This is a genomic window from Pseudomonas sp. RC10, from assembly GCF_038397775.1.
GTDB lineage: Bacteria > Pseudomonadota > Gammaproteobacteria > Pseudomonadales > Pseudomonadaceae > Aquipseudomonas > Aquipseudomonas bambusae.
Window position 1 is genome coordinate 2,504,316 of the sequence record NZ_CP151650.1, and the last position, 113,011, is coordinate 2,617,326.

Consider the following 113,011-nt stretch of genomic DNA (forward strand, 5'->3'; position numbering starts at 1 on the left):
CGAAAACAAGCTGCCTGGGTATTTAGCCGAATAGGTGCGTGCAAAAACGCCCGGCGTCATCACAGTCTGCCCTCGACATCAGCCAGTCTGACAGGCTTGCCGCTGGCCACCGATCGAGCGGTGGCAATCATCGCCCGAACGGACGCGATGCCGTCGTCGATATCGGCGCCTCGCATCGGAGCCCCATCGAGGAGCGTGTCGGCGAAGCCTTCCAGTTGTCGGCGATAGAAATGGCCATCGGCTGCCAACGGGCGGTGCCAGGTCGCGTCGCGCTCTGAGAAGATGTCCACTTCGGACGATTTGAAGTACCACGGGTTATAGGTCTTGGCGATGACGCTGCCGTGTTCGCCGTACAGTTGCAGGCCTTCATGCCAGTCCATGCGCACCGCGACGGTCAGGTCCAGATGTCCCGCAGCGCCATTGGCGAATTCGACATCGATGAACCAGGAATAGGCGCCGAATTTTTCGGTCAGGCGTGCGCTGACTTCAACAATGTCACCACACAAGAAACGGGCGGTGTCGAACAAGTGACTGCCGTGGGCGAGCATGTAGTACTGCCGCAGATCCGCCTTGGGATTACCGGCGGGCTTGAGGGCTTCTTTGCTGAAGATCGGCATCGGCTGCACAGCGTCAGTGACGGTATAGCGGTGGGTTGAGTCGCAGTACCACGCCTTGAGCGCCAGTATCTGTCCCATCTCGTCGCGCACGAAGTCTCTGGCGCGTTCCAGACCGATGTCGAAACGCTTCATATGACCGACTTGCAGGATTTTGCCGGAATCGCGCACCGTGGCCGCCAGATCCTCTACTTCTTCGACGCTAACACCCAGCGGCTTTTCACAGAGCACGTGCTTGCCTGCCGCCAACGCTCGGCGTGAGGCCTCGACATGGAACGCATCGGAGGTGGCGATGATCACAGCGTCCAGTTCAGGGTCGGCCAGCATCCGATCATAATCGAGGAATGTTCGGGTGGGGCCGTAGGTCGCGCCCATGCGATTGACCAGATCACTCGCCACATCGCAGATGGCATGGAGCTCGGCGTTGCGCGCTTTGATGCAGGAATCGAAATGAGCGAACTGGGCGATCGGGCCGCAGCCGAGCACGCCGACCTTGAGGCGACGGTCATCTTTTACGTTCATGGTCCATCCAAAATAAACAGGTGTTGAGAAAAAAGGAGCGGTTACACCGCTGTCCATCCGCCGTCGATTTTCAGCGTCGCGCCGGTGATCATCTGGGCGGCTGGCGAGGCCAGAAAAACGACAGGTTCTGCGACGTTCTCCGGCTCACCGATTTTGTTGAGCGGGATGCGCGCGAGCAGCGATTTGAGCGACGCATCGTCCTCCAGCCAGCTTCGGGTGCTGTCGGTGCGAACGAACGTCGGGGCCACGGCGTTTACGCGGATGCCCAGATCGGCCCACTCGACGGCCAGGCATTGCGTCATGTGGATCATCGCGGCCTTGGTCATGCAATAGATCGGTTCGCCCTGGAGTGCGACCAACCCCGCTTGTGAGGCGATATTGACGATGCTCCCGTGCCCCCGCGTCGCCATGCTTCGAGCCGCGGCCTGCGCAGCAAAAAAAGCGCCTTTGACGTTGAGGTCGAACATCGCGTCGTAGTCGACAGCGCTGACGTCAATCGCTGCTGCGGGATGGCTCAGGCCTGCGTTATTGACGAGAATCGACAAGGGGCCGAGCTCAGTGTCCACCGCTGATATTGCCTGGGTAATGGAGGCGGTCGAGAGCATGTCCATGTGCACAGCGATGGCAGCGATGCCCGCGTTTTGAAGTTGCTCCGCTGCGCGCTTGCCAGCCACCAGGTCTCTACAGCCAAGGGCGACCTTTGCTCCCGCGTCACCCAAGGCCTTGGCACAGGCGTAGCCGATACCCCGTGTCGCGCCGGTGATCAGGGCCGTTTGGCCTTTCAGCGAAAACGGGGGGGTGGTGTCACTGTTCATAGCGTTGTTCCTCGATGTCGAGAATCGGGTTGTCGGGAGTGACGGTTCTTACTCAGACGCGAGGGTTCCTTTGCGAAGCAAAATGTTCCCGTAAACCCGTTCCTCACCGGTGACGATGATTGCCACTGCGTTGGACGCGCGCGTCTTGAACGGCGAGGGTTGCAACGACGCCACCTCTCTGCCGGGCGCATGGCGGCCAGCGACGTCGATCAGGTCGGCTATCACCGGAAGGATGTGATGAGGTTCATCGTGCACCTCCATGCGGGTTACAGCGTCCGCGCTGTCATCCAGCGGCAGCACCGACAGCACCGCCTCTAGCGTGCGTGGACCATCCGAACCGTCGTGGCGAATGAGCGTGGGTCCAGCGCTGAGTGCCGGATAATTTCGGTCGACGATGGCGATCTCTTCGCCATGGCCCATTGAACGAAGTATGGAGAGCAACTGCGGGCCAAGGATTGGGTCGATGTTTTTGAGCATGGGGTCTTCCTTTTCAGTAGGTGCCACGAAGGGGCTGATCAACGGGTGTAGGGCGGGTGTCGATGCGCCCGGACGATCGCGGGCGCCGCATGCAGGACACTCGACCAGCCCAGCACGGCCCAGCGTAAATCCAGGGCGGCACCGGTCTTGGTGCAAGGGGCGTTGGCCGCGATGAGCTGCTTGAGGCGTTCCCTGGGGTAGCCTGCGATGCTTAGCACCCCGCCACCCAGAATGACCGTTTCGGGCGAGAGCGTTGCCATGGCTGCGCTGACGACAAGCGCCTGATGACGGACAAAATCGTCCAGGGCTCGGGTCAGTTGCGTCGGCTTGGAGTCCGTTTCGAAAAGCGCCTCGACAGGCACCTGATACCGTTGCGCGATAGCTTGCAGTGCACGGCCGGACGCGTAGTCCTCGCTGGACGGATGCTTGAGAGGGGAGAGGGCCTCGATGTTTCCTCCGAAAACGGGCACGTGACCAATCTCCAGTGCCCAGCCGCTCCCCCGATAGGGTTTGCCATCCATGAGCAGGGACGCGCCTATGCCGGTTCCAAAGAAAATCGCCAGCGCATTGTTGGTGCCCATCGCGGCGCCAGCCACGGATTCGCCTATCAGCGCAAGATTGGCGTCACGTTCCAGAATGACGGGGATCTGCAATAGGGCAGAGAGCTCGCTTCTCAGGTGTACGCCGTTCATTTCCGGAATATTGGCCACGTTGAGTAGCCGGTCGCCATCGGCGCTTAAAAAACCTGGAACGGTGCTGACCACGATGTCTGGAGTCAGGCCTGATTCGGCGATGAACTGTCGGGTCAATACCGCGAGGGATTCGACCGGGTTGCTGTTTCTGACGCATCGTGTCGGCACTTGGTGCTGGAAACGCTGCACCCTCCCTTCGCGAACACAGCCGAACTTGATGTGCGTCCCGCCCATGTCGATCACGAGAATGTTTGAAGGCTCAGGGGGGCACGTATGACCTTCATCTTCGCCAACCTGTCGTTCGCCGGGGTGAGCGTTCTGATGCGCGAAGCGATAGCGTTCAAGGCTACGGCTCATGGCGATGCTCCTGATCATTGACGGCGAGGCTGACATGCCTCCTGTTTGTATTTAATCTAAACAAACTGAAATAAGCGTCAATGGCCTGAATGTCGGCAGATATAAATAAAAAAGCGGGCATTCAGGTGGCTATTGGGATGCATGAAGGCTGCATTAATGATCGTTGGAGATCGACCAGAATGGGTAAGCACAGATCGCTCCACGCTGCGATCGAAGCAGTGGTGGACGGAACCAAGGCGGGCAGGCTGCGTGCACTGCTGCCAGAGATCGAGCAGAGACTCTCGGCGGGGGCACGTATCGCTGACGTGGCCAAAGCGCTCAGTGAGCATGGGTTGCCTTTATCGGTCGCGACGCTCAAGAGCTACTTGTATCGCTCGCGAAAGGCGGCGAGAAATGTGTTGAGTGAAGCCGCAAGGCCAGACGCAATGCCGCTCCCCATCTTAGGGAACAGTCCCTCGGCCAACGCACCCCATCGTGAGGTATTCGACCCCATCCTCAATTCGGGAACGACGTCCGGGCTGCTCCGGCATATCAACACCGTTCGCTGTCTGCGACTGCTCAAAAAGGGCGATCTGCTCAGTCGTGCGGACATGGCGCGCAGGCTTGATCTGACGCGCGCGACCATCGGCAATACAGTGAAAGAACTCCTGGAAAAGGGGCTCGTCCTGGAGACGATCGATCGTTCGAGTGCAGGGCGATCCGGGCGTCCGGGAGCGGGGTTGGCACTCAATCCTCAAGGTGCCTATTCGGTGGGGATCGACATTTCGAGTCATGCACTGACCGCTGTCCTGGTCGATTTGAGTATGGGCGTCGTGCAAAAGATCTCCATTCCCGTCGGCCCCGATCTTCGGGAAGTGGGCAGGGCGGTAGAAGAAATTGCCCTGATACCCTGGCGTCTGTTGGCGGCTTCGGGGCTCAGCCCTCAGCGTATTCTGGGCGTCTGCGTTTCCATCCCCGGTCTGGTAGATCAGCAGGGGCGGGTCGTCGTCGCGCCGTTTCTTCATTGGCGCGATGTCCCGTTGCAAGCGACGTTGTCCGCTCATCCTCATCTGCCTTGGCCGGTGACAATCTGCAATGACGCGAACGCGTTTGCCAATGCCGAACTCTGTTCGTTGCAGGAACGTGACGCGCAAAACATGGTGTTGATTCTGCTCACTGAAGGGTTGGGGGGCGCCATCGTGCAGCGCGGTCAGATATTTGCTGGCAGCCATGGTTATGCAGGGGAGCTCGGACACCTGGTGATGGGGGCAAGCCTTTCAGCCAGCGATGATCAGTCCTTCGAGCGTTTGGCAGGGCATGAGCGGTTCAGCGCCTTTCTTCCGTCTGATTGTTCCCTGGAGGACGGGTTGATGGCGCTTGCCGACGAGGACGCCTATTCGTCCCCATCGCTGGAACGGGTTCTGGACCAGTGGGCTGAAGTCCTTGCAACAGGATTGGCCAATCTCGTTTACCTGCTCAACCCCGAAAAAATCGTGTTCGGCGGACCGTTGAGTGTCCTTTTCCCGCGCATCACGTCGCGGGTCGAGAGCCTGCTCACCCAGCACCTCTTGCACGGCTTCAACGTCCCATTGCTAGAGGTGACGCGTCTGGGCGCCGATGGGGCTGCCATTGGTGCCGCCTCCGTGATTCGCGAGCGGATCTTCTCGCTTGCGCGGATCGAAAGCCCTTAGTCGGTAGCAATATGGGGCGTTGTCGTGGGGCCCGTTGTCATTCGCGCAGGCCCATGAACTGCGCTGTGAACGCCGCTCGATACCTTGCCCAGCACGGTGGTCATGAACGCCTGGTCAGTTGCTGTGTGCCCCGGCGGAAGTGGGTAGCCGCCGTTTTTGCGCTCCACTTCCACGATCAGTCCGCTGGGCAGCTTGACGAACACAACAGGTTTTTCCGGTTGCGTCGGGCGGCACTTCGCGTAGTTGCTTTCTGCGCCAAGCGCCTGCAGGGCGGCTGCTCTACACTCTTCAAGCGTCAGGCCTGCCTTGACCGGCAGTTCTTTGTTGATATTGATGACGGTGGCCAGATACAACGTATAGAGCGACATAGCGGAGTCCTTCCGAATGACAATGCCGGTGGCGATTGCGATCGCCAATTGAGTGCGGATTCAGGGCGTCAGCGATGGGGTTGACGCCCGCTGGTACAGCGTTCTTGCGGGCGGCTAATCGACAGAGGTTCGCAACACATCGACATTTTTGATTGTCTGCCAGATGCGCTTCACTGCCGGTGTCATGTTGGCAGGGTGAGCTTCCAGACTGCGCTCGCGGTGGGCCAGGGCTTTGACGTAGAGCACTTCGGGGACGCGTACGACCTCGTTCCTGTCGGGGATGCATTCCCTGTCTCGTCCCGGGACGATGCCGACGGGTGAATATCCTGCCTTTTCCAGCAGTTTCTGGACGGTGTTGTTGTGCAGCGTTGCGTAGGTGTAGATGTTTGCCAGGCCCTGCAAACGCGCCGAGGCTTCGATCAAGTCCATGACGACCACGCCCAGACCCGAACGCCTGTGCTCAGGGGCTACAACGCCCAGGCGACCATAAAGCGACTTTGTGTCGTAGTCCCGTTCCAGGCAAACCATCGAGACCAACTCAACGCCCTTGAGGCCTACATAAATGATCGTGTCTCGAGAGCTCTCGTATTTCAGCGATACCGACTCGAAATAAAATTTGGGCCTGGTGAACCGGGCGCCGTCACCGTGGCTGATATTGGGATACCACTCCGGAAGCTTCTCGACCAGTTTCGGGACGTCCAAACGAGAGAGTTGCACCAGGGTGTACCCGTCAGGCAAGGCTTCGCTCAACCGGGACTGCAAAGGGTCGGGCCATTTCATAAATGTCTCAACGATTTCCTTCTGGGGAAGACAAGAAGGGGCCGCTTTACCGACACCGTGTTCGGTACGGCACAGCAAGCCCCCGCGCGCTTCATTCAGGCCTGTAGGCCTGAGCTTCAAGCCGCTGACGTGTTTTATTTCAATGCGGCTTCCGGAGGGCGGCGAAAGCCGATCGCGATCCTGTTGAAGGTATTCATCAGGCCGATGGCAATCGTCAGGTCAACGATCTGTTTTTCACTGAACACGGCAGACACGGCTGTGAACTCTTCATCCGGAATCGCGGTTTCGGCGACACGCGTGACGGTTTCGGCCCATGCGAGGGCGGCCTGTTCCTGTTCGTCGAACACCTTGCCGGCTTCGCGCCAGACTTGAACCAATGCGAGTTTTTCAGGCGCAACGCCTTTGCTGGACAGGTCACGGGTGTGCAGGTCCAGGCAGTAGGCGCAGCCGTTGATTTGTGAGATGCGCAAGAAGACGAGCTCGACCAGCACGCCGCTCAGGCCACATTTGGCGATGTAGCCATAAACGCCACCCAGTGCTTTGTAGCCGTCGGGTGCCGCATTGATGTAATCGATACGTTGAGTCATGTAACGGTTCCTATTTGTCAGGAGTGGTCAGATTTTTATCGTCGCTGTCGACGACGAATACGGCCAGGAGCTTGGCGGGTTCGGTCGTGCTGGCATTCCCTCCCATCAGGTGGTGGGCGCCAGGCTCTTCCGCAAAGCTTTCGCCAGCCTTGTAAATGCGCGCGGGGTGCCCTTCGACCTGGCTGCGGATGCTTCCGGAAACGACGTAGGCATAAATAAACGCCGAATTTGCATGATGGTGGGGTAGCGATTGGCCGCCGGGCGGGTAGTTCACCTCAACGGCAATCAGGGATTTGCCCGGAATGTTGGGGATCGCCTGTGCAAAGTTGGGAACCACCTGGTCCCCCGCTTTCTGAGCGTCATGGGCACTGACAGTACCCGCCAGTGACAGCAACGCCGCCAATGCCCAGGTCTTGTGATTGATCGTCATGGTCGCCTCCTTTTGAAGGCACGATAGGCCTCACGGAGTTCAAACATAAGAACCTGAAATGGATTTTTCCTCTGTACCACGGACGCTTGCTTACGGTTTCCCGCTGACGGGAAAAGCCGTTAATGCCATGCCTTGCGCACTTCCTCCAGTGCAGCGGCAAGCGCTGATGAGGCCACCATACGTCCGCAGGGATGTCATCCAGACAGGAGCAACAAAAAGGTCCAGTTCCTTTTGTTTTTTTTGTACCATGCGGCATGAACACTCTTCTGAACCTAAGCCTGGACCGAAACATCAAGGTCCCGTTGGCCGAGCAAATACGCAGTGGCATCGCGAACGCCATCGACTCGGGCATTCTCGTGCCTGGGGCCAGGCTACCGTCGTGGCGTGATCTGGCGTCGCAGTTGGGCGTTGCCCGAGGCACCGTTCGCGTCGCTTATGAGCGTTTGCTGGACGCACAACTCATCGTATCGTCGCGCACCAGCGGGACGCGTGTCGCGCCCCGTCCCAGAAGCGCGAAGCCTGCGGCTGAACCGGTGGGGCAGGAAAGCGCACTGCCTGAGATGTACAGAAACTTTTCCTCAGGTCCTGGTGTTTTCCAGATGGGAATCCCTGCTCTGGACTGTTTTCCCATGAAGCAGTTTGCGAGAATCCGGGCCCACGCCGTGCGCGCGGAGGTTGTCACGGCGCGGGGTTATCCCGATCCCCGGGGGGAGAGTGAATTGCGACGTGAAATAGCCGCTCATCTCGCCATCTCACGCTCGATCGAATGCCTGCCATCGCAAATCATCATCACCTCGGGCTTCACCGGCGCGCTGGGGTTGGCCTTGCGGGTATTGCGCCTTGAGGGGAAAACCGCGTGGATGGAAGACCCCGGATTTCCCCTGACCCGTCTTTCCCTCCAGACCTCGCAAGTGCGACCGATACCCGTGCCCGTTGACGGCGATGGCTTGAACATCCAACACGCCATCGCTCAGGCCCCCGATGCCGCCCTGGCCATTGTGACGCCCGGTCAGCAGGCACCGCTTGGCCCGACGCTGTCGTTGACTCGGCGCTTGTTGTTGCTGGAGTGGGCCGCGCAATCGGGTGCGTGGATCATCGAAGATGATTACCTGGGGGAACTTCAGCTCGCCGGGCGAGCAGCGCCCGCGCTCAGTTCGCTTGACCGTGAAGGTCGCGTGCTGCACATCGGCTCGTTCAGCAAGACCCTGAGTCCGACATTGCGTTTGGGGTTCATCGTGGTGCCTGTGGCGCTGGTATCCGCGTTTGTGGATGCCGCCACGTGCCTCGCCCCGGCGCCGGGCCCGGCGGTCCAGAATGCAATCGCAGAATTCATGAAAGAGGGGCACTACATGCGGCACCTGCGGCGCATGAAGCGCGTGTATGCGACACGACGTGACGCACTGTTCACCCAGTTGAAACCCTGGGGGCTGCCTGTCCGGGCGGCCGGATTGGCGATGCTCCTCGACCTGCCCGAAGGGGCTCAGGATGTTCGAGTGGCACTGGAGGCCAGGCGTTTCGGTTTGACACCCTCGCCCCTGACGCCGTGGTACAGCGACGCCTCGGTTTCGCGTCCGGGATTGCTCTTGGGAGTGGCCTCGGCAACGGATGATCGGCTGGGCGAATACTGTGATCGATTGAGACGGGTGATCGACGAATTCGCCTGAGAGCCGGGGAGCCGTATTTCAAGAAACGGCTACCGTGCTTTTGCGAACCCCTAGACGCTGAATGGCCAGGGAGGCTATCGCAAACGCTGCCATGACGCAGGCAGTTGACAACGCGCTGTTGCCCATTTGCAACGTGCCGACCAGCGCGCTTGCGCAACCGGCCAGCACCATCTGAATTCCCCGCAAGACGGCGGTTGCAACCCCGGCCATTTTCCCCATGGGTTGCAGGGCGTCGTGGATCACGTTAGGGCTCAACAGTCCGACGCCCAGAAGCACCAACGCCACCGCCATGACGAAAATGACGGCGTTCAATTCTCCACTGAGGGTGATGGCGGTCAGTATGAGGCTCGCCAAGGCAATCAGGGCATTGGCGAAATTCGCGATGGGTGCCGAGGGCCAGCCCCGAAGCGCGAGTTTGCCGTTCAGGAGCGAACCGCACATGAGGGCACCTGCGGTCAGTGCGAACGAGAGGCTGTATTGACCGCTGCTCATTCCGAAATCCACGGTCAAGACTTCAGGTGATCCGGCGATGTAGGCGAACATGACGCCAAAGCTGCAGGCGTTCACCAGCGTGTTTCGAAGGAACGTGGGGTTGATCAGCACCGATCGGTAATTGCTCATCACGCTCGTCCAGGTCATCTGTTGCGTGGCCGTCGGCGCGCTTTCCTTGAAGCAGAAAAAGGCAACCGCCGCACTCAGAATGCCGCTCGCGGCGAGCAAGGCATAGGCGCAGCGCCAGCCACTCAGGCTCAGCGCGACGGTGCCCAGAATCGGGGCAATGATGGGGCCCAGCCCCAGCACCAGCGTGATGGCCGACATCCGTACCCGCGCCTCGTCCCCTTGATAGATATCTCGAGCGATGGCGAACGGCAGGGTTGCGGCGGTCCCGGCGCCCACTCCCTGAACCAGTCGGCTGCCCAGCATGAAGGCGAAGTCCGTGGAAAGCGTCGCACCTAATCCGCCGACAACGAAGATGATCAAGCCAGCCACGAGGATGGGACGACGGCCGAATCGGTCGGCCATAGGGCCGAATATCAGCGGGCCGACCGAAAATCCGACAAGAAATACGCTGAGGGTCTGGGGCATCAGGCTGACGGGAACGCCCAGTGCCGCAGCGGTGGCGGCGAACCCCGGTAAACCGATGTCGATTGACAGCGGAGCAGTGGCTGCCAGCGCGCCCAGGAACAGGATCATCAGTGCGCCATTTGTTTTGAGTTCCACATCACGTCCTCGTAGTCGGGCCGAGTACGATGAAATGAAGTGTTTTCAAAAAAAAGCACCAGGAACGCGCCAACGATCTGTACCACCCGTGGAAGTGGCTTCGGGCGTTGAGGCTTGCGGCGTGGTCTACGGTATTTCCTGAGAATTGAGCTGCGTTTCCGAGGGCTGGCCGGTCATTTGGCGTCGTGGAAAATGATGCCCAGCGTTCGACGGACGCCGCTGTGAATCCGGCTCACCCCATGCCGCATATTGATGCGATAAAACCCGCGCGTGGACCGGGCAGGGCGACTGTTCACCGCGACAATCACGGCCTGGCCCTGGTGCAGATTGACCACCTCTGCGCGGCCAGGCTTTTTCGGATCGCTCTCAGTGAGGATGAGTTCGCCGCCCGTGAAGTCCAGTCCCGGCTCGTCGAGAAGGAAGATCACCTGGAAGGGGAATACATGCTCGCCGTACAGGTCCTGATGCAGGCAGCAGTAGTCATTTGTCCGGTAGCTCAGCAACAGCGGTGTAGGCCTGCGTTGGCCCGCTTCATGACAGATTTCAGCGAATTCGCTGTGAGCCCCAGGGAAACGCTCCTCCATTCTCAGTGCGTCATGCCAACGATTGGCAATGGGCGCCAACTGCCCGTAGAGGCGGCTGCGCAGATCAGCGACGGTCGCTGGAAGTGGGTAGGAAAAATATTGATACTCCCCGCGCCCGAAGCCATAACGCTCCATGACAATACGGCTTCGGAAACGTTGAGGCTCGTTGTAGAGGGCTGCCAGCGCGTGGCAGGCCTCTCGGTTCAGCAATGTGGGCAATACCGCAAAGCCCTCTTGACCCAGCGAGGCTTCGACGGCGCGCCAATCCAGCGTTTCGATGCTCCTCGCTACCGATGCCGTGTCGGAAGCGACTTCGTCGTCAAATCCCAACGCAAATTGATTGCTCATCTTGATTCCTGATGTCGTGGAGTTGGCGGCCAGTTGCCGTTTTTCCATTCGCGGTATTCGTGGGGCATGCAGACTGCACAAGGACGGTAGCCCGCTGCTATCGCAGACGGTTCGTCGAGAAAGAAAACGCGATGCTTCACATAGCCTCCTCGGGCGATGGCTTGCAGCGCAGCACGGCAATCGAGTTTCCCGTAGAGCCCGGTGCGTCGGTGCCCGCCCAACGTGCCACGCTGCGCACTGAGGAACGGTTTGCCGTCCGGGCCTATCAACATCCAGTCGTGCTGGGGCGCCATAGAAAAACACTCATGGAGCGAAGTGAAAGCTGATTGAAATGCCGATGCGCTCGCCGCTTCTTACGCGGCTGATGGCATGTTTCATGTTCACGCGGTAGTAGCCTTTGCTGCCCTTGAAAGGGCGTTGAGCGGTCGTGATGATTGCCAGGTCGCCCTGTTGCAGCGGGACGACCATGGGGCGAGATTGCATGCGGGGACGCTGTTCGGTGAGCACGAGTTCTCCGCCTGTGAACCCTTCTGCGCAAGGGCTCAGGAGACCGACCAACTGGAGAGGAAAAACACACTCGCCATCTGCATGCTGCCGCAGCCCCAGATAGTCTTCTGTGCGCAAGCAGGTCAGCTCCGTCAGTTCGCTCCGTTGCCCTGCTTCGAAGCACTGCATTTGAAACTGCTGCAGCGTTTCTGGATAGCGATACGGCTGGGCCAAGGTCTCGCACCAGCGGTTGGCGACCTGTGCGAGAGGCGAATACAGGGCTTCTCTAAGGCAGCTCAATGTGGTCGGGACGTCGCCGTTCCAGCGGTAAGCCAATCCTCGTCCTGATCGCTGTTCACTTAAATCGATTTGCACCTGATTCGACGAGCCTTCGAGAACGTCGGCGAGCGCGCCGAGGATGTCGGGCTTCAGAAAGCCGGGCAGCACCGCAAAGCCTTCCTGGTCAAGTTGCGTCGTGATGTTGTGCCAATCGAGATGTTCGGTGGCGGTGGCGAATGTGTTCATAACGTTTTCAGGTCTCAGAAAAGGGTTCGCACGTCGCAGGTGGCCGTTCACTTGGCGTCATGAAAAATAATGCCCACGGTATGCCTCAGCCCAGCCTGTATGCGGCTGACGCCATGGCGCATGAGGACCTTTTTCGATTGACCCCGCCGTCCGGCCACGGGCCGTGTCCGGACCGCGAAAATGACCGCGTCGCCCTGCTGAAGGGGTACCACTTCGGCGCGCTGTGAGCTGGATGAGTACTCCGTCACGACGAACTCTCCGCCTTGGAAATCGACCCCTGGCACCGACAGCAAGATCGCCACCTGCAGAGGGAAAAGGTGCTCTCCATAAACGTCTTGATGCAGGCAGTTGTAATCGCCGGTCTGATATTGAAGCAACAGCGGCGTCGCCCGCGTCTGATCGGCTTGGTGGCATCGTTCGAGGAAAGACGTCAACGCCATGGGGTAGCGCAAGGCGTCGCCGAGGCGTTCGCTCCAGCCATTGGCAATGGTTGCCAGATGGGGATAGAGGGCATGCCTCAACGCGTTGATCAATGGCGGCAGCGGATAGTCGAAATATTGGTACTCACCGCTTCCAAACCCGTGCCGCGCCATGACGACCCGAGTGCGAAAAAGCGTCGGGTCGCTGTACAGGCCCGCCAACGCCTGGCATTGATCGGCGGTCATGATCGAAGGGACGACCGCGTAGCCTGAATCATCCAATGACCGCTGCAGGCTCGGCCAATCCAACCCCTGGGAGGGGGCAAGCAGAGTTCGGGTCCGGGTCATCAGTTGGACTCCTTTTCCAGAAGTGTCCGCTTACGCTCAACCCCCCAGCGGTACCCCGAAATAGACCCGTCACTTCGAACGACCCGATGGCAAGGGATCGCGACGGCCAGCACGTTCGCGGCACACGCGCCGGCCACCGCGCGGATGGCGTCAGGATTGCCCACTTCATACGCGACGTCACTGTAGCTGCGGGTTTGTCCCGCTGGAATGTGCTGCAGGGCGGTCCAGACTTTTTGCTGAAAGACCGTGCCCCCGACATCCAGATTCAGGACTTTCGAGGTCTTTCCCGTATCAACCAGCGAGATGACCTGTTCGAGTTCCGATCTCAACACCTCACCCGCCTGGACGTGTTCTCGTTGAGGAAAGGCCGCACTCAACTGGTTCATCAGGCCAGCATCGGTGTCGTCCAGGAATATCGCGCAAATGCCGTAGCCACTGTGGCCCACCAGCACCGGGCCAAGAATGGTCCGGCCGATGGTGTAGCGAATGGCACCGGCAGGGCGCTCGCGAGGGGCGCGGAAGATAAGGTTGATCGAAGACAGCAGCGAAGTGTTCATGGCAGGTGTTCCTGATCTGATCCGACGATGGGATCAGATTAGGGTTCGCACGCGATATGGACACTCCGGTCCTTGCGATTGAATTCTGCATGGCGGTGCCGTGCAGGCGGCGAAAACAGCACGTCTGTTGCGACAGCACCTGCGGCCTCAAATCACCCTTGCGGACCGATGACCTTGGTCAGGCTCTGGCTCGCCGCTGCCGCTCGGATGCTTTCCAGCAGATGGGGAAGGCTGGGGTCCGGGTGAGGTTCATCGCGCCAACACATCCCGAGCGACCCTACGGCGTTGAGCTCGAATTTCAACGGGACCACCAGTCTGCGTTGGGTGAAGTGATCCGCCACACGATCGGATGCAATCGACAGCATGTCGCTGTAATGCAGCAACCAGAGATTACCGATGAGGGAGGTCGACTCGATCCGATACGGAAGCGGGCGCTGCCCCGCACGGGTTAGCGCCATATCGAGTTTGGTGCGAATCGGGGTGCTCTTGGCCCAGACGATCCAGTCATAGCTTCGCAGATCATCCCAACTCAGATTGTCGTTGTAGGTCAGGGGGTGGCCAGGGCGACAGATCACGCGCATGGCCTCGTCATACAGTTGTTCGCTTTGCAGCGAGGGGCGAGGAGAGTAGGCATCGAGGCGTCCGACCACGAGGTCAAGCTGGCCCAGTTCCAGGCGTTCGAGCAACTCGTTCATGGTCCCTTCCTGCAGTTCAACCTGCGCCCCTGGATGGCGCTGCAGAAACTGCATGATTGCTGCAGGGACCAGGTTCGGCGCCGACGCCGGGGAGGTGCCTATCACCACCCTGTAGGAACTGCCGTCCTGCATGGCTTTTAGATTCAGCTGTGCGCGATCCATTTCGCTCAAAACCCGCCGGGCGTGACCCAGCAGCATCAGCCCTTGGGCCGTCGGGGTCAGACCGCGCGCGTGCCGCTCGAAGAGGGGCGCTCCTACGTCCTCCTCCAGCTCTTTCAACCATTTGGAAAGGGCGGGCTGGGTGCTGAAAGTTGCCCGGGCTGCCTCTGTCACGCTGCCGGTTTCTTCGAGGCTTATGAGTAATTGGAGGTGCTGCATGCGCAGGCGGCGAATCCAGTCGGTGGCCATGGGTGCCTCGGGTCGGGTAAAGCTTGGCGGGGTTAGCTATACAAAAATATATATGGGTTTATCGTCAAATACCATTATTCGGATATGTGAGATGGGCCAATAATTGTCCTACAACAAATGGCCAGCTGAAAAAGGTCCCCTCATGAACAACACCATCAATGACGAACGCGCTGCGTTTTACCAGCGCATCGACAAGCACAATTTGATGCCGCTCTGGGAACAACTGCACAACCTGGTTCCCCGTCAGCCTGCAGGTGCCTGTCAGCCTGCTCTGTGGAGCTACAAGACCCTGCGTCCTTTTCTGACCGAGTCGGGGGATTTGATCTCTGCCGAGGAAGCGGTGCGCCGTGTACTGGTTCTGGAGAATCCTGCACTGCGTGGCACTGCTTCGATTACCTCCAGTCTGTACGCCGGCTTGCAGATGATCCTTCCAGGAGAAGTCGCACCGAGCCATCGCCACAGCCAGTCTGCCTTGCGTTTCGTCATCGAAGGCCGAGGTGCCTACACGGCGGTGGACGGCGAACGGGCAACGATGGAGCCGGGTGATTTCATCATCACGCCGTCCTGGACATGGCATGACCACGGGAATCCGCCGCAGCTTGAAGGCGGGGAGCCGGTTATCTGGCTTGACGGTCTTGATATCCCGATCGTGCGTTTCTTCGACGCCGGTTTCGCAGAAAACTACGAGAAGCCGGTGCAGCCCATCAGTCGTCCAGAAGGCAATAGCCTGGCGCGATACGGTATGAACCTCCTGCCGGTCCGGCATCAGGCGACCTCTCACACTTCTCCCATTTTCAGCTACCCCTACGCCCGGACGCGCGAGGCGCTGGAGACCCTGCTGCGTCATGAGGAAATTGACGAGTGCGACGGCGTCAAGCTGCGTTACGTCAATCCGGCGACAGGCGGTTGGCCGATGCCCACCATTGCCACCTTCATGCAGGTTCTGCCTCGCCAGTTCAGCGGCAAGACCAGCCGCAGCACCGATGCAACCGTTTACTCGGTGGTCGAAGGGCGGGGCACGGTCTGGATTGCCGATCAGCGTTTCGACTACGAACCTCGCGACACATTTGTGGTGCCGAGCTGGGCCTCTCTGCGCTTTGAGAATCAGGAAGAGTGCGTCCTGTTCAGTTTTTCGGATCGTCCAGTGCAGCAGGCCTTGGGCATCCTTCGCGAATCCCGTTAATCCTTGAAGATTGGAGCACCCCATGACTTACGTCGTCGCACCTCAAGCAGTGACTGCACTCGCCATCCATGGCACGTCAGACACCTTTCCCGTTCGCCGGGTTTACTGCGTAGGCCGCAACTATGCGGCGCATGCACGGGAGATGGGCTTCGACCCGGATCGCGAGCCACCGTTTTTCTTCTGCAAGCCGGCCGACTCCGTGGTGCCAGCCAAAAGCGGCCAGACGCTGGAAATCCCGTACCCGAGTGAAACCGGCAATTACCACTATGAGATCGAGCTGGTCGCCGCCATCGGTAAGGGAGGGCGTGACATCCCGCTGGAGAGCGCCGTCGAGCACGTCTGGGGCTATGCCGTTGGCCTGGACATGACGCGTCGAGACCTGCAGATGAAGATGCGTGAAATGGGTCGGCCGTGGGAGATCGGCAAGTCGTTCGATCAGTCGGCGCCGATCGGGCCGCTCACGCCAGCGGCTGAATTCGATGTGGCCTCTGATGCGGCCATCTGGTTGCAGGTCAACGGTGTGGACAAGCAGCGCAGCAGCATCGACAAGCTGATCTGGTCCGTTGCGGAAACAATCGCCTACCTGTCGCGTTTTTTCGAGCTGCAGCCGGGTGACCTCATCATGACAGGCACCCCTGAAGGGGTCGGTCCGGTGGTGGCAGGCGAACTGATGATCGGCGGCGTACAGCAGTTGGGTGAAATCAGCGTCCGCGTCATCTGAAAGCACGGTTGGACAGCGTGCTTTCTCAACCCTTGGAGCTTGGAGAATCACCATGGCTTCCACTGATAATAACAACAGTGTGGATGTACAAAAGTTTATCGATGCGCAACCCGTGACGCGATTTCAATGGCTGATTTGCCTGTTGTGTTTTCTCGTCACAGCGCTGGATGGACTCGACACTGCCGCGGCCGGATTCATCGCTCCAGCACTTCGAGAGGAGTGGGCGCTGACGCCGGGGCAGCTCAACCCTGTCCTGGGGGCTGCGCTGCTCGGCCTGATGTTCGGCGCGTTCGCCGCTGGCCCGCTGGCGGACCGTTTTGGACGCAAAACCGTGCTGCTGGGATCGGTGCTGTGCTTTGGCGGCTGGAGCGTCGCAGCGGCGTTCTCACAGAACGTCGAGACCCTGACGATTCTGCGCTTCCTCACCGGGCTTGGCCTCGGCGGCGCCATGCCTAATGCCATTACGCTGACGTCCGAATACTGCCCAACCCGCCGTCGCTCACTGATGGTGACCAGCATGTTCTGTGGCTTCACCCTCGGTTCGGCGCTGGGAGGGATTGTCGCTGCGCACATGGTCCCGCTTTATGGCTGGCGTAGCGTGCTGTTGATCGGCGGGGTACTGCCTGTACTGGTGCTGCCTCTGCTTGCGCTGCTATTGCCGGAGTCGGCGGGTTTCCTGGTGCTTCGGCGCAAGGATCATCGTCAGCGCGTCGAGCGCATCCTGCGTCGCATCGGCGACCTTCCCGATGCGTGGAACGGCAAGTTCCTGGTCAATGACACCAAGACCAAGGAGCACTCGCCCGTACGCATCATCTTGCGGGGTGAGCTCAGCCGCGGAACGTTTCTGTTATGGACAGCCTTCTTCATGAGCCTGCTGATCATCTACATGATGACCAACTGGCTGCCCATGCTCATCAAGGACACGGGGCTGTCCTTGAGTCAGGCGGCGCTGGTGAGCGCGATGTTCCAGGTCGGAGGGACGGTTGGCGCCATTTTCCTTGGCGGCGCGATGGATCGTTTTGACCCTTGGCGTGTGCTGACACTTGCCTATGTCATCGGCGCCGGTTTTCTCTGGTTCATCGGTCAGTTCTACCACGACTTCACGCTGCTGATCGTCGGCGTGGCGGGGATGGGCGCCTGCATCAGCGGCACTCAGGTCGGCGCGAACGCCCTGGCGTCCGGGTTCTACCCCACGGCCAGTCGGGCCACGGGTGTGGCGTGGTCGCACGGTGTCGGCCGTATCGGCTCGGTGACCGGGACATTGGGTGGCGGCGCGCTGCTCGGCCTGGGGCTGAATTTCAACGGTATTTTTTCCTTGTTGACGCTGCCTGCGCTGCTGGCGGCTGGCGCAATGTTCTTCATGGGCAGGCATTACCGCGGGGCAACACCGCCATCCGCCGCGTTGCCCGCTACGCCACCGGTTTGATCACGAGAGAATTCACCATGCGGCTTTACGGTTTTTTTAACAGTTCGACCTCGTATCGAGTGCGCATCGCTCTGGCGTTGAAGAACATTGGCTTCGAGCATCACGGCATCAACCTGCGCAGCGGCGAGCAGTCGAGTACGGATTATCTGGCGCTCAACCCTGCCGCGAGCGTTCCGCTGCTGATCGACAGCGACGGGACGACGCTCAGCCAGTCCCTGGCGATCATCCAGTATCTGGACGACACCCGCGACGGGCCTCGTCTGATTCCCGTGGATCCACTGGCTCGCGCCCGTGTGATGGAAGCGTCGCTGGCGATCAGTTGTGACATTCACCCCATCAACAACTTGCGGGTGCTCGGTTACCTGAAGCGCGAGCTGGGCGTAACGGATGAGCAGAAAAACACTTGGTACAAACACTGGGTAGAGGTGGGGCTGGCGGCTTTCGAGCAGTTGTTGCAGCGCTATGGCCACGGCCCGTTCTGCTTCGGTGAGAGCCCGACCCTGGCCGATTGTTGCCTCGTGCCTCAGGTCGCCAATGCCCTGCGTATGGGGTGCGATCTGGAGCGCTTTGAGCGGGTCATGCTCACGTATCGGCACTGCCTGGCTCAAGAGCCTTTTCAGCGGGCCGCGCCGGATCGTCAGCCCGATTACATCGTATGAATCAAGAAGTCGAGGGAGACATTCTCATGAACAGTCCTCAAGCAAAACAAAAAGTCATTGTCGTCGGCGGTGGTATCGGCGGTCTGGCGGCCGCACTGGCGCTCACCCGCCAGGGGATTCAGGTGCAACTGCTGGAACAGGCCGATGAAATCGCCGAAATCGGCGCCGGCATTCAGCTGGGCCCAAACGCTTACGCCGCGCTCGACGCACTGGGTGTGGGCGAGGCTGCGAGACGTCGTTCGGTGTTCACTGACCACATCATCATGATGGACGCCGTGGATGCCAAGGAAGTAATCCGCATCGACGTGGGTGAGGCGTTTCAGAAGCGTTTCGGCAACCCCTACGGTGTCATTCATCGGGCTGACATTCATCGCTCCATTCTGGAGGCGGTCGAGAAAGACCCATTGATCAGTTTCCACACTTCGACGCGGGTCGTCAGCATGGACTTGCAAGGGTCCAAAACGGTGTTGATCGACAGTAACGAGCAGCGCTACGAAGCCGACGCGGTGATCGGCTGCGACGGCGTGAAGTCGGTGGTCAGGACTCACCTGCTGGGTGACAAGCCTCGTGTGACCGGGCATGTGGTTTACCGCGCCGTGGTTGAGCGCGCGAGCATGCCCGAGGAATTGCGCATCAATGCGCCCGTGCTATGGGCCGGCCCTCGCTGCCACCTCGTGCATTACCCCCTGCGCGGCGGTGAGCAATACAACCTGGTGGTGACGTTTCACAGCCGTGAAGAAGAGGAGTGGGGCGTTCGGGACGGAAGCAAGGAAGAGGTGCTGTCCTACTTCGAAGGCGTTCACGAAATCCCGCATCAGATGCTCCATACCCCCAGCTCCTGGCGTCGCTGGGCAACTGCCGACCGCGAGCCGGTGGAGGCGTGGGGCGCAGGAAACGCGACACTGCTGGGCGACGCCGCGCATCCCATGAGTCAGTACCTGGCGCAGGGTGCCTGTATGGCACTGGAAGATGCGGTAACGCTAGGCGAGGCGGTGAAGGCAAACGCAGGTGATCTGTCAGCCGCGTTCCGTCTTTATGAGTCCGTACGAATCCCTCGCACGGCGCGCGTGGTGTGGTCAACCCGGGAAATGGGTCGGATCTATCACGCCAAGGGCGTCGAGCGCCTCGTGCGCAACAATCTCTGGAAAGGCAAAGGCCAAAACGATTTTTACAATGGCATGAGCTGGTTGTACTCCTGGAGCGTGGCCAGTTGCCTTGAGTCCTGAGTCCACAACCAAAGGAGGTCACGATTCATTGATTAATCATTAAAGCGGTCAGCTCGGGAGTTCCACGAAAAATTCCTGAGCTCATCCGTACTGGTACACGTGTTTTTTCAGTTATTGGATCACGACGTGAACGTAGCGGCCAATACACGATGACGAGTTTCGCAAATAACAATAAATGCTGATGCGTGACCGGAGGAATCAAGATGTCTGCCATTCCAGATGCAGGTCTACAGCCCACCCAGAATGGGGGGTCCCAAAGGCCAGAACGCGCCCCTGTTGCCCCACCTCAATGTGTTTGAAAGCGGAGACACAAGGTGAATATCGACACCCGTATAAAGTTTCGTCATCTGGTGTGTTTTCTGGAGGTCGCGCGTCAGGGCACGTTGGCCAGGGCTTCGCAGAAGCTCGCTATCAGCCAGCCAGCGCTATCGAAGACCTTGAAGGAGTTGGAAAGTCTGCTCTGTGCCAGCCTGTTCACGCGCAGCAAGTCGGGTGCGGCGCTGACGGACGCCGGCCAGGCGTTCCTGCGTTACGCAGCCCCTTGCGTGCAAACGTTGCGCGAAGGGGTCAGCAGTCTGCGTACCGGCGTGCATGGTGCTCCCGAGGTGCGTTTGGGGGCGTTGTCGACCGTCGAGAGCCTGCTGATGCCGGAGCTGGTCTGTCGGCTTCACGAGGCGCATCCCACGCTTGTGATCAACGTGGTCACCGGTCCCAGCGCTTATCTGCTCTCGCGCTTGCGCGGGGGAGAGATTGATCTGGTTATCGGCAGAATGACCGACAGCCCGCAGATTCAGGGGTTGAGCTTTGAGCACCTCTACAACGAATCGATGACATTGGTGGTACGTCCGGGCCATCCGTTGCTGGCGCCGGATGCAGATCTTTCGACGCTGGAGCATTTCCCGGTCGTTCTGCCGCTGGCGGGAACGACCATACGAAAATTTGCCGATAGCTTGTTCGTCCAGCACGGCATTCAGTCCCCGAAACAGCGGTTGGAAACACTCTCGCTGACGATCAGTCGGCGCTACGTGTCCTGCAGCGATGCGGTCTGGATCGCGCCTTACGACGCGGTGAGACAGGACCTGCGATCAGGAGAGTTGGCGGAGCTGCAGTTGGGGATACGGGAACCAGGAGGGTCGGTGGGCATATGCAGCAATCCAACGATGCCTCTGTCCCCTATGGCGCAGGGATGCGTAGAGGCGTTGCGGGAGGTGAGTCGGGCCTATTGTGAAAGCATGCAGCCATAACCTTCAGGTTACTGATTGCGGCGCTTTTTTCACTTTTGGGAACGTTGGCTCTCTCGGAAACTGAACTACCCCTTGCGTCGGTCCTGACGTTGGGGGGGAGCACAACACAATAATTAGAAAACAGGAGGCCGGCATGTCAGAGGTTCAGGGTAGCCGAGACATCTACACACGATCATCCGGGGTTGCACCCCTTCATCACTGGACGGTTCGGACCAGGGCAGCGGCGTCGCGCTGGCGTTGCCTCAGCCCTGTCTGACCCTTTAGATGATCGATGAGCCAGCGGCGATAGCAACTCGCGAGTGTTGCGTTGTCCTGGCTGACATTACTGCCAATAACAATAAGAGCAGATGCTCTACGGAGAAGCCGAAATGGCCATTCATTCCGAAGTCGATGTACACACGCGCAACACCGCGACGCCTGTCAGTTTCAACACCAGCCGGGTGCTTTGGGTGCCTGCAATAGGGGCCTTGTTGTATCCCTGGATACTCAAGGCATTCAACTGGGCGTTCACTTCCCCCGTGGCAGGAGGCGCCACTTCACGGTCAGCGTTTTTCTCGGTCGTCTTCCTCGCGGCGGCCTTGGCCGTTCCGCTGTTGGCGCTGACCCTGGCGACCGTCTCCTCCCGCAACAGCACGCCGAGCCTGGCCGACATGCGTGCCAGACGGTACGCACTGTTCGTCATCGGCACACCCTCAGCGTACGTCCTGCTTGGGGTCGTCCTTCACATGTTCAAAATCGATGTGAACGATGTGTGGATATGGACACCTGTCTGGTTGTTATCGGCCCTGTTTGCGGCAAGAACCCCGGCGGGGGATCTGCCTTTGCGCCAAGGTTCGACCGCTGTTTTGCGGGTTGCACACGGCATCAGTGGGGCTGTAGTAACGCTGTTCGTGCTGTTTCACCTGGGCAACCACCTTGCAGGCCTTTGGGGTGGGGAGGTTCATGAGGCGGTCGCCGATATCGGTCGCAAAGTGTATCGGGCGCTGGCCATCGAACCGTTGCTGATCCTCGCCATGTTCTTTCAGATCATCACCGGTTTGAAGCTCGCCTGGACCTGGAGCGAGCGCGCAGAAGACAAGTACCGGATGTTTCAGGTGGCCTCCGGAGTGTGCATCGCAATGTTCGCGCTGTGCCACATGAACTCCGTTTTCATCATGGCCCGTACCATCCTCGACATTCCCACGGATTATGTCTTCGCCACCGGCGGCGGAAAAATGTTGCCTGACCCGTGGGCCGTTCGCCTCTTCCCTCACTACACGCTTGGCGGGTTCTTCGTCCTGGCTCACCTGGTTTCCGGGCTGCGTGTCGTCATGTTGGCGCACGGCGCCAACCGAAGCACGGTCAATGCATTGTGGTGGGTCGGGGCGGCCTTCAGCGTCCTGGTGTCCCTGACGATCATGTCCGCACTCGTTGGGGTCAGGGTCGTCTGACCGACTCATGACGTGCCGTGCTGCACCCTCTGCGGAGTGGGTGCAGTCACGTCAACCATCGATCAAACGGCGTCGATCCTGACGCCCAAAAAAGCCCTGCGCGATGATGAAACAGGCTGTCCTGCAATAGCAGCCTGATCGTATCGCCGTGCCCGTGAATTGATAATCCCTTTGCCTGTTCGAAGCCCTTTGGGCTTTTACGGAGCCACCATGCGTATAACAAAAATAAATACCATCGCTTACATGATGATTGCCGCTATTGCTGAACCTGCAGTGGCCAGTCAACAGTCCGAATCCAATGGATTCGTGGAGGATTCAAAAGCCTCTCTGCTCATTCGAAATGTGTACATGAACCGCGATTTTCGCCAGGCCAACGCGCCGCAGAACAAGGGGGAGGAGTGGGGCCAAGGGTTCATGGCGAACTATCAATCCGGCTTCACTCAAGGCACTGTCGGCTTCGGCGTCGACGCCTTGGGCAAACTGGGCATCATGCTGGATTCGGGCGCTGGTCGCACCGGCGGCGGCACTGGCTTGCTGGAGGCGGACAGCAGCGGCCCCAAGGCTGATTACTCCAAGATGGGCGGCGCGCTCAAGATTCAGATGTCGAACACGATTTTGAAGTACGGCGATCAAATGGTCAGCCTGCCCATCCTGTCCACGAACGATGCGCGCCTCTTGCCCGAAAGCGCGACAGGTCTGTCCATGACCAGCAAGGAGTTCAAGGATCTGACCTTGAATGCCGGGCATTTCACCGCGCTCAACAAACGCAATGACAGTAGCCCGGACAGCGCGAGGCTGACCGATCTGAATTACGTGGGTGGGGTGTATAAATTCAATGACCAACTGACCGGCAGTTTCTACCGTCAGACCATTGATAACTACTGGCGTAAATACTATGGCAGTGCCACCTACACCGTCCCGCTGAGTAGCACCCAAGCGTTCAATCTGGACTTCAACATGTATGACACCAAAAGCATGGGGGAGGAGCGTGCCGGGGACCTGGACAATCGGTTGTGGAGCCTGTCGGCGGCGTACACCCTGGGTGCGCACCGGTTCATGCTCGCCCGTCAGACCGTATCGGGCCGAGGCGATTACAAGTATGGAATCGATGGTCTGAGTGCGATGTATACCTCCAACTCTGTCCAGTACTCCGACTTTCTCTACGAAGGGGAAAAGTCCTGGCAGGCGCGTTATGACCTGAACATGGCGCCATACGGCATCGCCGGTCTGACCTTCATGGTCAGGTACATCAAAGGCTATGACTTCAACACGCCACTGACCAGCGACGGGAAAGCCTGGGAGCGTAACATCGACGTCAAATACGTCGTGCAGTCGGGGCCTGCGAAAAACCTGAGCTTGCGGGCACGGAACGCGACCTACCGCAGTTCTGACCGGGGTGGTGATGTCGATGAGATTCGGCTGACCTTCGAGTACCCGATCAGTCTTTTCTGAACGTGAGCGCAAGCGCGTGAGGCGGGAGGAGGGAAGGGATGCCCTCTGTGGAACATGCATCGGGCAGTCAGGCGCGCTCAGCCCTGATTTCCCTGCGGTGGAAACGCCATCGCCAGGCGATCCACCCATTGCGCCGCCAGTTCCGGCGAGGACACATTGGTAAAGCCGACCAATAATCCCTTCTCAGGCGCTGCGCCTTGATAGGCGCTTGAGAGGGGCTGGACGGGTAGTCCCAACTCTCTGGCGCTCGTCGCAATCGTCTGGTCATCAAGATCATCGCCAAGCCGAAGCAGCAAATGCATGCCGCCAGGTCGAGAGTCGATCTTGATCCGGCCAGCGAGCCTGCGTTCGAGAGCTGTCATCAACAGCGTTCGCCGAAGCGCATAGAGACTGCGCATTTTTTTCAGGTGCCTTGCAAAATGCCCGTCCCGGATAAAGGCCGCCGTGGTGGCCTGAAACAGGTAAGGGCTATGGTTCTGCATGACGTCGGCAACGCGGGTGAAACGGGCAATCAGCGCTTCGGGCACTACCAGATAAGAAAGCCTCAGACCAGGTGCCAATACCTTGCTGAAGGTGCCGGTGTACAAAACCCTGTCATGCTTGTCGATACTCTTCAGCGCGGGTAACGGATGGCCTTGATAGCGGTACTCGCTGTCGTAGTCGTCCTCGATGATCCAGCTGTTCTGTCGAGTGGCCCATTCAAGCAAAGCCTGGCGCCTTGGCAGTGACAATGAGACCCCAAGGGGGCTTTGATGACTGGGTGTGACCACGGCAAAACGCGCATTGTCAGCCAGCCTGATTCCCGCATCGACATTCAACCCCTCGCCATCGACGGGTATTGGCGTCAGGTCAGCGCCGGCTTTTTGCAGGAAGTGTCTAGCCATCAGATAGCCCGGATCTTCGAACCAGCAGCCGTCGCCTTTAGTGAGCAAGCTTCGAAAAATCAGGTCGAGTGCCGCACCATACCCGGCACATATGAATAGTTGATCCGGTGTGCACCTTACGCCCCGGGAAATGCCCAGATACCCCGCTACGGCAGTTCGCAGAGCATGATGCCCTTGAGTGTCAGGATAAATCAGGCTGTGAATCCCGCTGGCACGCAACTCCTTGCCCACCAGCCGATTCCACAGCTTGCGGGGGAAGACATCCATTGCCGGCAGGCCCAATTGCAAAGGCTGTGGGAGGGCGCCCGAATGCATGAGGGGATCGCGTTGCAGGCGCGTGGTTTCGACAGGGTCTGCCAGAGAGGCGGGTTTCAACAGCGTCGACACGACGGTTCCTGCCGGCCCCCGTGTCTGAAGATAGCCTTCCCCTACGAGTAACTGATAGGCAGATTCAACGGTCCCGCGGGCCAGGTTCAGCTCGGCTGCCAGCGCACGTACCGAAGGGACTCGTTCACCCGGCAGCAGGCGCCCATCCTCTATGGAGTGGCGAAATCTAAGATAGATCTGGCGGTAAACAGGCACCTCGGCGTGTGCTTGAAGATTGGAGTCAAATTTCGCCATGTCCTAGCTGCTTTGTATTTTTTTGGCCCTGTAGAGTAAGTCATCAGCCTTCTAAAGTGTAACCACACACGATAGAAGAGGCCGATCATGGAATCACAAGTGGATTTGAGAAAATTCTCCACGCCAGAAGAGCTAGAGACTTGCTTCGATGTCATGAAGCAATTGCGGCCCCATCTGGTCTCCCCCCAATCGTTCATCGAACAGGTGCAGCGTCAGTTCACCGCAGGGTATGAGCTGCTTGGCGGGGTGCAGGGCGAAACGGTCATAGGCCTCGTGGGCTATCGCGAAATGGAGAACTTGCTCTACGGTCGATTCATCTACGTCGATGATCTCGTTGTGGACGCTTCAATTCGGCAGATGGGGCTTGGCGCGCAGTTACTGGACGCTGCTAGAGAACAAGCGAAAGCGCGCGGGTGTGCGCATTTTGTTCTGGATACGGGCCTGCACATGGCGTTGGCTCAGCGCTTCTATTTCCGCGAAGGGCTGCTGGCGCGAGGCATGCATTTCGTCGAGCCACTCAATGTGCCAAGAGGATGACTGAATGAACAACTTGCTCGTCATCAGTTGCAGCCCTAAAGGCGCGAAGTCCCCCGGCGACCAACTGGCCAAGGAAATGATTGAGGGGTTGCGTCGCGCTACCCCGGAACTTTCCGTTTCGACACTGGATCTGGTCGCCAACCCGGTGTCACCGATCAGCGATGCCTATGCCCAAGCCATTATCAGTGGGGCCAGCAACGATGACCCGGCACTCGCCGAATCCGAGCGTTTGATCACCCAACTGGAGCGATGTGACGCGTTGGTCATTACGACGCCCATCCACAATTTCACGCTGCCAGCGGCATTGAAGCTGTGGGTCGACAACGTGGTGCGCGCGCGCCGTACGTTTACGGCCGGCCCCAGCGGAAAGGTGGGGTTGCTAAAGGACAGACCCGTATACGTCGTCATCTCGTCCGGTGGCGTGCATCGCGGGCCAGCCGCCAGCCAGCCCGAATTCATCACCGCCTACTTGCGTCACGTCCTGGGCTGCGTCGGCTTGCTGGATGTGCATTTTATCCATCTGCAGGCAATGGCTGCTGGCCCTCAGTACGTCTCGGCCTCAATCGCGGATGCCCGGCGCCAGTTCAGCGAAACTCCCCTATTTTCAAACCTGGAGGCACTCCTCAATGAGTAAAAATATTTTTCTGGCAGGCGCTACCGGTGTGATTGGAAGTACCTTGGTCAAGCTGCTCGTGGACGACGGTTATACGGTGTTCGGCAGCACTCGGCGCGAAGATCGAGCGGACTACCTTCGCGCTCTCGGTGCCGAGCCGGTCGTGGTGGACGTGTTCGACCGTGAGAAGCTGTGTGACGCGCTGATTCAGATCAAGCCCTCGGCAGTCGTGCATCAACTCACCGATCTTCCCCGCGGGCTCGACCCTGCTCAGATGGCAGCGGCCATTGCCCGAAACGCCAGAGTGCGAACTGAAGGTACAGGCAATCTGATCGCGGCCATGCTTGAGTCTGGATGCGAGAGTATCGTCGCTCAAAGCATCGCCTGGGCCTATGCGCCGGCCACGAAACCCTACGAAGAAGACGCCGAACTGGACATCAACGCCGAAGGCTTGCGACAGGTGAGTGTCGGCGGCATCGTCGCCCTTGAACAGCAAGTGCTGCACACGCCGCAGATTCATGGCGCCGTACTGCGCTATGGCCATTTGTACGGACCGGGCACCGGCACGGACCAGCCTTCGGGGGCCAGCCCGCTTCATGTGGAAGCCGCTGCCTACGCGGCGTTGCTGGCATTGCGGCTGAACGTCCGGGGCGTGTTCAACGTCGCCGAGGAAAACGCCGAAGTGACCAGCGAAAAAGCCCGACGAGTGCTGGGCTGGGTTCCCGAACTTCGCTTGTCCCATGCGCTGTCTGTCCAATAACGATCCATCAGAGTGCCCGCCAAAAACGGGCATCACTGACGCATGTACAGGCTTCAGTCACAGGAAAACCTTTATGTTCAACACATCACGGCTGAACGTGGCCAGCGCCGCGGTCGCCGATGGATTATCCATAAAAGCCAAAGGCACGATCGGCATTTGCGCAATCAGCGCAGCGCTGTACCCCTGGTTGCTGGACGTTTTTCATTGGGCTGTCACGATGGAGAACGGGGAGGGCGTCAATGGTTCGCTTTCCGCCCCAAATACTGGCATTGCCACGTTGATGCTCATCGCGGCATTTGCAGTGCCGCTGACCTGTCTGGCCATGGCAGGTCGCGCCCTGGAAAGTGAGTCGGATGCCAGGGCCCGCCGATTCGCTTTGCTGGCCATGACGGCACCGACGGCTTATGTCTTCTTCGGGGTCGTGACTTACATGCTCGGAAGCAAGATCCCTGATACATGGATGTGGACGCCGATTTGGCTGCTCATCGGGTATCGGGTGATGACCTTGAAAGCGTCCGCTTCCGCTGCTCAGACGAAGCCCTCGCCGCAGCTAAGGGTTGCCCACGGCATTGCCGGTACTGTCGCTGCACTCTATGTCTTGTTTCACGTTACCAATCATTTGTTCGGGCTCGTAGGACCCGATGCACACGCGGCGGTCATGGATGTCGGGCGCACCGTGTACCGCTCCACGTTCATAGAACCTGTGTTGGTGGCGGTGATGCTGTTCCAGATCGGTTCCGGGCTGCGATTGGCCTGGACATGGAGCGATAGCTCGGGCGATCCCTACCGTATTTATCAGATCGCTTCCGGCGTGTTCATGTCGGTGTTCATTCTCGGGCATATGAACTCGGTGTTTATTTTTGCGCGAACTTATCTGGGCATCCCGACAGATTGGGCATTTGCGGCAGGCCTGCCGACCGGTCTGATTCACGATCCGTGGAATATTCGCTTATTGCCCCATTACGCGTTGGGCGTGTTTTTCGTATTGACCCATCTTGTATCAGGTCTGCGGGTGGTGCTCTTGGCGCATGACGTGGCTGAATCGAAAGCCAACCGAGTCTGGTGGGCAGGGGCAGGCATCAGTTCGATGGTCGCGACAGCGATCATGTGTGGGATGACCGGTTTGCGCCTGGCATAACGTTTGATCGCCTGACGTTTCAGCGCTGGCCTTACAGAAACCAAGAGCCTCTGTTCATGTCACGATGAACGAGGCTCTTTTTTATTGGGTTCAAACACGGTGTGATGAAAACTCAGGCTGCGCACGGTGTTTGATTCGAGCAGCGTTGAAAACGTCTGTAGCGCAGGATTAAGAAAGTGACTGTTCATGCAACCCGGGCAACTCCAGTGCCCCGTCACCACTAATAACTCTGGTTGGCTTTTACTTTCAACAGCCCCGTAAGACAGGCAGCCTGACTGAGCGTGAAAGTGTTCAGTCATTTCTGATAACACACTAAGAACATGGGCTGTCTGGCCAGGTTTTGCCTTGACGGTCACCGTATTAATGGCGGCAATTCGCATGTGAATTCTCCGAGGGCTCGTGAGTGTTGTCTTTCAACGCTCGCCGCGTTGCGACGACCTGTTCAGATTACGCGTATAGACGTCCGATACCACTTCCAATCGCCACAAAACACACGGGTCCAATGCCTATGTTTGATGGGGGTTGGCGGTCACGATTTATAGGTCGGTAATGAAGGGTTTTCGCCCAGTTTGTCGTGACTCTGACGAAAGGGCGTTTGCAGCAGCTCCTGTAAGCGATCGAAGGCGGGGTCGATATCCATTGTTTCAATAGCACCAAATCCCAGTAATAAGCCCGGCTGGGGTTCGGCCTGGTAATAATAGCGTTCGATTGAATACAACCCGATGCCGGACTGAAAGGCACGCTCAATCAAATAGTTCACATCCATGCCGGTTTTGAATCGCGCGGCGATATGTAATCCTGCTGTCGTGGGAATAACATCGAGCCAGGGTGCAAGATCGTTTTCCAGCCGGTTCAGAATGCGCTGTCGGCGGTTGGCGTAGATCGCGTGGCATCGCCTTACATGTTTCAGCAGGCCGCCGTCGGCAATGAATCGCGTGAGCGCCCATTGGGGGATCGTGGACGTGTGCCAGTCTGAAATGAGTTTCGCTTTAATGACCGCGCCAATGATCGAAGGTGGCAGGACGGCGTAGCCGATGCGCAATTCGGGCAGCATCGTCTTGGAGAACGTACCGACAAATGCAACGAGACCGTATTCGTCCATCGTTTTCAGCGAGTCGGTCGGACGCCCTTCGTATCGGAACTCGCTGTCGTAGTCATCTTCGATGATCAAGGCACCCAGTTCGCGGGCGCGCTCAAGTAATGCTCGTCTGCGCGCCATGCTCATAGGCATGCCCAGTGGAAACTGATGTGCGGGGGTTACGTAGATCAGTTGAGTGCCGTCGGGGATCAGGTCGGCTCTGATGCCTTCATCGTCTACAGGTACGCCCACTACCATGGCCCCATGGGAGGCGAAAAGACGACGCGCAGGGGGGTAGCCGGGGTCTTCGACGGCCACGACGGTGCCGGGCTCAAGGACGACGCGGGCAATCAGGTCCAATGCCTGTTGAGTGCCGTTGCAGACGACAATGTCGCTGAGCAGACACGTCAAACCCCGAGAAAATGCGATGTATTGCGCGATCGCATGGCGTAAAGGCGGAATGCCTTCAGGTCGGTTGTAGGAACCCGCTGTCGTTTGAATTCGCCGCAGCGCGTAATTGACACAACGTCGCCATTCATCTTGGGGGAATGCACCGATATGCGTCGCGCCGCCCACAAAGTTGATGTCAGGGGTGCCTACCAGAGAATGGTCCGAGGGAGGCGCCGGGATGCGTTCCCAGCGCTCGATGATCGTGGCGCTCGCAAGCTGGGTTGCGATGAGTGGGTTGGGGCGCTTGCAGGGCGACGCGCTGACAAACGTCCCCTTCCCGACGACGCCGGTCACATAACTTTCATAGGTCAGCTGGGTGTACGTGTCTGAGACCGTCTTTCGGGAGATATTGAGTTGCTGAGCAAGTAGGCGACTGGGCGGGAGCTGAGACCCCGGCGCCAGGCGCCCGTTTTCTATCGCGTTCTTAAGTTGCTCATAAAGTTGCTCAGACAGCTTCTTTCGCCCCTGAATGACGACATGTAATTCCACTGTGTGCCTCTCATGAATAGACTGGAACGAGCGTCAGACTACCTCACGCACGAGAAGCATTGGCGTGGTACAGCGATATTCTCCTGTTTAGGGACAGTCATCCGTTTTTAGGCGTTGAGACAGCCACGGGCAGTGGATAGAGGGCGTCGTTGACGCACGCTCTTGATTATCTCAACAGTATCCAGTGTCACCCGGTTGTCGTGACACTGTGTTTGTCAAGATATCCTCCGGTTGTTGCTTAGTTAGCATTTATCCTTATGGGAAGTCTCTGTCTTGTCGGGTGTCTTATCGCTGATCGTCGGGGTTGTCGCATCGGACTGCGCTTTTTGTTTTGCCTCCATCGCGGCGTTTCTCAGCGACTCCATTCGCTCGAATACCGTATCGCCACCGCCTTCTGCATGGCTGTAAGCACTCACACTCGACAATATCATGAGCATTGCAATCATTGATTTTTTCACGGAACACCTCGTAGGGTTAAATACATTTCGTTATCGATGCTAAGTCAACCGCGGGGGCGATTGAATATCCAATCCGTGAAAAAAGTTACGATCCAGGTGGCCACGTTCATTATCGGTAGGCACGAGTTGGTCTACTCATTTTCGTAAAAATTGGAGATGTTTATGCGTGATAAAAATCTATAGGCTTCGCCCGGTTTTTAACAGTTCACGTCGTCCGTAGCGGTGGCTGTTACGCCACTGACGTCACATTTAACGAAGGGCGGCGGTTTTATGTTTCAGCGAGCGGGGCTGTTAATTTGCGCGGTGTTGGGGGCTTCGATGCTTTTGGATTCTTGCTCACCTGAGCTGACTCACCCTCCCGGGCACGATGCAGCGCCCACCGCCATGATCCGTTTCGATGTTCCGCAAGGCGATCTCGGTGCGGCGGTGCTCCGTTTTGGAGAGCAGGCTGGCGTGTGCCTCGCCTTTGATCCCGAGATGACTCGCGGGAAAACCACGCAGGGGCTGTCTGGCACCTATGCCGTGTCGGTCGCGCTGCGCATGTTGGTGAAAGATTCAGGCTTGCATGTCGTGCTGCTTTCCGGGTCCCGTTACCGCCTCGAACCGTCGGGTTCGGCGCTTTGAGAGCCAGCTCCTTTGACGCCTCCCCTGAATCGAGAACGTGGCCCGCGAACCACGCTGTAGATGCCGTGCAGAGGCGAGCTGCCACCGTTTCCAAACCCAAAGAAAGCCACGTCGCCTGACCCCGCTGTTGCGAAGCGAGGGCGATGGACATTGACGCGCTATCCCATGCATTCCCTCCCATGACTCCCGTCAGCGTCAGTCGATGAAAACCTCAAATCCGACGGCGTAAACCTCAACCTTGTTTCGAGAGCTGATATGTCTCAACGCACCCTGCTTTTCAAGCTGTTCTGGACGGCATTAACCGGCACTCTGGGGGTGCTTGTTCTGTTGATAGGCTCGATTGCCTATCTGTCGTATGGCACCTCCCTCAAGGAAAATGCCGAGCGGGTCGACGCTACCGTCAAGACCAACGTCGCTCAGGTCGAAACGCAATTCGGGGTGGGCTGGACGGTTGCCGAGTCAGTGGCCAGTGCCGCGCTGGCGATGCATCGGGCTCAAGTGAGCCGGCAGGCTGCGGATGAAGTGACGCACCAGATATTCGAATCCAATCCACAGTTGTTGGGGTTGGGGCATTACTGGGAGCCGGACGCCTTTGATGGCAAGGATGCGGAGTTCGTCAATCACCCGGGTCATGATTCCACGGGCCGATATGTCGTGTACTGGAACCGGTCCAGTGGCCGCGTAGGCTCGGAGCCGCTGGTCAACTATGTGCCGGAAGGACCTGATAACCAGTATTACTACCGGCCGCTGCGCACGCGCGAAGCATGGGCAACCGACCCGTACGCGTACAGCACCACCAGCGGTCAGCAACTGATGATGGTGTCCATCATGATCCCGTTGATCGAAAACGGGAAAGCCATCGGTACCGCAGGCGTGGACATTCCCCTGTCGGGCATCACCCAACAATTGGCGAAGATCGATCTTTTCAACGGCTACGGGGCGTTGATTTCAACCGACGGGTTGTACGCCAGTCATCCTGACTCAGCCCGTTGGGGCAAGCAGGCCGACAACATACCGGAAGCCGCGCGGGAGGCCATCAAGGCAGGGCAGCATTACGCATTTCAGCGTGATGGGTGGGAGTACGTGCTGGAACCTGTGCGGATCGGCAAATCACCCAATCAGTGGTCCCTGATGGTGGCGTACCCGATTGAAGTCGCGATGGCCGGCATTCACCATTTCCTGGTGACTGCAATGTTCGTCGGTCTCGGCGGCCTGCTGATACTTGCGCTTGCGCTGTGGATCGTCTTGCGTTGGCAGATTCGCCCGCTGTCGACACTGACCGTAGGCATACAGGGGTGGCAAGGTCACCTGGGGTTGCGTTTCCAGGCGAGCAGTCAGGATGAAACCGGACGCCTGGCCACCGCATTCAATCAGTTCATCAGTCGTCTCGGCGTGCTCGTCAGCGCGATTCGAGAAGGCAGCACTGTGCTCCTTCAGACCTCTGATCTGTTGAATACCACCACCACGTCTGTCGCGGAGCGCGCCACCGTACAACACACCGCCACGGAAGAAATGGGACAGGGCGTCGCTGCACTTGCGCAGTCGGTCAGCGAGGTCTCCCATCAAGCGGAGGACATGGAAAGCGTGGCACGTGATACCGAAACCCTGACGTCGAAGATGTCAGCTGAAATGGCACTCACCGTTGCAGGCATCACGCACATCGATCACACCATGGACACCGTCGCGCAGACTGTCGAGGGGCTGGAAAGGCGTTCGCAGGATATTGCGGGCATCATCGCCGTTATTCGAAGCATTGCGGATCAGACGAATCTGTTGGCGTTGAATGCCGCCATTGAAGCCGCCCGTGCCGGAGAGCATGGCAGGGGGTTTGCGGTGGTGGCCGACGAGGTCCGGCAACTGGCGGAGCGCACGAGCGGTTCAACCCGTGAGATCGGTGTCATGATCGGTGCGATTGGCGAAGACGTGAAAAACACGGTCGCGAATGTCAGCGAAGTGAGGCATGCCGTCAGCGACGGCGTGACGCAGTTGAACGCCTCGGCCGAAGGGGTGGAGCAGGTCGGTCAGCACATTCAGAACATGCTGCTGCGCATCAGCGAGGTCGCGCGCCAGACCCAAAGTCAGGCGGCGACAGGGGAGCAACTGTCGATGGCAGTGCAGGGGATCAGCCGTGTGTCGGAGCAGAATGACGCTGCCATCCGCACATTGCTCGAACAGTCTCATCAGTTGCGCCATCAGGCGAGCTCGCTGGAACTTCAACTGGCTGAGTTCAGGGACTGAGAGCGGGAAGCATCCAGGGGTCGTCCGCTTGCCGCGGCCGCCCCTGTCAGCCGAGATCTCCGGCTTCGTACAAAAATGCTCAGCCGGGATTTGCGTACCGGGGGCTATCTTCCCGGCAATGTCTGACAGGCGCCACCGCTGGACGGTGGCGCCTGCTCGGGAAATTTCCCCTGTGGCGTGATGAACGCCGGTGTCGTGGCGATAAAGCCGTCCTTATAGGTCGCTTCGATGAAGGACGCCCGCCATCCGCCAGACTCTTCCGGGATTTTCACAGACAATATTTTGCCATCGGCAGTCGCTTCCACCACTTCTGCGCTATATCGAACACCGCACGCATAGCGAAAGTCCCGTGCCGATGAATTTTCTGCGCTCCACAACTTGAGTTGACTCGGCTTTTCAGAGAACTGCACCTGTATGAACTGTTCATGACCTTTGGAAACCAGTCGTGCGTCAAGGTCGGGGAGTGTGGCGTTTCTCTGCAGGCGGTTGAGCAGGCTGATCAACGCCGGTGTGCTGACATTCCGAATGCCTGCGTGATCGGAGTTGGGCACCAGCCGGAGCGCTTTTTCGCCAGGAAGACGGTGGTAATAACGGCGTGCGTTGTCTGGCACGAAGAAGTCGTCACCGCTGGCGTTTATCAAATACTTGGGGATGGAAAGCCTGCTTCGATAGCGGGTATTGGCGTATTGAGAAGGGTCCTGGATCTGCATGAGACTGGCGAACGCATCCGTGTCGATCTTTTCGGTAATCCCCTCCGCATAGTAGGGCGCGAACGCGATAGGCCAGTTTCCGCCGTAGCTTCGGTAAATGTGTTTGAAGGTGGCTTTGGTATCGAACAAGTCGGTCACGAGCGGGGCGATCGCGACCACTCGGCGGTCGGCGATTGAAGTGAGCCAGGCCGTCCAGCCACGTTTTGAGGCGCCTGAAAGGATGAACTGATCGACCGCCCAGGGTTTGAGTTCAGCTTGTGCCAGGTCCATGGTGCGCGAGACCGCCGCCACCATCGGTACCTGCAGAGGCAACGTCGCACGTTGCCGAGGATTTTCCATGAACAGGCGCCAGCTTTGTGCCGCGCTGACATCCTCTCGCGAGGGCGGGTTCGTGCCCAGTGTCAAGAATTGGTTAGGGATGTTGCTGACTGCGACAACGATGGTGTGAGTGCTTCGTGCGATCTCTGCAAGTTGTTCCTGGCTGAAATCATTGGCAGGAAACGGTTGCTGGTTGCCAGACACGTGGTTGGTTCCGTTGCTGACGATCAGCAGCGCTTTGCGACGAATTGCGTGGTCGGGGATGTACAGATCAACGTCGTGCGACCATTGCGCCGGAGAGACGATGTCGCCGGGGGACCACTCCTGGGAGGTGAGTTGAAAGCTGTTCAGGCTGACGCCAGGCAGCTCCGTGCTGCCTTTTTTCTGGTAGATCAAAGGTTGGCTGGCGATGTGCTTGACGTAACACGGCAACACCGATGTGTCGCTCGATTCTGACGGTTTGGCGCATTGCGTTCCGATGGCGGTGTCTGCCAGACAGGCAGTGATGGGGGCGGTCAGGCACAGCGCGAGAGAGGCCCTGACCAGTCGTGCGGAAGTTTTCATGAGGAGGTTATCTATCTAGGGTCAATTTGGATGATTCTTGCGACAGTGTCCGGATGCGGCCAGAACAGCGCCGCTTGCCCGAGACGTGTGCCTGTTTCGTCCCGCACCTCCCAGACGATGCCGTCGTAAATCATGAAAGCGTGGCCATACCGGTCTACGCGATAGCCCGTGTATCCGGAGGCAACGCCTTGGGTTTCGACGATGTTCAGAAGCGCTTGGCGAGCCTCCCGATCAACGCTCGATGCGCTGAACCTGGACGGCATGCCGCAAAAAATCTCTCGGCTGTATTTGAAGCAACGCAGTGCACACTCATTGCCGTATGTGAAAACCGGGTCCTTATCATTGTTGTGAAACACCAGGCTATAGGGTGCTTCTCGGTGGATCCACGCTGCGCGAGAGTGGGGATCAATCAGCGGACACGGAAGATGCTTACCCGTCCAGTGCCGGTAGGTACTGTCCAGAAGGTTCAAGGTGGCGACCAGTACTGGATCTTCTTCTGCCATGGCGTTCATCTACGCTGTCTCCATTACCCTGCGGCATTCCCATGATGTGGAATTCAAGCGGGTGGTGCGTTGGCGGATATAACGTCACTCGCTCAAGCCGTGACATTGACGACCGACGAGGCTAGCGGAAGGGGTAGGGGGGTTAAACGGCCAATTTCCGTTTTTACGTCGAGCCAAAGTCAGGCGAAGGCTTTACAAAACCTTCGCTCACTTCGTCTTCCCGGGCGGAATTCGGGGAGGAGGGAGGGGGCACTGTCTGGTGTCGCGGTGTATGGAGGTCGGGTGACAGTGGAGTTATCACTGGACAACTCCACCCCCGCTTGTGAGAAGGCAGGCACGGTCGAACGGCTACTGTTTCCAATGGGCTCGACTGCCACGCATCCGGCGCCAGGACGCGGTTGGCAAGGGCGCTGCGAATGTGGCGGTCAGGCGGATCACTCCCCCCAAACGTCCTTGAGGACATTGAGCCAGTTACCCCCCATGATTTTGCCGACCACGCGCTCGGAATGCCCACGCTTGAGCAACGTCTCCGTCAGATTCGGGAACTCGCCTATCGTGCGCAACCCCAGTGGGTTGATGACTTTGCCAAAGTTTGTCAGGCGCCGCGCGTAGCCCTTGTCGTGAGTCAAGTATTCGAAAAACTCATGACCGTGCCCCTGCGTGAAATCAGTGCCGATACCGATGGCATCTTCACCCACGATGTTCATGGTGTACTCGATGGCTTCGGCATAATCATCCACCGTGGAGTCGATACCTTTCGCCATGAAGGGCGCGAAATGGGTCACCCCGACAAACCCACCATGGTCAGCAATGAACCTGAGTTCTTCGTCTGACTTGTTGCGCGGGTGCTGCTTGAGCCCCGTAGGCAAACAGTGGGAATAACAGACCGGCTTCTTCGATGCCAGGATCACCTCTTCACTGGTCTTAGGGCCCACGTGGGACAGGTCGCACATGATGCCAACGCGGTTCATCTCGGCAACGACCTCATGCCCAAAACCCGAAAGGCCGCCATCGCGCTCATAACACCCGGTACCCACCAGATTCTGCGTGTTGTAGCACATCTGTACGATACCGACGCCCAGTTGCTTGAAGATATCCACGTAACCCAATTGATCTTCAAAGGCATAAGTATTTTGAAAACCAAAGAAAATGCCTGTCTTTCCAGTGGCCTTGGCTTCGAGGATGTCGGCGGTAGTGCGTACCGGCAACACCAAGTCGCTATTGTCCCGCATAAGTTTCTGGTTGGCGGCAATGCAGTCGACGGTCGCTTTAAACCCCTCCCAGACTGACACGGTACAGTTCGCGGCCGTTACCCCGCCTTTGCGCATGTCCTCGAACAGCGCTCTGTTCCATTTCGCAATGATCAACCCATCAATGATGATGCTGTCATTGTGTAATGCCTGTGCACTCATACATTCGCTCCGTTATTTTGGAATGGCAGGGGAATCCAGCTTGCTCTTTCTGAGCCAAACACTTGTCGCAATAATATTTCTGATGCGATCATAGGTCCCACCGCAAGGGTGTTCCATGTTTTCCAGTCACCTAGGTGATTGATGAGGTCCCTGGACCCTTAATGCATCACGTCAGGAGAATAAGATGGAAGTTGAAGCCTTGGCGTCCAATTCAGACCTGCTCCTGCATCACCTTCCCATCGCTGTAATCATTGCCAGCCATCGAAAGATCATACGGTGTAATGCCTTTGCGTTGGAGATGTTTCGCGCAACTTCCGAACAGGTCATTGGCGCGTCGTTTGAAGTGCTCTACCCGGAACGCAAGGACTTCGAAGTGGCGGCTCAACATTTTGGTCCGCTGTTGTCGAGGCACATCAATTTTCAAGAGGATCGGCTAATGCGTCGCCTGGACGGCACGCATTTCTGGGCAACGGTGAGAGGCTACGGCTTCAACGCCCATGCTCCGTATGAATTGGCGACCTGGGTATTCACGGACGTCCCTGACGGTGAACAAACCCAACGGGACCAGCGGGTCATTCTCACCGCGCGCGAAAGGGACGTTGCAGCCCTCATGGTTGACGGGTTGACGAGCAAGGAGGCTGCCAGGCGCCTGGCTATCAGTCCCCGCACGGTGGACATTCACCGCTGTAATCTATTGAAAAAATACGGTGTGAACACAACGGCTGAATTAGTGAAGCGTGTCATCCGATAACGCTTATACAGCAAGATTCGCAGGTCGCGAGCCGAAGGCTTGACGACAGATGCCAAGGTTATAGTTCTCGCCTTTAGTTCAAGTCGATTCGCGTGTCAATATCAAATTTCGCAAGGATCATTCACCTCATTATCGTTTGATGCTGGGCGTGATTTCTTTTTAAAGTTGCGCACCGTTATCAGACTTGCTACTGCAAGAAGGTTCAGATCAACATGTTTAAACTTCTCAGTGTCACCGGTGCTGTTATTGCACTTACAGTGATGGCGTCCGTCAGTGTTCGCGCCGAAGAGTCACAAGCATTTGTCGCACGCAATGCCCAACTCGACGCCGATCGCCACGACCATGCGCAAACCCTTGACGATAACGTCGCCAGTCGAGAACAAAAATAGCGCCGTTTTGCTATTGCCCTGTAGACGGTATCAGCGCACGTTCGCGCTTGACGCGAATGTCGCAGACTACCGTCACCTGAAGTCCCCACCTTTCAAATTAAAGCCGCTGCAGATGCGGCGTGAAGTGCATCAATAATAACAATACGGCGACGGCACCCAAGCGTCGCCAGTCGAATCAAAGAGGATGTTCATTGTGAAAGTTCACTACCCGCTTCGTAAGCTGTTCGTGGCGATGTCCGCCACAGCGTCCGTGACGGCTTATGCCGGTGACGATCAAGCTGCGGAGGCTGGATTCGTTGAGGGTGCCTCACTGACCGTTGACTTGAAAAACTATTATTTCAATCACGATCGACACAATGGCCAACAGGACAGTAAAGAGTGGGCCCAAGGATTCATCGGCGTGTTCCAGTCAGGGTTTACCCAGGGACCTGTGGGTTTTGGCGTGGACGCTATCGCAACCCTGGGGGTGAAACTGGACGGTGGCGGTGGGAGCGGTGGTTCATCCATTCTGCCGACCACAGCCCCCAATCCTGCCAAAGATAATCTCTACGGCAAAGCGCCGGACTCCTTCTCGTCGGCGGGTGGCGCAGTCAAGATGAAAGCGTTCGACACCGTGCTGAAGGCGGGTGACATGTTGCTCAACAATCCTGTGATTGCCGGTGGGGCTACGCGCATGCTGCCGATGACCTTTCGCGGGGTCAGTTTGACCAACAACAGCATCGACCATCTCATCCTGGACGCGGGTCAAGTGAGCTTCAACAAACTGTTCAATCAGAGTGGGAACAGTCGGCTGGGCACCTATTACGGTACGTTGCCCGACGGCCAAAAAAGCCAGCATATGAGCTGGATGGGCGCCTCGTACAACGGTGTTCCGGGGATGACGACGAGCCTTTACGCTTCGCAACTCAAAGACATCTGGAGCCAGTACTACTACGACCTGGATTACGTCTGGCAGGTGAGCGAGCAACTGAGCCTGAATCCCGGCTTTCACTACTATCACACACAGGACAGCGGCAAGGCCCTCTACGGCAGTATCAACAACAACACCTTCAGCGTGCATTTAGGCATGACGTTAGAAAACCAGACGCTGATCGCCTCGATGCAAAAGGTCAATGGCAATACCCCCTTCGACTACATTCTGGACGGCGACAGCATTTACCTGGACAACTCGCAGCAGTGGTCGGACTTCAACGCCCCCGGCGAAAAATCCTGGAAACTGCAATACATCTATGACTTCGCTGGCTGGGGGCTTTCAGGACTTACCTCATCGATTTCCTACATTCGCGGCACGATGGATCTGACCAAGGCAACCACCGCTGTCGATTCCGGCTACAGCTACTACAACCCCGATGGCCGAGATGCCAAGCATTGGGAGCGTGACGCAGACATCAAATACACCGTGAAAGGGGGTGCCGCGAAAAATCTGTCAGTGCGTCTGCGCTGGGCGACTAACCGCGGCGGTGACGGGTATAAGGCGGTCGATCACAACGCGGATGAATACCGGGTGATCGTGGACTATCCCATTAATATCTTCTGAGTTGCCTCGGTTCGGTCTTTGCGCCACTGATTTTTTGCATGGCTGTTGTCCTGAGGTATCCCCGAGTGTTCGGACCGATAATCTCCTCGCATCCAATCCGAACACTCATGGGTGCCTAGACGCGAAACTGCTCAAGCAACTGGCTCAGTTGGCTGGAGACTTGATCGAGATGGTGACTGGCGACATTAGCCGCTTCGGCTGTCTGTGCAGTGTCACGCGCCAGGCCGGCGGTCTGGGAAATGTTCTGATTGATCTCCTCGACCACATTCGCCTGCTGCAATGTTGCGCTGGCGATCGAGACGTTCAGCCCACTGAGATTGCGCAGCGCCCCCGCTATCCGGTCCAGGCTCGCACCCGCCGCGCGGGATTGCTCCACGGTCAATCGGGCGGCCTCACTGCTTTGATTGATGACGGTCACGGCGGCGCTCGATTTGGCCTGCAGCGACTCGATCATGGTCTGGATTTCAGACGTCGACTGCTGCGTTCGTTGGGCCAATAAGCGCACCTCGTCCGCCACGACCGCGAAGCCTCGACCCTGTTCTCCTGCACGCGCGGCTTCGATCGCAGCATTGAGTGCCAACAGATTGGTCTGCTCCGCGATCGTACGAATCACCTCCAATACGCTCCCGATTTGCGTACTGCCCTCAGCCAGTGTCTGGATGTCTGCCACGGCTTGCACAATGATCGTGGACAGCTCTTCGACCACCGATGCTGACCAGGCCGTGGTCAGCCTGCTGCTCAGCACTGCGCACTTCGCTTGAAGCTTGTTCTGCGTTTTTCGCGACGTCCTGGACGCTATAGGCGACCTCGTTGACTGCCGTTGCAACCCGTTCCATCTGCTGTGATTGCTGACCGAATTGCTGGCGTGCCGCACTGGAGCTTTCTTTCAACGAACGCGCCGAGTGCGTCAGGATTTGCGCAGACTCCAACATTTGCGCGATGACCTCGCGCAGCTTGGCCACAAACCCATTGAAGGAAATGGCCAATCCTGTCAGCTCGTCATTGCCGCCTACTTCAAGCTGGGCCCTCAGGTCGCTTTCACCGCTGGCAATGTTCGCCATGGCCTGGACAGTCTGTCGAAGGGGGGGAGAAATACTTCGCACGATCAAGCTGATCGTGGCCGTCAACAACAAAGCGATCAGCACACAGATCGCAACCGTCGTCATCAATTCCGCACGAAACTGCGCTTTGATGTCATCCATGTAAACGCCGGTACCCAACACCCAACCCCACGGTTCGAAAAGTGCGACATAGGAGACTTTTTCTACCGGCTCTTCGAATCCCTGTTTCTTCCATCTGTAGCCAACGGTTCCGGAACCGTGCTCTTTGATGACCCGCGACATTTCAACGTTGAACAGAAAGCCGTCGCTGTCTTTCAATCCAGTCAGGTCCTGTCCTTCCAGTTGGGTATTGACCGGATTCATTAACATGATCCGGTCCAGGGTCTGAATGAAAAAATATTCCTGGCCCGCATACCGCAAGCCGCGAACGACTTGCTTTGCCTGTTCCTGCGCTTGTTCACGGCTCAGCCCGGAAGCTTGCTCCAGGTCATGAAAGTATCTGAATACCCCTTGGGTGTTCTCTACGGCGTTGCGGATTTGCTGCACTCTTTCGGTGTAGAGATTGCTGTAACTCCTGACCAGCATCAGCGTTGCCAATGCAACCAACATCACCAGAGACACAACGAGAATCAACCAGAGTCGACGGGTAATAGGGATATTTCGTAGCGTTCGCATGATGAACTCCGCAGGATTCAGAAAGGCGATGCAAGGGGAGAGGGCTTCGAGAGGGCAAGCGCAACCTGAGTGGCTGACCAGTGCACATCCCGCGCGTCATGAACGGTTTAAGTGGATGCAGTGAGCGCCCCCCTTTTATTACTCAAAGCAAAGGGGCCCCGGTGCCAAGCAATGGAAAGCCTTGGCAGGCTTGTAGAGGCGTAGCTCTTTGAGAGGAAGACGCGGGCGCAGATCGATACCGATGAACCGCTCATGAGGGGCCTTATTATTATGTTCGGTCATCTGACTCACCTGACGCACCGCAGAACGCATCAACTTGGTGAGGTGTTATGGGATAAGCGGGTGAATCGTTTCGAGGGGCCGTACAACCCTTAATCCGACCCTGAAGACCTCTTTATTAAAAACGTTCAGGCGAATGTCGAGTAATGACATTTTGCGATTCAACCATGCCTGAATTCATATGCCTCTTTAAGCCCCGTCAGAACCCGACAGTGCAACGCTGTTGCTCGCCTTGGCATTGGATCAACGTAAAAGCTGAAATTGGTCATTTAATCCATCCATGGCTTCCACTAGCCTCGTGCGGCGTCCTGACGACCTGACGCATCGCCTTTATCTATACGCGGCCTCATCCCACGAACTTCCCCTCAGGCGACTAGGTATTCATGACCTGCGGGCGGGTGATCGATCATGGTCAAAAAGACATAGAGCGTTGTCATTAGGACATTGTTTTGGCAAGTCAAAATGACTCTCAATGTTCGTAAGATTCTGATAATCAACGTTATTAATTTTTGGCACGGTATCTGTAATGCGTTGCTCGGTTTAAGGGCTAACACAAAAGGAAAACGATATGAGTGAGTTCGATAAACGATTGGCTGTGGTCACAGGCGCAAGTTCCGGGATCGGCTTGGCGGTCACGGAGCGCCTGTTGGATGAAGGTTCGACGGTTATTGCCATGGCGCGGCGCGTCGGCGGACTTGAACTTTTGCAGGAAAAATATTCAACCCGCTTACACCGGCTAAAAGGGGATGTCACCCAGGCCAGTGATCTGGAGCGGTTGGCGGGAATGGCTCGGGAACTCGGGCCTGTGGACTTTATCGTCCCGAACGCCGGCATCGCGATGTTGGCTCAAGGGACCGATACGGCTGCGTTTGATCGATTGTGGGAGGTCAATGGCGCCGCTGCCTTGAACACGGTGGCGGCCTTGAGAGAGCAACTGACCAAGCCGGCGAGCGTTGTATTCATCGGCACGTTTCTGTCGCGATTGGCGTTCCCCGGACTTGCCGGATATATCGCGTCCAAAACAGCGTTGATCAGTCACGCACGGACCCTGGCGGTCGAACTGGCCGCCAGCGATATTCGCGTGAATATCGTTTCTCCCGGCCCTACCGCGACGCCTATCTGGGGTTCCCTGGGGCTTGGCAATGTCGAGCTGTCGGAAGTCGCCAGTGCCGTGAATAGTCGGCTACTCGATGGGAAGTTTCTTGAGCCGCATGCGGTTGCTGATGTGATCCTGTGGCTGTTATCCGCCGGCTCGCGAAGCATTTACGGTCAAGAGATCGTGGTGGACGGCGGATACACCCTGCGCTGAAGGGCCTTGGGAGTCACCGCTCGGTGACTCCTCTCCCTCAGAGGCCGAAGGCGCGCGATCTGCGCGTCAGCTGGGGCGCGGCGCCGATGAGCGCTACCGCAGATCACCCCATCTTTTGTTTACTTCATGCCTACAAGGCCCTTCGCCAAGGCCCGGTCTTTGGCATCGAGGTTGTGTGAGCTCATGCGCGTGTTGAGTGCGTTCTGGGCGTCGGACATCGCGGATTCCATGATCTGCAACTCGGCAATGGCGGCTTGCCGGCGAGACTTTTTAGTATCTTCGGACAGCGAGTCATCTTGCATGATCTGTTGAATCTCGCGCTGTTTTTCCGCCATGCGCTCCTGCAACTTGCGGATGTTTTTCAGCGCTTCTTTGACATCTTCCGGCAGCGAGGCTTTGTCGATGTCGGCGTATTTGTCGTTCCCTGCCTTTCGCTTCCCGTCGCTGGAAATCTCGACCGTGAACGCTGGGCTGGCGCTATTGCTGTTGACCTGTGCGCTTATCGTCGCGTCGGTCCCGGGTGGGTTGGGTGTTACCACGGGAGTCTGCGATCTTGTGGGGCTGAGAGGCGGTAATGGGTAAGAGATTTTCATGTCACTGTCACCACGTATGATCAGTCGTTAATGAGTGGGTAAAGCAGCACTTCAAACTGTCACCTTTGCCCATACAGCCCGTTGTCCATGGGGATCATTCGAGCGACGTTGTGCCGTTCCTCTGGATGCTCGAAGACGCCATTCTGTCGCCGCTCGCTTGATCCATGCGAGCACGCGCCTGATGTACGCTCCCGTCCCATCCCAGCATCGTGACCCACAGCTCTTCGCCAACCTCGCGCGGGAACCTGAGCGTGACCGTTGCGCTCATCCGGTTGGGCGTTCCAGAAAATATTTCTGCAAGAGTGGGCGGGTCGCTGGATTTGCCGACATGAAGGTAAGTGGCCTTGACGTCATTGCGGCATTGTTCACCCAATGCCGCTGTGAAGCGTCTCACCTGTCCGCCGGAGACGTGTTCAGTCAGCGTCAGTGAGCAAAGGCCTGTGTCGATCTCCCCGAGGGTTTATCCGTCCGCGCGACCGTCGACGCGGTTCGCGAAGTCCGAAAAGTACGTCGGGATGAACGCCACAGGAATCAGTATCAACAGAACGTTCAGGTGAACGCGGTACGTGCGCCATGCTTGGCGCAGCGTCGAAAGCGGACGGCCTGACGCGTTGCTCGGAACAGAGTGGGTCATCGGGTTTCGTCCAATACGGGGGGGGGGCGCGATAGAAGGGCGGCGGAGGGCGCTGCGGTTGAGCAGGCTGGCTGTGGCTTTAACGGTACGTTTGCTCCAGATCAGCAGGCCGCTGAGTACCATCAGTGACAGAAGGATGCCAAAGAAACACCAAATCAGTTTGATCCACAGCCCACCGAAGTCGCCGGTATGAAGGGGTCGCATCATCTTGGCCAGGACTTCAAGGGGTGGGCGGTCACGCATGAGCCTGGAGATGGCGATTGCGCCGGTATAAGGGTTCATCGATACAGATTGGTAGATGAACGGGACCTTCCCCTGACCGCCAATGTCGAGGTAGTCGTACGCATGACGAGGCAGATTGATATAGCCGGGTTGAAAGCCTGGAATGCGTTTGCTGACGAGATGAATCGCCTGATCCGGGCTGAGCGGTTGGGGATAAGAACCGGCGGGCGTTTGAGGGACGTCGTTATCCGTCATCAGCGTCGATGCTGGCGGGTCGGGAAATTCAATGTGATGGTCACTCAGTACCGCCTGCACCAGAAACCAGGTCGCGGTGATTGCAATCAGCGCAACGAATCCCATCGACCACAGCCCGGCAAGCCGATGAAAGTCCCCCCAAAACACCCGCGCGCCATGGGCCAGCCGCGGCGCTTTGAAAAAAACCTCGCCAGAAGCGTTTGTAAACGACAACGCCTGTGACGACCGAGCCCATCAAGAGAACACCCAAGAATGAGACAGCGTACCAGCCCCAGCTGTAACCGTTGCTGAACGGAACCAGTAACCAGCCGTGCAGCGCTCGGGTGAATTTTTTGAAGTTGAAAGCCGGGCTTTCCCCCTGAATCAGACCTGTATAGGGATTCACATAGACTTCCGCCAGGCGCCCGTCGGAGTAGGACACCTGCATCGTGGCGGCGAAATGGGGTTCGTTGTGCGGGCGGATGGACTGCACGATCAGCCCGGGAGAGGCCTGCTTCATTTTTTCGATCATCTGGTCGTAGCTCATCAGCACCGCAGTGTCCGACGGCTTGGTGGCGCGGGCTTCCGGGTGCGTTAGCCAGACGATCTCCTCGCTGACGACAGCCAGCGTCCCAGTGACGCACACAAACAGTACGAAGAACCAGATCGGCAATGCCATCCAGCTGTGAATCAGAAACCAACGTCTGGAGCGGGATTTATCAGGCATTATCAGAAGCCTTTGCACGCGCAGGCCTGCAGCGACGCAACGATGCGTGAGTGATAACGTGGACACCCGGAACCGCGAGTGCCGGTACGGGAACGATCACGTGGTGGAGCCTGTCAGCGGATTCATGGCGTACCGGATCGTTTCAGTACGTAAATGCCGTCACCCAGAAGGGCCAGTGCCAAGGCAGTCAGTGCCAGAAACACCGGGTATTCCCAGCCGCCTTTCGGATTCGAAAAACTCCAGCCGTTGCCGAAATGAACCGTGGAGGCTACGAGTAGCTGCATGAACGCGATAGCAGCGATCCAGCGGGCATAAATACCCAAGATGAGCATCACCCCCGCGCCAATCTCAAAAGCAATGATCGGATACGCGAGAAACCCCGGAAAACCTACCCTTTGAAACAAGTCAGCGGTTCCGGCGGGGGTCAGCACCAAGAGCTTGGTCAAGCCGTGGGCAAGAAACATGGTGCCAAGAATCAAGCGCAGTAACAGTGCTGCGTACGGTCCACTACGGTTATCCATCATGACGTTCCTTCTATCGGTGAGTTCGGCTTTTCAGCGGCGGCACATGGACGTCCGACGCTCGAAAGCGCCCACCTGCGTGGGTGGCGGTGGGCAGATGCTCCAGGCAATGGTGATGGGGTCATCGTGCCTGGAGCGCTGACTTCAGTGCGTCGACTTGTGGCTATCCAGCCATTTGATGACATCGGTAGACGATCCGCCGGCGCTGGCCGGGGCGAGCACTGAGTAGTGGTCTTTGCCAGGGTAGAGTCGAAACTCTGCCTGAGTACCCGCGGCCCTGGCATTGCGCACGGCTTGGGTGGTGACTGCCGCTTTGATCGAAGGGTCATGATCGCCTTGCAGCAACAACATTGGCCCAGGGGTGTGCCCGCGCGGGACGCTCTGGGCATCCAACAGAGGCTGCAAGGCCAGCGCGGCTTCTGGACTCTGAGGGGTGAACTGGAAGTCGTTCAGCTTGTCACCGAGGTTCGCCGAGAAGTCTTGCCATATCTTGAACGTGCATTCCTTCTGGGTCTCAGGAAGCATCTTCAATGCCTGGCTCCCCAGGTAATCCTCGTATTTCAACTCCGGATGCTGGGTTTTCAGGCCTTGCAACGCCAGTAGGTAAAAGCCTCGGTCAACGGGTCCGGGCGAGCCGTAGTAGTAGGCCGCGCCGATATTTGTGACCGGAGCCAGGCCGACGGTCCCGCGGAAGTCGAGGCCTCGGCCCCAACTGCCGGACAATTCCCCGGCCGCGATGGCGGCTTGACCGCCTTGAGAGTGGCCTACCGAAAACCACGATTTAGAGAGTGCAGGCTCGGCGTGAAGACCTGCACGTACCGCATCGATCATGCCGCGCGCTTCACTGTCGGCGATGATGTAAGGGTGCTCCCCGGGCGTACCCAAACCTTCGTAATCGGTTGCAACGACGGCGTACCCGGCCTTGAGCAGTTCGGCGATAAATCCTCCGTAACCATAAAGATCGATTTTGCCGTCTTTGTTTTGCACCATCGAAGGGGCGCATTGATCATTGGTCCCTGATGATCCGTGGCCCCAAGACACCACGGGCCAGCCACCCTTTGGTGCTTTGCCCTTAGGCGTAAACAGCGCGCCGCTGACGACGATAGGATCGCCTTTGAGCGAGAAGGATCGATAGGTCATCTGATCAGCGCGCCCCGCCACGGCTGCCAGCGCGGGATCAAGATTGCCGATGGCATTGGATGAGAGCAGGTTGCCAGCTTCTTTAGGGGCCATCACGCGTTGAGACGCGCTCAGGGCCGGGGATGTCGCGTTAGCAGAACTCGCAGCAGGTTGCGTTGCAGCCATGGCGGAACCGCTGGCGAGTATCGCCCCCGTGATCGCCACGGCAAGGATCGTTCGCACATTGAAGTGATGCATTTTGGTTTTGAAGGTCATTTCAGTGGGTCTCCGTTTCCCACTAAATTGACCACTTAAAGGTTTAGAGAAAAGAACCAAAAAAAGCTTGAATCACTGTACTACCGAAAAACGCATCGACAGGCTGGGCGCGATACTGAGGCTCGCCCGAGGCGGTCAATCCATAAAATTGGCGCAATGCCGATATCTTTTGACTGTTTTCCAATGACGGCTTTTTGGAAATACGTCCCTAATGACGCGAATTTCCACGCGCCCCATGCCGTGGACCACGTCAACGAAAGACAAGCGAAGCGGGTCGGTGTGTATGCCGGGTATATCTAATGATCACGACATCAACAGCCTTGATCGTGGCGCACTCCCCAGAGAGGCAGGTGGCAGCGTGCAAGCCCCGCAGATGCAGGGTTCGAAGTCGATGCTGGACATGGGGCGACGGTCTGCGCATGCGCTGCAAAGCAGGCCACAAAGGGTTTGCGTACTGGGTGCGACGGGGTCGGTAGGCGCCAGCACGCTCGATGTCATCGGTCTTCATCCAGGAAAATACGAAGTCTTTGCGCTGAGCGGATACAGCCGTCTGGCAGCACTTGAAAAACTCTGTGTACGCCACCGTCCCCAGTATGTGGTCATTCCCCGGGCCGAGGATCAGGAGAGCTTTCAGCGTCGGCTCGTTGAGGCAGGCCTGGATACCATGGTGTTGGCGGGTGCCGACAGCCTCGATTTCGTTGCGAGCCATCAAGACGTAGACACTGTGGTTGCTGCAATCGTAGGCAGCGCCGGTCTCTCCTCGACGTTGTCCGCCGTCCGCGCCGGCAAGAAAATACTGTTGGCAAATAAAGAAGCGCTCGTCATGTCGGGCGCATTGTTCATGCAATTAGTGCGTGAGAGCGGTGCGACGATCATGCCGATCGACAGTGAGCACAACGCGATTTTTCAGTGCCTTCCGTTCCGACCTCATGACGGTCTGTCGGCAGTGGGGGTGCGGCGGATCATCCTGACCGCCTCAGGCGGACCCTTGCGCAACACGCCCGCTCAATTGTTGCGCGAGGTCACTGTTGAGCAAGCCTGTGCGCACCCGACCTGGTCGATGGGCAGAAAGATCTCGGTTGATTCTGCGACGCTCATGAACAAAGGACTGGAGCTGATTGAGGCCTGCTGGCTATTCAACGCTGCTCCCAGCAAGGTGGAAGTGGTCATTCATCCTCAAAGCGTTGTGCATTCGCTCGTTGACTATGTGGACGGCTCAATGCTGGCTCATCTCGGAAACCCTGACATGCGCGTTCCCATCAGTCACGCGCTTGCCTGGCCTCAGCGTATAGAGTCCGGAGTGGCGACGTTGGACCTGCTGAAGGTGGCTCGACTTGATTTTGAATCACCCGACGAGGATCGATTTCCTTGTCTGAGGCTGGCACGCGAGGCTGCGACCGCCGGTGGCTCCGCACCTGCAATACTGAACGCAGCTAACGAAGTCGCAGTCCAGGCATTTTTGTCTGGGCACGTGGCGTTCACGCAAATCGCGGATATTGTGGATTGTACTTTACAGCACGTGGCGGAAGTTCGAGTGCGCACGCTAGAGCAGGTCATTGAAGCCGATGCTGTCGCAAGAAGAGAAGCAACAAGATGGTTGAAAGCAATAAGCTGATACAGGGGTAATATTCCATGGGGGGTGCAAGGCACCTCCCATGGAGAGCGTACGGCCGTCAATTACCGCTATTGCAACCACCGCCCATCATCATATACCGCAGAATATGCGTTTTTCCTTGGCTGTCATCGTAAGTCATTTTGACGGGCGTAATGCTGCAGATCGCAGACACGTCGTCAACATCTCTAACTTTTGCAATGTCTAAATGCGTCGAGTAGTTGTAGTCCTCCTCTAGGGGAGAGGCGCTCTGTTCCACAGAAGTTGTGGTGCTGGAATGGCTGGAAGTGTCAGCCAGTGCAAGAGTTGCGATGGGAAGGAGAGCAAGTAAAAAGGCGGTTCTCATGAAAATGACCTGTGAAGGGTCCGGGCATCTCTAACTGATCCAAGAGTCAGGCGTGTCGGACGGGCTATTAAGCGATCAGCGTCACATCAGCGTTGCTGTGCGAGCCATCTGTAGAATATCCCTTTCTCCACTGTGTAAAATCTCCATCTCAACGATAGAGTATTTCATATTCGGTCACGATCAACGCTCAGCCCCTGACGCGATTAAGTGTCGGGCTATTCCTGCATCCATTCAAAAAGTAGCGACAAGACGTTAATACGTCAGGAGCGGGGGAGGTGTGATGAAGATTTCAGTCCAGCGTGACAAGATCTCTTATTTTTAAAACGGCCTTATGATCCGCCAGCACTTCGGGCAGCGAGCCACGCAGGTATTCAACCCATGTTTTTATTTTCGCATCCAGGTATTGTCGGGAAGGATAAATGGCGTATAGGCCTAGCTCCTCCAAACGATATTTCGGCATGACACGAACGAGGCTCCCGTTGCGTAACCCCTTGATTGCAGCGTGAATTGGCAGGATTCCAACACCCATGTCGTTGCTGATCGCGGCTTTCATGGCATCTACGGAATCGACAATGAACGGTGAGGTAGTGATCGTCACGTCTTCATGCCCGTCGGGCCCCTCGAATGCCCACTGCTCTAACGGAATAACAGCACTCACAAGTCGAAGGCACGCATGATGCAGTAAATCGGCAGGGGTCTGAGGGGCCCCAAATGTTTTCACATAAGAGGGGGATGCGCAGACAATGCTGTAAGTAGTACCCAGTTTTTGCGAAACGTGGCTAGAGTCCGGCAAATCAATAGCGAGCATGATCGAAACATCGTAGCCCTCGGTCACGAGGTTAGGAATTCGATTATTCATGCTCAGATTGAATGAGACGTCCGGATAGTGCTTCCGATATTTGGCAATGGCATCAATGATGTAGTGCTGTCCGATTCCCGTCATGGAGTGGACATTTAGCTGGCCGGTCGGACGACTGTGTGCATCGCCAATTTCACGCTCGGCCTCGTCAACTGATCGCAGTATTTGTTCACACCTGAGCAGATATCGCTTTCCGGAATCGGTAAGCGAAGTGTGTCGTGTGGTGCGATTGAACAGTCGAGCTCTTAAATGAGTCTCAAGGTGCGAAATGGCCCTCGATATACTGGTCGTGGTGGTGTCGAGCCGTGTGGCGGCGCCCGTAAAACTGCCTGCTTCAGCAACGCATCTGAAAATGCGCATATTTTGTAAAATGTCCATCACCTTCCTCCACGATGGTCAGACTGAAGTGTGACACAAAGTAACAATGTCCGACAATGACATTAATTATCACGCGTTAGGTAACAAATATTCACGGCCTCAACGACTTAACAGAATGCCGACGGGTGTTTAGGGTGCCGCGTCCTCAGTCGCATTGAAGCCGGGAGTTTTCATAGTGTTACGTTTTATCCCTCAGAAACGAAAATTCCACGGCTTACTGTGTATTCTCACTCTGTTACACGGATGTGTCTCGACAGGCGGAATCGGGCCTCGCGAGCAGATGATCAGCACCGAAAAGGTGGCTGGCGGCCAAGACATTGCTCGGGCTGTGAAAGAGGCAGGTTGGCCCCGATCTCAATGGTGGCTGGCCTATGGCGATCCACAACTTGACCGCTGGATCAGGGCGGCCGTGGGGTCCAACCCGGATGTCGCGATGGCCGCGGGTCGACTGCGCGAAGCGAAAGCCATCGCAGGCTTGGCGGAGTCGAAAGAGTCCCTGCAAATCACCGGTGAAGGGGCGATCAGACGCCGCAATTGGCCTGACGACCCTTTCTATGGACCAGGCGGGCTGTCGGGTACGCAAACCTGGGATAACACGGCCTCCCTGGTGTTGAGCTACCCGCTGGATCTCTGGAACAGACACGAGAATGCCGCTGCCAGGTTTCTTGATTTGGCCCATATGAGCGCCGCGCAGGAGCGTATGGTTCGGCTGGACCTGCAGGGCGCGATCGTCCGGGTCTACGTTGAGTTTTCGTTGCACTACGCCGAACGCGACGTGATGCAGGCAACGCTCAGCCAGCAAATGCAGATGCAACAGCTGGCCGAACAGCGGCTAAAGGGAGGTCTGGGGACGTATTTGGAGGTGTCTCAGACCGAGACGCCTATCGCCGAGACCAAGCGGCAAATCGAAGCCTTGGATGAGGCCATCGCTTTGAGCGCGAACCAGCTGGCTGCGCTGAGTGGCCGCGGGCCGGGTGCGGCGGCGGACCTGGTGCGGCCACACCTTTCGTTGGATCAACGCTTGGTCGTGCCGTCTGCACTGACGGCCGATCTGGTAGGACGACGACCCGACGTCGTTGCGAGTCGCTGGAATGTGGCCGCGCAGGCAAGAGGCATCGACGTCGCCCATGCCAATTTCTACCCTAACATCGACCTTGTGGGCAGCTTGGGCTACATCGCCAGCGGCGGCGACGTGCTGTCGTTCCTGGCGAACAACAAGCGTAACTACAGTGTAGGCCCGGCCCTGTCTTTGCCGATTTTTGACGGCGGGCGTTTGCGATCGGAGCTGGGTCAAGCGTCTGCGGAATACGACGTCGCCGTGGCCGGCTACAACCAGACACTGATTCAGGCCCTGCGCCAGATCAGCGAGCAACTCATACGAAGCCACTCAGTGGACAGGCAGAAGGTGTTTATCGAGGAGGGGCTGGTTTCAGCTCAACGGTCTTTCGACATCGCAATGACCGCCTATCAACGAGGGCTGACAGGTTACCTCGAGGTATTGAACGCTCAAACTCGCCTCCTTCATGAGCGGCGTATACAACAGCGCAACCAGGCTGCGCATCTCGCTACTTACGCTGGACTGATGGTGGCGCTGGGGGGGGACGTTTCCGCTCAGACGGATGATGTAGGCAAAGACCGGCTGCTGCCTTCCGAGCCACCCGTGGTGATGAAGGCGGTGAACCGTCTCATGGGGCAAGAATGATCCGCACAGGCGGGGCTGCCCGCACCGGCATTGGTTCTCCGTTGAAGCATGCGCTAAAGGATTGGGCGCAGACGGATGCCGTCACCTGGATTTACCTTTTCAAGGCATTGATTGCCTCCTGCCTCACCCTATGGCTCTCGATGCGCTTCGAATTGCCACAGCCGGCCACGGCGATCACGACCGTGTTTATCGTGATGCAACCCCTGAGCGGTCACGTTCTCGCCAAAAGCATTTACCGGTTCATCGGCACGTTGGCCGGGTCCGCATTCAGCGTACTGCTCATGGCTGTCTTTCCTCAAAACAACGAGCTTTTTTTGGGTGGTTTGGCGCTTTGGGTATTCGTGTGTTCAACGGGAGCGGCAAGACAACGAAACTTCCGGGCGTATGGCTTCGTCCTGGCTGGTTACACCGCAGTGATGATCGCCTTGCCGGTGGTGGATCATCCCAACAGGGTATTTATGGCCGCAGTATGGCGGGTACTGGAAATTTCACTCGGCATTGGCTGTGCCTCCTTGATCAGTGCGACGGTTTTTCCACTCACCACAAGCTCGGCGCTGCTCAAGTCAGTCAACGTACGCTTTGGTAGCTTCGCTGATTTCGCGGTCACCGGTCTGCGCCAAACCGGGAAAAACGATGAGTTCGAGCGTGTCAATCTGCGCTTCTTCTCAGAAGCGGTCGGGCTTGAGGTGCTGCGCAGTATCACCACGTTCGAAGATCCCGAAATGCGCCGTCGCTCCGGGCGGTTGAATAGGCTGAACAGTGAGTTCATGGCCGTTACCACACGCTTCAACGCCCTGCATCAGCTGTTGGAACGAAGAGGGGATGTGGGGGCGGGCGCTCATGCCTCGGGTACGAATGCTGAATGGGTCGCACTGGCCGCGTTGATCGAGCCCTATGCTGGTCGGTCTCTTTTGGAAGACGACGCCAACCGTCTAGCGGCCCAGCTCGAAACCTTCAAGGAAGGGCTCCCTGCTGCGATCCGGATCAAGCGATCGATTTTTGAACGTGGCGAACCCTCTAGAGACGAGTTGCTGGATTTCAATACCGCGTACGAATTGCTGTATCGCTTTGTCGAGGAATTGCGTGAATACGCCCTCACGCATGCTTCCCTGGCTGATCATTCGCACGCTCGCGAAGATTGGAGCGAGCCCTTCGTCGCGCAGACGAACTGGTGGGCGTCTATCGCCGCGGGATTGCGTTCGGCCTGCGTACTGCTGGTGCTCAGTTGGTTATGGATCGTCACCACGTGGCCAAGTGGTGCAGCGATGACGCTGGTCTCCGCGTTAACGGTGGGGCTTTCGGCGTTCTCCACCAACCCGAAACGCATGTCATTTCAGATTGCGTGTGGGACAGCGGCGACGGCTGCGATTGGCGTGTTCGAAGTGTTTTTCGTGTACCCACTCATTGATGGCTTTCCGCTGCTCTGCCTAGTCATCGCACCGGTCATCATGCTCGGTACTTATCTTCTGGCTCGTCCACAATGGGCCGGTTACGGGCTCGGGATGCTGGTGTTCTTCGGGACTAACTCCGTGCCCGCGAACCTCACGATTTATAACCCCTACGGCCTTATCAACGACTATCTGGCCATGGTGTTTGGAATGCTGGTTTGCGCCGTTGCGGGGGCGGTCATTCTGCCACCTAACAGTCCATGGTTATGGCGGCGCCTTGAGCGGGACCTGAGGCGCCAGGTCGTGTTTGCAATACGTGCACCGTTGCAGGCGTTGGCTTCCGGGTTCGATAGTGGCACCCGGGATCTGATGCATCAGGCGAACGGTTTCGCCACGGGCCATCCCGATGTCCAACGGTCGCTGTTGAGATGGACGTTGGTTGTACTCGATGTAGGGCACGCAATCATCGAATTGCGTCGCGAAGAGGCAAAACTCCCCGATTTCCCCTGCTATCGGGAATCCGAGCCATGGCGCCAGTCATTGCGCCTGATGAGCCGCGCTCTGATGAGGCTCTTCGTCAAACCAGGTGCCGGAAATTTACGGCGGTGCCTGGCGGCAGTGGAGCGCTCGATCAACTGCGTTCAAGAAACCACCGAACCCTTCGCTTCACATTTCCAAACGTCGCCCCTGCGCAGAGTTGAAAGCTATCTGCACTTTGTCCGGACCTCGTTGCTTGCGCCGAACACCCCGCTTTCGATCCATCTTCCAGCTCACCCATCGCGAGGAAACCATTATGTTTCATGAACTGGCTATCGGTGGCGTCTACGTCCCGACCTTGACGCTGACCTTTTTCATCGCGGTGGCGATTGCATGGGCGCTGGGAGCAATGGTTGCCCGAAGCAACGTGTACAGATTGTTTTGGCATCCCGCGCTCATGCGGGTGTGTGTATTCACCTGCATTTTCGGCGCTTTGGCGCTCGGCATTTATCGTTGAGATTTTCGCATGAAAAAAATCGTTAGTCTGATCGCAACGCTCATCGTCGTTGCGTTAGCGTTCTGTTTTGGGCGCGTGGTGTGGGTTCACTATGTGGACTCTCCATGGACACGCGACGGGCGTGTCAGGGCGGACGTCATCAGCGTCGCGGCCGATGTGTCTGGTGTTGTCGTGGATGTTCCGGTGCGAGACAACCAACTCGTTCACAAGGGCGATTTGTTGATGCAAATCGATACCGAACATTACCAAATGACGGTCAGGCAGGCTCAGGCATTGGTGTCATCGCGCAAGGCTACATGGGAGATGCGCAAGCTCAACGCCAAGCGCCGCGCTGACATGGACAATCTGGTGATATCGAGCGAAAACCGCGAAGACGCGGGGAGTATTGCGAGTGCGGCAGAGGCGGAATATCGACAGGCCCTGGCCGAGTTGGACGCCGCGCAACTCAATTTGAGCCGCACCAAGGTGGTGGCGGCCGTCGACGGGTATGTGACCAACCTGAATGTGCATCGGGGTGACTACGCAAAAATCGGGGAGGCCAAGATGGCTGTCGTCGATATGAACTCCTTTTGGGTTTACGGTTTTTTTGAGGAAACCAAACTTCCCTACATTCGGGTGGGAGACCCTACCGATATGCAGCTTATGAGCGGAGAGATCATCAAGGGGCATGTGGAAGGTATCGCGCGTGGAATATTTGATCGGGATAACCCACAGAGCCGCGAACTGATCGCGGATGTGAACCCCACGTTCAACTGGGTCCGCCTCGCGCAACGTGTGCCCGTGCGCATTCATCTGGATGACGTTCCCGAGGGTTTGATACTCGCTGCGGGCCTGACCTGTACCGTCATCGTCAACCCAGACGAGACCCGGGGAAGGTGGCGGGATTGGAATAGTTTTTGACCCAATCCAGAGAGTGTTCTTGAGAATGAGTCTACATACTATCGGCAAGAGATGGCCTGACGTGTTTGCCATCCTGATGCCTATGGATACTCAAGTTTCGGGAGTCACCCTATGAGCGTTTTCCAATATAACCTGGCCAAAACAGAACTCCTGACCCAACTCTTGAGTCGCCGATCGTACTGGCCTCTTGTGGGACCTGTCCCCACAGAAGACGAGTTGCATCAGGTATTTGAGGCGACGATGCGCGCGCCGGACCACAGCAACCTCAAGCCTTGGCGTTTTTTCACGATTCAGGGAGAGGCGCTGTCGGCGCTGGGCGATATTTTCGCAGCGGCAGCGGTCAAGCGTGGCGATGACGACAATGGTGACCGTTCGCGGCGTCAGGCTGTCGCTGCACCGATGATCATCGCAGTGGGAGCACGGATTTATGATGATGAGCGAGTGCCCGAGGTGGAGCAGATCCTCTCGGTAGGCGCTGCGGCGATGAATCTGCTTAACGCGCTGCATCTTTTCGGCTATGGCGCTTATTGGGCGACGGGACCCAATGCCTATGACCCTGATGTGCGCAACGCCTTGGGGTTGAAAGAAGCGTCTGACCAGTTGCTGGGCTTCATTTATGTGGGTTCTCCTTCCAAGCAACGGGCGCCGAAGGTTCGTCCTTCATCTGAGACGCTCGTGACGCCATGGAGCCACTCATTGGCATGAATCGCATGCCACGGTGGCAAAAAACACTGCGTGCACCCGGAGGGTTGCCGAGATGATGTCCGATGAAGGTATAACAATAAGATCTACACTTCGCGATTACCTTGAAGTGCATTTTCTTCTAGAGGTCCAGACAGCACGTCTGGCTGCTCGTCGGCGAACGATGAGCGATATCCGGGACTTGTGGTTCGCTTTGGCGAGACGAGGTGAGTACAGCGAAAGCGATGATCTTGCCTGTTTCTCGGATCGTGACCAGGCGGTGCATGAAGCCGTGGCCGCGGCTTCTCACAATGACGTGTTATGGTCCGTGTACAGGTCGCTGAATGCAGCATTCCACCGACCGTATCTTTCTATATATGCAGATCATGCGTTATTTGAGCCGAGCCTTGCTGCACACGCGAAGATCATCGAGGCAATCATTTATGGAGACGAGGAGGCGGCCGTTGGAGCAGTGCGAGCGATGTTCACCCCACTGCTCGAGCGAGTGGCCTTGTTGCCGGAAGTGATACCGACGAAGTTCATTAACTGAGACCGCTATTAGAGGGAGACGACGATGTCTCGCATTTTGCATTGTGCCCGGCATTGCTCCCCTGCGGAGCAATGTCTGCTGAAAGGGATGCGCGCGGTCTGCGATGTCACCGAAGGGCTCAACGTTGCAGCGGCGAACTTTTTCAAGCTGGGTTTGAATGCCGAGCTTGCGGAGAGTTTTATTCGGCTCATTCAGCAAATTCGACAGGATTGCCCCCGTTTCGAATTACTCCAATCTTCCTCCCCGTTCATCAGTGCTGATGAGCTTAGCTTGTTGGCGGTCCTGGCACTGGAGTCGAAGTCCATACCACGGCGAGCGGATGAGGGCCCCGATTTTCAACCGGACATCGCACGTCATTTAGAAAAATGCGGAAAGATTATTGCTGTCAGCAATATAGTGCTGAAGGCCCGTCCGTTGCGTAAGCGTCTCCTCAAGGTCTCCTGAGCGTTGGCCAGGATTCCATATCCTCCCTGTCTCCAGACAGCACATTGTTGCGGTTTTTGTCATAGATAATATCAGTCCGTTTACTGTTTGAAGTGGTCCGAACTCGTTATCTTTAGTTCGGACTCGTCTGCGTTGACGAACCGGTATTCGTTTTTTACGAACCGCACAGTCCTCCCTATAAAAATTATTTGCCAATGCCTTGGGCGAAGGTGTTCGCCTTTCTGGAGCACATATGAAAAATTCATCGCGGGTGGCGTTGGTGGTCACACTCGGCTGTATTCAACACAGCTATGCATCGGGTTTTATCGAAGACAGTAAAGCGAGCCTTGATCTTCGAAATTTTTACTTTAATCAGGACACCCGGAATCAGAAGGCGCCTACAGACCAAGAGTGGGGGCAAGCGTTTATGCTCAACTACCAGTCCGGCTTTACTGAGGGGTTGGTCGGCGTGGGGCTTGATCTGCAAATGCTGTATGGGGTTCGGCTTGATGCGTCTGGGCGTGCGGGCAAAGCGGGTGAAAGTAATACGCCCGGTAGTGTATTTCCCTTGGACGACGGTAAGGCCGCTAACGACTTCAGCAAACCGGGAGCTACCGCCAAGTTTCGCATTTCGCAGACCCAACTGAAGGTCGGCACGTTAACACCGAAAATTCCCGTCCTGGTTTACGAGGATGGGCGATTGCTGCCCGAGACCTTCCGCGGCTGGCAGGTCGACTCGAAAGAACTGGATAAATTCAACTTCATGGCGGGGCGCATCGAACAAGTGCTGGACCGGAACTCCACAAACGGTCAAGGCATGTCGATTGCGGGTGCCAACGACCCTGTAAAAGGAAAATTCAGTAACCAATTTTATTACACCGGCGTCGACTACAACCCCACTAAGAACCTACAGCTCCAGTACTACTACGGCAGCCTGGAAGATTTTTATCAGCAGCACTTTTTGGGGCTGATCCATAACTGGCAGCTTCCCGTGGGGACGCTCAAGACCGATCTCCGGTATTTCTACAGCACGTCTGACGGAAAGAATGGCAGCCAGTCGGGACGAAACGAGGGCTACGTCAGCGCGGGCTACTACGGTAATGGGGTCAACGTCGGAAAAGTTGACAACAAACTATGGAGTGGTCTGTTTACCTATAGCCTTCAAGGCCATTCGTTGAGCCTCGGGTATCAGAAAACCACTGGCGAAAGTGACTTTCCCCATATCAACCAGGGGCAAGGTCGTTCTGTGTATTTGATTACCAACTCTCAGTCGCTGAAGTTTGTCAATGCTGGGGAGGAGGCGACGGTCGGCACGTACGCCTATGATTTTTCGACGATCGGGCTGACGGGGCTGAAGTCGAGTGTGACCTACATCAGCGGTCGGCATATCGATACGCCCACTCAAAGTAACAAAGAGTGGGAACGAGATATGAGGATCGATTACGTCGTGCCTTCGGGGACGTTCAAGGGGCTTGGCCTGATGTGGAGAGGGGCGGTGTTCCGGGGTAACGACAGCGCCGACAAGGATGAAACACGTCTGATGGTGAGCTACAGCATCCCGCTCATGTGAAGTCAGTGTTTGATCCAGGAAAGACCCCGATCGGGGTCTTTTTGTGTTTCAGGTCCTGGCGAAATATTTGGTAGGGCTACAGCCAAACACCGATCGAAATACCGCGATGAAACTGCTGGAGCTTTCATACCCGATCGCTGCGGCTGTACTGGTCACGGACTCACCGGCCGCCAGATTTTCCAGCGCTACCATCAAGCGCAGCCGCAAGCGCCACGCACCAAAACCCATGCCCGTTTCAGTTGAAAACAGTCGCTCCAAGGTTCGCGGGCTGGCGCCGACGTGATGGGCAATATCTTTCAGGGGTCTCGTGTCGTTCGGGTTTTTCTTGATCAGATTAGCGGCCTTGACCGCTCGCTTGTCGACAGGCTCAGGAAGAAAAAACGCTTCCTGTTCGAGAAGCGCCAAATGATCAAGCAACACAGTGCCCAATCTAAACTCTCGGGTGTCGCCTTCGTACGATGCTGGCAATTGAGCGCACGCCAGTATCAACTCGCGGACCAGGTTTGAGATGTTTAAAACGGAACACCGTTTCCAGTCGGGTATCCCAGGAGTGTCCTCTCGAACATAGACAGCCCTTAAAGAGATCGGGCGGGAGTGTTTGAACGTGTGTGAGATGCCTGCCGGAATCCAGAGTGCGCGGTGCGGCGGCAATACCCAGATGCCTTGGGGCGTCTCGACGGTCATGGAACCGTTGACGGCATACATGACCTGCGCGTGATGATCGTGCCTGTGTTCGGCTTCGAATCCTGGGGGGTATTCGCGTTCGACCCCTTGCACGGGAGCGTCGCCGAAGACGGGCAGCGGAAATATGGACATGGCGCGATCGCACTATTCAGGATCTTCCTGTCAGTATCGTGCCATCCATTTGCAGTGTAAATCCGGCGCTGCGCTTTTTGTTGCAGCGCGAACGAAGTGAATGTCTGGACAGCACGGCCGATCAGAGCCGGGAGCCGCTACCTTGTGGGACGTGGCGGGATCGGACAAGTATTTGACTTGATTCCGAGAGTCTCGCCGAGACTGGATCGCCATACTCCTGCCACCTGTTGGCGAAAACCGAAACGCTCCAGAAGGAGTTGATTTCGGGTGTTCGTCAGCCAGAAGCCCGCGCCACACATTAGCCCCACGTCATGGACGCGGGTAGCCCCGACGCACACAGTCGCTTGCCTTGTAGCGACGCTCCCACTTCCAGGATGCTCGACCTTACATGTCCGCCCAACGTGAGTTTAAAAGAATAACGGTGCCCGATATCGTCCGGCGCAAAGGTCAGGAAAAGATTGTCTGCCTGACCGCTTACACAGCACCGATCGCTGAATTACTCGACCCCATGGTTGATTTGCTGTTGGTGGGTGATTCGGTCGGGATGGTCATTCATGGGTTGCCCAGCACGTTGGGTGTCTCCGTGGAGATGATGATCATGCATGGCCAAGCGGTGATGAGGGGGGCGTCGCGGGCTTTGGTGGTCGTCGATTTGCCGTTCGGAAGCTACGAGCGGAGCGCTGACCAGGCATATGACACCGCTGTTCGCATCATGCAGGAGACCGGTTGCCAGGCGGTCAAGCTGGAGTCCAATCCCGGTTGTGCCCGTACCGTGGAATTTCTGACTGGCAGGGGCATCCCGGTCATGGGGCATGTCGGCCTGACGCCGCAGTCTGTCAACCTTGATGGGGGCTTCAAGACCAAAGGGCGCTCAGCAGTCGAGCGAGCGCGAATTGTGAAAGAGGCAGAGGAGATAGCCAATGCCGGTGCTTTCGCGGTAGTCGTTGAGGGCGTTTTTGAAGACGTTGCCGAGGAGGTGACGCGGACGTTATCAATCCCCACGATTGGCATCGGCGCATCCTCCTCCTGTGATGGGCAAATCCTGGTCGTTGACGACATGCTTGGATTATTCGAAAGGGTTCCGAAGTTTGTTCGCCGCTACGGCGCTCTGCGGGAACACATAGAAGCGGCGGTAAAACGGTACTCACAAGACGTTAAGGGCAGTGTGTTTCCAAGTAGCGATGAATGTTACCAGTGTGAGAGCCAAGGTTGAGTTGCCGGGTGCGCTGTGCGGATGGTGTCCTTTGAGACGCCGTCTTGAATAACTGTCTGATCACAACAGGTTCTGCGTCGTTCCTGTTCGAGGTTCCGGATTTCACTACGTCCCGGCAGACCAGCTCCACAAGGGCAAAGCGGGATATCAACGACGTTTACGAAGAGCTGGACCGTCGAGGGTGGGCGACACTTCCGGGCGTTATGGCCGAGCCGGAAATTGACCAGCTTTTATCAGCCCTTCAGGGGGTTTCCGAGGGGGGGAGCGAGGAGCAACTGCGCGCGCTGAGCCCTTGCGAGCAATGTTTGACTGGCCCGCTACCTGAACCTTTGGAAAGCTGGGGTCGAGCGCTGCGTTCAGCGTTAACCCCGATTGCACACCGCTGGAAATCCGATGTCGGCCATTCACGTCTGTTCTCATCGAGCGCCAGTGTGAAAAGTGTTTGCGAGCCCCCGGCATTGCACGCGCGATTATCGTACTTGTTCGCCGATCAAATGCAGGCGCTCGGACATGACGCTGCGCGGGGTGAAGCCTTTCCCATCCAAATGGTGGTCCTGCTTTCTGAACCAGACCGAGATTTTGTGGGAGGTGAGTTCGTGATCGCAGACCAACGCCCTCGCATGCATTCGAGGCCGATGGTGATTCCTCTCAACAAAGGGGACGCTGCCCTGATTGCGGCATCCCAGAGGCCAGTGAAGGGACGGAGCGGTGTTTGCCACATGACGCTGCGACACGGCGTGAGCCGAGTACGATCAGGCAGCCGTATAGGGTTGGAACTGTTTCTTGGATAAGCCCTTGTGTCCTGGCTAGCGCCCCTGAATCCAAGGCGGTGCGGGCATCTGCTCATTGAGCACATTCGCTGTATATGTTGGCGGTTTTGCGATGCCAGCCTTGGTGGGCCTTGGCCGATGATCTGTTCCAGTGTGGAACGCTGGCGTTCGCCTTCCAGCAAGAGATTGCCCCATTCATCCCTGTCGAAGTCATGAGTGATCTGACGCCATCATGCACAAACCTCACAAGACGCTTCGGCTCGTCGCTGATCATCTCAAACGTGTCGGTGCTTCTAAAGCGTCCAGCCCCTCTCGGGTTTGGGATGAGCTGGAACAGGTGTCAGCGTCGGGCGACCTGCCTGCCTTCGGCCATCAAGGCTACTGTGATCAGCAAAAACGCTTTGGTGCGGTCCGGCACTACCACGGCCGATTGATTTATGTGGTGTCCGGTGAGTTGCATGCAGAACTGGCCGCAGAGGTCATACGTGTGAGATCGAAATCTGCGTTTTGGATACCCCCTTTGGTTCGGCATGAACTAAGCGTCAGCGCTGGAACAAAGTTTTACACGGTGTACGTTCATGTGTTGCTTGTGTCTCACATGCCTCCGAGATGTTGGCGTTTCGGGGCGTCTCGTTTATTGGAGCAGGTCGCGCACACGCTTTCCAATACGCCGCTGGGTTCCCGCGTGACCAAACAAAATAAGCTGCTCGCTGCGGTGTTGATCGACGAAATCAATAACGGTCGGCTCACCGGTATCTAGTCCGTGGGTATTCGAAAGGTTTCGATTGGCCCCCGTTTAAGCTGTTCCTCCCACTTATAACTTCGTCACTGTGCGCAGATAAAGAGTGTGGCTGCTTTCGATTTAAAGGAACGTCCTGATCCCATTGAATAAGCGATCGTTATGACGGCGCGGTTTCATAATCATTTGGTTATGAATACCGTCGTTAATTTCAGTTTTAGCAGGGGGGAGGGCGGAGGAAACTGAATCATCGCCTGCTGATGCATGAAACAGGCGCGACCTCCAATAATGACAGCAGGAGACTGGCATGTCTGACGCATCCAACAGTCGTTTCGCCATTCGCGATCGTAATTGGCATCCTAAAGCGCTGAACCCCAACTACAAGACCTCGATCCTGCGCTCGCCGCGCCAGGCGTTGGTCGGTATCCCTCAATCGGTATCTGAAACCACCGGTCCGGATTTTTCTCACCTGCAAATGGGTCGTCACGACAGTGATCTGCTCCTGAATTTCAACAACGGTGGCCTCCCCATCGGCGAGCGCATCATTCTTGCCGGGCGGGTCACTGATCAGTATGGCAAGCCCGTTGCACATACCTTGGTGGAGATGTGGCAGGCGAATGCGGGCGGACGCTATCGCCACTACAAAGACACCTATTTTGCGCCACTGGACCCGAACTTCGGCGGCGTTGGTCGCTGCCTCACTGACCGAGACGGCAACTATATCTTCCGGACCATCAAGCCCGGCCCATATCCCTGGCGAAACGGTCCTAATGACTGGCGCCCGGCGCATATTCATTTTTCCATCAGCGGTCCGTCGATTTCCGCCAAGCTGATCACCCAGATGTATTTCGAGGGCGACCCGCTGATCCCGATGTGCCCGGTCGTCAAGTCCATCGCTGACCCGGACGCCGTGCAGAGCCTGATCGCTCGATTCGACCTGAGCATGGCCAATCCAATGGATTGCCTGGCTTACCGCTTTGATATCGTCCTGCGCGGTCAGCGCAAGACTCACTTCGAAAACGCTTGAGGAAGGCTGTCATGCCCGTTCAACTTCTGCCGGAAACCCCGTCCCAGACCGCTGGTCCTTACGTGCACATTGGCCTCGCACTGGAAGCCGCAGGTAACCCGGCCCGAGAGCAGGAAATCTGGAATGAAATGGCCAAACCCGGCGCCCCCGGCGAACACATCCTGCTGCTTGGACACGTCTATGACGGCAACGGCCACCTGATTCGCGATTCGTTTCTGGAGTTTTGGCAGGCCAATGCCGACGGCGAGTACGACACCGACTACGACCTCAATAAGTCCTTTAACAGCTTTGGCCGCAGTGCCACGGCTGACGAGGGCGAATGGGTGATCAAGACCGTCAAACCAGGCGTAGTACGCAACGCTGCGGGTGTCCCGATGGCGCCTCACGTCAACGTGTCGCTCTTTGCCCGGGGCATCAACATTCATTTACAGACACGCCTCTATTTCAACGATGAAGCTCAAAGCAATGCGGTTGACCCCGTACTGAACCTGATTGAGCAACCTGCTCGCAGGCAAACGCTGGTGGCCCAACGTTGCATGGTGGAGGGCAACGTTGCCTATCGTTTCGACATCCGGGTGCAGGGCGCAGACGAAACCGTCTTCTTCGACTTTTGACCTGACATTTTGCCCCGCAGGCCATGCTGCAAATCTGACTCAGACACAGAATTGCCGAAGCGTTATCTGGGCACATTTGCAGGATATTTTGGCGGATTAGCGATGCCGGGTTTAACCCAATTAGCTGATGATCCGAGTCGGTAATCCGTCATGCCTCGGTCGATAAACCTGCGCGGTTAATAAACGAAGAAATACACTATGAGCGAAAAGTATCAGGCCTTGAGGCTTGTCATTAATAACGGCCAGTCCCCAAGCGCGCCGAGTAGCCCGTTGTGGAATCGCATGGAAGATATGTCTACTGCTGGGCATTTACCGGCGTTTGGGCATCAGTACTATTGCGATGACCCTAAACGTTTCGCAAAAACCCGGCATTACCACGGCCGGCTCATTTATGTCCTCTCCGGCGAGCTGAACGTTGATTTGAACGTCGAGTCGTTATGTGTGGAAGCAAAGTCAGCCATATGGATTCCCGCTTGGCTGTCTCATGGGCTCCGCGTCAGTGAGAAGACCATGTTCAATGCTGTCTATGTGCATACGCTACTCATGGATTACCTGCCCGTTTCGGCCCGCAGGTTTGGGGCATCTCCCTTGCTCGAACAGATCACAAACGCATTGGCAGAGGTTCCGATGGGGGCAAAGATCACAAAACGTTCACGGCTCCTGGCCGCCGTCATGATCGATGAAATACATGCGTCAGAGATAACGGTGGGCGAGTCCGTTTAGCGGTCAGGGCTTGCCGACTCTTTTTGTTTTTTTGGAGATGACTTATTCATTGAGTGTTTAACCTGCCAAGGGGTACCATCTCGACACTTCTTATGCTGCGCAGCACATTCAGGCGCTGCCCCCCGCGTCGACCCCTTCGTACAACAATAACCACACGTGAAAAGCCTGATGAAACTGCACCCGTTGCCCCCTCTCAATAGCCTTGTCGCGTTTGAGGCCTCCGCGCGGCACCTGAGCTTCACCCTTGCTGCCCGTGAACTGAATGTCACCCAGGGAGCGGTAAGCCGCCAGATTCGTCTGCTTGAGGAGTATCTCGGTAAGCCGCTTTTTAGCCGCACGACCCGGGAGATCGTGCTGACGACGACAGGGCGGGACTATTGTGAGGTCGTGCGCGAGTCGCTTCAAAAGGTTGCGCATGCGACCGCAGGTGTTCGTCACTGGCAGGGGACCGAACAGGTCACCGTTGTCACCAGTACCGCCATGGCGTCACTCTGGTTGCTGCCGAGAGTGTCTGTTTTCAAGAACCTGAACGACGAAATCGACTTGCGCATCATTGCGACCGACGCCATGCACGAGTTCTCCCGGCTTGACTGTGATCTGGCCCTCTATTACTGCCGCTCTCAGCCCAGCAATGCCAAGGTTACCCCGTTGTTTGCCGAAGAGATCTTTCCTGTCTGCAGCCCTGCTTACCTGGCTCGTCATCCCCAGTTGGCCAATCCGCAGCAGCTTGGAGAAGCCACCTGGTTATGGCTGGAGGATCCTCAGAGTGACTGGATTGGATGGCACGAGTGGTTTCACAAGAGTGGCCTAAAGGCGACTGAACCTCGCAACCGGATCAACATCAACAGTTACTCGATGCTGATCCAGTCGGCTTTGGCTGGCCAGGGCGTGGCACTGGCATGGTCCAACCTTGTGGATGATCATTTGTCGAACGGCACACTGGTGCGCCCCGTTGACATGGTGCTGCGTACCGATGCTCGTTTCTGTCTGTTGGAACCGGCTGGACGCTCCGCCAATCGCCAGAGCGTCAACCGTTTCAGGCAGTGGCTGCTTACCCAGATCAGCGATTCTCAACTAGCCGCTGTCAGCTAGGGCAGAAGTTCAGCCGCAGCGGATTCGATGACGAGCATCACGCACCCCGAAGGGGAGTGGAGGTGGTGCTCCGAGTCCGACGTATAGACCAGGCTTGAGCCTGCCTTGAAGCAACACCCATCGCTGTCCTGAACCTCCCCCTCCCAGATGACAATCAGCTCCTCGCCTGTGTGGCGATGGGGCGGCGACTGGCTTCCGGGTGCCATCTTCATCCAGTATCCATGCCAGGTGTGAGCGTTCGCCAACTCGGCATATTCCAATCCTGGCAGCGGCATGTCCCCTATGATCAGCGGCTGCCAGACCAGGCTGGACAGGTCAGCCTGGTCTCGATCACTCGAAAGGGGAAACCTGGAGCTCACGCCATTTCCCGGTGGGTGGGTTGAGTCAACAGCTGCCCGGTTTCAGGTCGAAGCGATACGTCGTTGATCGCGGGTCGCATCATCAGGGTCTGGACCGGCCAAACCGTATCCTCTCGTAAGCTACGCAACAGGCTGTAGGCCGTCACGAGCAAGAAGAGGGCGATGGGAAGCCCGATCACGATGCTCGCCAATTGAATGGCCGCCAGGCCCCCAGCTAACAAAAGACCGCCAGCAATCGCCCCTTCAAGGAAACACCAAAGGACGCGTATCCAGTTAGGCGGGTTGATGCTGCCCACCGAATTGAGCATACACAGCACTTGAGTGCCCGCATCTGCCGTCGTCACAAAGTGCACGGCCAGAAGAAGACAAACCAGCACACACAACAGCCCACCTATCGTCGGCCCGTCAAGGCGCTCAAGCAGCGTGAACATGGCTGACGTTGTTTCTTTCTGCGTGGCTTGCAGAATGACACCGCCTTGAAACGGCGCGGTTGCGTTGTCCTGTGAGCTGACCTGCTGAGCACTGGCGATACGGGCGTTCTGCTCATCCTTCAGCGCAGAGCCACCGAACACTGACATCCACAGGATGGTGACCAGTGTGGGTACCAGCAGCGCGCCAATGATCAGTTCCCGGATTGTGCGGCCGCGGGAAATGCGCGCAATGAACAGTCCTACGAACGGGCCCCAGGTCATCCACCACGGCCAGTAGAAGGCCGTCCAGCTTTTTTGCCAGGACGAGTTAGACTGTGTATCCGTCCAGAAGCTCAAGCCGACCAAATGCTGGAGATAGTCGCCAGTAGATTCGAACAGGAAATTCATGACATAGCGGGTTGGGCCCAGTGCCAGAACCACCAGCATCAAACCGAACGACATCCACATGTTCAAGATCGACAAGCGCTTCATCCCTCGCGAAACACCCGCCACGAGAGACACTGCGGCGATGAGGCTCACCAGCGCGATGATGCCCAGTTGCAGGCCCATGCTGACGGGAATTTGAAACACCTGATTGAGGCCGGTGTTGATTTGTACCACGCCCAACCCCAGCGATTGAGACACGCCAAACGCCGTGATGCAGACCCCCATGATGTCCACTGCGTGTCCAATCGGCCCGTAGATGCGCTGACCGATCAGGGGGTAAAGAACCGAGCGAAGCGCCAGTGGCAGGCCTTTGCAGTAGGCGAAATAAGCAAGCCCGAGCCCAATGGTCGTGAAGATAGCCCACGGATGCAGGCCCCAATGGAACAGCGTCAGACGCATGGCCGTGGTGGCGGACTCATCCGTCAGCCCTTTGCTAAACGGGTTTGACGAGTAGTGCAGCACGGGTTCGGCCACGGACCAGAAGATCAGGCCGATCCCCATCCCTGCACTGAAGAGCATCGAGATCCAGGCAGGGAAGCTGAATTCGGGTTTGTCCCCTTCACGCCCGAGCTTGAGCGTGCCGTAGCGGCTGACAGCGATGAGGATCAATGCGCCCAACAGGCCGCTTACTAACGCAAGATAAAACCATTTGAAGTTGTCGAGGATTGCATCCGATGCAATTTTGAAAGCGTGAGCGGCCTGATCTCCAAGCGTCGCGCACAGCACGACGAACGCAAGAACAATAGCCACGGAAACGATCGTTACGGTTGGATTGAGGCCTTTGAACAGGCCACTTTTGGCACGCATTGGGATTCTCCCCTTTTTGTTTTAGTACGCCATCGTATGACGCCGATACGCGACTGGGATTGATAGCGCCGCCAATTTGCGCGAGGCCGAAGCGCTCAACAAACTATTTAAACTCATCGACTTATGAGATTTACGCATGCGAGAAAAAGGCAGATAAGACGAAAAATAATAAATGAGAATTTCTCATTAATAGCGTTGAAAAAATCGTTTGTGACGCGGGGCGTGAAATCGAAAGAATCCGCCGGGCCAAGGCCTGACCCTGACGGCCTCGAACAAGCGATTTTGGAGATAACAATAATGGGCACCGCGAATCTCATCCCCGTGCAAAGTCTGGAAACCGTGCTTTCTCCTATCGAGCAAGCTCATGGTTTGACCAACCCTTTCTATACCGATCAACGTTACTTCGAGCTTGATCGTGACCGTGTGCTGGGCCGCAACTGGGCATGCATCGGCTTTGCATCCGACCTGCCGAGGAACGCCTACGTGAAGCCGGTTGATTTCATGGGCCTGCCTTTGCTCATGATGCGTAACCGCGAAGGGACCGTTCAGGTCTTCCACAACGTGTGCAGTCACCGCGGGGTTAAGTTGGTGCAGGCTGCAGGCGAAGTGCAGGGCGTTATCCGATGCCCGTACCACTCCTGGACGTACGACCTGAACGGCGCTCTGCGAGGCACCCCGCATGTGGGGGGTATCAACCAGCACAAAGATGACCGCTTCGCTTGCGAGAAGCACGGCCTGAAGGCACTGCGCAGCGAAATCTGGATGGACATGGTCTTCGTCAACCTGTCGGGTGATGCCCCGGATTTGCAGGAGTCCCTGGCGCCGCTGACAGAGCGCTGGGCTCAGTTCCTGGGTGCTGACGGGATGGGGCTGATGCGCCGCGAATCGAACAGCGGCGCCATGGCCATCGAGGTCAAGTGCAACTGGAAACTGGCAGTGGAGAACTACTGTGAGGCGTACCATCTGCCGTGGGTCCATCCGAGCCTGAACACGTATTCTCGCCTCGAAGACCACTACAACATCATGTTTGATCAGTTCGCCGGACAAGGCAGCTATGCCTACAACCTGTCCGATGTTGCGGGCACCCATCTTCCGACATTCCCGTCGTGGCCTGCGGATCGCATGCGCAACGCTGAGTACGTGGCGTTCTTCCCCAACGTCTTGCTGGGCATCCAGGCCGACCACGCGTTTGCCATGATGCTGGAACCTATCGAGCCAGGAAAAACCGTTGAGCATCTGCGCCTGTTCTACGTCGGCGATCAAGCGCTCGATGCGAAATACGAAGCTGCCCGCAAGGCGGTCATGGACTCGTGGCGTGTGGTGTTTGCTGAAGACATTGCTTCGGTAGAAGGCATGCAGATGGGGCGCAGCTCGCCAGGTTACAACGGCGGCGCTTTCTCCCCTGAAATGGATCTTCCAACCCATTACTTTCACAAGTGGACGGCTCGGCAACTGCTCGATACCGCCCAGCAAGGTTGAGCCAGGAGAACATCATGAATTCCAGACACTGGCTTAATTACATTGATGGGCAATGGGTCGACAGCGAGCAACGATTGACCATCCTTGCACCTGCGACCAACCAACCTGTTGCGACCATCGCCCAAGCCAGCGAGGGTGATGCCGAACGAGCCCTCAATGCTGCTCGCCGCTGTGCCGACAGCGGCGAGCTCACCCATGCGCGTCCGGCGCATCGCGTGACGTGGTTGCTCAGAATTGCGGAAGAGATCCGCGCCATCGCCGATGAAGGTGCTCGTATCCTGTGCGCGGAAAATGGCAAGACGCTGCGCGATGCAAAAGGCGAGTTCGATGAAGCGGCCCGCTATTTCGAATATTACGCGGGCATGGCCGACAAGATCGAAGGCACGTCGATCCCGTTGGGCAACGGGTACATGGACTTCACTCTGTACGACCCAATGGGCGTCTCGCTGCAGATCGTGCCGTGGAATTTTCCTGTCTCGATTTGTGCGCGTTCATTGGCTCCGGCACTCGCCGCCGGCAACGCCGTGATCGTCAAATCCCCGGAGCTTTCGCCGCTCGGGCTGTGCGTGTTGGTAGAAGCCATCGAACGTGCGGGCACGCCACCAGGGGCCGTGAATCTCCTGTGTGGACGTGGTCGAGAAGTCGGGGCGTACATGGCGTCCAGTAACAAAGTCGATCAGATCGTGTTCACAGGATCGGTACCCACAGGCCAAACCATCCTGCGATCGGCCGCCGAGAACGCCGTGCCGTGCGTGATGGAGTTGGGGGGCAAGTCAGCGGCGTTGGTGTTCCCGGATGCTGATCGTGAGCAGATCCTGACCAGCGTTCGCGATGGCATTTTCTTCAACGCCGGGCAGGTCTGCTCGGCTATGTCGCGAATCCTCATCCATCGCTCGATCTACGATGAAATCGTGAATTCGATCGTTGAAATGGTGGACGGCTTCAGCATCGGTGCCGGGGAAGAGAACCCTGTCATCACTCCCGTGATCTCTGCGGGGCAGCTCACCGGGATCGACGTGCTTTGCCACTCGGCTCAGGAGGAGGGCGCAGTGGTCGCCACTGGAGGCGAGCGCCTGTCAGGCATGGCAGGGAACTTCATGGCGCCCACCGTTTTTCGGGACGTTACTCCCGAGATGAGCATCGCTCAAATTGAGGTGTTCGGCCCTGTGCTGGCAGCCATTGCTTTTGACACGGAAGAAGAAGCCATCGCCATTGCCAACGGCACAGAGTTCGGCCTGGTGGCAGGCGTCTTCACTCAGGATCTCAACCGAGCCTTGCGTTGTTCGCGGCGTCTGCGTGCTGGCCAGGTCTTCGTGAACGAGTGGTACGCCGGCGGGATCGAGACGCCTTTTGGGGGCGTTGGGCTTTCCGGTTACGGACGCGAAAAAGGGCAAGAAGCGTTGTACAGCTACGTGCGCACCAAGAACCTCGCTATTCGCATCAAGGGGGAGTGATGAGCGTCGCACTGAAAAAGTGGCTCTGCATCGTGTGTGGATGGATCTACGACGAAGCACTGGGCTGGCCGGACGATGGGATCGCCCCCGGTACGCGCTGGGAGGACATCCCGGATGATTGGCTGTGCCCTGAATGCAAAGTCGGGAAAGCTGATTTTGAGATGATCGAAATCAGCGAGGCGGTCATAGCGGTCGCTCAAACGCCACCCCTCAAAACCCCGGAAACGTTCCTCCCACCTGCGCAACCCGTCGTCATCATTGGCAGCGGCTATGCCGGTTATGGCTTGGCCCAGGCACTTCGCAAAGCCGATCCAGCCATTGAAATCAGGGTTCTGACTCAAGAGGACGGGCACAATTACTCCAAGCCGGCCCTCTCTATCGCCCTTGCGCAAGGGCGTGCGCCCTCATCGCTGGCCACGGAAAGTCCGATGGCCATCGAAGAGCGGTTGGGCATACGTGTCTACCCGCACTGTCGTGTTGAGCGTATCGATACGGATGCCCGCCGACTGTTCACCAACCTGGGTGAAATGGTTTACGGGCAACTCATTCTGGCCAGTGGCGCGTCGCCGGTGAGGGTGCCGGTCGAAGGCGCGAGTGAGGCCCTGATCAGCGTCAACAACCTGCATGACTACCATGGGTTTCGGGCGCGTCTTGTCGGGGTGAAGCGAGTCGCTATTTTAGGAGACGGGCTTATCGGTTGTGAGTTCGCCAACGACCTGGCTGCCAGCGGATATGAAGTCCAGGTGATCGGATTGGGCGCTTGGCCAATGGAGCGCTTGCTGCCCAGGCCGGTCGGCATCCAGCTTCAGGACGTTCTGTCCAACTTGGGTGTTCGGTGGCACTTGGGGACGACACTGCAACGTGTCGAGCCCCGTGCATCCGGTTTCGAGCTGACCCTCGCCAATGGCGAAAACCTTGAAGCGGACATCGTGTTGTCAGCTATCGGCCTGCGCCCGAATCTGGAGCTCGCTCGTGCGGCAGGAATCAAATGCGACAGAGGCATCCTGACCGACGCCTACCTGCAAACGTCCCAGCCGGGCGTGTATGCGTTGGGCGATTGCATTGAAGTCGACGGGCAGTTGCTGCCGTACCTCGCTCCGATCAATCAAGGTATCCAGGCGCTCGTGAAGACAATCACAGGCGCCCCGACAACCGTGAGTTACCCCTTGATGCCCGTCATGGTGAAAACGCCCGCTGCGCCGCTCAGCCTGCTGATTCCACCTCCAGGGACTGCGGGCCAATGGCGATGTGATGCAACCGAGGATGGGTTGAGTGCGGCGTTTCACGATGAGGCGGGGGCCGTACGAGGGTTCGTCCTCCTGGGGCGTCAGGCGCAGGGGCACCGATCCACTTGGCTGCAACGTTGCCAAGACACACAACAGAGCGTGGCTTGAGGGCCGACAAATGAACAGTATTGTCAAACTGCCGTACGACGACAGCACCTGCGGTTGGTACGAAGCCTTGCCTCCACCGGCTGCGAGCCATCGCCTCCAGGGCCAACAATCCGCAGATCATGTTGTCATCGGTGCAGGCTTCGCAGGGCTCAGCGCGGCACGGCGGTTAGCCGAACATCTGCCTGACGCACGGATCCTGTTGGTGGATGCTCAGCGTGTGGGCTATGGCGCGTCCGGGCGCAACTCCGGTTTCGTGATCGACCTGCCTCATAAATTCGCGCTGGAACATCCGGACCCCCAGCATAAACAACGGCTGCTCGGTCTTAACCGCTCTGCAATCGCCCAGCTTGAGTCTTTGATCAATCAGCACGGGATTCAGTGCCAGTGGTCCCATGCCGGAAAGTATCAAGGCGCGGTAGGTGACCGGGGCTTGGCTTACCTTGATCACTTTCAGGGTTTGCTCGACAACCTGGGCGAAACCTACAGCGTGGTGGAACGCCGGGAGCTTGCTTCAGTACTGGGGACCGAGCACTACAGCCGAGCGATCTTCACACCGGGCTGCTACCTCATGCAGCCTGCCGCCCTGGTTCGTGGCCTTAGAGATTCGCTTCCGGCAAACGTCGAGGTGCTTGAGGAGTCACCGATCAGAGGGCTTGAGCGTGACGCTTCCGGTCTGTGGGTTCTGAACGGTGATAACGGAGCGATTCGGACGCCAAGCGTTCTGTTGAGCACAAGCATTTTCACCCAAGAGTTTGGGTACCTGCGTAACCGGTTGTTGCCCGTCATGACATTTGCCAGCTGGACGCGACCGTTGACCGATGAGGAAATGGCCTCTGTGGGTATCCAGCCGGACTGGGGCCTGACGCCCGCCGATCATGCAGGTACCACGGTGCGCATGACTCAAGACCGGCGATTGATCATCCGCAACACGTACAAACATGTGCCTCGGTACGGGCGCAGCGTGAGCGGGGGCACGCGGGACAAGATTCGTGAAGACCACCGCAAGGCGTTCCTTGACCGTTACCCGACATTGTCGCGTGTCCCGTTCACCCATACGTGGGGAGGCACCTACGCGATCTCTCGAAACTTCACGAACTTTTTCGGCAAAGTGAACGAGGGGGTTCACGTCACCGCCTGCGACAACGGCGTAGGTGCAGCATGGGGAACCGTGTCTGGCCGATTGCTCGCAGACAAGGTGCTGGGCGCCGACTCCCAGCAGCTCCAGGACATTCAGGCCGTTACCGGAATGCCGTCGCTGAACCCTCCCGAGCCGTTTCTGGGGATGGGGGTGCGGACGCGCATTCGCTGGGCCGCCTGGAACAGCAGGAGTGAGTTGTGACCAGCCAACGCTGTACCGGCAAGGGCCCGGTCGTTCTGGTCGACCACCGTGACCTGACGTTTAGTCATCGCGGTGGCCCACCGGGAGGTGCCAGCGTCGCACGGGCTCTCACTGACGAGGTCTCACCGAACATGGGGGTTGGCTTCGCGCGGTGGGAGGGCGCAGAGGTGTCGTGGACACTTTTGTACGACGAAGTCATCTTTGTGATTGAAGGCCGTTTCGAGCTGTCCGCTAACGGAGTGGCGTACTCAGTCGAGCCGGGTCAGGTGCTCTGGATTCCGGATGGCACCGAGGTGACCTACGCAGGTCATGCGTTGTTCGGTTACGTGGTGTATCCCGGGAACTGGAAAGAGCGGCAGCTCGGAAAGTAGAGCGTCACTGCGCTGAGATGTCGTGATCGACTCGCGGCATTTCAGCTCACTGAATACGTAGTTTTCTCATTGGCCTTGAACCCGAGGCAGTGATACCTTTCGCCGCCATGGACGGGACCCGCTCTTATCTCAGATATCTAGCTCCAGCCTTGCTGATCCTTGTGCTGCTTAACGGCATGGCATGCAGCATCGGGCACGGGCAGATGTTGCAGAAGATGTTTGCGCCGAGTGTGCCGTCCCCATCAAGCCAGGCAATGGCGACAGGGCACGCCATGGGGATGGATCACTCCCATCACCACATGGGCAAGCCGGTCGCCAATCAGGACATGCCGCCAATGCCAGGCATGGACTCTCCCTTCAGCGACTGCTTTTTTGCCGCGTCACTGCCGCTGGGCCTTATTCTGTTCGCGGTGTTGGGCTGGCTGCTTCGGCGCCGGCCTATGCGGCCAATTGCGCGTCGCCTGACGCTACTGACCCATCCCGCCGCGCTATTACTGAGCCTGCAACCCCGCGCACCTTGAGTGCAGCTTGTTCTCTTTAGCCCCATCACGTTTGAACGCTTGGCCCTGAACAGAGCCGAGTGCGCTTCTGTGCAGGGTGCATAGGGAAACTGCCGAAATCCTGAAGTGCTGGCCTAAGGGACCAGCGCCATTCGTTGCTGCCTACTCGAAAGAAATTGATCATGAACCGTACCCCCATTCGCAGGCCTCTGCGCCCGCTTCCTTGTGCCTTTTACCTGACGGCAATCTGCGCGCCAGGGCTTGCCTTGGCTTCAAATGCCCACGTAGAAAATGGGTCCGAGCTGACTCCGCTCACCCAGGCGAGAGAAGAACAAACCACGCCCCCCCATGCTCCAGCGGCGCCGAACTCGGCCTTGGCGTCCCGGACGGTCGATCTCCCAAGTACCACCGTGTCGGACACGTCCATCTCGGGCTATATCACTCCGACGTCAACCAACACCACCCGAACCGATACCCCTCTCAAGGAGTATCCGGCCTCCATTCAGGTCGTGCCCAATGAGCTGCTGAAGGACCGGGGCGTCACCCGCATCGACCAAGTGGCTGAAACCGTCAGCGGCGTGCATGCCGAGGCGAACTACGGCGGGAACGGCGCCACCTTCTTCAACATCCGGGGCTTTAGTGAAAGCAACGGCCTGCGCGATGGCTTTCGTAACTACGGCTATTACGCATTCCGCGACGTGCAGAACATCGATCAAGTCGAAATATTCAAAGGCCCCGCGGGTGCGTTGTACGGGGGGATCGGTGCGATTGGTGGCTACCTTAACACCGTCTCGAAAAGACCTGAGTGGAATGATTTTGGTGAGGTGAGCGGCACGGTAGGTAGCCACGACTTGGCGCGATCCACCCTGGACGTGAACCGCGTGTTGAACGAAGACCTGAGCGTGCGTCTCAATGCGTCCGCCGAACATGATTCGACTTTCCGAGACGACACCCGCGACCACTCATGGTCCTTCGCGCCCGCGATCACTTGGGACAATCACGAAGGCACGTCTTTGACGCTGCTGAGTGAGTACAACCACCTCAACCGAGACGGATTCGACTTCGGCGTGCCGGCAGTGGCCAACTACCGCGAATTGTCCAAAACCCGATATTACGGACTCAGCAGCAAAGCGTACGCGGGCATTGATGGCGACTACGGGAAGAACGATACCCTCTCTGAAACCCTGCTGTTCGAGCACTCACTATCTGACAACTGGAAGCTGCGGCTGGCAGGCCAATATGCTTATGCACGGCAGCGTTCGACCCAGTCATTCCCTAACAGCACCGCGACTGTGGGTAATCTGCTCGACTACTCCGTTTACAGCGATGCGGATGAGTCTTCTCGACAGTTCGGGACGCGTGCGGAGCTGGTGGGGGAGGTTTTTACAGGCGACATCAAACACCAGTTGCTGATCGGTACTGACTACAGCGTCCAGAAAATTTCAAGCGCTGGCTCACAGATCTCCACGATGACGTTGGATCTGAGCAATCCGGATTACCTTTCAGGTTTGACACCCGCCGGTTCGCTGGATGGCCACGAATCGCAAGGGAAGGATTACGGTGCGTATGTACAAGACCTTATCGAGCTGACACCGACCCTTAAACTCCAGGCCGCGTTACGTGCCGACCGATTCGTCAACCGCGCCAAGGCGTCAGGTGGTGACTCAGCCCAGGGACAGCAATCGACGCTGTCTCCGCGTTTGGGCATCGTTTGGCAGGCCACTGACAGCACGTCGTACTTCGCGGATTGGAGCCTCAGCCATTCACCGAATGTCGGTCACAGCGGCAGTAACGTCACCTATGAGGCTGAGGTTGCGGAGCAGTTTGAGGTGGGGCTCAAGCACGAGCTGATCAAAGACCGGCTCGACGCCAATCTGGCGGTGTTCAGTCTTGATCGTAACCATATCTTGACCACGGATCCGGATGATCCGTTGCTCCAAGTGCTGACGGGAAAACAGCGAAGTCAGGGCGTAGAGCTGGACATCACGGGCAACATCAATCCCCAGTGGAAGACGGCTGCGAGTTACACCTACACCGTCGCGAAGGTGCGCAGCGATAGCAACTACCCAACAGGGGATGTCTTGAGCAATGCGCCTCGTCACAGTGCCAGCCTATGGACGGCCTACCAACTGAAGTCAGTGGAAGGCCTGCAGATCGGCGGCGGTGTTTACTATGAGGGCTCGCGCGAGGCAACGCTGCCTAACACCTTCAAACTCTCCAGTTACGTTCGAACAGATGCGATGGCCTCCTACAAGGTCGGCGCATGGACGACGCAAATGAACGTCTTCAACGTGTTCGACCGCAGGTACTACACCGGAGGTACTGCTGCGACGTTTGACTACACGCTGATGCCAAGTCCGCCAAGAACGATTCAGCTTTCTGAGACCTATCGGTTCTGATCGTCACGTGACATCGTCCAGCCCCCGTAGCCGATACCTTGCAGTCTGTGGCAACGAGGGCTGGCGATGGCTAGGACAGAAGGTCCGACCCGTCGGCGAGTCGATATCGATGCATGTGTGTGGCAGCGATGGCGATCTGGTTGATGAATATCGTTTTGCTGTATCGCCTGAAGGGAGATGCACTGCCAATCCCTGCTTCAGCCCACAGGCGATAGGGGAGGCGTCATAGCAGCACCCCGTGCAAAATCCTCTGAATCATCCAATCGCAAACGATTGCGACCACCGGCTGTCTGAATCTATCAGCAGCCTCAACCTCTCTAAATCCGGGCTTTCAACGGGTCAGGCAGCAATGCCTGGCCCGTTTTTGCGTGTGGTCGGTGAAAGCCCCACAAAATAGAGGTTGAATAGTCACAACAAATGTTATTTAAATAACAAAAATAATATCGCGTCGGCGGTTCGGTTTTGCGATCCCTGCGCGTACACAAGGTAATGACACACATGAACAAGATCGCGGTCATCGGCAGCAACATGGTGGATTTGATCACCTACATCGACCGGATGCCGGCTCAGGGCGAAACCCTCGAAGCGCCGAACTTCGCCATGGGGTGCGGCGGCAAGGGTGCCAATCAAGCCGTCGCGGCCGCCAAGCTAGGCGCCGACGTGCTGATGCTGACCAGGGTCGGCGACGACATGTTCGCCGACAACACCCTCGCCAATTTCCAGCGCCACGGTATCGACACCCAGTTCGTGCAGCGGGTGCCCGGCGTCTCCAGTGGCGTCGCACCGATCTTTGTGCAGAGCGATTCCCACAACAGCATCCTCATCGTCAAAGGCGCCAACGCGCACCTCAAACCCGCTGACATTGACGCCGCTCAAGCTGCCTTGCGCGACTGCACGCTGATCGTCCTGCAGCTGGAAATCGAACTGGAAACGGTCTACCACGCCATCGATTTCGCCAAGGCCAACGGTATTCCTGTACTGCTCAACCCGGCGCCTGCGGTCAAGGGTCTGAGTCGTGAACACCTGCTGAAACTCGACTTTTTCATCCCCAACGAAAGCGAACTGGCCCTGATCACCGGGCAGGTCGTCGACTCCCTCGAATCCGCCCGCTCCGCTGCCTTGAAGCTGGTGCAGGACGGCATTCGCCACGTGATCGTGACCCTCGGCGAACAGGGCGCGCTGTACGTGGGCGAGGAGGGCGAATTCCGCGTCGAGGGCCTGAAAGTCGATGCCCGCGACACCACCGGCGCAGGCGATGCCTTCATCGGCTGCTTCGCCCGGCACTGGAGCGAAGACGGCGACATGCGCCGGGCGATGACCCAGGCGGTGGCCTATTCCGCCTGCTCGGTCACGGGCCTCGGCACCCAGAGTTCCTACCCGGACGCTGCCACGTTCGGGCGTTTTCTCGACACCTGCTCTTCAAAAAATACGCAATAAGTCACCCCTGAGCCGCCGCACCTTGCCCGGTCACGCTGACGGCCCGGCGCGGTATCCCGCACTTCACGGAGAACAACAATGACAAAGCCCGCGCTCCAACAATCACCGGACGGGTTCTACCTGAACCGCACGCCCTGGTTCGCCTTTATCCTGCTGTGCTGCTGCTTCGCGCTCTGGGCCGCAGCGGCGAGCATGAATGACGTGCTGATCGCGCACTTCAAGAAGGCCTTTCTGCTCAGCGATTTCCAGACCGCCTTCGTGCAGTCGGCGTTTTACCTGGGCTACTTCTTCGTGGCGATTCCGGCGGCGATGGTCGTCCGGCATTTCAGCTACAAGACCACGATTCTGATCGGCCTGCTGCTGTACATGGTGGGCTGCTCGCTGTTCTTCCCGGCTGCCTCGATGGCCACGTACGGCATGTTCCTGCTGGCGCTGTTCGTCATCGCGGCGGGCCTGTCGTTCCTCGAAACCGCGTGTAACACCTATTCCACGTTGATGGGCCCTCGCGAAACCGGCACACGTCGCCTGAACATTTCGCAGACCTTCCACCCGTTCGGCGCCATGGCCGGGGTGTACGTCGGCAGTTTCGTGATGTTCAAGGACACCGACGCCACCCGCGAACAACTGACCCAGATGAGCGCGTTCGACGCGGCGATTCAGCAGCTGCAAATGATCCAGTCCACGTTGCTGCCGTACAAATGGATGATCGCGGTGCTGATCCTGATGTTCGTGCTCATCGCTTTCACCAAATTCCCGGCGTGCAAGGGCAACGTCAAAGAGAACGTGAAGAAGAGCAGCATTGGTCAGAGCCTGTCCCGCCTGTGGCGCAACCCGCGTTTCACGTTTGGCGTGGTAGCACAGTTTCTCTACGTCGGCGCGCAAGTGGGCGTGTGGAGCTTCACCATTCGCCTGGCCATGCAGATGGGCGGGATGAACGAGCGCAGCGCCTCGTGGTTCCTGCTGACCACCTTTGCCGCGTACTTCGTCGGCAAGATGATCGCCAACCTGCTGATGCGCAAACTGCACCCGGCCAAAGTCCTCGCGATTTACGGCGTGCTGACCATCGTCCTGCTGGCTTACACCATTCTTGTGCCGAACATCAGCGCCGTGTACGCCGCCGTGGGCGTGAGCATTTTCCTCGGCCCGTGCTGGCCGACCATTTATGGCCTGACCATCGACGGCCTGGGCGAAGACACCGGTGTCGGCGGTTCGCTGCTGGTGATGAGCATCGTCGGCGGCGGTGTCATGCCGATCTTCCAGGGCCTGCTGTCCGACGCGACCCACGGCAACATGCAGATCGCCTACAGCGTGCCGCTGCTGTGCTTCGTGGTCATCGTCGCGTACGCCATCAAATGCCTGCGTGACCCGAGCAGCGAAACGGCGCCGGTCGGTGCGGTGACCGCCTCATGAACACGACTGTCGCGCTGTTTCCCGAGCTGTTTGCAGGGGATGAGAAGACCCTGCTGGAGTCCGCCGACTTCCGCGTGCTGGCTTGGACCTACCCCAGCGGCGTGAAGGCGCTCGCGCTGGAGAACAACCGTGGCCGCGTCGTGGTGCTGCCGTATCAGGGGCAGATGATCTGGTCGGCGGTGTTCGACGGCTGTGATCTGACCATGCGCAACATGTTCGAACAGCCGCGCCCGAGTCCGACGGTGATCGGCACTTATGGCTGCTTCATGTTTCACAGCGGCATGCTGCGCAACGGCTGCCCGACACCACAGGACGACCATCCGCTGCACGGCGAAATGCCCTGCGCGCCGATGGACCGCGCCTGGCTGGAAGTGGGTACGGATGCGGCGGGCGCCTTTTTGCGCCTCGGCGGCGAGTACGAATACGTGATGGGCTTCGGCGATCACTACCGCGCCCGGCCCAGCGTGACCGTGCGTCCGGGCTCGGCGCTGTTCGACATCGGCATGGACGTGCAGAACCTCGCAGGCAAGGCGATGGAGCTGATGTACATGGCGCACATGAACTACGCGTATGTGGCTGGCGGGCAGTTCGTCGAGCCGCTGGGTGTCGAGCGGACGCGGGTGCGCAGCAGCGTGCCGGCTCATGTGAAGCCGACCCCGGCATGGACTTCGTACATGGCCGAGCTGACCGACGATCCGTCGCGCTTGCAGACGTTGAACACGCCCGAGCTGTACGACCCGGAAATCGTGTGTTTCTTCGATGGCGTGCAGACGGACGCAATGGGCGACGCGCATTTTCTGCTCAAGCACCCGGACGGCCCGGCGTTCTACACCCGCTACCCACCGGCGCAGTTCGACCGTGCGGCGCGCTGGATTTTGCACAATGCCGATCAGCAGGTCGCGGCGTTCGTGCTGCCTGCGACGTGCGAGCCGGAGGGGTATCTGGCGGAAAAGGCCAAGGGCAATGTGCGGGAATTGGGGGCGGGGGAGAGGGCGTCGTTCAGCGTGACGACGGGGTATCTGGCGGCCGGGGAAGTGCGGCAGTTGGAAGGGGATCTGAAACGCTGAAGGCCCTATCGCGAGCAAGCTCACTCCTACAGGTTCAACCGCGTTTTACCAGGTAAACACGGTTCACCTGTAGGAGCGTGGCTTGTCCCGCGATCTGTCGGGCACCGGCAGCAAACCGGCGAATGCGTTCTGTCTGGTGCAACGCGTTTGCCGATCTTACGACTGCTTTGCAGCTGATCGCGGGACAAGCCACGCTCCTACAGAAGGAAACCGCGATCGACCTGTAGGAGTGAGCTTGCTCGCGATGACGCCAGCGCACACAGCATCGTTCTCGAGAATTGATCACACCACCAGTTGCGCCCCATACCCCTGAATCAAGTCGCGGTACGGCTTGGGCAGTTTCTTGTCGCTGACCACCACCTGGAAATGCTCCAGCGTGGCGAAATGCGCGGTGCGTACGGCGTCGAATTTGGAGTGGTCGGCCAGCAGCATGCAGTGCCGGGCCTGACGCAGCACCTTCTGCTTGACTTCAACCTCATTGAAGTTGAAGCAGGTGACGCCGAATTCGTCGCTGACCCCGGCGGCCGAGACAAACGCCCATGTGAGGCGAATGCCATCGAGGATGCTGGCTTCGCTGTGGTGTTCGAACACCTGGTTCTTGCGGTGGAAACTGCCGCCGCACAGGACGATGTGGCAGTTGGGTTTTTGTTGCAGTTTCAGCAGCACGTTGAGGGAGTTGCACACGGCGGTGAACTCCAGCTCCTCGGGAATGAAGTCGATGACGAAGGGAATCGTCGTCCCGCAATCGAAAAACACCGTGTCGCCGGGTTTGATGAACGCGGCAGCCAGTTTACCGATGCGGCGCTTTTCCTCGACGTGGCGCGTGCCTTGCTCGGTGACTTTGTAATCGCTGGCTTCCGACGGATCGAACGCCAGCGTGATGTGCCCGCCCAGCAAGTGGAATTTCTCCGGATGACGGCCCAGGTCGCGACGCAGGGTCATCTCCGAGACATCCAGCAGCGCAGCCATTTCGCGCAGGTGAATGGCTTTCTGGTCCTGCAGGGCTTGCTGAATCAGTTTGATGCGGTCGGATTTCTTGTTGTCCACGGTCATCCCGGCTGTCGATTATCGTGATATAAAAGTAACATAGTCTGTTATATTTCAAACATTGTGACGAGCGAGTGAACACCCTTTGCGTGTCGCTCGAAGCTTACCGCTTATCGCTAACCACTGCTTCTGAAGGAAGAGTCAATGAAGATCGAACCCGCCGCGCTCGCGCAGTATATCGACCACACCTTGCTGGCCGCCGATGCCTCCCGCGCGCAGATCGCCACCTTGTGCCGTGAAGCGCAGGAACATGGATTCTATTCGGTGTGCGTCAACTCTGGACAGGTGCCGTACGCGGCGTCGCTGCTGACCGGGCAGAAGGTCAAGGTCTGCGCCGTGGTCGGCTTCCCATTGGGCGCCGGCCTGAGCGACACCAAGGCATTCGAAGCGAAGCAGGCGATTGCCGCCGGTGCGGGCGAAATCGACATGGTGCTGAACGTCGGCGCGCTGAAGGACGGCTTGCTGGATGTCGTGCGGGATGACATTGCAGCGGTCAAAACTGCCTGTGGCACGGTGCCGTTGAAGGTGATTCTGGAAACTTGCCTGCTGGATGACGCGCAGAAAACCGCCGCGTGCGAGATCTGCCGTGAGCTGGACGTGGCATTCGTCAAAACCTCCACCGGCTTCAGCCGCAGCGGCGCGACGCTGGAAGACGTGGTCCTGATGCGCAAGGTGGTCGGTGCAGGCGTGGGCGTCAAAGCCTCGGGCGGCGTGCGGGATTACGCGACGGCCGTGGCGATGATCGAAGCGGGTGCGACGCGTCTGGGCACCAGTTCCGGCATTGCGATTGTCAGCGGCGCGCCTGCGTCGGGGTCGGGGTACTGACTGTTCGAACTCACTCGAACCTGTAGGAGCCGGGGGCGCGTTTCGTCAGGGGGCTATCGGTAACCGGACGCGCGCACCCGCCGCTCCATTCGGCTGAAGGGCATGACCGACCTCACCAATGAATGGCAAACTGCCGGAGGTCTCACTCGATCTCCGGAATTTACCCCTCATGCCGCAATTCTTCCTGGCGCATTTCAAGGCCCGCTGGATCTTCTGGCTGTGCATGCTGTTGATCGTCGTCGGCCTGCCGGTCGGCTGCGCGGCGTTGCAGCACAAGGAGCGTGAGCTGGTGTTCATGATCGAACCCGGCACCGCCAGTTGGTACCACGGCATTCCGGCCGATGTGCAGGAGCTGGAACTCAAGGCGCCGTCGTTCGGCGTGTCGCAGAACATTCACGCGTGGTGGTGGCTGGCCGAGAAGAGAGACGCGCCCGCGATTCTTTATCTGCACGGCTCGCGCTGGAACCTCACCGGGCAATTTTTCCGCATCGAGCAACTGCACGCGCTGGGCTTTTCCGTGTTGGCCATCGACTACCGCGGCTTTGGCGAAAGCAAAGGGCAACTGCCGTCCGAAGCGTCGGTGTATGAAGACGCGCGCATCGCGTGGGCGCGTTTGAAACAGCTGCAACCCGACCCCCGCAAACGTCTGATCTATGGGCATTCCCTAGGTGGTGCAGTGGCCGTGGACCTGGCCTCGGAGCTGGGCCGCGATGCGCTGAAGAGTGACGAACCGATCCAGGCGAGGGGGCTGATCATCGAATCCACCTTCACCAACCTCGCCGACGTCGCGGCGTCTGTCGCCAGTACACGCACGTCATTGCCGGTGCGCTGGCTGGTGTCGCAGAAATTCGATTCCATCGACAAAATCGCCGACATTCACATGCCGCTGCTGATCGTGCACGGTGCGGCAGATCAGTTCGTCTCGCCACGCTTCAGCGAGCAGCTGTTTCAGGCCGCGCAAGAACCGAAGAACCTGCTGATGGTGCCGGGCGGCAATCACAACAACAGCATGAACCTCGGGCGTCAGGCTTATGGTCAGGCGATTCAGACGCTGCTCAACGAACAAGCGCCACCGGTGCATGCGTCCAACGATTCCGCAGCGCCAGCTAAACAGGCGGGTTGAAGCCAAAGGGGGCACGCGTTCTAGACCTGTAGGAGCGAATTCATTCGCGAAGGGCCGGTAAGGCTGACACCTCTCTGCCGGATGCACCAACGTCTCGCGAATAAATTTGCTCCTACAGAGGTCCCATAGCGCCGCCGATTCGGGAGCGTGACGCGTTCAAACTGTGGGAGCGAATTCATTCGTGAAGAGGGAGTACATCCGACGCATATCATCGACTGTACGCTTTTCGCGAATAAATTCGCTCCCACAGATCGATCTCAACATGGCTGAATCACTGCGCAGCCTGGTGGCTCACCGAGAACGGTTTGTTGCGCACCACGACCTTGCCGGGATGGCTGTCCGGCACGACAAAACCCTTCAATGCTTCCAGCAGTTTTTCGGGGGCTTCGATGGGCAGTTCGGCCAATTGGTGCGGCGTCAGGTTCCACCACTGGCTCGCCAGCAACCCTTCGATGATGTGCGGCTCGAAACGATAACGCTGCACTTTGGCCGGGGAGCCGACGACGATGGCGTAGGGCGGCACGTCCTTCGTGATCAAGGATTGCGCGCCGATCACCGCGCCGGTGCCGATGGTGATGCCTTCCAGAATCAACACGTCCATGCCGATCCACACGTCGTGGCCGATCACGGTCTGCTTGACCGCTTCATGCTGCGTCAGCCCCGCCTGCTGCTGACGCAACCCGCCCAGCGCGCTGTGGGTGCTCAGCCATTCCAGCGGGTGGGATTTGCGGTTCTGGCCGATGGTCACGTCGCGGGCGATCGAGCAATAGCGGCCAATGCTCGCGACGTTCTGCAGCTCGGTGCCGCTGACGATGTCGGTGTAGGCGCCGATGCTCAGGCGCTCCGCGTTGATTTTCACCTGATGCAATTTCACGCCATGCTCCAGCGTCAGCTCCATGTCCCGCCGCAGGCCACGGATGCCACTGTCCAGACGGCATTTGTTCTGGGCCAGCCCCTGTTTGAGTTGACGATCGAGGAGTACGCGGCGCAGGAAATTCATGAAAGGCACGTCCGTTTGAAGGCAATGAGAGGGGCGCTTTTGCAGATCATTGGCGAGGCTGCGTTACCGATGCGCGTCTCTTTTTGAGAAAGACTGGTGTAGGAAAAGTCGGGAATAGTCGCATATCTCGCCCTTCATCGACAGTCAGGCTGCTGCCATTCCCAAGCACCTCGCCAAGTGGTATCTGTGTTCGCCTGTGTCAGTTGTCGATCACGAGCCGCGCCATGGATAAGTATTCAAACGGAGAAGCCCACCTCGCGCATTCCGAGCGGGATTGGGTCGTGCGCGCCCAGCCGTTGCCGAACCTGGAGCGCATCGAAGCGTATTTCCACGGCCACGGTTTCGAGATGCACCGCCACGACACCTACGCCATTGGCCACACCCTGTCGGGGGTGCAGAGTTTTCAGTACGGCAAGGACAAGGTGAACAACCTGCCGGGGCAGACCATCGTTCTGCACCCCGACGAACCCCACGACGGCCACGCAGGCACCGAAGACGGCTTTCGCTACCGGATGTTTTACCTGGAACCGGCGATGATCCAGCAGGTGTTGGGTGGCAAGCCGTTGCCGTTCATCAAGGGCGGCGTGTCCCGTGATCCACGCCTTTTCAGAGCGAGCCAGGCGCTGTTGAAAGACTTGCACAACCCGTTCGAACCGCTGGAACTGGACGACGCTGTGTTTGATTTGACCGTCGCGTTGCAAGACGCTGCAGGCGTGAGAAGAGGGCGGCAATCCACCGACTACGCCGCCGCCGAACGCGCCCGCGAACTGCTGATGGCCAGCCTTGAACAGGGCGTCAGTCTGGAAGCACTCGAACAGGCCAGCGACACCGACCGCTGGCGCCTGTCCCGGGATTTTCGCGCACTCTTCGGCACCAGCCCCCACCGCTATTTGACCCTGAGACGCCTCGACCTCGTGCGCCATTCGATTGCGTGCGGCGTGTCATTGAGCGATGCATCGGTGATGGCGGGGTTTGCCGACCAGAGCCACATGACGCGGCATTTCGTGAAGACGTTTGGGTATCCGCCGGGGAAGTGGCTGAAAATGCTGGGAGTCCGACAAGAAGCACTCGCCGATAGGCCTTCTTCGCTGCCGTCGTAACCTCCGGCGGCTCCCACACGTTTTTGTGCCGATCATCGATCCTCGGTTCGCCCCGAATCCTGTGGGAGCAGCCGGAGGTTACGACGGCCGCGAAAGCGGCCTTTCAGCCACCCATAGCCTGACTGACACCCTGCTTTGCAAAATTCACCTCAAACCGCCACCTGCCCACTCGGCATCAACACCGCAATCAACGCCCTGACCACCCCTGGCAGGGCGTCCAATTCCCTCACCAGAATGCTGCGCTCGCGCACCGCCCACGGCTCGTCCAGTTGAACAGTGACCAGCTTCATTGTCCGGCTATGCCGCAACGCGGCGGACTCGGGAATGACGCCGATCCCGACCCCCGCTTCGACCATCCGGCAGATCGCTTCGAAGCTCGACACCTGAATCCGCAATGACAGGTTCAACCCCAGTCGCTCCACGTGATCGCGCAGAAAACTCAACAACGTGCTGCCTTCGTGCAGGCCTATGTGCTGAAACGCCAGGGTTTGCTTCAACGTGACTGTTTTCTGCGTCGCCAGTTCGTGACCTTCCGGCACGGTCAGGACGAGGCGGTCGGTGCTGAAGTGGATCACCTGCAACCCGGCCGCTTCCACAGGCCCGGCAATGATGCCCATGTCCGAGCTGCCGTCCAGCACGCCGCGCACGATGTCCCGCGACAAACGCTCTTGCAGGTCCACCGTCACGCCGGGGCGCTGGGCGAGAAAGCCTGCCAGCACTTCGGGGAGGAATTCGGTCACCGCCGTGGTGTTGGCGAAGATGCGGATGTGCCCAGCGGAATCGGTGCCGTAGGTGGTGAATTCGCTTTTCAGGTAATCGACCTGACTCATGATCAGCCGGGCGTGCTTGAGCAGGCGCTGACCGGCGGGGGTCAGTTCGACGCCACGGCTGTCGCGGTACAGCAGGCGGGTGTCGAGTTGGCTTTCCAGTGCCTTGATCCGGGCGCTGGCGGCGGCTGGGGAGAGGAAGGCGCGGCGGGCGCCCTGGGTCAGGCTTGGGGATTCGCCAATGTGGATGAAGAGGCGCAGGTCAGCCAGGTCGAAGTGCATGGGGATGTCCGGACGGGTGAAGGCGTTCAGCATATATGAACGCCGGTATACGCAAATGCAAATTCACAGAATGCCGATAGGCTCTCATGATCCGCTCATAACAACAAATTGCGGAGGGTTCTCTCACATGAGTGCTTCAGAGTCGCCGGTGGATTTCAGTGCCTGGATCGGTCGGACCGAAGAGGCTCGGGATCACCTGAGCCACAACCTGATCAAGCGCATCGCCGCCACGTTCGGTGAGCCGGTGCCTGCCGATGGCGACGCGTTGCCGCCGCTGTGGCAATGGTGTTTCTTTCAGGACCCGGTGTTCGAATCGCAACTCGGCGCAGACGGCCATCCCGCTCGCGGCGGGTTTCTGCCCCCCGCTGACAACCGCAACCGCATGTGGGCCGGTGGCCGGGTCGAGTTCATCCGGCCGCTGACCGTCGGCGCCGATGCCCATCGCCTCTCGACCATCCTGCACATCGAAGAAAAGCATGGCCGCACCGGCTCGCTGCTGTTCGTCACCCTGCGTCACGACTATTCGCAAAACGGCGAGCTGTGTGTGCGCGAAGAGCAGGACATCGTCTACCGCGAGCCCAATCCGCCCAAGCTCAACAGCGGTGAAGCGCCGGAGCAGGGGCACTGGAGCGAGACCATCGAGCCGACGCCGACCCTCTTGTTCCGCTATTCCGCCGTGACCTTCAACGGCCATCGCATCCATTACGACTACCCGTACGTCACCGAAACCGAGGGCTATCCGGGGCTGGTGGTGCACGGTCCGATGATCGCCACCTTCAACCTGCGGGCGTTCATCCGTGCCAACCCCGAGGCGCGCGTGCGCCATTTCGCCTATCGCGGCGTGCGCCCACTGAACGTGCCGACGCCGTTCCGCGTGGGTGGCCGCATCAGCGAGCCAGGTAAGGCGCAGTTGTGGGCCGGTAATGAAGCGGGCGTTGCCCAGAGCGCCGAAGTGGTTTTTGACTGAGCCGCCTTCGACTGAATCTCTTCCTTTATATAAGCCGGCCCTCGCGCCGCTGCCAGATGAGCACAGACCATGAGTCCATACGATAACGAAGACCTCAATGCCATCCGCGAAGGCGTGCGCGCCCTGTGCGCCGAATTTCCGGCCGAGTACTGGCGCAAGATCGACGAGGAGAAGGGCTTCCCGGAAGCCTTCGTCAAGGCGTTGACCGATGCGGGCTGGTTGTCGGCGATGATACCGACCGAATACGGCGGCTCGGGTCTGGGCCTGGCGGAAGCCTCGGTGATTCTCGAAGAAGTGAACGCCTGCGGCGGCAACTCCGGCACCGTGCATGGCCAGATGTACAACATGTTCACCCTTCTGCGTCACGGCAGCGACGCGCAGAAAAGCTACTACCTGCCCAAACTCGCCAGCGGCGAACTGCGCCTGCAATCGATGGGCGTGACCGAGCCGACCACCGGGACCGACACCACCAAGATCAAGACCACCGCCGTGAAGCAGGGCGACAAGTACGTGATCAACGGCCAGAAGGTCTGGATCTCGCGCATTCAGCACTCGGACCTGATGATCCTACTGGCCCGCACCACGCCGCTGGCCGAGGTGAAAAAGAAATCCGAAGGCATGTCGATTTTTCTCGTCGACCTGCGCGAAGCCGTCGGCAACGGCCTGACCGTCCAGCCGATTGCCAACATGGTCAATCACGAAACCAACGAGCTGTTCTTCGACAACCTCGAACTGCCCGCTGACAGCCTGATCGGCGAAGAGGGCAAAGGCTTCAAATACATCCTCGATGGCCTGAACGCCGAGCGCACCCTGATCGCCGCCGAGTGCATTGGCGACGGCCGCTGGTTCACCGAAAAGTCCGCCGCCTATGCCCGCGACCGCGTGGTGTTCGGCCGCCCGATCGGACAGAACCAGGGCGTGCAATTCCCGATTGCCGAAGCCCACATCGAAATCGAAGCCGCCGACCTGATGCGCTGGCGCGCTTGCGAAGAATACGACAGCGGCAAGAACGCGGGCGCAGCGGCCAACATGGCCAAGTACCTCGCGGCCAAGGCGTCGTGGGAAGCGGCCAACGCCTGCCTGCAAACCCACGGCGGCTTCGGTTTCGCCAACGAATACGACGTCGAACGCAAATTCCGCGAGACCCGTCTGTATCAGGTCGCGCCGATCTCCACCAACCTGATTCTTTCCTACGTTGCCGAGCATTTGCTCGAACTGCCACGCAGCTTCTGAGGACACCGAGATGAGTCATACCCAAGCCTTGGCGACATTTCTCGCCGAGCTGAAATACGAACAGATCCCCGGCCACGTGCTGGATCGCACCGAAGACCTGTTCCTCGACTGGATCGGTTCGGCGCTGGCCAGCAAAGGCGCCCGTCCGATTCCCGTTTTCGAGCGTTACGCCGAACGGGTCGGCCCGGCCAGCGGCAAGGCGAAAATGCTGGTGAACGGTCGCGGTACGTCGGCGTATTTCGCGGCGCTGGTCAATGGCGCGGCGTCGCACCTGGTCGAGCAGGACGACCTTCACAACAGCTCGGTATTGCACCCGGCGACCGTGGTGTTTTCGGCGGTGTTGGCGGTGGCGCAGGACCTGGACAAATCCGGGCAAGACCTGCTGCTGGCGTCGGTGGCGGGTTACGAGGCGGGGATTCGCATCGGCGAATTCATGGGCCGTTCGCACTACCGCATCTTCCACACCACGGCCACTGTCGGCACCCTCGCCGCCGCCGTGGCGGTGGGCAAGCTGCTGAACTTCAATCAGGAGCAGTTCATCAATCTGCTGGGCACCGCAGGCACGCAAGCGGCGGGCCTGTGGGAATTCCTGCGTGACGCGGCGGATTCGAAACAGCTGCACACCGCCAAGGCAGCGGCTGACGGTGTGCTGTCGGCGTACCTGACCGAAGACGGCCTGACCGGCGCGCGCAATATTCTGGAAGGTGATCAAGGCATGGCGGCGGGGATGTCCACGGACAGCGATCCGTCGAAGTTGTCGGACCGTCTGGGCTCCCGTTGGGCGCTGGTCGAGACCTCGTTCAAGTTCCACGCCTCGTGCCGCCATACCCATCCGGCCGCCGATGCGCTGTTGCACCTGATGCAGCGCGAAGGCCTGCGCCATGAGCAGATCGCCAAGGTCGTGACCCGTGTTCACCAAGGCGCGATTGACGTGCTGGGCCGGGTCGATGTGCCGCAGACCGTGCACCAGGCGAAGTTTTCCATGGGCGCGGTGCTGGGGCTGATTGCCGTGCATGGCAGCGCGCAGTTGATCGAATTCCGCGACCTGGCGCTGGTGGATGCCGACGTCGCGGCCTTCCGCGAGAAGGTGACGATGGAGCTGGACCCTGAAGTCGACGGCGCTTACCCGGCGCGCTGGCTGGGGCGCGTGATCGTCACCACCACCGACGGCCGCACCCTGACCGCCGCCATCGACGACCCGAAGGGCGACCCGGGTAACACCCTGTCGCGGCCTGAGCTGGAAGACAAGGTGCAGCGTCTGCTGGCGTTCTCCGGCGCCCGCTCGGTGGAGCAGGGCAAGGCGTTGATCGAACGGGTCTGGCAGCTGCGTGATGCGCAGTCGTTGAGCGACCTGATTTAAGGCATGCGCCGAACCTGTAGGAGTGAGCTTGCTCGCGATAGCGGTGTGTCAGTTTGAGTATTCGGCACAGGCAGATCGCAATCGCGAGCAAGCTCACTCCTACAGGGATGCGTGAGAGGTGGAAAACATGACTCAAAACAACCCCCGTCCTCTGGACGGCATCACCGTCGTCAGCCTGGAACACGCCATTGCGGCGCCGTTCTGCACGCGTCAACTCGCTGACCTCGGTGCCCGCGTGATCAAGGTCGAGCGCCCTGGCGTCGGCGATTTCGCCCGTGGCTATGACCAGCGCGTCGACGGCCTGGCCTCGCACTTCGTCTGGACCAACCGCTCCAAGGAAAGCCTGACCCTTGACCTCAAACAGGGCGAGGCGGGCGACATTCTGGAATCGCTGCTGGGCCAGGCCGATGTGCTGGTGCAGAACCTTGCGCCCGGCGCCGCCGCACGCATGGGCCTGTCGTTCGAGGCCCTGCACGAACGCTTCCCGCGACTGATCGTCTGCGACATTTCCGGCTATGGCGAAGGCGGCCCGTATGAAAAGAAGAAGGCCTACGACCTGCTGATCCAGAGCGAAGGTGGCTTTCTGTCGGTGACCGGCGGCCCCGGTGAAAACGACATGGCCAAGGCCGGTTGCTCCATCGCCGACATCGCCGCTGGCATGTACGCCTACACCGGCATCCTCTCGGCACTGATGCTGCGGGACAAGACCGGCGAGGGCAGCCGCATCGACGTCAGCATGCTGGAAAGCCTGGTGGAGTGGATGGGCTACCCGATGTACTACGCCTACAACGGCGCGCCGCAACCGCCTCGGGCCGGAGCATCGCACTCGACGATCTACCCGTATGGCCCGTTCCCGACCGGGGGCGGTGGCACGATCATGCTCGGGCTGCAAAACGAGCGGGAGTGGGCGCTGTTTTGCGAGAAGGTGCTGCTGGACAAGGCGCTGGCCACCGACGAGCGTTTCTCGGCCAACTTCAAGCGTTCGGAAAACCGCGAGGTGCTGCGGCAGATCATCGTCGAAGGCTTTGCCACGCTGAGTGTGGATGAAGTGGTCGCGCGGCTTGAAGACGCGCAGATCGCCAACGCCCGGGTCAACGACATGCAAGGCGTGTGGGATCACCCGCAACTCAAGGCCCGCGACAGCTGGCGCGAAGTGGACAGCCCGTCCGGCCCGTTGCCGTCGTTGCTGCCACCGGGTCGCAACGCCGCTTTCACCCCGCGCATGGACGGCGTGCCGGGGCTGGGGCAGCACACGGCGAGCATTCTGGGCGAACTGGGTTTCAGCGCCGACGACCAGGCGCGGATGGCGAAGGCCGGGGTGGTTTAGGTCGCCGTCTGGCCGCGATTTTATGGCGGACCCGGTTTCACTGTGGGAGCGAATTCATTCGCGATTGGCCGGTACATCCGACGCATTTCCATCGGTCTCAACGACGTCTCGCGAATGAATTCGCTCCCACAGAACACATTTCACAAGGATATAGACCATGCCCCAAACCATCATCCGCTCCGCGCTGTTCGTGCCCGGCAGCCGACCCGAGCGCTTCGCCAAGGCGTTGGCCGCCGGGGCCGACGCGGTGATCGTCGACTTTGAAGACGCCGTGGAAGAGCCGCTCAAGCGTGAGGCCCGGGACAACCTCGGCGTGTTTCTTCGGGTTAATCCAGAAGCGGCAGTCTGGGTGCGGGTCAATGCACCGGATCATGCCGAACACGCGGCGGACCTGGCGTTCTGCAAACAGCACTCAGGCGTTGCCGGGGTGCTATTGCCCAAAGTCGAAAGCGCCGCCCACGTGGCCGCTGTTCACGCTATAGGCAAGCCGGTGCTGCCGATCATCGAAAGCGCCAAGGGGCTGTTGGCCCTCGCGGAAATCGCCCGTGCGCCGGGGGTCGAGCGTCTGTCGTTCGGTGGCCTGGACCTGGCGCTGGACCTGAACCTCAACACCGGCACCCCGGCCGCCCAGCTGTTTCTCGATCAGGCGCGCATGTCGGTGCAATTGCATTCCCGGGGGGCCGGCTTGTTGCCTCCGTTGGACGGCGTGCACCCCGCCATCGGCGACCCCGACGGTCTGCACTGTGTGATTCGTCACGCCTATGACATGGGCTATGGCGGCGCCCTGTGCATCCACCCCAAACAAGTGCCGGTGATCCACGCCGCTCTCGCGCCCAGTGCCGATGACCTGGCCTGGGCCGGGCGCGTGGTGGAAGCCAGCACAGCGGCGGGTGGGGCCGGGGCGTTTCAGCTGGACGGGCAGATGGTCGATGCGCCGGTGCTGCAACGGGCACAGCGGTTGTTGGCGTTGGCCGCTGGTTGACGCAAGACCTCTGTAGGAGCGAATTCATTCGCGAGGCTGCATTCCAGGCGACAATCGTTCATCGACTGTAACGACGTCTCGCGAATGAATTCGCTCCTACAGAGGCCACCTGCGCCTTTGGACCGCGCACTCCAGTCTCCTGCTTGATCAGCATTCATTGTGGCGATGCGCTCAATAGTGGCACTTCTTCATTAGCCTGCTAACTTTCTAGCTGCGCGGCGTCTGGCTAGCGCTTGGGGATGAATCACCGTAACAGGTTGGCGTTCAGCTCCACCGAACGCTGGCTTACATAAAAGCTGATTCTCGAAACACTCAGGGTTGGGCACTGTTAGATGGCACAACGCTCATGATCCACCGACTGCTCCAAAAACTATAAAGCTCCTACAAAAATAAAAAGGTGATATCGATGTTGAAGCTGACCAAGGCGCTGTTCTGCGCCGCTGCAGTGTCCGTGGCCGGTATGGCCCACGCTGACCCCGTCGTCATCAAGTTCGCTCACGTGGTGGCGGAAAACACCCCGAAAGGCCAGGGCGCCTTGATGTTCCAGAAAATGGTAGCGGCCGATCCCGCCTTGAAAGACAAGGTCAAGGTCGAGGTCTACCCGAACTCGTCGCTGTTCGGCGACGGCAAGGAAATGGAAGCGCTGTTGCTCGGTGACGTGCAGATGCTGGCGCCGTCCCTGGCCAAGTTCGAGCAATACACCAAGAAAACCCAAATCTACGACCTGCCGTTCCTGTTCAACGACCTGGCCGCTGTCGATCGGTTCCAGCAAGGCCCGCAGGGCAAGGCGCTGCTGACCTCCATGGACGACAAAGGCATCCACGGCCTGGCCTATTGGCACAACGGCTTGAAGCAGCTGTCGGCGAACAAGAAGATGGTTGAGCCGAAAGACGCCCGTGGCCTGAAATTCCGCGTCCAGGCGTCGAGCGTGCTGGAAGCGCAGTTCGTCGCGCTCAAAGCCAACCCACGCAAGATGAGCTTTGCCGAGGTCTATCAGGGCCTGCAGACCGGTACCGTCAACGGCACCGAGAACACCTGGTCGAACTATGAAAGCCAGAAGGTGAACGAGGTGCAGCCGTTCTTCACCGAGTCCAACCACGGCCTGATCGACTACATGGTCATCACCAACTCCAAGTTCTGGAACGGCCTGCAGCCTGACGTGCGTGACGAGCTGCAGAAGATCATGGATCAGGTCACCGTCGAGGTGAACAAACAGGCTGAAGCCCTGAACCAGACCGCCAAGCAGAAAATCATCGATTCCAAGACCAGCGAAATCGTGACCCTGACCCCTGAACAGCGGGCCAAATGGCGCGAAGTCATGAAGCCGGTCTGGGACAAATTCGCTGAAGAAATCGGTCCGGACCTGATCAAGGCCGCTGACGACTCGAACAAGGCGCCTTGATCGCCCGCATGACGGTTTGATCGATACAGGTCCCCGAGACCTGCGTGGCCGCCCGCTTCTTTGAAGAGGGGGTGGCCGCTCTCTCTATGTGCGGAGATTTCTTATGCAATCGCTGACGCGACTCTGGGAGCACCTGGAGGAGGGCATGATCGCCTTTCTGCTGGCTGCCATGACGCTCGTGACGTTCGTCTACGTGGCGCTCAACAACATCTACACCTTGTTTTACACGCTGAGTGACAAATGGACCGTCACCAGCGATTTCTTCTCGTTCCTCGGCGACCACACCATGGGGTACGCCCAGGAAATGACCTGGAGCGTGGCGCTGACCAAAGCCCTGTTCGGCTGGCTGATCTTTTTCGGCGTGTCCTACGGCGTTCGCACGGCGGGTCACCTGGGCGTCGACGCGCTGGTGAAAAAAACCAGCAAACCGGTGCAGCGCCTTCTTGCGATGCTCGCGTGCGCCTGCTGCCTGGCCTATGCCGGCCTGTTCCTCATCGCCAGCTACAAATGGGTGTCGGCGCTGTTCGTGGCGGGCATCGGGGCCGAAGACCTCGACCGCTACGGCGTCAAGGTCGCCTACATCACGGTCATCGTGCCCATCGGTTTCGCGCTGGTGATCGCCCGGTATCTGGAAATCCTCTACCGCATCTGGACCCATCGTCAGACCGGCCTGGGCCTGGCCGATGAAGCGGCAGAAGCCAGCAAACTGGCCAACCCCAATGAGGAGCAACACTGATGACGGTTATCTGTTTGTTCCTGTTGCTGTTCGTGTTCATGTTCCTGGGCGTGCCGATCGCGATCTCCCTGGGGCTCGCCGGTGCCACCTCGATCCTGCTGTTCAGCCCGGACTCGTTGAGCTCGTTGGCGATCAAGCTGTTCGAGACGTCCGACAGCTACACCTTTCTTGCGATTCCGTTCTTCCTGCTGTCCGGCGCGTTCATGACCACCGGCGGTGTGGCGCAACGTCTGATCGACTTCGCCAACGCCTGCGTCGGCCACATTCGCGGCGGTCTGGCGATTGCGGCGGTGTTGGCGTGCATGCTGTTCGCGGCACTGTCGGGTTCTTCGCCCGCGACGGTGGCAGCGGTGGGGTCGATTGCCGTGGCGGGGATGGTGCGCTCGGGCTATCCGAAGGAATTCGGCGCCGGGATCATCTGTAACGCCGGTACGCTGGGGATTCTGATTCCGCCGTCCATCGTGATGGTGGTGTACTCGGCCGCGACCGAAACCTCGGTGGGCAAACTGTTCATCGCCGGTGTCGTGCCGGGGATTCTGCTGGGCGTGATCCTGATGGTGGTGATTTACATCGTCGCCCGGGTCAAGAAACTGCCTGCGCAACCGCGCGTGTCGTTCCGTCAGTGGCTGGCCACGGCACGTCGGGCGTTCTGGGGGCTGTTGTTGCTGGTGATCATCCTCGGCGGGATCTACAGCGGCATGTTCACCCCGACCGAAGCCGCGGCCGTGGCGGCGGTGTACTCAGCCTTCATCGCGCTGTTCGTCTACAAAGACATGCGCATCAGCGATTGCCCGAAAGTGCTGCTGGAGTCGGGTCGGTTGTCGATCATGCTGATGTTCATCATCGCCAACGCAATGCTGTTCGCCCACGTGCTGACCACCGAGCAGATCCCGCAGCAGATCACCAACTGGGTGATCTCCGAAGGGCTGACGCCGATTGGTTTCCTGATCATGGTCAACGTGGTGTTGCTGGTGGCCGGGAGCTTCATGGAGCCTTCGGCGATCGTGCTGATCCTGGCGCCGATCTTCTTCCCGATCGCCACGAAGCTTGGGATCGATCCGATTCACCTCGGCATCGTGATGGTGGTGAACATGGAGATCGGTCTGGTGCATCCACCGGTGGGTCTGAACCTGTTCGTGACCTCGGCGGTGACGGGCCTGACCTTGGGACAAACGATCCGCGCAGCCTTGCCGTGGTTGTCTATCCTGTTGTTGTTCCTGATTCTGGTGACGTACGTGCCGTTCATTTCGCTGGCGTTGCCGAACTGGCTGGGGATGCCGTAACGACGTGCTGAACCTGTAACCGAACTGTGAGCGCAGTGCCTTGGCCCTCGTCGATTCCTTGAATCTTCGGGGGCCTTTTTCGTTTGGGGCGTCGAACAATTAACGTCTGGACGCCGCCCCTCTTGTGGGAGACGCCGGGGGGCAGACACGGACTCCCTGTAGGAGCGAATTCATTCGCGAGGCGGGGGTACATCCAACACATCTTCTTCGGATGTACCCCTGCCTCGCGAATGAATTCGCTCCTACAGAGTTAGTGCTGTGCCGGAATTGGGCGCATGACACTGCAACGATCATTCAATCTGCAAAATCCGGCTCGTGCCGCGCCAGTACTCGCTTCACGCTCTCCAGATGCGCCCGCGCACTGTCGGGGTCTTCCTCGCTCATCTGTCGGGCTGTGCGCAGCAACACCTCAGGCTCGATCGGCTTGAGCGGTCGCCCGCTGCTCATCGCCTTGAGCTGCACCTCCGCCGCGCGTTCCAGGTAGTACAGATCGTCCCACGCCTGGGCGATGCTCGGCGCGGTGACCATCACCCCGTGATTCTTCAGAAACACGATGTCGGCCTGGCCCATCGACGCTGCGATCCGGTCGCCTTCCCGGTTGTCCAGCGCCAGGCCGTTGTAATCCTCGTCCACCGCCACTCGCCCGTAGAACTTCAGCGCGGTCTGCCCGGCCCACGCCAACGGTTCGCCTTCAAGCATTGCCAGCGCTGTCGCATTGGGCATGTGCGTGTGAAAGGCCGCCATCGCACGGGGCTTGTGCAGGTGCAGGCGGGCGTGGATGTAGAACGCCGTCGCTTCGGGTTTGCCGTCGCCCATGATCACGTTGCCGTCGAAGTCGCAGATCAACAGATTCGACGCCGTGATCTCCTCGAATGACAGGCCATACGCGTTGACCAGAAACAGCTCCGGATGCCCCGGCACCAACGCCGAGAAATGATTGCAAATGCCCTCGCTCAACCCCAGACGCGCCGCCATGCGCAGGCTTGCGGCCAGATCGACGCGGGCTGCCTTGACGGCAGGGGCATCGAGGTCGTGGTAGTGCTGTTCATTGAACTGACTGATACGCAAGTCGTGCGCCATGCCTCGTCTCCTTATACGTTGGCCCAGCCCTTGCCGCGCAGATAGTCCGGCACACGGGACAGGTCCGGCAGCGTCGCGTCTGGAGTGTAGTCCGTCAACGGTTTGCGTTTCGTCCCGCGGTCGATCCACACGCAACGAAAGCCCATGCCCTTGGCCGCTTCGAGGTCCAGGTGAGGGCTGGCGCAGATATGCAACACCTCGTCGATGCCGACGCCCAATTGCTGATGCGCATGCCGGAACAACTGATGGTTCGGTTTATAGGCCTGCGCCTGTTGTGCGGTGATAACCCGGTCGATGTGGCCGCCCAGTTGCGCAACGTTGCCCGCGATGATGTCGTCGTCGGTGTTGGAGACGATGCACAGCTGAAAGCCTTGGTCTTTGAGCCATTTCAGCGTGGCCTGCACTTCCGGGAACGGCGGCATCTGGCCGATGCGACGGATCAGCCCCTCGGCGTCTTCGGGCTCACACGGCAGGCCGAGCTCATCCAGCGTGAGCGCCATCGACTGCCGCGAGATGTCGGCGAACGATTGGTGCGGTGGGGTCTGCTCCAGACGGTGTTCGTGACGGTCATAAATCGTGATGAACGCGTCGGTGTCCAGCGTCGCGCTGCCTTTGCGTTCCAGCAGTTCGCGGACATAGCTCAGCAAGCCTTCGTCCCATTGAATCAACGTGCCGTAGCAGTCGAAGGTGATCCAGCGCGGGCGAGTGTAAGTGGAAAGGATCATGGTCGGCTCCGTGAACGGGTGTGTACGTCCACCTTAAAAGCCATGGTCATAATCGTAAAATTAAATTAAATTGCGAAATTAATTCGCTAATCAAATGTTAGAGGTTTGCCATGTTCGACCTCGAATTGTTGCGCACCTTTGTCTCAGTGGTCGATTCCGGCGGCTTCACCAAAGCAGGCGAGCGGGTCAATCGCACGCAGTCCACGGTCAGCCAGCAGATTCGCAAACTCGAAGAGCATCTGGGGCGGCCATTGCTGCTGCGCCAGCGCGCCAGCAAGCACATCGAACTCACGGAAGACGGCGAGCGCCTGATTGGCTATGCACGGCGTCTGGTGTCGCTGGCGCTCGAAGCCCACAGCGTGTTGTGCGGCGGCGACGACTCCGGGGTGGTCAAGCTTGGGGTCCCGGAGGATTTTGACGTGCAACGGCTGATGACGTTGCTGTCCGGCTTCGCGCAGGCTTTTCCGCGGATTCGCCTCGACACCGTCAACGGCCTGAGCGTCGATCTGCACGCCCGGCTGGAGAACAGGGACATCGACCTGGCGCTGATCAAGCGTGATCGCTCACCGAAACAGGAGCCCGCACTGGCCAGTTGGCCGGAACAGGTAAATTGGGTGGCGGGGCGTGGTGTGCAGGTCATCGATGACCCGGTGCCGTTGGTGGTCTATCCGCAGGGCTGCATCTACCGCAACCGCATCGTGCACGCGCTGGAGTCGTCCGGGCGGCGTTGGCGAGTGGCGTTCGCCAGTCAGAGTCTGGTGGGTATTCAGGCGGCCGTGTCGGCGGGGTTAGGCATCAGCCTGCTGCCATCGTCGGCCATGCTCGACGATCATCGGCTGTTGAGCGTGGAGGAGGGGTTTGCGCCCGTGCCACCGAGCGAGCTGGCGCTGGTGAGTGGCAACCGGTTGTTGACCAATGTGCAGCGAACGCTGGTGGATTACATGAAGGCGCAGATGTCCGGCAACTGAGAGGGATCGCTTTTCGTCAGACGAAAAAAATCCGCGCAGGCCCTGTGTTGCGAAGGGCGCCGCGCGGATTGTCTACGACTCTGTCAGTGCATCAGTGTCAGTGCATGAACAGTGCGATCAGAATGATCACTGGAATAGGCACACCCAGGAACCACAGAAGTAATGAGCGCATGATGGATCTCCTTGATCAGCGAATGTTGGCAGTGTTGGTATAGGCACGGGTTTCAACGTAGGTCACGGCGTCACGACGACGGCCACCCCAGATCGCGGCGAGGCTCGCGACGAAGGCGCCGCACAGCAGCGCAACGAAGGTCCACAGGGCGCTGGCAGCCGCGACTTTCGCAGCGGTTTCAGCAGCCTGTTGGGTTTTCAGCTTGGCATCGGCAACGGCCTGTTTGGCCTGACCGTACACTTGGTCAACGCGGGCCTGGGCATCGGCCTGGCTCAGGTTGGTGCGTTGAGCGACCAGTTGCGCGAGGTAGGTACGGTCTTCGGGGGCCAGCTGGCCGTCGTTGGCCAGGGTCTTGGTGAAGATGCGCACCACGACGCCACGGGCTGCGTCGTCGCTGACGGCGGCAGGGCGGTCATCACGGAACAGGTTGTCGACAAAGTAGCCGTACTGGTCACTGCTGGTGTTACCCGCTGCAACCGCTGCAGTACCGGCCACACCGGCTACCGCGCTGGCACCAGCCTTGACACCGCTGCCCACCAGACCGCTGACGGAACCGACGATCAATACTGCCGCCACCAGGGTCGCGATGGCCCAGGACAGGAAACCATGAGCGGTGTCGCGGAAATACACTTCGTCGCCGTGCATGTTCGACCATTTCACGCGCAAACGGCCCGCGATGTAGCCGCCGAGGCCTGAGGCGACGATCTGGGTGAAGGCCAGCCAGACCACAGTGGAAATACCGAGGGTCTTGGCGCTGGCGCCTTCGTTGGCCCACGGCGACATGGCCGAGAAGCCCAGACCCGAGCCCAGCAAGACGAGAATCAGTGATAACGCAGCGGCGCCAGCGGCACCGGCAAGGAGGGCGCCCCAGGACACACCTGAGACGGAGGAGGGTTCTTCTACGGCGGCAGGATAAGAATCAGGCGTGACGTTCATGTTGTGCTGCTCCATGCGAATAATGTGGTACTTCGCTGGTGATCATTGCAGCGGTTGTGCCAGTCGGTCTTGTGCGGATAAGTCGTTATTTATCAATGGGTTGAAAATGTTTAAATATCCGACGTTCATGCAAATTGCATGAAGGGGCGGTACAGCGCGGGCGTTCTGCCCGGTTGCAATAAGTTCAGTCGGATCAGGGGGTTGCAGCGGGTTGTTCGCGTGTTCGGGCAATTCATCGAAACACTCGGGCACATTTTTCCGGAAAAAGTGTCCTATGGACTCAGCCTGGCGCGGGTCGGCATCATCGGAATGACATCTATATGTGCGCTTACGACCTTTCGGTGATGTCTTGATGCCAGTGTTTGGCCTATAGTTTCCGCTCAGCTCCTGTTTCTTCAAGAGGTTAACCGTCATGTTCATACATCGCCCCCTGGAAGAAAAAGACATCCCGGCTATCTGTGACATGCCCCAGAGTGTCGACGAGCTCTTCTACATGTTTCCCAAGGCGGTGTTTCCGCTGACTCCTGCACAATTGAGCGACGCCATCGAGCAGCGTTCGGACAACACCGTCATCGAGCTCAACGGCGAGGTGGTCGGGTTTGCCAATTTCTCCAAATACGATTTTCGAGGTCGCTGCTCTATGGGCAACGTCATCATCGCGCCTCACGCTCGCTCGAAGGGCGTGGGCCGCTACATGATCGGCTGCATGATGGAGCTGGCGTTCGGCAAACACGAAGCCAAAGAGCTGACGGCGTCCTGTTTCAACCATAACGTGCCTGGCCTGCTGTTTTACCCCAAGCTCGGTTTCAAGCCATTTGCCATCGAAGAACGGCTGGACAAGCGCGGCAATCGCGTGGCGCTGATTCACTTGCGCCTGCCTCACGCGTGATCGCGATCAGCGTCATTCGTCGGTACGCTTTCGGGCGACCGACGAATGGCCGGTTTAAAAACCCTTCATCTCAGCACTCACTTCGACCGCACGCCGCGCATGTTCGAGGTAAACCCCGTCAGTATTCCGCTTGTTCGCACCAGTGAAACGTTTTTTCTTTTTCCGCCCTATGCAGTTCCCCAATAGGGTGCACTTTTTTGGCCGGTTGCTTCACTTTTGGGCGAGGCGTATAACTGGGTTATTCGCCAAAAACCCTGAGGTTTAAATGACGAATTGGAGGAAGTAAGCCTCGGCAGACTTTCGGCCGTTAGTTAGGCGGACCACTGTTCATGTGGTAACAGGGAGCGCCTCTGGAGGATATCGCCAATGATTGCATGCACCCTCTCGAACCTTGAATTGCGTAGCATCATAGAAAGTGCGTTTCTGCCCAAGCGTTGCAATTGCACCGTCCTGGACGACACCATGACCGTTGAAGTCATTGACCCCCTCACAGAGCGGGTTGAGCTGCTGGCCAGCGGTATCAAGCTGGACAAGCTGGACACGAGTCGTGCGCTCTGCGAGCTGATTTCTGAATTGCGGGCCGACTTGATCAATACGCAACATTTGCAAAGGCACGCCTTGGCCAGTTGAACAATCTCCGGTTTTTATTGATAGGACGCCCATGACGAGTTCATTGTCTTGGGCGTTTTGCTGTTCAGGAGTTGCTCGGCGTTCGACGTAAAGCTTCTCTAATATTTACGACTTTCTATCTATGTCTTCGGCATCAATAACGGGATGTTCTCATGCGTGCGCAAATGAACGTTATATTCACGCTGGCGCATTCGAATGATGAGAAAATATGAGCGTTTATCGTCCTGAATCATTGGCCCTCCCTCAGCCATGACCGCGGGTGGCACGACGTGCCGGGTCCGCAGAGGAGTGGCATTGCAAAAGCCAGTGGCAATGCGTTGATTTACCTTTTATCTTAGGTCGCCATCGGCGGCGGCATGCCGATCACGATTTGAATTGAGGCCAAGGGGAATGCATGGCTGAGTTTCGGCCCGGAACCACCCAAGCGTTTGCAGAGGGTGAATCCTTCACAAAAATGCTTCGCCGACGCAAGGTGATGATAGGCGTTGGTGCATTGCTGGGCATTGTGCTGGTGTGCGTGGCAGCGATTCTGATCATGCTGCAACGTCTGGAAGCCAGAAATGCCTCGTTTCAGCCTCCGATGACGGAGCTTGAGCGTGAACGCCTGTTGCCGCCCGACCCGATTCTCGACGCCGCGCCCAAGCTCGATGGCTTGCGCTATGGCCGGCAAGACGAGCCCGGTTCGGGCGCAGGAGCCGGCGGATATTCGCCGGTGGAAAACGATACGTCTCAAGAGGGTGGGGCGCTGATCCGCGCTTTGATGCAGCGCACTGACGAATTGCACGCTGAGACCGGCGTGCGTGCCTCGGCCCAACGCCCTCGACATTGATCGTCTAAAAGACCCTCGCCTCCGATCTCAGGCTGACGCCCTTAGTGCGTCCGTCGCCGATGCTCATTCTCGAACAGCAGCCTGAATTGCGCCTCACCGCTGTCTTGCGTCGCGTAATGGTCACGCACAGGACCTGCCTCTATCCGGCCGTCCATCGCGACCCGAATGATCGCTGATTTGGACAGGTAGTCCGGAACGTCGCCGATGATGGTCAGCTCGCGCAAGGTGTGGCCGTCGTGTTCGATCGTCGCCAACCGGACTCTGCACGTCGCCTGCATGGGGATCGGGCCAAACAAGGTGTCCCGTGAGTAATCGATTTCGGCAATGCTGGACCGAAGGTTTTTCTCAGCATTCATGGCGGCGACCTCTATATCCATTCAAAAGTGAGCGTAAGCCTGACAATGGAGCAGGATCTGCTTGAAATAGTTCTTTTTTTTTGCCTGAAAGGGGCGCCATTCATCGGCTGTCAAATTTGGCGTCAGGATTGAGCGCCATTTCGCGCCTCACTAAAACCGGCGTCATTTAATTGCCTGGTATTGACGGCTCATCATTTAATGCGTGTCTTTTGCATTGGCCGCGTCACTACTCGTTATTGGCGGCAGAAAGCCGACTGTTTAGTGCGAAGTAAGCGTCGAACTTTCAATGCACGGCTTCTGGTATTGAGGACCAACATACTGTTTTTCTATTTTAAAAATCGATGGGTTCGCTGCAGGCTGACAGTATTCTGTCGTCAAAATATAAAATCCATATAAATCAGCATGTTGAAAAGTGTAAAAGTCGATGCTGTCATTTTCTCGAAAATTTGACACTTCTCGGGTTTTTTGAAACTATCGCTTTACAGTTTTGATAGTAGCGGGCCTCTAGATAGCCAACTACTTATTAAACTCGGCACCTCAGATGCTGCACCAAGGACGTCCGGCGACAGGGCGGTAGCGTCTCTGAAAATTCATCGCTCGTTTTTTCAACTCATTGACAAACATGCCATTTATGGTGTGCCGATCAGTGGTATCCGGCATTTGAGTAAGTGTCTGTAAACGCATAGATGCGCCACGGAGTACTGCCCCGGGCCGTGTGGGATACGTTTGTTTTAGGCGTTGGCGTACACGGCCACTTGTGACGGTAGTTGCACCCCGAGTTTGTTATCAACTCATTAGTTGTCAGTATCCAGTTCGACATAAATGGAAGTCACGTCAGCGCGGGCAGCGGGTTGTGCCTGTCTTCAGGGTTCAGTCTTCGGGCTGCACTCAAAGCATCGACTAAGTTCGGAGTCAAGATTATGTATGGAGATCATCTGGAAACCGTTTGCGGTTGTGTTGTAGGGGGTGCCGGGCCTGCAGGCATGGGGCTGCTTTTCAATGCATTGAAAAGCGGCGCCATGCCAGAGCTGGCCAAGGAAGGCCTGATCATTGTCGATGCGAGCCCAACACCCGGTACGGGTCGCCTTGGGGATTACCGGATTACCGCGAACTCCGTGGGTGACGTGTTCCTCGACTGTCTTCGCGACCCTGCGCTGCGTGACGTATTCGAGCCGCTTGAGCATTCGCCCGCCTACTGGCGTATCCGCCGACAGGCGCAGAGCGCCCCGCAGTTGGCAGATGTCGCCGAACTGCTGGCGGAAGCCTCGACCCTGGTGCTGAATTTCATCGTCGAACATTACGGCGTCAAGCTGTGGACCAGTACGACGATCACCGAAGTGGTGAGCCATGACGACGAGTATCAGGTGTGGGTCGAGTCCGAGGGGCGTTCCCGGCGTATTCGCTGCCGCGCTGTCGTGCTGAACCTCGGTGGGCGTCAAGACCCCCAGCATTTGCTCGACAGCCTGGCGGATCAAGGCCTCGCCGTCCCGCCGTCATCGCGGGTGTTGAGCGCTGATCTGCTGTTGCGCATGAATGGCGTGCAATTGCGGGATTATTTTGCGCCCACCTTGGCGGGCAAGGGCCGGATAAGCGTAGTCGGCGGTTCGCACAGCGCGTTTTCAGTGCTGGAAAATCTGGCGGACGCGCTGGAATTCGCAGGCCTGACCGAAGTGACGCTGGTGCACCGTTCTCCCATCCGGCTGTTCTACGAGACCGCGCAGGCGGCAACCGATGCCGGTTATGCCTTCGACCCGCTGAGAGACGTGTGCCCGGTCTCCGGTCGCGTCAATCGTTCGGGCGGCTTGCGCTATCGAGCGCTGGACGTCGGACGCGAGGCGCTGGCCAACGGGCACATCGGCAAGACAGGCGTGCGGGTGCAACTGCTGCAAACTCTGAACGGTCCGCAAGGCCAATACGAAGGTGCGCGCCAGGCGTTGCTGGAGTCCGACGTGGTGGTCCAGTGCACCGGTTATCAGCCTTTGTTGCCTGCGCTGAGTTACGCGGGCGGTGGTGCTATCAACCTGATGGCCGTCAAAGGCGGCGTGGATTCCGACCCGTCGGGGTGCCCGCTCGACAGCCATGGACAGCGGCTCTACGGTCTTCACTTGTTCGGCTTGGGTGCAGGGCTGGGCGTAGACCCTCGACTGGGCAGCGAAGCCTCATTTGACGGGCGCATTTATGGCGTCTGGCAGTTCCACCACGATGCCAGCGGAGCCGTCATCGACGCTGTCATTCAGCGCTTGCAGCAGCCTGTGCTGCAACCGGTCAGCCTCAGCCGCAAACAGGTCGTCAGCCGCGAAGAGCAACGTCATCCGTTCCTCTGGCCGGTCTTGGCCAATGCTCAATCCTGATCCGATCTTGCTGCATCGACATCCCGGACCGCCTGCGCGGCCCGGGATTTTTTTTGCCTGCAATATGTTGGTCATCATGAAAGTTTTGGGTAGAGTCGGCGCCATCATCTGTTCCGGGCATCTATTCTGGAGTGTCCGAACACTCTGAGCGTCTCGACGAGGAATCGACAGAACATGCGTATTTTGATCGTGGGTGCAGGTGCGATTGGGGGCTACTTCGGTGGCCGGTTGCTGGAAGCCGGGCGTGACGTAACCTTTCTGGTGCGACAGGGACGAGCAGAAGAGCTGGATCAGAACGGTCTGATTGTTCGCAGTCCGGCGGGTGATATCGATTACCCGTCGCCCCCTCATGTCATGACGTCCATGTTGAACACGACGTTCGACCTGATCCTGCTCAGTTGCAAGGCCTACGACCTCGATGCGGCCATGGACTCCTTCGCCGCCGCAGTGGGGCCGGACACGCTGATTTTGCCGATGCTCAACGGCATGTCTCATCTGGATCGACTGAGTAAGCGCTTCAGCCCGGACAACGTGCTCGGCGGTCTGGCGTTCATCTCGGTGGACCGCGACGCGTCGGGCAAGATTCTGCACTTGAACGAGCTTCATCAGATCACCTTCGGCGAGTTGGAGGGTGCGCGGACGCCGAGAATTCTCAAAGTGGAAGAAGCCCTGTCCGATGCCGGATTCGTCGCCACGCTGAGTGAGCAGATCGTTCAGGAAATGTGGGAAAAGTGGTGTTTCATTGCCACGCTCGCCGGTGTGACGGGATCGCTGCGCGCAAGCATCGGGGACGTGATCGCCAGCGGGGGAGAGTCGTTCATTCTTGAGCTCCTTGCAGAGTGCGGAGCGGTTGCCGCGCAAGCCAGCCACGGCGTTCGGGAGGAAGTCCGCCAACGTTTCCAGACCATGCTGACCGCTCAAGGCTCCAAAATGACGGCGTCGATGCTGCGAGATGTGGAGCGGGGCGCGACCATTGAAGTCGAGCATCTGATTGGTGACATGGTTGCCCGGCGGGGTAGCAAGAAACAGGACGGTCTTTCGCCCCTTGATGTCGTGTACCTGAACCTCAAGTCCTACGAAGCGCGTCGAGTGCGTGAGCAGGGCTGACCGAGCCTTTGTAGAGAACCTGAGCGTGTCCAGGCTTCACCGCGCGTTGAGGCGCGCACGGTCTCTACTGTGGGAGCGAATTCATTCGCGAGACGGCGGCACATCCGACGCATATCCTTCGTCTGGGCCTGTTCGCGAACGGTCCGCTCTCACCCTCAGTCAGGCGTATCCAGGTGGCGATCAGTTACTTCGCTTTCGCCAGTTCCATGATCATCCGCGTCAGCAAGTAGATCCGTGGCGAGACGCTGTCCACTTCGGCGTATTCCTCCGGCGTGTGGATATTGCCGCCGACGATGCCGAAGCCGTCCAGCGTCGGCACGCCCACCCCCGCCGACAGGCTGGCGTCCGCCGCGCCGCCGCTGCCTTCGATGGTCAATTTGCGGCCGATTTCGCCGTAAATGCCTTGCGCCATGTCCACCAGTCTGTCCGATTCCGCCGTCTGCGGCATCGGTGGCAGGCCACGGTCCAGGTGGGTGGTCACTTCGGTTTCCGGAATCAGCTTGTTGGCCGATACGCGCGCCAGGTCTTTTTCGATGCGGTCGAATTCCTCCGGCACCGCTGCGCGTACGTCCGCCTTGGCCGTTGCCTGATCGGGGATCACGTTCACGCGGTCCCCTGCATTGAGTACAGTGAAGTTGATGGTGGTTTTCTTGTCGGCGTCGCCCAAACGGCCCAATTGCAGAATCTGGTGCGCGGCCTCCATCGCCGCATTACGGCCCAATTCCGGCGCGACCCCGGCATGGGACGCCTTGCCTTTCACTTCGACCACCGCCGTCGCGCTGCCTTTGCGCCACACCACCAAACCATCGGCAGGACGACCCGGTTCGAGGTTCAATGTCACATCGTGCTGCTTCGCCACTTTCTGGATCAGCTCCGTTGCGCCCTTGGAGCCTGTTTCCTCACTGGCGTCGAGCAGGAAGGTGATCTGCGCGTAGTCCTTGAAGTCCAGGTTTTTCAGAATCTTCAGTGCATAAAGCCCGGCGACGATCCCGCCCTTGTCGTCCATCACCCCCGGCCCGTACGCGCGGCCGTCTTTGATGTGGAAAGGGCGGGCGGCGGCCGAGCCTTCCTTGAACACAGTGTCCATGTGCGCCATCAGCAGGATTTTCGCCTTGCCGGTGCCTTTGAGGGTGGCGACTACGTGGCTGCTTTTGTCAGGCGCCGTGTTGGGAATGGTCTCGATGGTGGCGCCGAGTTTTTTCAGTTCCTCGACAGTGATTTCCCGTACCTGCGTCAGACCGGGCTCATAGCCGGAGCCCGTGTCGATATTGACGAGACGTTCCAGCAGTTTCAGCGCTTCGTCCTTGTACTGCTCGGCATCGGCTTGCACTTGTTTATGGGGTTCTGCGAGGGCAGCGGGAACGGCCAGAAAGGCGAGGCTCAGAGCGAGGGTACTGGCGAGAAAGGAGCGGGCGAAAGGCAGCGTCATGGGTCGATCCTTGATGTTGTTATGGAAGGTTTCGGTTCATACCCTAGCGGCTTGTACAGGATTGTGCATGTCGAAATGCGACATGGCGGACGGTCCGGCAGCTCGGCAAAAAACGTCGAACCTTTGCCGTGAGCTACCCTCAATACTTCAACATCCGCAGTCAGAGGAGCAGCGCACCATGCCCGTCAAGCACGATTTGTACGCCGATTTGAACATCACCCGGGACGAACTGGGCAAGCATCGGAGCAAAGATGCCAAGCTCAATCAGTTGGTGGATGACTATGAAACGCTTGATGCCGATATCGTCAAGGCAGAGGCGGGGTCTGCGGGGGATGTCTCGGACGACCAGCTTAAGAAGCTCAAGGAAAAACGGTTGCTGGCCAAGGACAAGATCGTCCAGCAGGTCACGTCACTTCACTGATTGGCTTAGGTTCCGATGATCAGTACGGCGGGCACTCTCTGGGGTACTCGCCGTTTTTGTCTGAGCTTCGCGTCTTGAGCGTGAACGTCTCATGGATCCAAAACTTACGCGAAAAAAAACGGCGCCGGGGCATGCGCCGTTTCTTTTTGTCTGTCACCGGGCAGTGGCAGACAACGTACTAAGAAGATGAACCGGGTTGGCTTACTGTTGTGGCTCTTGGTTTGGCGCGATCTCGGCTTGGATACGTTTGTAGATTTCTTCACGGTGTACTGAAACGTTCTTCGGCGCGTTGATGCCGAGTCTGACCTGTAGGCCCTGAACGCCCAGAATGGTGACAGTGATTTCGTCACCAATGTTTATGCTTTCGCCGACTTTGCGGGTGAGTATCAACATAATCTTTTCCTTGATGGCCTCTTGAAGCGCCTCTACCAGGAGGCTGGCGTTAGCCTTTGGGTGGTGGTTATTGCCGAGTGCATCCAAATGCGTTCATCAGTATGACGCCGTTGGTACGTTTTTAATTCCCCAGGTTCATCTTCTTGTCATTGGCGGGGTTTCCCTGAGGCCAACTGGCACACGAATTTTTGCCTGCTTTGGTGCAGTAAGTCCCCTACAGATTGGCTATGACTTCCATAGCCAAATCCGGAGCGGCGCCTATTGCACACTCCTTTCGCATTTATTGCAAAGAACTCGTGCCGGGCGGCGATGAAATTTTTCACTGAATTGCCTGTGCGCGATCTCCTAGAGCAGTGTAGGAGACTTCCGAATTGTGTGACGGCAAAGGGAGAACGCGTGGAAAGAAATAGTGTTATGCCCACCATTTGGGGGAATTGCACGTATAGGACGGCCTATGGAGGGCGCTCAAGCATCGGGAGGGATTCAGAAATGACATGCCCACCGCGAGGGTGGGCATGGGGTGTTGCGAAGCGTGTGCAGCGGTCAGCGGATCAGACCACCAGCGACAACAGCATGATCAGGATGATGCCGACCACGGACAGGATGGTTTCCATCACGGTCCAGGTTTTCAGGGTCTCGACCACGGTCATGTTGAAGTACTGCTTCACCAGCCAGAAACCGGCGTCGTTCACGTGGGACAGGATCAGCGAGCCCGCGCCGGTGGCCAGCACCAGCAGCTCACGGTTGACGCCTGGCACCAGCGCCACGACCGGGGCAACGATACCGGCACCGGTGATGGTCGCCACGGTCGCGGAACCGGTGGCCACACGAATCACCGCGGCTACCAGCCACGCCAGCAGGATCGGCGAGATCTGCGCCTGAACGGCCATATGACCGATCAGGTTGCCGACGCCGCTGTCCACCAGCATTTGCTTGAAGCCACCGCCCGCACCGACGATCAGCACGATGGCCGCGACCGGCGCGAGGCTCTGGTCCAGCAGCTTGATGATCTGCTCGCGGCTGAAGCCACGGGCCGAACCGAAGGTGTAGAACGCCAGCAGCAGGGCGAAGAGCAGGGCGGCGATCGGGTGACCGATGAAGTCCATCCAGATGCGGAAGATGTGGCCGTTCGGCAGCGCCACGTCCGCGAAGGTCTTCAGCAGCATCAGGAACACCGGCAGCAGGATGGTCACCAGCGTGATGCCGAAGCTCGGCAGGTTCTCGTTGGTGGACTCCTTGGCGATCTGGTCCATCAGCTCCTTGTTGGGGTTGCCGGGGATGCGGTTGGCGATCCACTTGCCGAAAATCGGACCGGCAATGATTGCCGTTGGGAACGCCACGATCAGGCCGTAGAAAATGGTCTTGCCGATGTCAGCGTTGAAGATGCCGATGGCCAGCAACGGACCCGGGTGCGGGGGCACCAGGCCGTGAACGGCGGACAGACCGGCCAGCAGCGGGATGCCGATCTTGACGATGGACACGCCGCTGCGACGGGCAACGATGAACACCAACGGGATCAACAGCACGAAACCGATTTCGAAGAACAGCGGGATGCCGACGAGGAACGCCGAAAACATCATGGCCCAATGCACGCGATCCTTGCCGAAGCGGCGGATCAGGGTCTGGGCGATCTGGTCGGCACCGCCGGAGTCGGCCATCAACTTGCCGAGCATGGTGCCCAGGCCGAGGATGATACCGACGAAGCCCAGCACGCCGCCAAAACCGTCCTGGAACGATTTCATGACTTTGTCGACCGGCATCCCGGAGGTCAGACCGAGGAAACCGGCTGCAATGGTCAGTGCAATAAAAGGGTGGACTTTAAACTTGGTGATCAATAGCACGAGGCCAATGATGGTCACCAACGCATCGACGAGTAGATACGTCTCTTGAGTCATACCGAACATGGGGTGTCTCTCCGTTGTATTTTGTTTTTTTGGAGCTACTGCTCAACGCTGTTGTTCACTGCCGTGTGTACTTGAAAAGACAGCGCTATCTTTGTCGCTCACGCCTGATCCTGAATCAGGAGCCGGTGAGAGCGTTGGCAGATGGGGTTTGCGAGGCTTTCCACCAATCGGCGGCTTCCACGCCAATGGTTTCGATCGATTTCGTCGCGTCCACCACCAACGTGCGGTCTTCACCGTACGGCGGTTCGAGAGTAGCGAACTGGCTGTCCACCAGACTGGCAGGCATGAAATGCCCCGGACGGTGGGCGCAACGCTCGGTGGCGAGTTCTTTGGTCAGCTCAAGAAACACGAAGCCCAGGCCCGGCACGGCAGCGCGCAGGCGGTCTCGGTAAATCAGCTTGAGGGAGGAGCAGGTGAGAATCGGCTTTTCGCCGTTGCGCAGCGCGGCAGCGACTTCTTCACCCAAACGTGTGAGCCAGCCTGCGCGGTCTTCGTCATTGAGGGGATGGCCAGCGCTCATCTTCTCGATGTTCGCTTTGGGGTGAAAGGCGTCGCCTTCGATGAGGCGGCCACCGCTGTGTTTGGCGATTTCAGCACCCACGGCACTTTTGCCGCAGCCTGAAACGCCCATGATCACGAGGGCGGAGATAGCGTGTGGAGCAGTCGTCATAAAAACCTCTTCCCGAAGACAGCGCTGTCTTTGTCGGATGGTGTGCAAATCCGGCAAGATTGTTTCCGGGTGTAGTCATTGTTATGGGTATCTCGCTTATCCATGAGATGCATAGGCTCCATTCGACGCATGGTCGAAGAAGTTGCGGGCCTCCGTGAGATAGCGCTACCTTAGAGCCCATCCGACACAATCGCAACCCCTTCGCTTTCACTTCCAATCAGTTGGCAACGCATGACACGCATTGGTTCCCGCTCCACCGGTCGTCCTACCTTGAATGAAGTCGCAAAACTGGCCGCCGTCTCGCCCATTACGGCGTCCCGAGCCCTGCGCGGCGTGGCCACAGTCGCGCCAGAACTGGTGGAGAAGGTGCGGGCGGCTGCGCTGAGTCTAGGCTATGTCGCCAACCCTGCCGCCCGGGCGCTGGCGTCCTCGCAGAGTCAGTCGGTGGTGGTGCTGGTGCCGTCGCTGTCCAACCAGCTGTTCATCGAAACCCTCGAAGCGATTCAGACCGTATTGCGCCCTCGCGGGCTTGAGGTGGTGATCGGCAACTATCACTACTCGCCGGTCGAAGAAGAGAACCTGCTGCGCAGTCATTTGGCGAATCGCCCAAGAGGCATTTTGCTGACCGGTTTTGACCGCAGCCAGGCGGCGCAGACTTTGTTGGCCACCAGCGGCGTGCCGTGCGTGCACATGATGGAACTCGACCCTCAGCGCGGCGAGCCCTGCGTGGGGTTTTCGCAGCAGCAGGCGGGGGCCGAAGCGGCGCGGCATCTGTTGAGTCGCGGGCGTCGGCGGCTGGCGTATGTGTCGGCGCAACTGGACCCGCGAGTGATCCAGCGCGGCACCGGGTTTCGCGGGGCGCTGGAAGCGGAAGGGCTGTATGACGAGGCGTTGCAGTTTTCCACGCCGATGCCGTCATCGATCGGGTTGGGCGGGGAGATGTTCGCGCAATTGATGGAGGCGCACCCGGACGTTGACGGGATTTTCTTCTGTAACGACGACCTGGCCCAAGGCGCGACGCTGGAAGCGCTGCGTCGAGGCATCAAAATTCCTGAGCAAGTGTCGCTGATCGGCTTCAACGATTTGCCGGGGTCGGCGCACATGGTCCCGCGCCTGACCTCGATCCGCACCCCCCGCGAACAGGTCGGCCAGCGCGCCGCGCAATTGCTGCTCGGGCTGCTGGACGGCAATGTGCAGGAAGAACAGGTGGATCTGGGATTTGAGCTGGTGGTGCGGGAAAGTACCTGATCGCAGCCGGTCACTGAACGATCTGGAGAAGCGAATTCATTCGCGAAACGGTGTCGCAGACGACACATGTGCATCGAGTGTACGAGCCTTTCGCGAATGAATTCGCTCCTACAGTGGAGTCGCGTTTTACTCACGAACGATGATGTGCTCGTCCCTATGCAGAGCGTGGGCACGATCAACCTGTGGGAGCGAATTCATTCGCGAGACGGCACCACTGACGACACATGTGCACCGAGTGTACGAGCCTTTCGCGAATGGATTCGCTCCTACAGTGGAGTCGCGTTTTACTCACGAACGATGATGTGCTCGTCCCTATGCAGAGCGTGGGCACGATCAACCTGTGGGAGCGAATTCATTCGCGAGACGGCACCACTGACGACACATGTGCATCGAGTGTACGAGCCTTTCACGAATAAATTCGTTCCTACAGTAGAACCGCGTTTCAGCCGTTGAGAATCACTCTTCCTTCTTGAACGCCAACCGGAATTCGTGCAGAAGCGGTTCGGTGTACCCGCTCGGTTGCGTGCAGCCTTTGAACACCAGTGCGCACGCCGCCTGGAACGCCAC

110 protein-coding genes and 1 pseudogene (2 of these 111 only partly in view) are annotated in these 113,011 nt (G+C 58.4%); 65 read left to right on the forward strand and 46 right to left on the reverse strand.

Annotated elements, in window-relative coordinates:
• The 5 genes in view from AAEO81_RS11650 to AAEO81_RS11670 are tightly spaced (at most 48 nt apart) and all read right to left on the reverse strand, a layout consistent with a single transcriptional unit that may run on beyond the window.
• Nucleotides 1-60, reverse strand: partial view of a sugar phosphate isomerase/epimerase gene (locus AAEO81_RS11650; protein ID WP_341963765.1) — the start only. Its footprint begins 783 nt before the window's first position; 60 of the gene's 843 nt are visible here — the first part of the coding sequence; it begins with the start codon at nt 58-60; its stop codon lies beyond the left edge, outside the window.
• Nucleotides 60-1,136, reverse strand: coding sequence for a Gfo/Idh/MocA family oxidoreductase (locus AAEO81_RS11655; protein WP_341963766.1), 1,077 nt, complete (start codon nt 1,134-1,136; stop codon nt 60-62). Before AAEO81_RS11655 ends, AAEO81_RS11650 begins: the two co-directional genes overlap by 1 nt.
• Nucleotides 1,137-1,177: 41 nt before the next feature.
• Nucleotides 1,178-1,951: an SDR family oxidoreductase gene (locus AAEO81_RS11660; protein ID WP_341963767.1), complete on the reverse strand. Its 774-nt coding sequence runs from the start codon at nt 1,949-1,951 to the stop codon at nt 1,178-1,180.
• Nucleotides 1,952-1,999: 48 nt separating this feature from the next.
• Nucleotides 2,000-2,428: an RbsD/FucU domain-containing protein gene (locus AAEO81_RS11665; RefSeq protein ID WP_341963768.1), complete on the reverse strand. Its 429-nt coding sequence runs from the start codon at nt 2,426-2,428 to the stop codon at nt 2,000-2,002.
• A gap of 38 nt (nt 2,429-2,466) precedes the next feature.
• Complete coding sequence (locus tag AAEO81_RS11670; RefSeq protein WP_341963769.1) at nt 2,467-3,477, reverse strand: ROK family protein; 1,011 nt, start codon at nt 3,475-3,477, stop codon at nt 2,467-2,469.
• Nucleotides 3,478-3,656: 179 nt separating this feature from the next.
• Here AAEO81_RS11670 and AAEO81_RS11675 point away from each other — a divergent pair, with 179 nt between their 5' ends.
• Nucleotides 3,657-5,147, forward strand: a complete 1,491-nt coding sequence (locus AAEO81_RS11675) for an ROK family transcriptional regulator (RefSeq protein ID WP_341963770.1) — start codon at nt 3,657-3,659, stop codon at nt 5,145-5,147.
• Here the strand turns inward: AAEO81_RS11675 and AAEO81_RS11680 are convergent.
• The 4 genes from AAEO81_RS11680 to AAEO81_RS11695 all read right to left on the reverse strand — a co-directional run bounded on the left by AAEO81_RS11680 (nt 5,144) and on the right by AAEO81_RS11695 (nt 7,312).
• A complete protein-coding gene (locus tag AAEO81_RS11680; RefSeq protein ID WP_341963771.1) occupies nt 5,144-5,515 on the reverse strand; it encodes a hypothetical protein in 372 nt (123 codons plus the stop codon). The genes AAEO81_RS11675 and AAEO81_RS11680 overlap by 4 nt on opposite strands.
• Nucleotides 5,516-5,629: 114 nt before the next feature.
• Nucleotides 5,630-6,295 carry a GNAT family N-acetyltransferase gene (locus tag AAEO81_RS11685; protein WP_341963772.1) on the reverse strand — a complete coding sequence of 222 codons (666 nt, stop codon included), beginning with the start codon at nt 6,293-6,295 and terminating at the stop codon, nt 5,630-5,632.
• A gap of 134 nt (nt 6,296-6,429) precedes the next feature.
• Entirely contained in the window at nt 6,430-6,882 is a 453-nt protein-coding gene (locus AAEO81_RS11690; RefSeq protein WP_166595009.1) for a carboxymuconolactone decarboxylase family protein, read from the reverse strand.
• A 10-nt stretch (nt 6,883-6,892) separates the two neighbouring features.
• Nucleotides 6,893-7,312 carry a cupin domain-containing protein gene (locus AAEO81_RS11695; protein ID WP_341963773.1) on the reverse strand — a complete coding sequence of 140 codons (420 nt, stop codon included), beginning with the start codon at nt 7,310-7,312 and terminating at the stop codon, nt 6,893-6,895.
• A gap of 254 nt (nt 7,313-7,566) precedes the next feature.
• On the opposite strand from AAEO81_RS11695, the gene AAEO81_RS11700 reads away from it, so the two are divergent.
• Entirely contained in the window at nt 7,567-8,976 is a 1,410-nt protein-coding gene (locus tag AAEO81_RS11700) for a PLP-dependent aminotransferase family protein (protein ID WP_341963774.1), read from the forward strand.
• A gap of 18 nt (nt 8,977-8,994) precedes the next feature.
• Here the strand turns inward: AAEO81_RS11700 and AAEO81_RS11705 are convergent, their stop codons facing one another.
• The 7 genes from AAEO81_RS11705 to AAEO81_RS11735 form a co-directional block, all read right to left on the reverse strand.
• Nucleotides 8,995-10,197, reverse strand: coding sequence for a multidrug effflux MFS transporter (locus AAEO81_RS11705; protein WP_341963775.1), 1,203 nt, complete (start codon nt 10,195-10,197; stop codon nt 8,995-8,997).
• 173 nt (nt 10,198-10,370) lie between these two features.
• Nucleotides 10,371-11,129, reverse strand: coding sequence for a 2OG-Fe(II) oxygenase (locus tag AAEO81_RS11710; protein ID WP_341963777.1), 759 nt, complete (start codon nt 11,127-11,129; stop codon nt 10,371-10,373).
• A complete protein-coding gene (locus AAEO81_RS11715; RefSeq protein ID WP_341963778.1) occupies nt 11,126-11,422 on the reverse strand; it encodes an Ada metal-binding domain-containing protein in 297 nt (98 codons plus the stop codon). Before AAEO81_RS11715 ends, AAEO81_RS11710 begins: the two co-directional genes overlap by 4 nt.
• Before the next feature lie 10 nt (nt 11,423-11,432).
• Complete coding sequence (locus AAEO81_RS11720) at nt 11,433-12,140, reverse strand: 2OG-Fe(II) oxygenase (protein WP_341963779.1); 708 nt, start codon at nt 12,138-12,140, stop codon at nt 11,433-11,435.
• A 47-nt stretch (nt 12,141-12,187) separates the two neighbouring features.
• A complete protein-coding gene (locus AAEO81_RS11725) occupies nt 12,188-12,907 on the reverse strand; it encodes a 2OG-Fe(II) oxygenase (RefSeq protein ID WP_341963780.1) in 720 nt (239 codons plus the stop codon).
• Nucleotides 12,907-13,464, reverse strand: a complete 558-nt coding sequence (locus AAEO81_RS11730; protein WP_341963781.1) for a methylated-DNA--[protein]-cysteine S-methyltransferase — start codon at nt 13,462-13,464, stop codon at nt 12,907-12,909. The genes AAEO81_RS11725 and AAEO81_RS11730 overlap by 1 nt, the downstream gene beginning before the upstream one ends.
• A gap of 152 nt (nt 13,465-13,616) precedes the next feature.
• On the reverse strand, nt 13,617-14,567 hold the full coding sequence (locus tag AAEO81_RS11735) for a LysR substrate-binding domain-containing protein (RefSeq protein ID WP_166595018.1): 951 nt from the start codon (nt 14,565-14,567) through the stop codon (nt 13,617-13,619).
• A gap of 142 nt (nt 14,568-14,709) precedes the next feature.
• On the opposite strand from AAEO81_RS11735, the gene gtdA reads away from it, so the two are divergent.
• The 8 genes from gtdA (at nt 14,710) to AAEO81_RS11775 (ending at nt 23,908) form a co-directional block, all read left to right on the forward strand.
• A complete protein-coding gene (gene gtdA / locus AAEO81_RS11740) occupies nt 14,710-15,750 on the forward strand; it encodes a gentisate 1,2-dioxygenase (protein WP_341963782.1) in 1,041 nt (346 codons plus the stop codon).
• 22 nt (nt 15,751-15,772) lie between these two features.
• Complete coding sequence (locus AAEO81_RS11745) at nt 15,773-16,471, forward strand: fumarylacetoacetate hydrolase family protein (RefSeq protein ID WP_341963783.1); 699 nt, start codon at nt 15,773-15,775, stop codon at nt 16,469-16,471.
• 52 nt (nt 16,472-16,523) lie between these two features.
• A complete protein-coding gene (locus tag AAEO81_RS11750) occupies nt 16,524-17,897 on the forward strand; it encodes an MFS transporter (RefSeq protein ID WP_341963784.1) in 1,374 nt (457 codons plus the stop codon).
• A 17-nt stretch (nt 17,898-17,914) separates the two neighbouring features.
• Nucleotides 17,915-18,556 carry a maleylacetoacetate isomerase gene (gene maiA / locus AAEO81_RS11755; protein ID WP_341963785.1) on the forward strand — a complete coding sequence of 214 codons (642 nt, stop codon included), beginning with the start codon at nt 17,915-17,917 and terminating at the stop codon, nt 18,554-18,556.
• A 26-nt stretch (nt 18,557-18,582) separates the two neighbouring features.
• Nucleotides 18,583-19,782, forward strand: a complete 1,200-nt coding sequence (locus AAEO81_RS11760) for a 3-hydroxybenzoate 6-monooxygenase (RefSeq protein ID WP_341963786.1) — start codon at nt 18,583-18,585, stop codon at nt 19,780-19,782.
• 314 nt (nt 19,783-20,096) lie between these two features.
• Complete coding sequence (pcaQ, locus tag AAEO81_RS11765) at nt 20,097-21,026, forward strand: pca operon transcription factor PcaQ (RefSeq protein ID WP_341963787.1); 930 nt, start codon at nt 20,097-20,099, stop codon at nt 21,024-21,026.
• 368 nt (nt 21,027-21,394) lie between these two features.
• Complete coding sequence (locus AAEO81_RS11770; protein ID WP_341963788.1) at nt 21,395-22,456, forward strand: hypothetical protein; 1,062 nt, start codon at nt 21,395-21,397, stop codon at nt 22,454-22,456.
• Between the two features lie 210 nt (nt 22,457-22,666).
• A complete protein-coding gene (locus tag AAEO81_RS11775; RefSeq protein WP_341963789.1) occupies nt 22,667-23,908 on the forward strand; it encodes an OprD family porin in 1,242 nt (413 codons plus the stop codon).
• A 77-nt stretch (nt 23,909-23,985) separates the two neighbouring features.
• Here AAEO81_RS11775 and AAEO81_RS11780 read toward each other — a convergent pair whose 3' ends face one another.
• Nucleotides 23,986-25,413, reverse strand: coding sequence for a PLP-dependent aminotransferase family protein (locus AAEO81_RS11780; protein WP_341963790.1), 1,428 nt, complete (start codon nt 25,411-25,413; stop codon nt 23,986-23,988).
• Nucleotides 25,414-25,500: 87 nt separating this feature from the next.
• Between AAEO81_RS11780 and AAEO81_RS11785 the strand changes: the two genes are divergently transcribed.
• The 4 genes from AAEO81_RS11785 (at nt 25,501) to AAEO81_RS11800 (ending at nt 28,461) form a co-directional block, all read left to right on the forward strand.
• A complete protein-coding gene (locus AAEO81_RS11785) occupies nt 25,501-25,950 on the forward strand; it encodes a GNAT family N-acetyltransferase (protein WP_166595029.1) in 450 nt (149 codons plus the stop codon).
• Nucleotides 25,951-25,954: 4 nt separating this feature from the next.
• A complete protein-coding gene (locus tag AAEO81_RS11790) occupies nt 25,955-26,584 on the forward strand; it encodes an NAD(P)H-dependent oxidoreductase (protein WP_341963791.1) in 630 nt (209 codons plus the stop codon).
• Complete coding sequence (locus AAEO81_RS11795; RefSeq protein WP_341963792.1) at nt 26,577-27,323, forward strand: NAD(P)-dependent oxidoreductase; 747 nt, start codon at nt 26,577-26,579, stop codon at nt 27,321-27,323. The genes AAEO81_RS11790 and AAEO81_RS11795 overlap by 8 nt, the downstream gene beginning before the upstream one ends.
• Before the next feature lie 73 nt (nt 27,324-27,396).
• The gene (locus tag AAEO81_RS11800; protein WP_341963793.1) at nt 27,397-28,461 is read left to right on the forward strand and encodes a hypothetical protein; all 1,065 of its coding nucleotides are present in this window, start codon (nt 27,397-27,399) and stop codon (nt 28,459-28,461) included.
• Nucleotides 28,462-28,520: 59 nt separating this feature from the next.
• Here AAEO81_RS11800 and AAEO81_RS11805 read toward each other — a convergent pair whose 3' ends face one another.
• From AAEO81_RS11805 to AAEO81_RS11815, 3 genes are all read right to left on the reverse strand, one after another.
• Nucleotides 28,521-28,841, reverse strand: a complete 321-nt coding sequence (locus tag AAEO81_RS11805) for an antibiotic biosynthesis monooxygenase (RefSeq protein ID WP_341963794.1) — start codon at nt 28,839-28,841, stop codon at nt 28,521-28,523.
• 149 nt (nt 28,842-28,990) lie between these two features.
• Nucleotides 28,991-30,478 carry a PLP-dependent aminotransferase family protein gene (locus AAEO81_RS11810; protein ID WP_341963795.1) on the reverse strand — a complete coding sequence of 496 codons (1,488 nt, stop codon included), beginning with the start codon at nt 30,476-30,478 and terminating at the stop codon, nt 28,991-28,993.
• 242 nt (nt 30,479-30,720) lie between these two features.
• Complete coding sequence (locus AAEO81_RS11815; RefSeq protein WP_341963796.1) at nt 30,721-30,936, reverse strand: co-regulatory protein PtrA N-terminal domain-containing protein; 216 nt, start codon at nt 30,934-30,936, stop codon at nt 30,721-30,723.
• 384 nt (nt 30,937-31,320) lie between these two features.
• On the opposite strand from AAEO81_RS11815, the gene AAEO81_RS11820 reads away from it, so the two are divergent.
• Together AAEO81_RS11820 and AAEO81_RS11825 are read left to right on the forward strand one after the other, a co-directional pair.
• Nucleotides 31,321-31,560, forward strand: coding sequence for an STN domain-containing protein (locus AAEO81_RS11820; protein ID WP_341963797.1), 240 nt, complete (start codon nt 31,321-31,323; stop codon nt 31,558-31,560).
• Nucleotides 31,561-31,815: 255 nt separating this feature from the next.
• Entirely contained in the window at nt 31,816-33,798 is a 1,983-nt protein-coding gene (locus AAEO81_RS11825; RefSeq protein ID WP_341963798.1) for a methyl-accepting chemotaxis protein, read from the forward strand.
• Between the two features lie 104 nt (nt 33,799-33,902).
• Here AAEO81_RS11825 and AAEO81_RS11830 read toward each other — a convergent pair whose 3' ends face one another.
• The 3 genes from AAEO81_RS11830 to AAEO81_RS11840 all read right to left on the reverse strand — a co-directional run bounded on the left by AAEO81_RS11830 (nt 33,903) and on the right by AAEO81_RS11840 (nt 37,305).
• Entirely contained in the window at nt 33,903-35,390 is a 1,488-nt protein-coding gene (locus tag AAEO81_RS11830) for a PhoPQ-activated protein PqaA family protein (RefSeq protein WP_341963799.1), read from the reverse strand.
• An 11-nt stretch (nt 35,391-35,401) separates the two neighbouring features.
• A complete protein-coding gene (locus tag AAEO81_RS11835; protein ID WP_341963800.1) occupies nt 35,402-35,902 on the reverse strand; it encodes an MEKHLA domain-containing protein in 501 nt (166 codons plus the stop codon).
• Nucleotides 35,903-36,327: 425 nt separating this feature from the next.
• Nucleotides 36,328-37,305: a dipeptidase gene (locus AAEO81_RS11840; RefSeq protein ID WP_166595038.1), complete on the reverse strand. Its 978-nt coding sequence runs from the start codon at nt 37,303-37,305 to the stop codon at nt 36,328-36,330.
• Between the two features lie 184 nt (nt 37,306-37,489).
• Between AAEO81_RS11840 and AAEO81_RS11845 the strand changes: the two genes are divergently transcribed.
• From AAEO81_RS11845 to AAEO81_RS11855, 3 genes are all read left to right on the forward strand, one after another.
• On the forward strand, nt 37,490-38,056 hold the full coding sequence (locus tag AAEO81_RS11845; protein WP_341963801.1) for a LuxR C-terminal-related transcriptional regulator: 567 nt from the start codon (nt 37,490-37,492) through the stop codon (nt 38,054-38,056).
• A 212-nt stretch (nt 38,057-38,268) separates the two neighbouring features.
• The gene (locus tag AAEO81_RS11850) at nt 38,269-38,445 is read left to right on the forward strand and encodes a hypothetical protein (RefSeq protein WP_166595040.1); all 177 of its coding nucleotides are present in this window, start codon (nt 38,269-38,271) and stop codon (nt 38,443-38,445) included.
• Nucleotides 38,446-38,677: 232 nt separating this feature from the next.
• On the forward strand, nt 38,678-39,982 hold the full coding sequence (locus AAEO81_RS11855) for an OprD family porin (protein WP_341964523.1): 1,305 nt from the start codon (nt 38,678-38,680) through the stop codon (nt 39,980-39,982).
• Nucleotides 39,983-40,097: 115 nt separating this feature from the next.
• Here AAEO81_RS11855 and AAEO81_RS11860 read toward each other — a convergent pair.
• Nucleotides 40,098-41,718 (reverse strand): annotated as a pseudogene (locus AAEO81_RS11860) (methyl-accepting chemotaxis protein).
• Nucleotides 41,719-42,565: 847 nt separating this feature from the next.
• Between AAEO81_RS11860 and AAEO81_RS11865 the strand changes: the two are divergent.
• Nucleotides 42,566-43,306, forward strand: a complete 741-nt coding sequence (locus tag AAEO81_RS11865) for an SDR family oxidoreductase (RefSeq protein ID WP_341963802.1) — start codon at nt 42,566-42,568, stop codon at nt 43,304-43,306.
• A 119-nt stretch (nt 43,307-43,425) separates the two neighbouring features.
• Here AAEO81_RS11865 and AAEO81_RS11870 read toward each other — a convergent pair whose 3' ends face one another.
• The 5 genes from AAEO81_RS11870 to AAEO81_RS11890 all read right to left on the reverse strand — a co-directional run bounded on the left by AAEO81_RS11870 (nt 43,426) and on the right by AAEO81_RS11890 (nt 47,632).
• On the reverse strand, nt 43,426-43,899 hold the full coding sequence (locus AAEO81_RS11870; RefSeq protein ID WP_341963803.1) for a hypothetical protein: 474 nt from the start codon (nt 43,897-43,899) through the stop codon (nt 43,426-43,428).
• Between the two features lie 460 nt (nt 43,900-44,359).
• Nucleotides 44,360-45,157 carry a PepSY-associated TM helix domain-containing protein gene (locus AAEO81_RS11875; protein WP_341963804.1) on the reverse strand — a complete coding sequence of 266 codons (798 nt, stop codon included), beginning with the start codon at nt 45,155-45,157 and terminating at the stop codon, nt 44,360-44,362.
• Nucleotides 45,051-45,716, reverse strand: a complete 666-nt coding sequence (locus AAEO81_RS11880; RefSeq protein WP_341963806.1) for a PepSY domain-containing protein — start codon at nt 45,714-45,716, stop codon at nt 45,051-45,053. Before AAEO81_RS11880 ends, AAEO81_RS11875 begins: the two co-directional genes overlap by 107 nt.
• Before the next feature lie 122 nt (nt 45,717-45,838).
• Nucleotides 45,839-46,240 (reverse strand): DoxX family protein, encoded by a 402-nt coding sequence (locus tag AAEO81_RS11885; protein WP_341963807.1) that lies wholly within the window; start codon nt 46,238-46,240, stop codon nt 45,839-45,841.
• A gap of 141 nt (nt 46,241-46,381) precedes the next feature.
• Nucleotides 46,382-47,632: an alpha/beta fold hydrolase gene (locus AAEO81_RS11890; protein ID WP_341963808.1), complete on the reverse strand. Its 1,251-nt coding sequence runs from the start codon at nt 47,630-47,632 to the stop codon at nt 46,382-46,384.
• Between the two features lie 400 nt (nt 47,633-48,032).
• Here AAEO81_RS11890 and ispC point away from each other — a divergent pair, with 400 nt between their 5' ends.
• The gene (gene ispC / locus AAEO81_RS11895) at nt 48,033-49,247 is read left to right on the forward strand and encodes a 1-deoxy-D-xylulose-5-phosphate reductoisomerase (RefSeq protein ID WP_341964524.1); all 1,215 of its coding nucleotides are present in this window, start codon (nt 48,033-48,035) and stop codon (nt 49,245-49,247) included.
• 58 nt (nt 49,248-49,305) lie between these two features.
• Here ispC and AAEO81_RS11900 read toward each other — a convergent pair whose 3' ends face one another.
• Nucleotides 49,306-49,590: a DUF2790 domain-containing protein gene (locus AAEO81_RS11900; RefSeq protein WP_341963809.1), complete on the reverse strand. Its 285-nt coding sequence runs from the start codon at nt 49,588-49,590 to the stop codon at nt 49,306-49,308.
• A 289-nt stretch (nt 49,591-49,879) separates the two neighbouring features.
• Nucleotides 49,880-50,827, reverse strand: coding sequence for a LysR family transcriptional regulator (locus AAEO81_RS11905; protein WP_341963810.1), 948 nt, complete (start codon nt 50,825-50,827; stop codon nt 49,880-49,882).
• Between the two features lie 175 nt (nt 50,828-51,002).
• On the opposite strand from AAEO81_RS11905, the gene AAEO81_RS11910 reads away from it, so the two are divergent.
• From AAEO81_RS11910 to AAEO81_RS11945, 8 genes are all read left to right on the forward strand, one after another.
• The gene (locus AAEO81_RS11910) at nt 51,003-52,529 is read left to right on the forward strand and encodes an efflux transporter outer membrane subunit (RefSeq protein ID WP_341963811.1); all 1,527 of its coding nucleotides are present in this window, start codon (nt 51,003-51,005) and stop codon (nt 52,527-52,529) included.
• Nucleotides 52,526-54,721: an FUSC family protein gene (locus tag AAEO81_RS11915; protein ID WP_341963812.1), complete on the forward strand. Its 2,196-nt coding sequence runs from the start codon at nt 52,526-52,528 to the stop codon at nt 54,719-54,721. Before AAEO81_RS11910 ends, AAEO81_RS11915 begins: the two co-directional genes overlap by 4 nt.
• Complete coding sequence (locus AAEO81_RS11920; protein ID WP_166595054.1) at nt 54,711-54,911, forward strand: DUF1656 domain-containing protein; 201 nt, start codon at nt 54,711-54,713, stop codon at nt 54,909-54,911. The genes AAEO81_RS11915 and AAEO81_RS11920 overlap by 11 nt, the downstream gene beginning before the upstream one ends.
• Nucleotides 54,912-54,920: 9 nt before the next feature.
• A complete protein-coding gene (locus tag AAEO81_RS11925) occupies nt 54,921-55,811 on the forward strand; it encodes an HlyD family secretion protein (RefSeq protein WP_341963813.1) in 891 nt (296 codons plus the stop codon).
• A gap of 111 nt (nt 55,812-55,922) precedes the next feature.
• Complete coding sequence (locus tag AAEO81_RS11930) at nt 55,923-56,516, forward strand: nitroreductase (RefSeq protein ID WP_166595056.1); 594 nt, start codon at nt 55,923-55,925, stop codon at nt 56,514-56,516.
• Nucleotides 56,517-56,568: 52 nt separating this feature from the next.
• Nucleotides 56,569-57,042: an FCD domain-containing protein gene (locus tag AAEO81_RS11935; protein WP_341963814.1), complete on the forward strand. Its 474-nt coding sequence runs from the start codon at nt 56,569-56,571 to the stop codon at nt 57,040-57,042.
• A gap of 24 nt (nt 57,043-57,066) precedes the next feature.
• The gene (locus AAEO81_RS11940; protein ID WP_341963815.1) at nt 57,067-57,486 is read left to right on the forward strand and encodes a hypothetical protein; all 420 of its coding nucleotides are present in this window, start codon (nt 57,067-57,069) and stop codon (nt 57,484-57,486) included.
• Between the two features lie 232 nt (nt 57,487-57,718).
• Complete coding sequence (locus AAEO81_RS11945; protein ID WP_341963816.1) at nt 57,719-59,035, forward strand: OprD family porin; 1,317 nt, start codon at nt 57,719-57,721, stop codon at nt 59,033-59,035.
• 48 nt (nt 59,036-59,083) lie between these two features.
• Here AAEO81_RS11945 and AAEO81_RS11950 read toward each other — a convergent pair whose 3' ends face one another.
• On the reverse strand, nt 59,084-59,851 hold the full coding sequence (locus tag AAEO81_RS11950; protein ID WP_341963817.1) for a helix-turn-helix transcriptional regulator: 768 nt from the start codon (nt 59,849-59,851) through the stop codon (nt 59,084-59,086).
• Between the two features lie 388 nt (nt 59,852-60,239).
• Between AAEO81_RS11950 and panB the strand changes: the two genes are divergently transcribed.
• From panB to AAEO81_RS11985, 7 genes are all read left to right on the forward strand, one after another.
• Nucleotides 60,240-61,064 (forward strand): 3-methyl-2-oxobutanoate hydroxymethyltransferase, encoded by an 825-nt coding sequence (gene panB, locus AAEO81_RS11955; protein ID WP_341963818.1) that lies wholly within the window; start codon nt 60,240-60,242, stop codon nt 61,062-61,064.
• Between the two features lie 203 nt (nt 61,065-61,267).
• Complete coding sequence (locus tag AAEO81_RS11960) at nt 61,268-61,855, forward strand: 2OG-Fe(II) oxygenase (RefSeq protein WP_341964525.1); 588 nt, start codon at nt 61,268-61,270, stop codon at nt 61,853-61,855.
• Between the two features lie 211 nt (nt 61,856-62,066).
• Nucleotides 62,067-62,594 carry a hypothetical protein gene (locus AAEO81_RS11965; protein ID WP_341963819.1) on the forward strand — a complete coding sequence of 176 codons (528 nt, stop codon included), beginning with the start codon at nt 62,067-62,069 and terminating at the stop codon, nt 62,592-62,594.
• A 286-nt stretch (nt 62,595-62,880) separates the two neighbouring features.
• On the forward strand, nt 62,881-63,600 hold the full coding sequence (gene pcaH / locus AAEO81_RS11970) for a protocatechuate 3,4-dioxygenase subunit beta (RefSeq protein WP_166595063.1): 720 nt from the start codon (nt 62,881-62,883) through the stop codon (nt 63,598-63,600).
• 11 nt (nt 63,601-63,611) lie between these two features.
• Nucleotides 63,612-64,214, forward strand: coding sequence for a protocatechuate 3,4-dioxygenase subunit alpha (pcaG, locus tag AAEO81_RS11975; protein ID WP_341963820.1), 603 nt, complete (start codon nt 63,612-63,614; stop codon nt 64,212-64,214).
• Between the two features lie 198 nt (nt 64,215-64,412).
• Nucleotides 64,413-64,937 (forward strand): hypothetical protein, encoded by a 525-nt coding sequence (locus tag AAEO81_RS11980; RefSeq protein ID WP_341963821.1) that lies wholly within the window; start codon nt 64,413-64,415, stop codon nt 64,935-64,937.
• 168 nt (nt 64,938-65,105) lie between these two features.
• Complete coding sequence (locus tag AAEO81_RS11985) at nt 65,106-66,029, forward strand: LysR substrate-binding domain-containing protein (protein ID WP_166595066.1); 924 nt, start codon at nt 65,106-65,108, stop codon at nt 66,027-66,029.
• 355 nt (nt 66,030-66,384) lie between these two features.
• On the opposite strand, the gene AAEO81_RS11990 is transcribed toward AAEO81_RS11985, so the two are convergent.
• Nucleotides 66,385-68,052: a BCCT family transporter gene (locus AAEO81_RS11990; RefSeq protein ID WP_341963822.1), complete on the reverse strand. Its 1,668-nt coding sequence runs from the start codon at nt 68,050-68,052 to the stop codon at nt 66,385-66,387.
• A 297-nt stretch (nt 68,053-68,349) separates the two neighbouring features.
• Between AAEO81_RS11990 and AAEO81_RS11995 the strand changes: the two genes are divergently transcribed.
• The 10 genes from AAEO81_RS11995 (at nt 68,350) to AAEO81_RS12040 (ending at nt 80,902) form a co-directional block, all read left to right on the forward strand.
• Nucleotides 68,350-69,531 carry an aromatic ring-hydroxylating dioxygenase subunit alpha gene (locus AAEO81_RS11995; protein ID WP_341963823.1) on the forward strand — a complete coding sequence of 394 codons (1,182 nt, stop codon included), beginning with the start codon at nt 68,350-68,352 and terminating at the stop codon, nt 69,529-69,531.
• A 14-nt stretch (nt 69,532-69,545) separates the two neighbouring features.
• Complete coding sequence (locus AAEO81_RS12000) at nt 69,546-70,985, forward strand: aldehyde dehydrogenase family protein (RefSeq protein WP_341963824.1); 1,440 nt, start codon at nt 69,546-69,548, stop codon at nt 70,983-70,985.
• Nucleotides 70,985-72,379 carry an FAD-dependent oxidoreductase gene (locus AAEO81_RS12005; RefSeq protein ID WP_341963825.1) on the forward strand — a complete coding sequence of 465 codons (1,395 nt, stop codon included), beginning with the start codon at nt 70,985-70,987 and terminating at the stop codon, nt 72,377-72,379. Before AAEO81_RS12000 ends, AAEO81_RS12005 begins: the two co-directional genes overlap by 1 nt.
• 10 nt (nt 72,380-72,389) lie before the next feature.
• Complete coding sequence (locus tag AAEO81_RS12010) at nt 72,390-73,718, forward strand: FAD-binding oxidoreductase (protein WP_341963826.1); 1,329 nt, start codon at nt 72,390-72,392, stop codon at nt 73,716-73,718.
• Nucleotides 73,715-74,089, forward strand: coding sequence for an ethanolamine utilization protein EutQ (locus AAEO81_RS12015; protein ID WP_341963827.1), 375 nt, complete (start codon nt 73,715-73,717; stop codon nt 74,087-74,089). Before AAEO81_RS12010 ends, AAEO81_RS12015 begins: the two co-directional genes overlap by 4 nt.
• A gap of 176 nt (nt 74,090-74,265) precedes the next feature.
• A complete protein-coding gene (locus AAEO81_RS12020; RefSeq protein WP_341963828.1) occupies nt 74,266-74,610 on the forward strand; it encodes a hypothetical protein in 345 nt (114 codons plus the stop codon).
• 161 nt (nt 74,611-74,771) lie between these two features.
• Entirely contained in the window at nt 74,772-76,988 is a 2,217-nt protein-coding gene (locus tag AAEO81_RS12025; protein WP_341963829.1) for a TonB-dependent siderophore receptor, read from the forward strand.
• 498 nt (nt 76,989-77,486) lie between these two features.
• Complete coding sequence (rbsK, locus tag AAEO81_RS12030; protein ID WP_341963830.1) at nt 77,487-78,425, forward strand: ribokinase; 939 nt, start codon at nt 77,487-77,489, stop codon at nt 78,423-78,425.
• Nucleotides 78,426-78,503: 78 nt separating this feature from the next.
• Nucleotides 78,504-79,835 (forward strand): L-fucose:H+ symporter permease, encoded by a 1,332-nt coding sequence (gene fucP, locus AAEO81_RS12035; protein WP_341963832.1) that lies wholly within the window; start codon nt 78,504-78,506, stop codon nt 79,833-79,835.
• The gene (locus tag AAEO81_RS12040; protein WP_341963833.1) at nt 79,832-80,902 is read left to right on the forward strand and encodes an aldose 1-epimerase family protein; all 1,071 of its coding nucleotides are present in this window, start codon (nt 79,832-79,834) and stop codon (nt 80,900-80,902) included. The genes fucP and AAEO81_RS12040 overlap by 4 nt, the downstream gene beginning before the upstream one ends.
• A 282-nt stretch (nt 80,903-81,184) precedes the next feature.
• On the opposite strand, the gene deoR is transcribed toward AAEO81_RS12040, so the two are convergent.
• Nucleotides 81,185-81,955: a DNA-binding transcriptional repressor DeoR gene (deoR, locus tag AAEO81_RS12045; protein WP_341963834.1), complete on the reverse strand. Its 771-nt coding sequence runs from the start codon at nt 81,953-81,955 to the stop codon at nt 81,185-81,187.
• 138 nt (nt 81,956-82,093) lie between these two features.
• Between deoR and deoC the strand changes: the two genes are divergently transcribed.
• Entirely contained in the window at nt 82,094-82,774 is a 681-nt protein-coding gene (gene deoC / locus AAEO81_RS12050) for a deoxyribose-phosphate aldolase (protein WP_341963835.1), read from the forward strand.
• Nucleotides 82,775-82,943: 169 nt separating this feature from the next.
• The gene (locus AAEO81_RS12055; protein ID WP_341963836.1) at nt 82,944-83,897 is read left to right on the forward strand and encodes an alpha/beta hydrolase; all 954 of its coding nucleotides are present in this window, start codon (nt 82,944-82,946) and stop codon (nt 83,895-83,897) included.
• 271 nt (nt 83,898-84,168) lie between these two features.
• Here AAEO81_RS12055 and AAEO81_RS12060 read toward each other — a convergent pair whose 3' ends face one another.
• Nucleotides 84,169-84,897 (reverse strand): CatB-related O-acetyltransferase, encoded by a 729-nt coding sequence (locus AAEO81_RS12060; RefSeq protein ID WP_341963837.1) that lies wholly within the window; start codon nt 84,895-84,897, stop codon nt 84,169-84,171.
• A 224-nt stretch (nt 84,898-85,121) separates the two neighbouring features.
• Here AAEO81_RS12060 and AAEO81_RS12065 point away from each other — a divergent pair, with 224 nt between their 5' ends.
• A complete protein-coding gene (locus AAEO81_RS12065; RefSeq protein ID WP_341963839.1) occupies nt 85,122-85,997 on the forward strand; it encodes an AraC family transcriptional regulator in 876 nt (291 codons plus the stop codon).
• A gap of 149 nt (nt 85,998-86,146) precedes the next feature.
• Here AAEO81_RS12065 and AAEO81_RS12070 read toward each other — a convergent pair whose 3' ends face one another.
• On the reverse strand, nt 86,147-87,046 hold the full coding sequence (locus tag AAEO81_RS12070) for a LysR family transcriptional regulator (RefSeq protein WP_341964526.1): 900 nt from the start codon (nt 87,044-87,046) through the stop codon (nt 86,147-86,149).
• 127 nt (nt 87,047-87,173) lie between these two features.
• Between AAEO81_RS12070 and AAEO81_RS12075 the strand changes: the two genes are divergently transcribed.
• The 8 genes from AAEO81_RS12075 to dctM all read left to right on the forward strand — a co-directional run bounded on the left by AAEO81_RS12075 (nt 87,174) and on the right by dctM (nt 96,336).
• Nucleotides 87,174-88,013, forward strand: coding sequence for a MaoC family dehydratase N-terminal domain-containing protein (locus AAEO81_RS12075; protein WP_341963840.1), 840 nt, complete (start codon nt 87,174-87,176; stop codon nt 88,011-88,013).
• Between the two features lie 69 nt (nt 88,014-88,082).
• Complete coding sequence (locus tag AAEO81_RS12080) at nt 88,083-89,246, forward strand: acyl-CoA dehydrogenase family protein (protein ID WP_341963841.1); 1,164 nt, start codon at nt 88,083-88,085, stop codon at nt 89,244-89,246.
• Between the two features lie 10 nt (nt 89,247-89,256).
• A complete protein-coding gene (locus tag AAEO81_RS12085) occupies nt 89,257-90,606 on the forward strand; it encodes an MmgE/PrpD family protein (RefSeq protein ID WP_341963842.1) in 1,350 nt (449 codons plus the stop codon).
• A gap of 127 nt (nt 90,607-90,733) precedes the next feature.
• Entirely contained in the window at nt 90,734-91,933 is a 1,200-nt protein-coding gene (locus AAEO81_RS12090; protein WP_341963843.1) for a CaiB/BaiF CoA-transferase family protein, read from the forward strand.
• A 157-nt stretch (nt 91,934-92,090) separates the two neighbouring features.
• Entirely contained in the window at nt 92,091-92,915 is an 825-nt protein-coding gene (locus AAEO81_RS12095; protein WP_341963844.1) for a CoA ester lyase, read from the forward strand.
• A 406-nt stretch (nt 92,916-93,321) separates the two neighbouring features.
• The gene (locus AAEO81_RS12100) at nt 93,322-94,317 is read left to right on the forward strand and encodes a TRAP transporter substrate-binding protein (protein ID WP_166595087.1); all 996 of its coding nucleotides are present in this window, start codon (nt 93,322-93,324) and stop codon (nt 94,315-94,317) included.
• A 103-nt stretch (nt 94,318-94,420) separates the two neighbouring features.
• Entirely contained in the window at nt 94,421-95,053 is a 633-nt protein-coding gene (locus tag AAEO81_RS12105) for a TRAP transporter small permease (protein ID WP_166595088.1), read from the forward strand.
• Nucleotides 95,053-96,336 (forward strand): C4-dicarboxylate TRAP transporter large permease protein DctM, encoded by a 1,284-nt coding sequence (gene dctM, locus AAEO81_RS12110; protein WP_166595089.1) that lies wholly within the window; start codon nt 95,053-95,055, stop codon nt 96,334-96,336. The genes AAEO81_RS12105 and dctM overlap by 1 nt, the downstream gene beginning before the upstream one ends.
• A 294-nt stretch (nt 96,337-96,630) precedes the next feature.
• On the opposite strand, the gene AAEO81_RS12115 is transcribed toward dctM, so the two are convergent.
• A complete protein-coding gene (locus tag AAEO81_RS12115) occupies nt 96,631-97,416 on the reverse strand; it encodes an aldolase (RefSeq protein WP_341963845.1) in 786 nt (261 codons plus the stop codon).
• An 11-nt stretch (nt 97,417-97,427) separates the two neighbouring features.
• A complete protein-coding gene (locus AAEO81_RS12120) occupies nt 97,428-98,141 on the reverse strand; it encodes a haloacid dehalogenase type II (RefSeq protein WP_341963846.1) in 714 nt (237 codons plus the stop codon).
• Between the two features lie 110 nt (nt 98,142-98,251).
• On the opposite strand from AAEO81_RS12120, the gene AAEO81_RS12125 reads away from it, so the two are divergent.
• Nucleotides 98,252-99,109, forward strand: coding sequence for a LysR substrate-binding domain-containing protein (locus AAEO81_RS12125; protein WP_341963848.1), 858 nt, complete (start codon nt 98,252-98,254; stop codon nt 99,107-99,109).
• A 187-nt stretch (nt 99,110-99,296) separates the two neighbouring features.
• Here the strand turns inward: AAEO81_RS12125 and AAEO81_RS12130 are convergent, their stop codons facing one another.
• Nucleotides 99,297-100,217, reverse strand: coding sequence for a hypothetical protein (locus tag AAEO81_RS12130; RefSeq protein ID WP_341963849.1), 921 nt, complete (start codon nt 100,215-100,217; stop codon nt 99,297-99,299).
• A 42-nt stretch (nt 100,218-100,259) separates the two neighbouring features.
• Complete coding sequence (locus tag AAEO81_RS12135; RefSeq protein WP_341963850.1) at nt 100,260-100,637, reverse strand: hypothetical protein; 378 nt, start codon at nt 100,635-100,637, stop codon at nt 100,260-100,262.
• Here AAEO81_RS12135 and AAEO81_RS12140 point away from each other — a divergent pair.
• From AAEO81_RS12140 to AAEO81_RS12150, 3 genes are all read left to right on the forward strand, one after another.
• Nucleotides 100,630-101,106: a GNAT family protein gene (locus tag AAEO81_RS12140; RefSeq protein ID WP_166595095.1), complete on the forward strand. Its 477-nt coding sequence runs from the start codon at nt 100,630-100,632 to the stop codon at nt 101,104-101,106. The genes AAEO81_RS12135 and AAEO81_RS12140 overlap by 8 nt on opposite strands.
• A gap of 366 nt (nt 101,107-101,472) precedes the next feature.
• Nucleotides 101,473-101,736, forward strand: a complete 264-nt coding sequence (locus AAEO81_RS12145) for a DUF1652 domain-containing protein (RefSeq protein ID WP_166595096.1) — start codon at nt 101,473-101,475, stop codon at nt 101,734-101,736.
• 394 nt (nt 101,737-102,130) lie between these two features.
• Nucleotides 102,131-102,565, forward strand: a complete 435-nt coding sequence (locus tag AAEO81_RS12150; RefSeq protein WP_341963851.1) for a hypothetical protein — start codon at nt 102,131-102,133, stop codon at nt 102,563-102,565.
• Between the two features lie 41 nt (nt 102,566-102,606).
• On the opposite strand, the gene AAEO81_RS12155 is transcribed toward AAEO81_RS12150, so the two are convergent.
• Nucleotides 102,607-102,921, reverse strand: a complete 315-nt coding sequence (locus AAEO81_RS12155; RefSeq protein ID WP_166595098.1) for a hypothetical protein — start codon at nt 102,919-102,921, stop codon at nt 102,607-102,609.
• A 920-nt stretch (nt 102,922-103,841) separates the two neighbouring features.
• Between AAEO81_RS12155 and AAEO81_RS12160 the strand changes: the two genes are divergently transcribed.
• Together AAEO81_RS12160 and AAEO81_RS12165 are read left to right on the forward strand one after the other, a co-directional pair.
• Complete coding sequence (locus AAEO81_RS12160; protein ID WP_341963852.1) at nt 103,842-105,272, forward strand: pyridine nucleotide-disulfide oxidoreductase; 1,431 nt, start codon at nt 103,842-103,844, stop codon at nt 105,270-105,272.
• 174 nt (nt 105,273-105,446) lie between these two features.
• Nucleotides 105,447-106,379 carry a ketopantoate reductase family protein gene (locus AAEO81_RS12165; protein WP_341963853.1) on the forward strand — a complete coding sequence of 311 codons (933 nt, stop codon included), beginning with the start codon at nt 105,447-105,449 and terminating at the stop codon, nt 106,377-106,379.
• Nucleotides 106,380-106,563: 184 nt separating this feature from the next.
• On the opposite strand, the gene AAEO81_RS12170 is transcribed toward AAEO81_RS12165, so the two are convergent.
• Nucleotides 106,564-107,808 (reverse strand): M20/M25/M40 family metallo-hydrolase, encoded by a 1,245-nt coding sequence (locus AAEO81_RS12170; RefSeq protein ID WP_341963854.1) that lies wholly within the window; start codon nt 107,806-107,808, stop codon nt 106,564-106,566.
• Between the two features lie 178 nt (nt 107,809-107,986).
• Between AAEO81_RS12170 and AAEO81_RS12175 the strand changes: the two genes are divergently transcribed.
• A complete protein-coding gene (locus AAEO81_RS12175) occupies nt 107,987-108,229 on the forward strand; it encodes a DUF465 domain-containing protein (RefSeq protein WP_166595102.1) in 243 nt (80 codons plus the stop codon).
• 201 nt (nt 108,230-108,430) lie between these two features.
• On the opposite strand, the gene csrA is transcribed toward AAEO81_RS12175, so the two are convergent.
• The 3 genes from csrA to AAEO81_RS12190 all read right to left on the reverse strand — a co-directional run bounded on the left by csrA (nt 108,431) and on the right by AAEO81_RS12190 (nt 111,157).
• A complete protein-coding gene (gene csrA / locus AAEO81_RS12180; protein WP_166595181.1) occupies nt 108,431-108,622 on the reverse strand; it encodes a carbon storage regulator CsrA in 192 nt (63 codons plus the stop codon).
• A gap of 551 nt (nt 108,623-109,173) precedes the next feature.
• Nucleotides 109,174-110,526 carry a GntP family permease gene (locus AAEO81_RS12185; RefSeq protein ID WP_341963856.1) on the reverse strand — a complete coding sequence of 451 codons (1,353 nt, stop codon included), beginning with the start codon at nt 110,524-110,526 and terminating at the stop codon, nt 109,174-109,176.
• 115 nt (nt 110,527-110,641) lie between these two features.
• The gene (locus tag AAEO81_RS12190; RefSeq protein ID WP_166595182.1) at nt 110,642-111,157 is read right to left on the reverse strand and encodes a gluconokinase; all 516 of its coding nucleotides are present in this window, start codon (nt 111,155-111,157) and stop codon (nt 110,642-110,644) included.
• Nucleotides 111,158-111,427: 270 nt separating this feature from the next.
• On the opposite strand from AAEO81_RS12190, the gene AAEO81_RS12195 reads away from it, so the two are divergent.
• Nucleotides 111,428-112,444, forward strand: coding sequence for a LacI family DNA-binding transcriptional regulator (locus AAEO81_RS12195; RefSeq protein WP_341963857.1), 1,017 nt, complete (start codon nt 111,428-111,430; stop codon nt 112,442-112,444).
• Nucleotides 112,445-112,900: 456 nt separating this feature from the next.
• On the opposite strand, the gene AAEO81_RS12200 is transcribed toward AAEO81_RS12195, so the two are convergent.
• A protein-coding gene (locus tag AAEO81_RS12200) for a malate synthase G (RefSeq protein ID WP_341963858.1) crosses the window boundary here: on the reverse strand, nt 112,901-113,011 show its final stretch. It continues 2,067 nt past the right edge of the window; only the last 111 of its 2,178 coding nucleotides appear in the window; its start codon lies beyond the right edge, outside the window; it ends in the stop codon at nt 112,901-112,903.

Bases quoted from the DNA above. Each gene is read 5' to 3' on its own strand.
- AAEO81_RS12080 (WP_341963841.1), top strand. From the start codon at position 88,083: ATGAGTCCATACGATAACGAAGACCTCAATGCCATCCGCGAAGGCGTG.
- AAEO81_RS11735 (WP_166595018.1), bottom strand. From the start codon at position 14,567: ATGGCCACCGACTGGATTCGCCGCCTGCGCATGCAGCACCTCCAATTA.
- AAEO81_RS12195 (WP_341963857.1), top strand. From the start codon at position 111,428: ATGACACGCATTGGTTCCCGCTCCACCGGTCGTCCTACCTTGAATGAA.
- AAEO81_RS11965 (WP_341963819.1), top strand. From the start codon at position 62,067: ATGCACAAACCTCACAAGACGCTTCGGCTCGTCGCTGATCATCTCAAA.
- AAEO81_RS11830 (WP_341963799.1), bottom strand. From the start codon at position 35,390: ATGAAAACTTCCGCACGACTGGTCAGGGCCTCTCTCGCGCTGTGCCTG.
- AAEO81_RS11800 (WP_341963793.1), top strand. From the start codon at position 27,397: ATGTTCAACACATCACGGCTGAACGTGGCCAGCGCCGCGGTCGCCGAT.
- AAEO81_RS11925 (WP_341963813.1), top strand. From the start codon at position 54,921: ATGAAAAAAATCGTTAGTCTGATCGCAACGCTCATCGTCGTTGCGTTA.
- AAEO81_RS11990 (WP_341963822.1), bottom strand. From the start codon at position 68,052: ATGCGTGCCAAAAGTGGCCTGTTCAAAGGCCTCAATCCAACCGTAACG.
- AAEO81_RS11855 (WP_341964523.1), top strand. From the start codon at position 38,678: ATGTCCGCCACAGCGTCCGTGACGGCTTATGCCGGTGACGATCAAGCT.
- AAEO81_RS12175 (WP_166595102.1), top strand. From the start codon at position 107,987: ATGCCCGTCAAGCACGATTTGTACGCCGATTTGAACATCACCCGGGAC.
- AAEO81_RS11950 (WP_341963817.1), bottom strand. From the start codon at position 59,851: ATGTCCATATTTCCGCTGCCCGTCTTCGGCGACGCTCCCGTGCAAGGG.
- AAEO81_RS12150 (WP_341963851.1), top strand. From the start codon at position 102,131: ATGGCTGAGTTTCGGCCCGGAACCACCCAAGCGTTTGCAGAGGGTGAA.
- AAEO81_RS11850 (WP_166595040.1), top strand. From the start codon at position 38,269: ATGTTTAAACTTCTCAGTGTCACCGGTGCTGTTATTGCACTTACAGTG.
- AAEO81_RS11905 (WP_341963810.1), bottom strand. From the start codon at position 50,827: ATGGACATTTTACAAAATATGCGCATTTTCAGATGCGTTGCTGAAGCA.
- AAEO81_RS12000 (WP_341963824.1), top strand. From the start codon at position 69,546: ATGAATTCCAGACACTGGCTTAATTACATTGATGGGCAATGGGTCGAC.
- deoC (WP_341963835.1), top strand. From the start codon at position 82,094: ATGAAGATCGAACCCGCCGCGCTCGCGCAGTATATCGACCACACCTTG.
- AAEO81_RS11685 (WP_341963772.1), bottom strand. From the start codon at position 6,295: ATGAAATGGCCCGACCCTTTGCAGTCCCGGTTGAGCGAAGCCTTGCCT.
- AAEO81_RS11920 (WP_166595054.1), top strand. From the start codon at position 54,711: ATGTTTCATGAACTGGCTATCGGTGGCGTCTACGTCCCGACCTTGACG.
- fucP (WP_341963832.1), top strand. From the start codon at position 78,504: ATGACAAAGCCCGCGCTCCAACAATCACCGGACGGGTTCTACCTGAAC.
- gtdA (WP_341963782.1), top strand. From the start codon at position 14,710: ATGAACAACACCATCAATGACGAACGCGCTGCGTTTTACCAGCGCATC.
- AAEO81_RS11760 (WP_341963786.1), top strand. From the start codon at position 18,583: ATGAACAGTCCTCAAGCAAAACAAAAAGTCATTGTCGTCGGCGGTGGT.
- AAEO81_RS12065 (WP_341963839.1), top strand. From the start codon at position 85,122: ATGGATAAGTATTCAAACGGAGAAGCCCACCTCGCGCATTCCGAGCGG.
- AAEO81_RS12190 (WP_166595182.1), bottom strand. From the start codon at position 111,157: ATGGGCGTTTCAGGCTGCGGCAAAAGTGCCGTGGGTGCTGAAATCGCC.
- AAEO81_RS12095 (WP_341963844.1), top strand. From the start codon at position 92,091: ATGCCCCAAACCATCATCCGCTCCGCGCTGTTCGTGCCCGGCAGCCGA.
- AAEO81_RS11725 (WP_341963780.1), bottom strand. From the start codon at position 12,907: ATGACCCGGACCCGAACTCTGCTTGCCCCCTCCCAGGGGTTGGATTGG.
- AAEO81_RS11865 (WP_341963802.1), top strand. From the start codon at position 42,566: ATGAGTGAGTTCGATAAACGATTGGCTGTGGTCACAGGCGCAAGTTCC.
- AAEO81_RS11870 (WP_341963803.1), bottom strand. From the start codon at position 43,899: ATGAAAATCTCTTACCCATTACCGCCTCTCAGCCCCACAAGATCGCAG.
- AAEO81_RS11985 (WP_166595066.1), top strand. From the start codon at position 65,106: ATGAAACTGCACCCGTTGCCCCCTCTCAATAGCCTTGTCGCGTTTGAG.
- AAEO81_RS11730 (WP_341963781.1), bottom strand. From the start codon at position 13,464: ATGAACACTTCGCTGCTGTCTTCGATCAACCTTATCTTCCGCGCCCCT.
- AAEO81_RS12090 (WP_341963843.1), top strand. From the start codon at position 90,734: ATGACTCAAAACAACCCCCGTCCTCTGGACGGCATCACCGTCGTCAGC.
- AAEO81_RS11935 (WP_341963814.1), top strand. From the start codon at position 56,569: ATGATGTCCGATGAAGGTATAACAATAAGATCTACACTTCGCGATTAC.
- AAEO81_RS12055 (WP_341963836.1), top strand. From the start codon at position 82,944: ATGCCGCAATTCTTCCTGGCGCATTTCAAGGCCCGCTGGATCTTCTGG.
- AAEO81_RS11880 (WP_341963806.1), bottom strand. From the start codon at position 45,716: ATGCCTGATAAATCCCGCTCCAGACGTTGGTTTCTGATTCACAGCTGG.
- ispC (WP_341964524.1), top strand. From the start codon at position 48,033: ATGGGGCGACGGTCTGCGCATGCGCTGCAAAGCAGGCCACAAAGGGTT.
- AAEO81_RS11680 (WP_341963771.1), bottom strand. From the start codon at position 5,515: ATGTCGCTCTATACGTTGTATCTGGCCACCGTCATCAATATCAACAAA.
- AAEO81_RS12130 (WP_341963849.1), bottom strand. From the start codon at position 100,217: ATGAACGTCACGCCTGATTCTTATCCTGCCGCCGTAGAAGAACCCTCC.
- AAEO81_RS12135 (WP_341963850.1), bottom strand. From the start codon at position 100,637: ATGAACATGACGGTTAACCTCTTGAAGAAACAGGAGCTGAGCGGAAAC.
- AAEO81_RS12005 (WP_341963825.1), top strand. From the start codon at position 70,985: ATGAGCGTCGCACTGAAAAAGTGGCTCTGCATCGTGTGTGGATGGATC.
- AAEO81_RS12185 (WP_341963856.1), bottom strand. From the start codon at position 110,526: ATGTTCGGTATGACTCAAGAGACGTATCTACTCGTCGATGCGTTGGTG.
- AAEO81_RS11695 (WP_341963773.1), bottom strand. From the start codon at position 7,312: ATGACGATCAATCACAAGACCTGGGCATTGGCGGCGTTGCTGTCACTG.
- AAEO81_RS12075 (WP_341963840.1), top strand. From the start codon at position 87,174: ATGAGTGCTTCAGAGTCGCCGGTGGATTTCAGTGCCTGGATCGGTCGG.
- AAEO81_RS11900 (WP_341963809.1), bottom strand. From the start codon at position 49,590: ATGAGAACCGCCTTTTTACTTGCTCTCCTTCCCATCGCAACTCTTGCA.
- dctM (WP_166595089.1), top strand. From the start codon at position 95,053: ATGACGGTTATCTGTTTGTTCCTGTTGCTGTTCGTGTTCATGTTCCTG.
- AAEO81_RS11845 (WP_341963801.1), top strand. From the start codon at position 37,490: ATGGAAGTTGAAGCCTTGGCGTCCAATTCAGACCTGCTCCTGCATCAC.
- AAEO81_RS11930 (WP_166595056.1), top strand. From the start codon at position 55,923: ATGAGCGTTTTCCAATATAACCTGGCCAAAACAGAACTCCTGACCCAA.
- AAEO81_RS12010 (WP_341963826.1), top strand. From the start codon at position 72,390: ATGAACAGTATTGTCAAACTGCCGTACGACGACAGCACCTGCGGTTGG.
- AAEO81_RS12115 (WP_341963845.1), bottom strand. From the start codon at position 97,416: ATGGCGCACGACTTGCGTATCAGTCAGTTCAATGAACAGCACTACCAC.
- AAEO81_RS12040 (WP_341963833.1), top strand. From the start codon at position 79,832: ATGAACACGACTGTCGCGCTGTTTCCCGAGCTGTTTGCAGGGGATGAG.
- AAEO81_RS11710 (WP_341963777.1), bottom strand. From the start codon at position 11,129: ATGAGCAATCAATTTGCGTTGGGATTTGACGACGAAGTCGCTTCCGAC.
- AAEO81_RS12155 (WP_166595098.1), bottom strand. From the start codon at position 102,921: ATGAATGCTGAGAAAAACCTTCGGTCCAGCATTGCCGAAATCGATTAC.
- AAEO81_RS11825 (WP_341963798.1), top strand. From the start codon at position 31,816: ATGTCTCAACGCACCCTGCTTTTCAAGCTGTTCTGGACGGCATTAACC.
- AAEO81_RS12100 (WP_166595087.1), top strand. From the start codon at position 93,322: ATGTTGAAGCTGACCAAGGCGCTGTTCTGCGCCGCTGCAGTGTCCGTG.
- AAEO81_RS11960 (WP_341964525.1), top strand. From the start codon at position 61,268: ATGGCCGAGCCGGAAATTGACCAGCTTTTATCAGCCCTTCAGGGGGTT.
- AAEO81_RS11770 (WP_341963788.1), top strand. From the start codon at position 21,395: ATGGCCATTCATTCCGAAGTCGATGTACACACGCGCAACACCGCGACG.
- AAEO81_RS11720 (WP_341963779.1), bottom strand. From the start codon at position 12,140: ATGAACACATTCGCCACCGCCACCGAACATCTCGATTGGCACAACATC.
- AAEO81_RS11775 (WP_341963789.1), top strand. From the start codon at position 22,667: ATGCGTATAACAAAAATAAATACCATCGCTTACATGATGATTGCCGCT.
- AAEO81_RS11790 (WP_341963791.1), top strand. From the start codon at position 25,955: ATGAACAACTTGCTCGTCATCAGTTGCAGCCCTAAAGGCGCGAAGTCC.
- AAEO81_RS11665 (WP_341963768.1), bottom strand. From the start codon at position 2,428: ATGCTCAAAAACATCGACCCAATCCTTGGCCCGCAGTTGCTCTCCATA.
- AAEO81_RS11885 (WP_341963807.1), bottom strand. From the start codon at position 46,240: ATGATGGATAACCGTAGTGGACCGTACGCAGCACTGTTACTGCGCTTG.
- AAEO81_RS11915 (WP_341963812.1), top strand. From the start codon at position 52,526: ATGATCCGCACAGGCGGGGCTGCCCGCACCGGCATTGGTTCTCCGTTG.
- pcaH (WP_166595063.1), top strand. From the start codon at position 62,881: ATGTCTGACGCATCCAACAGTCGTTTCGCCATTCGCGATCGTAATTGG.
- AAEO81_RS12170 (WP_341963854.1), bottom strand. From the start codon at position 107,808: ATGACGCTGCCTTTCGCCCGCTCCTTTCTCGCCAGTACCCTCGCTCTG.
- AAEO81_RS11995 (WP_341963823.1), top strand. From the start codon at position 68,350: ATGGGCACCGCGAATCTCATCCCCGTGCAAAGTCTGGAAACCGTGCTT.
- AAEO81_RS12060 (WP_341963837.1), bottom strand. From the start codon at position 84,897: ATGAATTTCCTGCGCCGCGTACTCCTCGATCGTCAACTCAAACAGGGG.
- AAEO81_RS11980 (WP_341963821.1), top strand. From the start codon at position 64,413: ATGAGCGAAAAGTATCAGGCCTTGAGGCTTGTCATTAATAACGGCCAG.
- panB (WP_341963818.1), top strand. From the start codon at position 60,240: ATGTCCGCCCAACGTGAGTTTAAAAGAATAACGGTGCCCGATATCGTC.
- pcaG (WP_341963820.1), top strand. From the start codon at position 63,612: ATGCCCGTTCAACTTCTGCCGGAAACCCCGTCCCAGACCGCTGGTCCT.
- deoR (WP_341963834.1), bottom strand. From the start codon at position 81,955: ATGACCGTGGACAACAAGAAATCCGACCGCATCAAACTGATTCAGCAA.
- AAEO81_RS11655 (WP_341963766.1), bottom strand. From the start codon at position 1,136: ATGAACGTAAAAGATGACCGTCGCCTCAAGGTCGGCGTGCTCGGCTGC.
- AAEO81_RS12145 (WP_166595096.1), top strand. From the start codon at position 101,473: ATGATTGCATGCACCCTCTCGAACCTTGAATTGCGTAGCATCATAGAA.
- AAEO81_RS11660 (WP_341963767.1), bottom strand. From the start codon at position 1,951: ATGAACAGTGACACCACCCCCCCGTTTTCGCTGAAAGGCCAAACGGCC.
- AAEO81_RS11940 (WP_341963815.1), top strand. From the start codon at position 57,067: ATGTCTCGCATTTTGCATTGTGCCCGGCATTGCTCCCCTGCGGAGCAA.
- AAEO81_RS11945 (WP_341963816.1), top strand. From the start codon at position 57,719: ATGAAAAATTCATCGCGGGTGGCGTTGGTGGTCACACTCGGCTGTATT.
- csrA (WP_166595181.1), bottom strand. From the start codon at position 108,622: ATGTTGATACTCACCCGCAAAGTCGGCGAAAGCATAAACATTGGTGAC.
- AAEO81_RS11715 (WP_341963778.1), bottom strand. From the start codon at position 11,422: ATGGCGCCCCAGCACGACTGGATGTTGATAGGCCCGGACGGCAAACCG.
- AAEO81_RS11840 (WP_166595038.1), bottom strand. From the start codon at position 37,305: ATGAGTGCACAGGCATTACACAATGACAGCATCATCATTGATGGGTTG.
- maiA (WP_341963785.1), top strand. From the start codon at position 17,915: ATGCGGCTTTACGGTTTTTTTAACAGTTCGACCTCGTATCGAGTGCGC.
- rbsK (WP_341963830.1), top strand. From the start codon at position 77,487: ATGAACAAGATCGCGGTCATCGGCAGCAACATGGTGGATTTGATCACC.
- AAEO81_RS11750 (WP_341963784.1), top strand. From the start codon at position 16,524: ATGGCTTCCACTGATAATAACAACAGTGTGGATGTACAAAAGTTTATC.
- AAEO81_RS12125 (WP_341963848.1), top strand. From the start codon at position 98,252: ATGTTCGACCTCGAATTGTTGCGCACCTTTGTCTCAGTGGTCGATTCC.
- AAEO81_RS12085 (WP_341963842.1), top strand. From the start codon at position 89,257: ATGAGTCATACCCAAGCCTTGGCGACATTTCTCGCCGAGCTGAAATAC.
- AAEO81_RS12105 (WP_166595088.1), top strand. From the start codon at position 94,421: ATGCAATCGCTGACGCGACTCTGGGAGCACCTGGAGGAGGGCATGATC.
- AAEO81_RS11670 (WP_341963769.1), bottom strand. From the start codon at position 3,477: ATGAGCCGTAGCCTTGAACGCTATCGCTTCGCGCATCAGAACGCTCAC.
- AAEO81_RS12025 (WP_341963829.1), top strand. From the start codon at position 74,772: ATGAACCGTACCCCCATTCGCAGGCCTCTGCGCCCGCTTCCTTGTGCC.
- AAEO81_RS11700 (WP_341963774.1), top strand. From the start codon at position 7,567: ATGAACACTCTTCTGAACCTAAGCCTGGACCGAAACATCAAGGTCCCG.
- AAEO81_RS11690 (WP_166595009.1), bottom strand. From the start codon at position 6,882: ATGACTCAACGTATCGATTACATCAATGCGGCACCCGACGGCTACAAA.
- AAEO81_RS12070 (WP_341964526.1), bottom strand. From the start codon at position 87,046: ATGCACTTCGACCTGGCTGACCTGCGCCTCTTCATCCACATTGGCGAA.
- AAEO81_RS11820 (WP_341963797.1), top strand. From the start codon at position 31,321: ATGATCCGTTTCGATGTTCCGCAAGGCGATCTCGGTGCGGCGGTGCTC.
- AAEO81_RS11835 (WP_341963800.1), bottom strand. From the start codon at position 35,902: ATGAACGCCATGGCAGAAGAAGATCCAGTACTGGTCGCCACCTTGAAC.
- AAEO81_RS11785 (WP_166595029.1), top strand. From the start codon at position 25,501: ATGGAATCACAAGTGGATTTGAGAAAATTCTCCACGCCAGAAGAGCTA.
- AAEO81_RS11745 (WP_341963783.1), top strand. From the start codon at position 15,773: ATGACTTACGTCGTCGCACCTCAAGCAGTGACTGCACTCGCCATCCAT.
- AAEO81_RS12165 (WP_341963853.1), top strand. From the start codon at position 105,447: ATGCGTATTTTGATCGTGGGTGCAGGTGCGATTGGGGGCTACTTCGGT.
- AAEO81_RS12120 (WP_341963846.1), bottom strand. From the start codon at position 98,141: ATGATCCTTTCCACTTACACTCGCCCGCGCTGGATCACCTTCGACTGC.
- AAEO81_RS11890 (WP_341963808.1), bottom strand. From the start codon at position 47,632: ATGACCTTCAAAACCAAAATGCATCACTTCAATGTGCGAACGATCCTT.
- AAEO81_RS12020 (WP_341963828.1), top strand. From the start codon at position 74,266: ATGGCATGCAGCATCGGGCACGGGCAGATGTTGCAGAAGATGTTTGCG.
- AAEO81_RS12160 (WP_341963852.1), top strand. From the start codon at position 103,842: ATGTATGGAGATCATCTGGAAACCGTTTGCGGTTGTGTTGTAGGGGGT.
- AAEO81_RS11780 (WP_341963790.1), bottom strand. From the start codon at position 25,413: ATGGCGAAATTTGACTCCAATCTTCAAGCACACGCCGAGGTGCCTGTT.
- AAEO81_RS12140 (WP_166595095.1), top strand. From the start codon at position 100,630: ATGTTCATACATCGCCCCCTGGAAGAAAAAGACATCCCGGCTATCTGT.
- AAEO81_RS11675 (WP_341963770.1), top strand. From the start codon at position 3,657: ATGGGTAAGCACAGATCGCTCCACGCTGCGATCGAAGCAGTGGTGGAC.
- AAEO81_RS11805 (WP_341963794.1), bottom strand. From the start codon at position 28,841: ATGCGAATTGCCGCCATTAATACGGTGACCGTCAAGGCAAAACCTGGC.
- AAEO81_RS11795 (WP_341963792.1), top strand. From the start codon at position 26,577: ATGAGTAAAAATATTTTTCTGGCAGGCGCTACCGGTGTGATTGGAAGT.